The organism is Rhodococcus sp. AW25M09 (assembly GCF_000333955.1).
Lineage (GTDB): Bacteria > Actinomycetota > Actinomycetes > Mycobacteriales > Mycobacteriaceae > Rhodococcoides.
This window is the reverse complement of record NZ_CAPS01000059.1, coordinates 1-98,963: the sequence shown is the minus strand read 5'-3', so window position 1 is coordinate 98,963 and position 98,963 is coordinate 1. Positions and strand designations below refer to the sequence as shown.

94 protein-coding genes and 3 pseudogenes are annotated in these 98,963 nt (G+C 63.6%); 51 read left to right on the top strand and 46 right to left on the bottom strand.

Going from position 1 to position 98,963, the window contains the following annotated elements; genetic code table 11:
* A pseudogene (locus RHODMAR_RS28680) lies at window positions 1-250 on the top strand (IS110 family transposase); the annotation flags it as partial.
* Between the two features lie 42 nt (window positions 251-292).
* On the opposite strand, the gene RHODMAR_RS11560 reads toward RHODMAR_RS28680, so the two are convergent.
* Entirely contained in the window at window positions 293-2,011 is a 1,719-nt protein-coding gene (locus RHODMAR_RS11560; RefSeq protein WP_042938858.1) for an ATP-binding protein, read from the bottom strand.
* Window positions 2,012-2,189: 178 nt separating this feature from the next.
* Here RHODMAR_RS11560 and RHODMAR_RS11555 point away from each other — a divergent pair, with 178 nt between their 5' ends.
* Genes RHODMAR_RS11555 through RHODMAR_RS11550 form a run of 3 tightly spaced genes read left to right on the top strand, consistent with a single transcriptional unit; the run spans window position 2,190 to window position 5,361 of the window.
* Window positions 2,190-4,031: a TOTE conflict system archaeo-eukaryotic primase domain-containing protein gene (locus RHODMAR_RS11555; protein ID WP_232433631.1), complete on the top strand. Its 1,842-nt coding sequence runs from the start codon at window positions 2,190-2,192 to the stop codon at window positions 4,029-4,031.
* Window positions 4,032-4,535 (top strand): DEAD/DEAH box helicase, encoded by a 504-nt coding sequence (locus RHODMAR_RS29030; protein ID WP_008714648.1) that lies wholly within the window; start codon window positions 4,032-4,034, stop codon window positions 4,533-4,535.
* 52 nt (window positions 4,536-4,587) lie between these two features.
* A complete protein-coding gene (locus RHODMAR_RS11550) occupies window positions 4,588-5,361 on the top strand; it encodes an 8-oxoguanine DNA glycosylase OGG fold protein (protein ID WP_042938813.1) in 774 nt (257 codons plus the stop codon).
* A 72-nt stretch (window positions 5,362-5,433) separates the two neighbouring features.
* Here the strand turns inward: RHODMAR_RS11550 and RHODMAR_RS11545 are convergent, their stop codons facing one another.
* Window positions 5,434-5,865, bottom strand: a complete 432-nt coding sequence (locus tag RHODMAR_RS11545) for a GNAT family N-acetyltransferase (RefSeq protein ID WP_008714644.1) — start codon at window positions 5,863-5,865, stop codon at window positions 5,434-5,436.
* Window positions 5,866-5,898: 33 nt separating this feature from the next.
* Window positions 5,899-6,501, bottom strand: coding sequence for a TetR/AcrR family transcriptional regulator (locus RHODMAR_RS11540; protein ID WP_008714643.1), 603 nt, complete (start codon window positions 6,499-6,501; stop codon window positions 5,899-5,901).
* A gap of 455 nt (window positions 6,502-6,956) precedes the next feature.
* On the opposite strand from RHODMAR_RS11540, the gene RHODMAR_RS26975 reads away from it, so the two are divergent.
* A complete protein-coding gene (locus RHODMAR_RS26975; protein WP_008714641.1) occupies window positions 6,957-7,310 on the top strand; it encodes a hypothetical protein in 354 nt (117 codons plus the stop codon).
* A gap of 21 nt (window positions 7,311-7,331) precedes the next feature.
* Here RHODMAR_RS26975 and RHODMAR_RS11530 read toward each other — a convergent pair whose 3' ends face one another.
* Complete coding sequence (locus RHODMAR_RS11530; protein ID WP_008714638.1) at window positions 7,332-7,847, bottom strand: hypothetical protein; 516 nt, start codon at window positions 7,845-7,847, stop codon at window positions 7,332-7,334.
* A 23-nt stretch (window positions 7,848-7,870) separates the two neighbouring features.
* The gene (locus tag RHODMAR_RS11525) at window positions 7,871-8,359 is read right to left on the bottom strand and encodes a hypothetical protein (RefSeq protein ID WP_008714636.1); all 489 of its coding nucleotides are present in this window, start codon (window positions 8,357-8,359) and stop codon (window positions 7,871-7,873) included.
* Window positions 8,360-8,655: 296 nt separating this feature from the next.
* On the opposite strand from RHODMAR_RS11525, the gene RHODMAR_RS11520 reads away from it, so the two are divergent.
* Together RHODMAR_RS11520 and RHODMAR_RS11515 are read left to right on the top strand one after the other, a co-directional pair.
* Window positions 8,656-9,324, top strand: a complete 669-nt coding sequence (locus tag RHODMAR_RS11520; protein ID WP_008714634.1) for a hypothetical protein — start codon at window positions 8,656-8,658, stop codon at window positions 9,322-9,324.
* Between the two features lie 14 nt (window positions 9,325-9,338).
* Window positions 9,339-9,980, top strand: coding sequence for a hypothetical protein (locus RHODMAR_RS11515; protein WP_008714632.1), 642 nt, complete (start codon window positions 9,339-9,341; stop codon window positions 9,978-9,980).
* Window positions 9,981-9,994: 14 nt separating this feature from the next.
* On the opposite strand, the gene RHODMAR_RS11510 is transcribed toward RHODMAR_RS11515, so the two are convergent.
* On the bottom strand, window positions 9,995-11,935 hold the full coding sequence (locus RHODMAR_RS11510) for a flavin-containing monooxygenase (RefSeq protein ID WP_008714630.1): 1,941 nt from the start codon (window positions 11,933-11,935) through the stop codon (window positions 9,995-9,997).
* 183 nt (window positions 11,936-12,118) lie between these two features.
* On the opposite strand from RHODMAR_RS11510, the gene RHODMAR_RS11505 reads away from it, so the two are divergent.
* The 4 genes from RHODMAR_RS11505 to RHODMAR_RS11490 are packed head-to-tail and all read left to right on the top strand — an operon-like array spanning window position 12,119 to window position 16,131.
* Complete coding sequence (locus RHODMAR_RS11505) at window positions 12,119-12,781, top strand: nitroreductase family protein (protein WP_008714628.1); 663 nt, start codon at window positions 12,119-12,121, stop codon at window positions 12,779-12,781.
* Window positions 12,782-12,807: 26 nt separating this feature from the next.
* Complete coding sequence (locus RHODMAR_RS11500) at window positions 12,808-14,370, top strand: class I adenylate-forming enzyme family protein (protein WP_042938812.1); 1,563 nt, start codon at window positions 12,808-12,810, stop codon at window positions 14,368-14,370.
* A complete protein-coding gene (locus tag RHODMAR_RS11495; protein ID WP_008714627.1) occupies window positions 14,367-15,008 on the top strand; it encodes a TetR/AcrR family transcriptional regulator in 642 nt (213 codons plus the stop codon). The genes RHODMAR_RS11500 and RHODMAR_RS11495 overlap by 4 nt, the downstream gene beginning before the upstream one ends.
* Complete coding sequence (locus tag RHODMAR_RS11490) at window positions 14,998-16,131, top strand: EstA family serine hydrolase (protein ID WP_008714625.1); 1,134 nt, start codon at window positions 14,998-15,000, stop codon at window positions 16,129-16,131. The genes RHODMAR_RS11495 and RHODMAR_RS11490 overlap by 11 nt, the downstream gene beginning before the upstream one ends.
* A gap of 3 nt (window positions 16,132-16,134) precedes the next feature.
* On the opposite strand, the gene RHODMAR_RS11485 is transcribed toward RHODMAR_RS11490, so the two are convergent.
* Window positions 16,135-17,169 (bottom strand): LacI family DNA-binding transcriptional regulator, encoded by a 1,035-nt coding sequence (locus RHODMAR_RS11485; RefSeq protein ID WP_008714623.1) that lies wholly within the window; start codon window positions 17,167-17,169, stop codon window positions 16,135-16,137.
* 230 nt (window positions 17,170-17,399) lie between these two features.
* Here RHODMAR_RS11485 and RHODMAR_RS11480 point away from each other — a divergent pair, with 230 nt between their 5' ends.
* Both RHODMAR_RS11480 and RHODMAR_RS11475 read left to right on the top strand, forming a co-directional pair.
* Window positions 17,400-18,341, top strand: coding sequence for a dihydrodipicolinate synthase family protein (locus tag RHODMAR_RS11480; protein ID WP_008714621.1), 942 nt, complete (start codon window positions 17,400-17,402; stop codon window positions 18,339-18,341).
* Window positions 18,342-18,638: 297 nt separating this feature from the next.
* Complete coding sequence (locus tag RHODMAR_RS11475) at window positions 18,639-19,817, top strand: Nramp family divalent metal transporter (protein ID WP_042938853.1); 1,179 nt, start codon at window positions 18,639-18,641, stop codon at window positions 19,815-19,817.
* A gap of 117 nt (window positions 19,818-19,934) precedes the next feature.
* Here the strand turns inward: RHODMAR_RS11475 and RHODMAR_RS11470 are convergent, their stop codons facing one another.
* From RHODMAR_RS11470 to RHODMAR_RS11450, 5 genes are read right to left on the bottom strand one after another with little or no spacing between them, the layout of a single operon-like run.
* Window positions 19,935-20,819 (bottom strand): NAD(P)-dependent oxidoreductase, encoded by an 885-nt coding sequence (locus RHODMAR_RS11470; RefSeq protein WP_008714616.1) that lies wholly within the window; start codon window positions 20,817-20,819, stop codon window positions 19,935-19,937.
* A gap of 49 nt (window positions 20,820-20,868) precedes the next feature.
* Entirely contained in the window at window positions 20,869-21,942 is a 1,074-nt protein-coding gene (locus RHODMAR_RS11465) for a 2,3-butanediol dehydrogenase (protein WP_008714614.1), read from the bottom strand.
* Between the two features lie 47 nt (window positions 21,943-21,989).
* Entirely contained in the window at window positions 21,990-22,763 is a 774-nt protein-coding gene (locus RHODMAR_RS11460; RefSeq protein ID WP_008714612.1) for an SDR family NAD(P)-dependent oxidoreductase, read from the bottom strand.
* Window positions 22,760-23,845 carry an SDR family oxidoreductase gene (locus RHODMAR_RS11455; protein WP_008714610.1) on the bottom strand — a complete coding sequence of 362 codons (1,086 nt, stop codon included), beginning with the start codon at window positions 23,843-23,845 and terminating at the stop codon, window positions 22,760-22,762. The genes RHODMAR_RS11460 and RHODMAR_RS11455 overlap by 4 nt, the downstream gene beginning before the upstream one ends.
* Window positions 23,842-24,906, bottom strand: coding sequence for a butanediol dehydrogenase (locus tag RHODMAR_RS11450; RefSeq protein WP_008714607.1), 1,065 nt, complete (start codon window positions 24,904-24,906; stop codon window positions 23,842-23,844). Before RHODMAR_RS11450 ends, RHODMAR_RS11455 begins: the two co-directional genes overlap by 4 nt.
* 166 nt (window positions 24,907-25,072) lie before the next feature.
* Here RHODMAR_RS11450 and RHODMAR_RS11445 point away from each other — a divergent pair, with 166 nt between their 5' ends.
* Complete coding sequence (locus tag RHODMAR_RS11445) at window positions 25,073-25,858, top strand: helix-turn-helix domain-containing protein (protein WP_198289434.1); 786 nt, start codon at window positions 25,073-25,075, stop codon at window positions 25,856-25,858.
* Between the two features lie 7 nt (window positions 25,859-25,865).
* On the opposite strand, the gene RHODMAR_RS11440 is transcribed toward RHODMAR_RS11445, so the two are convergent.
* The 5 genes from RHODMAR_RS11440 to RHODMAR_RS11420 all read right to left on the bottom strand — a co-directional run bounded on the left by RHODMAR_RS11440 (window position 25,866) and on the right by RHODMAR_RS11420 (window position 32,487).
* Window positions 25,866-26,636: an SDR family NAD(P)-dependent oxidoreductase gene (locus RHODMAR_RS11440; RefSeq protein ID WP_008714603.1), complete on the bottom strand. Its 771-nt coding sequence runs from the start codon at window positions 26,634-26,636 to the stop codon at window positions 25,866-25,868.
* Window positions 26,637-26,685: 49 nt separating this feature from the next.
* Window positions 26,686-27,660: a zinc-dependent alcohol dehydrogenase gene (locus RHODMAR_RS11435; RefSeq protein ID WP_008714601.1), complete on the bottom strand. Its 975-nt coding sequence runs from the start codon at window positions 27,658-27,660 to the stop codon at window positions 26,686-26,688.
* Window positions 27,661-27,696: 36 nt separating this feature from the next.
* The gene (locus RHODMAR_RS11430; RefSeq protein WP_008714599.1) at window positions 27,697-30,207 is read right to left on the bottom strand and encodes an ATP-binding cassette domain-containing protein; all 2,511 of its coding nucleotides are present in this window, start codon (window positions 30,205-30,207) and stop codon (window positions 27,697-27,699) included.
* Between the two features lie 41 nt (window positions 30,208-30,248).
* Window positions 30,249-31,334 (bottom strand): substrate-binding domain-containing protein, encoded by a 1,086-nt coding sequence (locus tag RHODMAR_RS11425; protein ID WP_008714596.1) that lies wholly within the window; start codon window positions 31,332-31,334, stop codon window positions 30,249-30,251.
* A 67-nt stretch (window positions 31,335-31,401) separates the two neighbouring features.
* Window positions 31,402-32,487: an ABC transporter permease gene (locus RHODMAR_RS11420; protein ID WP_008714593.1), complete on the bottom strand. Its 1,086-nt coding sequence runs from the start codon at window positions 32,485-32,487 to the stop codon at window positions 31,402-31,404.
* Window positions 32,488-32,870: 383 nt separating this feature from the next.
* On the opposite strand from RHODMAR_RS11420, the gene RHODMAR_RS11415 reads away from it, so the two are divergent.
* From RHODMAR_RS11415 to RHODMAR_RS11400, 4 genes are all read left to right on the top strand, one after another.
* Complete coding sequence (locus RHODMAR_RS11415; RefSeq protein ID WP_008714591.1) at window positions 32,871-33,272, top strand: nuclear transport factor 2 family protein; 402 nt, start codon at window positions 32,871-32,873, stop codon at window positions 33,270-33,272.
* Window positions 33,273-33,329: 57 nt separating this feature from the next.
* Entirely contained in the window at window positions 33,330-34,400 is a 1,071-nt protein-coding gene (locus tag RHODMAR_RS11410; RefSeq protein WP_008714590.1) for a maleylacetate reductase, read from the top strand.
* Window position 34,401: 1 nt separating this feature from the next.
* Complete coding sequence (locus tag RHODMAR_RS11405; RefSeq protein ID WP_008714588.1) at window positions 34,402-35,316, top strand: dioxygenase family protein; 915 nt, start codon at window positions 34,402-34,404, stop codon at window positions 35,314-35,316.
* Between the two features lie 264 nt (window positions 35,317-35,580).
* Window positions 35,581-36,111 carry a GNAT family N-acetyltransferase gene (locus RHODMAR_RS11400; protein WP_008714586.1) on the top strand — a complete coding sequence of 177 codons (531 nt, stop codon included), beginning with the start codon at window positions 35,581-35,583 and terminating at the stop codon, window positions 36,109-36,111.
* Window positions 36,112-36,114: 3 nt separating this feature from the next.
* Here the strand turns inward: RHODMAR_RS11400 and RHODMAR_RS11395 are convergent, their stop codons facing one another.
* Both RHODMAR_RS11395 and RHODMAR_RS11390 read right to left on the bottom strand, forming a co-directional pair.
* A complete protein-coding gene (locus RHODMAR_RS11395; protein WP_008714585.1) occupies window positions 36,115-36,744 on the bottom strand; it encodes an RES family NAD+ phosphorylase in 630 nt (209 codons plus the stop codon).
* Window positions 36,741-37,244: a hypothetical protein gene (locus tag RHODMAR_RS11390; protein WP_042938807.1), complete on the bottom strand. Its 504-nt coding sequence runs from the start codon at window positions 37,242-37,244 to the stop codon at window positions 36,741-36,743. Before RHODMAR_RS11390 ends, RHODMAR_RS11395 begins: the two co-directional genes overlap by 4 nt.
* 255 nt (window positions 37,245-37,499) lie before the next feature.
* Here RHODMAR_RS11390 and RHODMAR_RS11385 point away from each other — a divergent pair, with 255 nt between their 5' ends.
* From RHODMAR_RS11385 to RHODMAR_RS26970, 5 genes are all read left to right on the top strand, one after another.
* Window positions 37,500-38,567, top strand: coding sequence for a ParB/Srx family N-terminal domain-containing protein (locus RHODMAR_RS11385; protein ID WP_008714581.1), 1,068 nt, complete (start codon window positions 37,500-37,502; stop codon window positions 38,565-38,567).
* A 214-nt stretch (window positions 38,568-38,781) separates the two neighbouring features.
* Window positions 38,782-39,066: an SAV_915 family protein gene (locus RHODMAR_RS11380; RefSeq protein ID WP_157226065.1), complete on the top strand. Its 285-nt coding sequence runs from the start codon at window positions 38,782-38,784 to the stop codon at window positions 39,064-39,066.
* On the top strand, window positions 39,063-39,359 hold the full coding sequence (locus tag RHODMAR_RS11375; RefSeq protein WP_008714576.1) for a hypothetical protein: 297 nt from the start codon (window positions 39,063-39,065) through the stop codon (window positions 39,357-39,359). The genes RHODMAR_RS11380 and RHODMAR_RS11375 overlap by 4 nt, the downstream gene beginning before the upstream one ends.
* Window positions 39,359-40,456 (top strand): WXG100 family type VII secretion target, encoded by a 1,098-nt coding sequence (locus RHODMAR_RS11370; protein WP_008714573.1) that lies wholly within the window; start codon window positions 39,359-39,361, stop codon window positions 40,454-40,456. Before RHODMAR_RS11375 ends, RHODMAR_RS11370 begins: the two co-directional genes overlap by 1 nt.
* A 38-nt stretch (window positions 40,457-40,494) precedes the next feature.
* A complete protein-coding gene (locus tag RHODMAR_RS26970; RefSeq protein WP_157226064.1) occupies window positions 40,495-41,061 on the top strand; it encodes a hypothetical protein in 567 nt (188 codons plus the stop codon).
* Window positions 41,062-41,161: 100 nt separating this feature from the next.
* Here RHODMAR_RS26970 and RHODMAR_RS11360 read toward each other — a convergent pair whose 3' ends face one another.
* The 3 genes from RHODMAR_RS11360 to RHODMAR_RS11350 all read right to left on the bottom strand — a co-directional run bounded on the left by RHODMAR_RS11360 (window position 41,162) and on the right by RHODMAR_RS11350 (window position 44,367).
* Complete coding sequence (locus tag RHODMAR_RS11360) at window positions 41,162-41,818, bottom strand: nitroreductase family protein (protein ID WP_008714570.1); 657 nt, start codon at window positions 41,816-41,818, stop codon at window positions 41,162-41,164.
* A 183-nt stretch (window positions 41,819-42,001) separates the two neighbouring features.
* Window positions 42,002-42,829 (bottom strand): SDR family oxidoreductase, encoded by an 828-nt coding sequence (locus RHODMAR_RS11355; protein ID WP_008714569.1) that lies wholly within the window; start codon window positions 42,827-42,829, stop codon window positions 42,002-42,004.
* Window positions 42,826-44,367, bottom strand: a complete 1,542-nt coding sequence (locus RHODMAR_RS11350) for an aldehyde dehydrogenase family protein (protein ID WP_008714567.1) — start codon at window positions 44,365-44,367, stop codon at window positions 42,826-42,828. The genes RHODMAR_RS11355 and RHODMAR_RS11350 overlap by 4 nt, the downstream gene beginning before the upstream one ends.
* Window positions 44,368-44,484: 117 nt before the next feature.
* Here RHODMAR_RS11350 and RHODMAR_RS11345 point away from each other — a divergent pair, with 117 nt between their 5' ends.
* Window positions 44,485-45,675, top strand: a complete 1,191-nt coding sequence (locus tag RHODMAR_RS11345; protein ID WP_051047959.1) for a PucR family transcriptional regulator — start codon at window positions 44,485-44,487, stop codon at window positions 45,673-45,675.
* Between the two features lie 157 nt (window positions 45,676-45,832).
* Here RHODMAR_RS11345 and RHODMAR_RS11340 read toward each other — a convergent pair whose 3' ends face one another.
* Entirely contained in the window at window positions 45,833-46,858 is a 1,026-nt protein-coding gene (locus RHODMAR_RS11340; protein WP_157226063.1) for an alpha/beta fold hydrolase, read from the bottom strand.
* Between the two features lie 30 nt (window positions 46,859-46,888).
* Window positions 46,889-47,521 carry an isochorismatase family protein gene (locus RHODMAR_RS11335; protein WP_008714560.1) on the bottom strand — a complete coding sequence of 211 codons (633 nt, stop codon included), beginning with the start codon at window positions 47,519-47,521 and terminating at the stop codon, window positions 46,889-46,891.
* A 123-nt stretch (window positions 47,522-47,644) separates the two neighbouring features.
* Here RHODMAR_RS11335 and RHODMAR_RS11330 point away from each other — a divergent pair, with 123 nt between their 5' ends.
* Both RHODMAR_RS11330 and RHODMAR_RS11325 read left to right on the top strand, forming a co-directional pair.
* Complete coding sequence (locus RHODMAR_RS11330; protein WP_008714558.1) at window positions 47,645-48,619, top strand: GlxA family transcriptional regulator; 975 nt, start codon at window positions 47,645-47,647, stop codon at window positions 48,617-48,619.
* A 2-nt stretch (window positions 48,620-48,621) separates the two neighbouring features.
* The gene (locus RHODMAR_RS11325) at window positions 48,622-49,461 is read left to right on the top strand and encodes an adenylate/guanylate cyclase domain-containing protein (RefSeq protein WP_008714556.1); all 840 of its coding nucleotides are present in this window, start codon (window positions 48,622-48,624) and stop codon (window positions 49,459-49,461) included.
* An 88-nt stretch (window positions 49,462-49,549) separates the two neighbouring features.
* Here RHODMAR_RS11325 and RHODMAR_RS11320 read toward each other — a convergent pair whose 3' ends face one another.
* Entirely contained in the window at window positions 49,550-51,787 is a 2,238-nt protein-coding gene (locus RHODMAR_RS11320) for an NADP-dependent isocitrate dehydrogenase (RefSeq protein ID WP_008714554.1), read from the bottom strand.
* A gap of 300 nt (window positions 51,788-52,087) precedes the next feature.
* Here RHODMAR_RS11320 and RHODMAR_RS11315 point away from each other — a divergent pair, with 300 nt between their 5' ends.
* Window positions 52,088-54,493, top strand: coding sequence for an ATP-dependent Clp protease ATP-binding subunit (locus tag RHODMAR_RS11315; protein ID WP_008714552.1), 2,406 nt, complete (start codon window positions 52,088-52,090; stop codon window positions 54,491-54,493).
* 56 nt (window positions 54,494-54,549) lie between these two features.
* Here the strand turns inward: RHODMAR_RS11315 and RHODMAR_RS11310 are convergent, their stop codons facing one another.
* Complete coding sequence (locus RHODMAR_RS11310) at window positions 54,550-55,083, bottom strand: hypothetical protein (protein WP_008714550.1); 534 nt, start codon at window positions 55,081-55,083, stop codon at window positions 54,550-54,552.
* A gap of 112 nt (window positions 55,084-55,195) precedes the next feature.
* On the opposite strand from RHODMAR_RS11310, the gene RHODMAR_RS11305 reads away from it, so the two are divergent.
* On the top strand, window positions 55,196-56,572 hold the full coding sequence (locus RHODMAR_RS11305; protein ID WP_042938806.1) for an NAD-dependent succinate-semialdehyde dehydrogenase: 1,377 nt from the start codon (window positions 55,196-55,198) through the stop codon (window positions 56,570-56,572).
* Between the two features lie 143 nt (window positions 56,573-56,715).
* Window positions 56,716-57,579 (top strand): alpha/beta fold hydrolase, encoded by an 864-nt coding sequence (locus RHODMAR_RS11300; RefSeq protein WP_042938804.1) that lies wholly within the window; start codon window positions 56,716-56,718, stop codon window positions 57,577-57,579.
* Window positions 57,580-57,581: 2 nt separating this feature from the next.
* Here RHODMAR_RS11300 and RHODMAR_RS11295 read toward each other — a convergent pair whose 3' ends face one another.
* Window positions 57,582-58,934: a cytochrome P450 gene (locus RHODMAR_RS11295; RefSeq protein WP_008714546.1), complete on the bottom strand. Its 1,353-nt coding sequence runs from the start codon at window positions 58,932-58,934 to the stop codon at window positions 57,582-57,584.
* 85 nt (window positions 58,935-59,019) lie between these two features.
* Here RHODMAR_RS11295 and RHODMAR_RS11290 point away from each other — a divergent pair, with 85 nt between their 5' ends.
* The gene (locus RHODMAR_RS11290; protein WP_008714544.1) at window positions 59,020-59,637 is read left to right on the top strand and encodes a TetR/AcrR family transcriptional regulator; all 618 of its coding nucleotides are present in this window, start codon (window positions 59,020-59,022) and stop codon (window positions 59,635-59,637) included.
* A gap of 9 nt (window positions 59,638-59,646) precedes the next feature.
* Here the strand turns inward: RHODMAR_RS11290 and RHODMAR_RS11285 are convergent, their stop codons facing one another.
* Entirely contained in the window at window positions 59,647-60,594 is a 948-nt protein-coding gene (locus RHODMAR_RS11285) for a sugar-binding transcriptional regulator (protein ID WP_008714543.1), read from the bottom strand.
* A gap of 135 nt (window positions 60,595-60,729) precedes the next feature.
* On the opposite strand from RHODMAR_RS11285, the gene RHODMAR_RS28235 reads away from it, so the two are divergent.
* From RHODMAR_RS28235 to RHODMAR_RS11260, 6 genes are all read left to right on the top strand, one after another.
* Window positions 60,730-60,903 (top strand): hypothetical protein, encoded by a 174-nt coding sequence (locus RHODMAR_RS28235; RefSeq protein WP_157226062.1) that lies wholly within the window; start codon window positions 60,730-60,732, stop codon window positions 60,901-60,903.
* Window positions 60,900-61,943, top strand: a complete 1,044-nt coding sequence (locus RHODMAR_RS11280) for an NAD(P)-dependent alcohol dehydrogenase (protein ID WP_042938802.1) — start codon at window positions 60,900-60,902, stop codon at window positions 61,941-61,943. Before RHODMAR_RS28235 ends, RHODMAR_RS11280 begins: the two co-directional genes overlap by 4 nt.
* Window positions 61,940-62,704 carry an SDR family NAD(P)-dependent oxidoreductase gene (locus RHODMAR_RS11275; RefSeq protein ID WP_008714539.1) on the top strand — a complete coding sequence of 255 codons (765 nt, stop codon included), beginning with the start codon at window positions 61,940-61,942 and terminating at the stop codon, window positions 62,702-62,704. Before RHODMAR_RS11280 ends, RHODMAR_RS11275 begins: the two co-directional genes overlap by 4 nt.
* 64 nt (window positions 62,705-62,768) lie before the next feature.
* Window positions 62,769-64,337, top strand: a complete 1,569-nt coding sequence (locus tag RHODMAR_RS11270) for a sugar ABC transporter ATP-binding protein (protein ID WP_008714537.1) — start codon at window positions 62,769-62,771, stop codon at window positions 64,335-64,337.
* A complete protein-coding gene (locus RHODMAR_RS11265; RefSeq protein ID WP_008714536.1) occupies window positions 64,334-65,353 on the top strand; it encodes an ABC transporter permease in 1,020 nt (339 codons plus the stop codon). Before RHODMAR_RS11270 ends, RHODMAR_RS11265 begins: the two co-directional genes overlap by 4 nt.
* Window positions 65,354-65,397: 44 nt before the next feature.
* Complete coding sequence (locus tag RHODMAR_RS11260; protein ID WP_008714534.1) at window positions 65,398-66,438, top strand: substrate-binding domain-containing protein; 1,041 nt, start codon at window positions 65,398-65,400, stop codon at window positions 66,436-66,438.
* A gap of 141 nt (window positions 66,439-66,579) precedes the next feature.
* On the opposite strand, the gene RHODMAR_RS11255 is transcribed toward RHODMAR_RS11260, so the two are convergent.
* The 6 genes from RHODMAR_RS11255 to RHODMAR_RS11230 form a co-directional block, all read right to left on the bottom strand.
* Window positions 66,580-67,944 (bottom strand): acetamidase/formamidase family protein, encoded by a 1,365-nt coding sequence (locus RHODMAR_RS11255; protein WP_008714532.1) that lies wholly within the window; start codon window positions 67,942-67,944, stop codon window positions 66,580-66,582.
* A 94-nt stretch (window positions 67,945-68,038) separates the two neighbouring features.
* Window positions 68,039-68,524, bottom strand: a complete 486-nt coding sequence (locus RHODMAR_RS11250; protein ID WP_157226061.1) for a hypothetical protein — start codon at window positions 68,522-68,524, stop codon at window positions 68,039-68,041.
* A gap of 158 nt (window positions 68,525-68,682) precedes the next feature.
* Complete coding sequence (locus RHODMAR_RS11245; RefSeq protein WP_008714526.1) at window positions 68,683-70,371, bottom strand: ABC transporter family substrate-binding protein; 1,689 nt, start codon at window positions 70,369-70,371, stop codon at window positions 68,683-68,685.
* 37 nt (window positions 70,372-70,408) lie between these two features.
* Entirely contained in the window at window positions 70,409-72,334 is a 1,926-nt protein-coding gene (locus tag RHODMAR_RS11240; RefSeq protein ID WP_051047956.1) for an ABC transporter ATP-binding protein, read from the bottom strand.
* Complete coding sequence (locus tag RHODMAR_RS11235; protein ID WP_008714521.1) at window positions 72,291-73,211, bottom strand: ABC transporter permease; 921 nt, start codon at window positions 73,209-73,211, stop codon at window positions 72,291-72,293. Before RHODMAR_RS11235 ends, RHODMAR_RS11240 begins: the two co-directional genes overlap by 44 nt.
* 31 nt (window positions 73,212-73,242) lie before the next feature.
* Window positions 73,243-74,223 carry an ABC transporter permease gene (locus RHODMAR_RS11230; RefSeq protein WP_008714519.1) on the bottom strand — a complete coding sequence of 327 codons (981 nt, stop codon included), beginning with the start codon at window positions 74,221-74,223 and terminating at the stop codon, window positions 73,243-73,245.
* 320 nt (window positions 74,224-74,543) lie between these two features.
* Here RHODMAR_RS11230 and RHODMAR_RS27935 point away from each other — a divergent pair, with 320 nt between their 5' ends.
* Both RHODMAR_RS27935 and RHODMAR_RS11220 read left to right on the top strand, forming a co-directional pair.
* Window positions 74,544-75,500: a hypothetical protein gene (locus tag RHODMAR_RS27935; RefSeq protein ID WP_008714516.1), complete on the top strand. Its 957-nt coding sequence runs from the start codon at window positions 74,544-74,546 to the stop codon at window positions 75,498-75,500.
* Entirely contained in the window at window positions 75,497-76,159 is a 663-nt protein-coding gene (locus RHODMAR_RS11220; protein ID WP_008714514.1) for a hypothetical protein, read from the top strand. Before RHODMAR_RS27935 ends, RHODMAR_RS11220 begins: the two co-directional genes overlap by 4 nt.
* Here RHODMAR_RS11220 and RHODMAR_RS11215 read toward each other — a convergent pair.
* Together RHODMAR_RS11215 and RHODMAR_RS11210 are read right to left on the bottom strand one after the other, a co-directional pair.
* Complete coding sequence (locus RHODMAR_RS11215; protein WP_042938829.1) at window positions 76,092-77,360, bottom strand: DUF4185 domain-containing protein; 1,269 nt, start codon at window positions 77,358-77,360, stop codon at window positions 76,092-76,094. The genes RHODMAR_RS11220 and RHODMAR_RS11215 overlap by 68 nt on opposite strands.
* Window positions 77,361-77,503: 143 nt before the next feature.
* Window positions 77,504-77,917, bottom strand: a complete 414-nt coding sequence (locus tag RHODMAR_RS11210) for a DUF6992 family protein (protein WP_051047954.1) — start codon at window positions 77,915-77,917, stop codon at window positions 77,504-77,506.
* A gap of 109 nt (window positions 77,918-78,026) precedes the next feature.
* Here RHODMAR_RS11210 and RHODMAR_RS11205 point away from each other — a divergent pair, with 109 nt between their 5' ends.
* Window positions 78,027-78,359 carry a hypothetical protein gene (locus RHODMAR_RS11205; RefSeq protein ID WP_008714507.1) on the top strand — a complete coding sequence of 111 codons (333 nt, stop codon included), beginning with the start codon at window positions 78,027-78,029 and terminating at the stop codon, window positions 78,357-78,359.
* Between the two features lie 59 nt (window positions 78,360-78,418).
* Here the strand turns inward: RHODMAR_RS11205 and RHODMAR_RS11200 are convergent, their stop codons facing one another.
* On the bottom strand, window positions 78,419-78,985 hold the full coding sequence (locus tag RHODMAR_RS11200) for a peptide deformylase (protein ID WP_008714505.1): 567 nt from the start codon (window positions 78,983-78,985) through the stop codon (window positions 78,419-78,421).
* On the opposite strand from RHODMAR_RS11200, the pseudogene RHODMAR_RS29405 reads away from it, so the two are divergent.
* From RHODMAR_RS29405 to RHODMAR_RS11190, 3 genes and pseudogenes are all read left to right on the top strand, one after another.
* Window positions 78,963-79,136, top strand: a pseudogene (locus RHODMAR_RS29405) (DUF2256 domain-containing protein); the annotation flags it as partial. The gene RHODMAR_RS11200 and the pseudogene RHODMAR_RS29405 overlap by 23 nt on opposite strands.
* Window positions 79,137-79,151: 15 nt before the next feature.
* The gene (locus RHODMAR_RS29025; RefSeq protein ID WP_232433632.1) at window positions 79,152-79,403 is read left to right on the top strand and encodes a DUF3253 domain-containing protein; all 252 of its coding nucleotides are present in this window, start codon (window positions 79,152-79,154) and stop codon (window positions 79,401-79,403) included.
* Between the two features lie 46 nt (window positions 79,404-79,449).
* Window positions 79,450-81,006 carry an HNH endonuclease signature motif containing protein gene (locus tag RHODMAR_RS11190; RefSeq protein WP_042938799.1) on the top strand — a complete coding sequence of 519 codons (1,557 nt, stop codon included), beginning with the start codon at window positions 79,450-79,452 and terminating at the stop codon, window positions 81,004-81,006.
* Window positions 81,007-81,029: 23 nt separating this feature from the next.
* Here the strand turns inward: RHODMAR_RS11190 and RHODMAR_RS11185 are convergent, their stop codons facing one another.
* A complete protein-coding gene (locus RHODMAR_RS11185) occupies window positions 81,030-82,526 on the bottom strand; it encodes a fatty acyl-CoA synthetase (protein ID WP_008714499.1) in 1,497 nt (498 codons plus the stop codon).
* Window positions 82,527-82,615: 89 nt separating this feature from the next.
* On the opposite strand from RHODMAR_RS11185, the gene RHODMAR_RS11180 reads away from it, so the two are divergent.
* A complete protein-coding gene (locus RHODMAR_RS11180) occupies window positions 82,616-83,149 on the top strand; it encodes a DUF2231 domain-containing protein (protein WP_008714497.1) in 534 nt (177 codons plus the stop codon).
* Between the two features lie 29 nt (window positions 83,150-83,178).
* On the opposite strand, the gene RHODMAR_RS29020 is transcribed toward RHODMAR_RS11180, so the two are convergent.
* On the bottom strand, window positions 83,179-83,625 hold the full coding sequence (locus RHODMAR_RS29020; protein ID WP_081605971.1) for a PASTA domain-containing protein: 447 nt from the start codon (window positions 83,623-83,625) through the stop codon (window positions 83,179-83,181).
* A gap of 195 nt (window positions 83,626-83,820) precedes the next feature.
* Between RHODMAR_RS29020 and RHODMAR_RS11170 the strand changes: the two genes are divergently transcribed.
* Together RHODMAR_RS11170 and RHODMAR_RS11165 are read left to right on the top strand one after the other, a co-directional pair.
* The gene (locus tag RHODMAR_RS11170) at window positions 83,821-86,124 is read left to right on the top strand and encodes an ATP-binding cassette domain-containing protein (RefSeq protein ID WP_008714492.1); all 2,304 of its coding nucleotides are present in this window, start codon (window positions 83,821-83,823) and stop codon (window positions 86,122-86,124) included.
* Complete coding sequence (locus RHODMAR_RS11165; protein ID WP_008714490.1) at window positions 86,121-87,134, top strand: ABC transporter substrate-binding protein; 1,014 nt, start codon at window positions 86,121-86,123, stop codon at window positions 87,132-87,134. The genes RHODMAR_RS11170 and RHODMAR_RS11165 overlap by 4 nt, the downstream gene beginning before the upstream one ends.
* Before the next feature lies 1 nt (window position 87,135).
* On the opposite strand, the gene RHODMAR_RS11160 is transcribed toward RHODMAR_RS11165, so the two are convergent.
* Genes RHODMAR_RS11160 through RHODMAR_RS11145 form a run of 4 tightly spaced genes read right to left on the bottom strand, consistent with a single transcriptional unit; the run spans window position 87,136 to window position 89,895 of the window.
* Window positions 87,136-87,642, bottom strand: a complete 507-nt coding sequence (locus RHODMAR_RS11160) for an LpqN/LpqT family lipoprotein (protein WP_051047950.1) — start codon at window positions 87,640-87,642, stop codon at window positions 87,136-87,138.
* Window positions 87,643-87,662: 20 nt separating this feature from the next.
* Entirely contained in the window at window positions 87,663-88,625 is a 963-nt protein-coding gene (locus RHODMAR_RS11155) for a hypothetical protein (protein ID WP_157226060.1), read from the bottom strand.
* The gene (locus RHODMAR_RS11150) at window positions 88,616-89,599 is read right to left on the bottom strand and encodes a hypothetical protein (protein ID WP_008714484.1); all 984 of its coding nucleotides are present in this window, start codon (window positions 89,597-89,599) and stop codon (window positions 88,616-88,618) included. The genes RHODMAR_RS11155 and RHODMAR_RS11150 overlap by 10 nt, the downstream gene beginning before the upstream one ends.
* Window positions 89,596-89,895: a type VII secretion target gene (locus RHODMAR_RS11145; RefSeq protein ID WP_008714482.1), complete on the bottom strand. Its 300-nt coding sequence runs from the start codon at window positions 89,893-89,895 to the stop codon at window positions 89,596-89,598. The genes RHODMAR_RS11150 and RHODMAR_RS11145 overlap by 4 nt, the downstream gene beginning before the upstream one ends.
* A 154-nt stretch (window positions 89,896-90,049) precedes the next feature.
* On the opposite strand from RHODMAR_RS11145, the gene RHODMAR_RS11140 reads away from it, so the two are divergent.
* From RHODMAR_RS11140 to RHODMAR_RS11130, 3 genes and pseudogenes are all read left to right on the top strand, one after another.
* On the top strand, window positions 90,050-91,168 hold the full coding sequence (locus RHODMAR_RS11140; RefSeq protein WP_008714480.1) for a YbfB/YjiJ family MFS transporter: 1,119 nt from the start codon (window positions 90,050-90,052) through the stop codon (window positions 91,166-91,168).
* A 263-nt stretch (window positions 91,169-91,431) separates the two neighbouring features.
* A pseudogene (locus tag RHODMAR_RS11135) lies at window positions 91,432-93,182 on the top strand (pyruvate dehydrogenase).
* 118 nt (window positions 93,183-93,300) lie between these two features.
* On the top strand, window positions 93,301-94,020 hold the full coding sequence (locus RHODMAR_RS11130; RefSeq protein WP_042938820.1) for a TerD family protein: 720 nt from the start codon (window positions 93,301-93,303) through the stop codon (window positions 94,018-94,020).
* On the opposite strand, the gene RHODMAR_RS11125 is transcribed toward RHODMAR_RS11130, so the two are convergent.
* On the bottom strand, window positions 94,021-95,088 hold the full coding sequence (locus tag RHODMAR_RS11125; RefSeq protein WP_008714473.1) for a DNA polymerase IV: 1,068 nt from the start codon (window positions 95,086-95,088) through the stop codon (window positions 94,021-94,023). It lies immediately after the preceding gene.
* A 34-nt stretch (window positions 95,089-95,122) separates the two neighbouring features.
* On the opposite strand from RHODMAR_RS11125, the gene RHODMAR_RS11120 reads away from it, so the two are divergent.
* A complete protein-coding gene (locus tag RHODMAR_RS11120) occupies window positions 95,123-95,551 on the top strand; it encodes a DoxX family protein (protein ID WP_042938818.1) in 429 nt (142 codons plus the stop codon).
* On the opposite strand, the gene RHODMAR_RS11115 is transcribed toward RHODMAR_RS11120, so the two are convergent.
* Window positions 95,545-96,537, bottom strand: coding sequence for an isopenicillin N synthase family dioxygenase (locus RHODMAR_RS11115; protein ID WP_008714470.1), 993 nt, complete (start codon window positions 96,535-96,537; stop codon window positions 95,545-95,547). The two genes, RHODMAR_RS11120 and RHODMAR_RS11115, sit on opposite strands and share 7 nt — an antisense overlap.
* Window positions 96,538-96,618: 81 nt before the next feature.
* Here RHODMAR_RS11115 and RHODMAR_RS11110 point away from each other — a divergent pair, with 81 nt between their 5' ends.
* Window positions 96,619-97,287: an SIMPL domain-containing protein gene (locus tag RHODMAR_RS11110; protein ID WP_042938816.1), complete on the top strand. Its 669-nt coding sequence runs from the start codon at window positions 96,619-96,621 to the stop codon at window positions 97,285-97,287.
* A 23-nt stretch (window positions 97,288-97,310) separates the two neighbouring features.
* Complete coding sequence (locus RHODMAR_RS11105) at window positions 97,311-98,060, top strand: YqjF family protein (protein ID WP_232433628.1); 750 nt, start codon at window positions 97,311-97,313, stop codon at window positions 98,058-98,060.
* On the opposite strand, the gene RHODMAR_RS11100 is transcribed toward RHODMAR_RS11105, so the two are convergent.
* Window positions 98,039-98,659, bottom strand: coding sequence for a DUF6188 family protein (locus RHODMAR_RS11100; RefSeq protein WP_198289433.1), 621 nt, complete (start codon window positions 98,657-98,659; stop codon window positions 98,039-98,041). The genes RHODMAR_RS11105 and RHODMAR_RS11100 overlap by 22 nt on opposite strands.
* Window positions 98,660-98,963: the final 304 nt, after the last annotated feature.

Here is a 98,963-nt window from a genome sequence, read left to right as displayed (position 1 = left end):
TTCGACACCGGAGATCATCCGGATGCTCAAACGCGGAATTGTTCGAGAAGTCTTTCGCCTGCTGACCACCACTGTCGAGGTTCCCGACATCAGTGACCTCCGACCGGCGCGGCAGGCCCGCCACATCACTCTCGACCGAGCAGCTCGACACTTCCAGGTCTGGCCTGCCACCATCTCGCAACTCGAACTCGGCAGACGACGCAACGACGACCTCGCCAACAACTACCGAAAGTGGCTTCTCACCGCTTGACAACAATAGGAGCATCAGAGCGCAGGGACATCGGCCGTGAACTCAGCCGTTCGATCCGTGCCCCAGCCATACATAGCGACGTTTGGGGCTTCTCGGCACACCGTCGGCGCGTACGCTGCCTCGTTCGATGAGCGCATTCAGTTGCTTGACTACCGCGACCCGGCTGATGCCGGCACGTTCGGCCAGTTCGAGTGCTCCTGCCTCACCCATCTGCGCGATCGCCTCCTCCACCGACTCGCGTCGTCCGGTGCCGATGTTGTCCGCCGCGGGCGGCCTCGTCACCGACGGATCCAGAACGTATCTCGCGTACCGCCGCCCTCCCTGCCTCACCGCGACACCGTTCTCGACCAGATCACGCAGAACCTGGCCCGCGGCAAGCCTGTCTGCTCCCCACTCGCGCATCGCCGCGTTCGTCACGAACCCCCCTCGCATCATCGCGACCGCGATCTCGTGGGCGGGCGTGGGCAAGGGAACACGAAGCGATGCAAGCCATTTCTTCACATTGGGCCCCAACAGTGCCGAACGCGACATTGTCACCGTGAATGTCGTCACCGAACTATCGAATATCGGCCGAGGCAACCCTCTCGACCGTGCCCGCTCGATCATCGTTGGGATTCCCGACGCTCGATTTTCAGCCACCAACTGCTGAGATCGAGGCAGATAAGTGTCCGATAACAGGTTGGCCAATACCGAATTGCGAGATGATGAGATACCGATGGCCCCCAGGTCGTCTTCAGTGAGTGCGCCGAACAGTCCACCGGGACTCCGCACAACCAACTTGTCGCCCGTCAGTTCGATTTGCACCTGGGTGCCGCGGGTCGTCGGGCTGTAATCGCGATGAAGCACAGCGTTGACGACGGCCTCTCGAATGGCATCGAGCGGGTAGTCGAGGTGATCTGTCCGACCTGCGTCGACCACCACAGCGCGCGCCGCAAGATTGCGCCTCACTACGGCCAACGACTCAGCCACCATCTCAGGTATCGAACCTCTTACGGTCACGTTGTCGAGGAATCGGCTGTCACTATCGGAGTCCGCAGCGTGTACGACCACGGAAATCATCAACTGAGGGAAGAACTGCTGGGGGAACGCTCCGTAAGCCAGCAGCCCCGCCAGCGTCGGGCGAGAGTCGAGGGAAGGCGCGACGAGTATTCCGAGTCTGTGGAGGGCCACCGCGTCATCGGAATCCCGCAATGCCGCCGATCCAAGTCGGACGCGCTCCAAAGTTCTCAGAACCGCATGCCGATCAAGATCTGCATATGTGGCACCGTCGACTGCTTCCCGATCGTAAATCGGCTGTGTCCGAGACGAATAGACGAGTGCGATCTCGGCCTCGGTCATACGACGATCGCCGTCGCCGGTGCGAATATACGCGCCGGTCGACACGCCCTTGGACGTCACATAGACCGGACGGAGATCGGCCGAAGTAGGCGGAACCTGGGCAACCAGAATCCGTTTGCCGTCGATCTCGATTATGTCGGTCTCGATGTGCAGCGCCGGGGTGACAGCGTCCCTGCTCATACTGACCAATCGATCTCGGTACGCTGCGGCCTCCCGAATATCGACGAACTCGAACCCCGACGCTTCATCCACCCCGATGACCACGGTTCCACCCGACGTGTTTGCGAAGGCAACCAGGGTTTCGCGAACCGACTGCGGAAAACCACCAGCTCCGCTTTTGACTTCGACCGTCGAGGGTTCCCCGCCGATGCGCCGCAGGGAATCGACCAACTCCGCTAGATCGTCTGCTCCGGCCGAGTTCATGGGGAAACCATACTTGAAAGCAATATGCAGCATTGCAAGTTGGTTGTAAGTCGGTTGCAAGTAGTCGTACTTGTAACCCGAAGTTCCGCAGAAGTTGCTGCAGGGACAGCACGCGACTCGCGCTCGAGGATGGTCAGCGACGCCCCCGACCGCCCCACTCTCGGCCACAATAGCGAGCATGGAGAAGTACCCAGGCGAAGTGGATGAGCTACGCGCAGAGGCCGCTCGACTCCGCGCGCTACTCCGGCTGAGACAAGGTGACGCAACCATGCCTGCGGGTGACCAAGCGGCCATCGGGACGGTCACGATGGCGTCACCGTCGATCGACAAGCTGCGTCTCTACCGATCGCTGTTCATCGCCCGCAGCGATGTACATGCGATTCGATGGCAGAACACCAAGGACGGCCGCTCCGGCTGGATGCCGGCCATCGAGGGACGCTGGCACAAGGGGATGAATCCCGATAACGCTTCATATCTCCCACTGACAGACGACGTTCTCGAACGACACTTGCGGGGCGATCTGCACATCGGCCTGTACGCGCTTACCAAGAACGACAGTTGCCGTTGGCTTGCAGCAGACTTCGACAAGGACTCGGCGATGTTGGATGCGCTGAGTTACGTCAAAGCCGCGCGCAAACAGGGCATTCCAGCAGCGCTCGAGGTTTCTCAATCCGGGAGAGGTGCTCACGCATGGATATTCTTCGCCGATCACGTCCCGGGTGCACTCGCTCGTGAGATGGGAACGGGGCTGATTCGCGAGGCGTCGGCGTTGCGCAACAGTATGAGTCTCGCTTCGTACGACCGGTTGTTTCCCTCTCAGGACACTCATCTCGGACGGGGACTTGGCAACCTCATTGCGGCACCGCTCAACGGGCGCAAAAGAATTAACGGCACTACCGTGTTTCTCGATCCTGCAACGCTCGAGCCGTTCGAAGACCAGTGGGCGCTGCTATCGACAGTTCACCGTCTGTCCACCAACGAAGTGCGCCGCGCACTCGCCGCACTACCCAAGGCCGAGGTGGGTCGATCCGTCCGGAGAGTTGCCCTACCGACGTCGTCGAAGATCGTCCCTCAACCTGCCATCGTGATCCGGGCGACGCTACGCGCGCGTCTGCAACTGACAGCCGACGACCTGGGTCCCGCCATGATCTCGAGCATCAAGCACGCATCGTCGATTCAGAACCCCGAATTTTACGACCGGCAACGTCGCCGGCTCAGTACCTGGAACACCCCACGATTCCTGGAAAGCTTCGACGAAACTGTGGACGGCGACCTCATCCTGCCGCGCGGGCTCATCTCGCTGCTCACCGAGATGATCGAGTCAGTCGGAAGCAGACTGCAAGTCACCGATACCCGCGAACGGGGCACCGCACAGACGTTCAAGTTCGACGGTGAACTCCGATCCGAACAGGCCCAGGCCGTGAGTACCGCAACGGGAGTGGATCATTGCGTCATCGTCGCGCAGCCAGGCGCCGGCAAGACAGTTATCGCGTGCGCAGCCATTGCGGAGCGGGCGACGTCGACTCTCGTACTCGTCGATCGGAAGGCACTGGCCGACCAATGGCGCGAACGAATCGATAAGTACCTCGGAGTCAAGGCGGGTCAGATCGGTGGTGGCAGGAAGAAGCTGACAGGATCGATCGACGTGGGCCTGCTGCCCACGTTGGCGCGCCGAGACGACGTAGAGGCGTTGACATCGTCCTATGGCTTCGTGGTCGTCGACGAGTGCCACCACGTCCCCGGGACCGCATTCTCAACTGTTCTCAATCAGATACCGTCGAAGTACTGGCTCGGCCTGACAGCGACGCCCTATCGTCGAGATGGTCTCGACGACCTGATTTTTCACCAAATCGGTTCAACAATTCACAGTATCGAGTCAATCAAACCGGGCGAGTTGACCGACGGATCGACGGAAACGCCGCCCGAGCGCAAACTGGTCGTTCACTCGACCGCCTACGAGTACAAGGGCGATGCCGACCCGTCACGTCCGGGCGGAATGGCAGAGATCTATCGAGATTAGGTGGCCGACGAAGCGCGTCTTGCCCAGATCGCCGACGACATCAGCGCAGCAACACATGAGGGCAGGAATGTCCTCGCACTCACAACGTGGACCACGCATCTTGAACTGGTGGTCAGCGCTCTTGCTGAACGTGGACACAGCGTGACCACACTTCGCGGCGGAATGGGCGCGAAGGCCCGGAAGGCAGCGGTTGCCGAGCTGACTGAGCAGCAATTAACGGGGACCCCGATGCTTACGGTCGCCATCGGGTCTTTCATCGGCGAAGGGTTCGACATCCCTGCCTTCGACACACTGTTCCTCGCCGCGCCGATCTCGTTCAAAGGCCGGCTCATCCAGTATGTGGGAAGAGTGGTGCGATCTCACCCAGGCAAGACCACCGCTACGGTTCACGACTACCACGACGCCCTGACCCCGGTGTTGGCGTCTTCGCTGAACAAACGAGCTCCAGGATACCTGGACATGGGCTTTCCTGATCCGCGAAAAGTAACCCCCCTCCCGCCATGATGCGAAGTAAGAACAAAGGCGAACTGTCGGTACCCGATGCTTCGATGGCGGTATGTCACAACGCGACGAGGGGTTCCCGCCGCCCACGGCCTGTGTGCAGTGGTGTCAGCACCGCAACTACGACCTGCATGTCCTCGACGACGGCGTGGAGGTGGACCTCGATTGGTGGAACGGCCACCTCGACCGAGCAGGTCACGATCTTCGGCTGCGCGGGCGCAACCTCGACGGCGAAGTCGTCGAGTACGGCGGTGCCACTGTGCAGCGCAACGATCTTCGAATCGGCACGGATCTGGCTGTAGGCGAACACGATTCGCTCGGCCTGTTGTTTCTCTGCGCGGCGTGGCAGGGCAGTCACCGACACCGCCGAGCGATGCGGCGATTCCCCGACGTCATGAACCCACACCTCAGCCGTCCCGACGAGAACCCTGTCGCCAAGACCCTAGCTGTGCTTGACAGCTGTGTCCGCAACCGCGCAGTGCCCGACCATCCGAACTCCACCTGGTCCGGCTGGCCCGATGCGCCCGGCGTCGGAATGTCCCTGATGGCCACGTTTCTGTGGGCGGTGAAGGCGTCGGTCTACGGCGGTCCGGCTCAGCTGATCGACCAATACGGTGTCTCGACACTCATCCACGAAGGGTGGCTCGAAGACCCGTCGGTCACCGGGTTCACTCGTCGTCGTTACGACCGCTACGTCGAACTCATCACCGCATGGGCCACCGACATCGGCACCAGCCCTGAACTCGTCGAAATGTGGCTCGTGCAGCGATGGAGCGCCCGACTCAACGAAGCACGACACGGTCGCTACACCGCGCCTACTCTGTTCTGAACCGGTCGAAGCGCACGGAAACCATCGATTCTTCTGCAGCCCAACGCTATTCGGCAGGACATACGAGGTTCATCACCCGCCCAATACCATGCGCACGTGGGGAATCCCAGCGTCCAGGTAGTTCTCCCCCACGCGAACGAATCCGAAGCGGCCGTACCACTCTTCGAGGTGCGCCTGCGCGGACAGTTCGACGACCCCGGGATATGCCGCCAACGCAGCGTCTATGAGTTTCCCGGCGTAGCCCCGACCCCGCGCAACTGCGGCGGTCGCGACTCGGCCGATATGGACCGTGTCGTCGACGAGGACTCGAATGGTCGCCAGCACCTCACCGTCGTCGTCCTGCATCCAGAACAACTCCGTCGTCGGAAGCAGGTCCGCGCCATCGAGTTCGATGTCGTCGACAATGCCCTGCTCATGCACGAATACCGCGACCCGAAGCGCCATGATCCGGTACAGGGCGTTCTGGTCGACGCGTGCAAGAGGAGCGCGATGAAGAGTGGGCATACGGGGTCCGTTCTGTCGAAAGTGGGGACGGGGTCACCGGTCAGTTGCGGCACTGCGTTCGACCACGTTGGCGATCGTCCGCTGAGCCAGTCGTTTCTGCGTCGCCGGCGGATAAGTCTCTCGATCGAGTACCGCGAGGACCACGATGCCTTCCACCGCGGTGGCGATCTGTAGAGCGCACTCTGCGGCCTCGGCATCGGTGATGTGAGTGGCGAGGTCGGCAACGAGACCCGCTATGCGGGTGAGCCATTGACGCGTGTGGGTCACGTGCGGGTTCCGCAGATCAGCGTCCGCGATCGCAGCCGCCGCGAAACCCGTGAAAATTCGGGCTTCGACAATGCGCTCGTCGTCGAGCGGAAGTACCGAGCAGACAACGGAATACAGCCGCTCCGCCGCGGACTGCGTGACACCGGCACCGGCCTCGTCGGCCCGTGCTGCCGTGCGCTCGAACAACGTCTGTCGCGCATGCACCAACATCGCAGACCGGGAACCGAAGCGGTGCATGATCAACCCGGTCGTGCAGCCCGCCCGGGTCGCGACCGCGCGCACCGTCGTCGCCTCGATTCCCAACTCCGCGATGGTGTCCCATACGGCCTGCGAAATGCGGTGCCGTGGATCGTCCGCTTCGAGCGTCACTCGTTATCACCACCCGCTCGTCGTAACACCTGTTACGGATGAGCGTAACAGGTGTTACGGGACCACACCCGGACACCAACCAAGGGGATTGTCGAGACGAACGATCCCTCACCCTGGTTTCGACAGCCTGCGCGACGGTCTTGCTGAAGAGCGGATGTACCAACTCCATCGACTCGGACACCGCCACTCCGTCACGGAGAACTGTTCCCCGTCACCTCGACCGACCTCGCCACCGAGGACGGGTGGGATCGGAATGATCGATCAGGCACCCGACATCGTCGGCCTCGTCATCGACGAGGCCGCGGACGCACCGTCGAGCATCGAGCCCACCAGGAGCAGCTACTCGCATCCGCAATCTAGGTGATGAATCTCGCCGCCTGCGAGCAGGCAGTCACGAACGGCACTACCGACTGGAATGAGCCGATGGCGGTGCGCATCCGAATGCCCTGAACCGGTTGGAAATCGCAAACACCGGCACCAACGCGACCGACCCCAACGCGACCTTGCCCAACGCCACGGTCCGCATCGACGACATCGTCTCGGCCATGATCCAGGAAAGCGACAACTCGGTCCCCGACTACCTCCGATACCGACTGGACGGCCAGGCAATCATCGACGCAGCAGCCACCGGCGAGAGGGAAAACTTCGAGGTGCCCAGCCTGGTGGCCGACATGATGTCGCTGTACGGCTCAGCGAACATCGTGGAGCGGCACGGCCGCGGCGACTACCGAATAGCCGTCAGATGGGTTGTGCCGCTTTTGGTTTCGATGCTCGGCACTGCGGATATCGCGGGCGATCTGGGCACCTGACCCCGTCGCGCAAGCGTCCGATCAAGGCACGAAGAGCACACCCAAACCGGGGATGAGGGCGTTCGACGCATCAGGATTTTCTCGGTCATGGGTAACCGTCACGACCACCGGCCCTGCACCCGTCTGGGCGGTCACCTCGAGGGGTAAGCGGAATGCCTGCGGGCCGCCCTGATTGGCAGGTCGTGTCCGATCGACCTCATCGATCCAATGCCGCAAGCCTGCGGAGCCCACTTCACCGGTAGTCAGATTGCGCCAGTTGACCGTCAGGTGCCGGTAGTTGAACTGGTAGTAGTACGGCCGAATGTCGGCGGCAGCGAAGCGCACCTCACCCGGCTTCTCACCGACCACAGCTCGAATCGGAATGGTCTGGACAAGTCCGCCGGGAACGCCCACCGGGCCGAATTCCGGCCCGGTGACGACGGGTACCTGAAGTACCGACTCCTGAGGAGCGGCGGTTGCAGTGCCGGCACCCATGCCGAAGACCAGGGGGACGGTCAGCGCCAGGGCAGCGACACCGCATCGGATCGATTTCTGCATCGAGTTGCCTTTCGTATGGACGGTCACGGAACGTAGATCAGTCCTTGGCCTGCGATAAGCGTGTCGGCATAGGGTGCACCATTGCCGTAATCGCGATAGTGAGTCACCGTGACCGACACCCAACCGACGCCCGTCGGCAAGGTGACTTGGGGCGGGAGCTGCTCGTTTCGTGTGGGTGGGACGCCGTCGGCCGGGTCAGGATTGGGGTTGTCCTGCCAATGCCGCAGACTGGCCGTCCCCCGCAAGCCGACGTCCAAGTTTCGGAAGCTCACGCCGAGGCTTCGGTACGGGTACTGGTCAGCGTAGGGCGCGATGTTGGCGGCCGAGATTTTCAGCACGCCAGGCTCTTCACCGACCGTGGCCTGTATCGGGATGGTCTGGAACAGCCCACCGGGCACGGCACCCGGCGCAATCTGAAAACCGGTCACCACCGGAATCTGAAGCAGCGTGGTCTGCGGCGATGCAACGGCAGTACCTGCACCGACGCCGAGCAGCAGCGGAACAACCAGCACAACTGCTAAAACAGCTCTTCGCAACGACTTTCGCATGCTGCATGCCTTTCGTCGATGTCGCATAATGCAATACCGAATCGCTACCCACCGACTCGACCTGTCCGAGTTGAAGCTGAAACATCAAGTAATTCTTAAGTGTTTGGTAGCCCCACCCTCGCAGTCATTGCGACAAAAGGACCTGCCGTATATCGAGTCGTGACGCTGTCGTGACACGAAAGACGTTAACAGACCACTTGGCCCGTTCGATTCATCGATCAGAGGTGATGCACACTGCAGCCACCGGTGAGGACCATCGAATGAGGCAAGTCCGCACAATCGTGGCCACGTGTGCACTACTCGCAGCCACCACACTCGCAGCAACTGCGTGCGGGTCCGAGGAGCCGGCCACAACCGCTTCGCCGTCGAGCACCAGCGCAGCGGCTGCTCCGTCGACGAACGGATACACCGACTCCGACGATGGCAGCGGATCGGGCGGAAACGGGCAAGCTACCGAGGTGATCACCCCGGCACCGGACATCACCGAAGCCTCGGGCTCAGATGCCGTGCCGCCCGCCCCGAATCGCGACGACGTCAACGTCGATGCACGCGATTTCGAGAACACCGGCAGCCAGTACTTCTTCCAGTCCACTAGCGGAAATGTGTTCTGCGCATTCAATTCGGCCAACGCACCGGGAACGATCGTCGGCTGCCAGGTCCGATATTCGGTTCCGGGCAACACCGGCCGCGAATGCGCCAATACCGCGACCAACACCTACGGGGTACAGATCAACCAGGACGGCACCGTCGAACAGATCTGCACCAACCAGGGAATCTTCTTCGGCGGATCTCCCGGCCCCCGAGTTCTGGAATACGGCCAGGTCATCGGAGTCACCGGCAATTTCTGCCGCTCCACCGAAGCCGGCATCCTCTGCTACGACGGCGACCGAGGCTTCATGATCTCCCGCGACATCAACATCGCATTCTGATGAAGGAGCTCCGAATGAGTCGCAGATTCGCATTGGCCGCAATACTCACCGCAGCTGCGCTGACGGCATGCGGCAGTCAGGAAGCACCCGCCGCCGATCCGACCCCATCCACCAGCGCCGCCGCGCAGATACCCGCGCCACCGCAAGTGACCATCGCGGCACCGTCGAACACCGGTGGCGCCGGCTCCAGCGAATCAGCCGACGAACCTACCGTGACCAACGCGAAGCCGACGGCTGCCGATCCCGCGAACAACACCGCGCCGATCACACCCGTCGACCCTGCCCGGTACAGCGCGTACGGCAACCAAGTCGGCTGGAAGTCGCCCTCGGGCAACATCTATTGCAAGATCGGCGACACCGAATTCTCGTCCGGTTGCCAAGCAGCAGATGCTCCGATCCCCGATGGCGCGAACTGCGTGACGCCGTCGTTCACCATCGACCAACTCGGCAAGGGCTTCTACATGACACCGGGGAAGGTGACGCCGACCTGCTTCAACCAAGGCGAATTCGGAGTCGAGAACGCACAGCCGTTGGACTACGACACATCCATCACCTTCAACGGCTTCACGTGCTTCTCCCGGGTCGAAGCGATGATCTGCGACGCGGGTGGTGGACACGGATTCGTGTTGTCGGCGCAGCAGGCAACGTCCAACTGATCAGGTCCCACTGATCAGGGAGCCTCATCCCGTCGAGCCTCGGTGACGAAGTCGTCGAGATCAGCCCGCCGGGTCATCTCCCAGTAGTCGACGATGCGCCAGGGCAACGTCGAGACCACGCGTCCGGCGTCGTTGCGGTACCAGTTGTCCATGCCGCCGTGCGACCAGATCATCTTCGCGTGCGCCTCGTCGTGCTTGCGGACGTACTCCGCCTCCACGTCGACCTTGCACTCGATGGCTCCGATTCGCTTGTCCACCATGTCGTTCAGCACATCGATGATGTACCGCACCTGACATTCGGCGATGGTGATGTAGCTACCCCCGTGGCCCAGTACCGTGCCTGGACCGCAGGTGATGAAGAAGTTCGGGAAGTCGGGAACGGTGATGCCGAGATACGCGTGCGCATCTTCCGGGCCCCAGATATTGCGGATGGACTCCCCTGATCGTCCACGTACATCGATCGGCGTCAGCAACTTGTGGGTCTCGAAGCCCGTCGCGAGGATCACCACATCGACCTCGGTCTCCGAACCATCCCGCGCAACAACCGAGTTGGCGGTGATCGAGGAGACGGCGTCGGCGATGAGGGTGACGTTGTCGCGCTTGAGCGCGGCGTACCAGCCGTTGTCGAGCAGCATCCGCTTGCCGAAGGGTGGATAATCGGGCAACGACTTCTCGATCAGATCCGGTCGGCCCTCGAGCTCGGCTTCGATGTAGCGGGTGAATACGCGTCGATGCGCGTCGTTCATCGGGTTGATCGAGCGCTGCGGATGCTCCCACTCGGGATCGACCTGCAGCGAGCTGTGCACACGGTCGTTGAAGTTCCAGGCCAGCCTGGTCCGGTACCAAAGCCGATACAGCGGAACGACATCCATCAGGTAGTTGGCGTCGTCGCCCATCTCGGTGAAATACACATCACTCGACGACACCCACTGCGGCGAACGTTGGAAGACCGTCGCGTGCCCCACCGCCGACGCGATGGCCGGCAGCACCTGCATGGCACTGGCCCCGGTTCCGACGATGGCGACGCGCTTACCCGTCAGATCCAGATCTGCCGGCCAGTTCGCCGTGTGGAAGATCGGGCCGTCGAACGATTCGAGCCCGGGAATGAGAGGCACCTTCGGCCGATTGAGCTGACCGGTCGCCGTGATCACCACGTCGGCGGTCAACGTTTCGCCGTCGACCGTCCTGACGGTCCAGCCCTGTCGCTGCGCGTCGTACTCGGCGGTCGCGACCTCGGTATCGAAGCGAATGCGTTGCCGCAGATCGTGTTCGGACGCGACATCGCTGAGGTACTGCCACACCTCGTCGCGCTTGCCGAAGTGGGTGCTCCAGGCCCGCGGCGCGAAGGAGTAGGAGTACAGGTGACTGGGGGTGTCGACGCCCGCACCGGGGTAGGTGTTCTCGAACCAGCCACCGCCCACGTCGGAGTTCTTCTCGAGCACGACGTGACTGATGCCGGCCTCGTGCAGCTTGATGGCGGCGAGCATCCCGGAGACGCCCGCGCCGATCACGATGACCGACAGATCGTTCGGAGCGGCCACCGGAGTGTCCGAGGCAGTGAACCCCATGTCCTCGGCGACCATGACGCCGAACTCGCGAGGAACCTGCTCGCCGACGGCCACGCTGATCATCTCGACGAGGTGCTCCGAGTCGGGCGCGGGCACCGCCATGGGCGTGCCCTCGTGAAACGCGCAGATCGCGTCGAGCGCTGCGGACCGGATGCGGTCGGCTACTGCGTCGTCGAATCCGCCTGTGTCGTTGTTGTCCATGCCGCGACTACGCGTGGGGCGATACGGATCGGCGAGCCACGTTCGATCGCCGGTCAGCTGATAGAGCACCGCCACCAGCGTGGGCAGGTTCGCCGCGGTGAGAGCCCGCGAGAGCCGGTCCCGATCTACTCGGTCCCGATTAACCCCACCCTCGGTTTCCGCTGCCGTTGCTGCATGTGTGGACACCGGTACCTCCTGTTGCGAGCTGCTCTATCCGACTCCGACAGCTCAACTAACCATGGTTAGGCAATTCTGCGCAAGCGTTTCCCGATCTGGAAATTCACAGCAATTGAACCCTTGACAATGTGGCCCACGCCACATGATGCTTCATGGCACTACCTAACAGCGGACAGGCGAAGGGAAACACCCATGGAACTCACCGAGGCGATGCGCACCACCGGCACCTGCAGGCGGTACCTCAGCGATCCCGTTCCCGACGAGGTGTTCCGCGCCGCGTTCGACGTCGCCCGCTTCGGCCCGCAGGGCGGCAATCGTCAGCCCGTGCGGTGGATCGTCGTACGCGACGCTGCCCGCAAGCAGGCCCTCGCCGACCTCTACCTGCCGATGTGGGACGCCTACTTCGCCGGCATCACCGGCGGAACCGTCGCCGTCGGTGCACTGCCCAAGACCGTGCAGGACGCCGACTACTTCGCCCGTCACCTCCACGAGGTGCCCGCGATCGTGGTGGTCTGTGCCGCGCTGGACGGACTGCACCCCACCGACAACGAACTCGGCCGACTCTCCGTCGTCGGCGGCGCATCCATCTACCCCACCGTGCAGAACCTGTGCCTGAGCCTGCGTGATCAGGGCGTCGCGACCGCGGTGACGACGTTGCTGTGCCACGAGGAACCCGCCATTCGCGAACTGCTCGGCATCCCGGACGACTACATCACCGCCGCCCACATCGCCGTCGGGTATCCCGAGAAGTCGTTCCCGCGCAAGCTCACCCGTGATCCGGTGGAGCAGATCGTTGCGGCAGAGACGTTCTCGCAGCCGATGTTCGACTCCGCTGCTCTCTCGCCTGCCCTGTAAAACCACTGCATCTGAAGGAGTCCGCCGTGCCCGGTACTGCCATCCACCACCGCTCCCCCATCGGCCGCGCCACCATCGGCGATCAGCTACGTCGCCATGCGCGGACGCAGCCGAACAAGGTCGCGTTCATCAGCTACTCGGCGGACGGCACCCGCGAGGTCACCACGTACGGCGAACTCGATTCTCGGGCAAACCAGTTCGCCAACCTGCTGGTAGATCTCGGGGTGACCTCGGGTGACCGCGTCGCATCGATGGCTCGTAACAGCGTCGATGTGGTGGTGGCGTACTACGGCACGCTCAAAGCCGGAGCGGCATTCACCGGCATCAACGTGATGTATCGCGCCGCCGAGGTGAAGCACCAACTCGAGCATGCGGAACCGACTGTGGTGGTGGCCGATCCGGCCTTCGCCGAGATCATCTCCTCGGTGAAGCCGGAGGCCACCACCCTGGTGACGTTCGGGTCCGAATACGCCGCACTGACGGCGAACACCCCGTCCACCGAGCCGGACGTCGAGATGGACGAGAACGACGTCGCGATGGTCATCTACACCTCCGGAACCGAAGCGGCCCCCAAGGGGGTGATGATCCCGCACCGCAACTTCCTCATCTCCACCGCGCCCGCGTGGAGTTGGGGCCTGCGGACGGGGCCGGAGGACACCTGGCTGTTCGTCATGCCCTTCCACACCATCGCCGGACTCGGCTCGATGACGACCCTGACACTGATGGGTGCCACCCTCGTCCTGCCCGCGACGGTCGACCCGGCTCAATCGCTGCGCATCATCGCCGCCGAGAAGATCTCCGTCATCGCGCAGACTCCCACGTTCTACCTGGCCTTGGCCCGAGATGAACAGTTCGGCCCCGAGTCCGTCAGCCAGGTTCGGCGCTGTCTCACCTACGGTGGCCAGGTGTCACCACTCACGATCAGCGCCTGGGCCGCCGCGGCACCCGAGGCCATCTGGGGCACCTACTGGGGGCAGTCGGAACTCTCGCAGCTCGGCTCGGTCGGCTGGTTCTCGAAACTCGACGACATTCCCGACGGCGACGCGTCGTGGATCGGTAAGCCCGTCACCCACCTCGAGATCAAGGTGGTCGACCCCGCGGGCAACGAGAGCGAGATCGGTGAATTGCTCTGCCGCACTCCCTCGGTGATGCTCGGCTACTTCAAGGACGCCGAGCGCACCGCCGAGGTGTTCCGGGACGGCTGGGTGCATACCGGCGACATGGTCCGCATCGACGCCGACGGCAACCTGTTCTTCTACGATCGGATGAAGGACATGATCAAGTCGGGAGGGATGAACGTGTCGTCGCAGGAAGTGGAACGCACCATCCACACTCACCCGGATGTGCTGCGTGCCGCCGTCGTCGGAGTTCCCGACCCGTACTGGTCCGAGGCCGTGACCGCCTTCGTCATCGCACGCGACGGGGTGACCGCCGACCCGGCCGCGATCATCGAGTACTGCCGCACCGAGTTGGCGTCGTACAAGGCCCCGAAGTCGGTTCACATCGTGGCCGAACTGCCCGTCGACCCGCAGGGAAAGATTCTCAAGCGTGAACTGCGACTGTTGGTGGCGGTCGAGGAGACCGTATGACGCAGCCTGATTCGACGCAGCCGGCCGATGTCACCGCTCTCCCCCGTCAGGTCCGCACCCGCCAACGGCGTGACGACATCGTCGCCAACGCCGCAACTATCTTTGCGCGCGAGGGCTACTCGAACGTGGGCATGCGCGATATCGCGGACGCCGTCGGCATCAAGGGAGCGAGCCTCTACCACCACTTCCCGTCCAAGGAAGACATCCTGTTCGCGATCTGCCTGACGGTCACGCAAGAGCCGGCCGAGGAGAACCTGCCACTGCTCGACGCGGCCGGAACCCCCACCGAGCGCATGTCGTCACTGGTGCGTGCGCACCTGGTGCACCTGAACACGCGACGAGTGGAGTACATCGTCGGCCTGCACGAGCTCGCCTCGCTGACCCCCGAGCATCGCACTGTCATCGAGGACTACCGCCGCCAATACCAACGACGTGTCCACGACGTCATCACCGCCGGCATGCGCAGCGGCGAATTCACCGTCCCGGACGCTCGCCTGGCGTCGTTCGCTCTGACCGACATGCTCAACGGCATCAGCAACTGGTTCCACGACGGCGGCGAGCTGAGCATCGAGGACGTCGCCGACGGTTACGTTGAACTCGCCGTCCACCGTGTTCTCGGTGCATCACATGGGGATTGACGGTCACTGCGACCCCCGCTTCACGGCGGTGCGCGATACGCTCGCGGCCAATCTCGACAACGGCAGTGAACTGGGCGCATCCATAGTGGTCGACATCGACGGCCACACTGCCGTCGACCTCTGGGGCGGCTACCGAGACACCGAAGGCCGCCTGCCGTGGGAGTCGGACACGATCACCAATGTGTGGTCGACCACCAAGATGGTGACGTGCCTGGCGGCGTTGATGCTCATCGACCGCGGAGTGCTCGATCCCGACTCCCCCGTCGCGCATTACTGGCCCGAGTTCGCGGCCGCCGGCAAGGAGAACATCGCGGTTCGGCATCTGCTGTCGCACACCTCAGGGGTCTCGGGCTGGGACAGACCGTTCGCCGAGGAGGATCTCTACGACTGGGAGCTCTCGACCTCGCGTCTGGCCGCGCAGGCACCGTGGTGGGACTCCCGCACCACATCGGGGTATCACGCGGCTAGCCAGGGCCACCTGATCGGCGAAGTCGTCCGCCGGGTCACCGGAAAGTCGTTGCGGCAGTTCGTTGCCGACGACATCGCCGGTCCTCTCGGAGCCGACTTCCAGATCGGTGCCGCCGAAAGCGACTGGGTCCGGATCGCCGATGTGGTTCCGCCGCCCCCGCCGACCGATGATGCCGCTCCCGATCCGACGATGGTGCGTCGCAAGACCTTTCTCGGACCGTTGGTGCACGCCGAGTCCGCGAACACCGCGGCGTGGCGCGCCGCGGACATGGGTGCACTGAACGGGCATGGCAACGCGCGATCGGTCGCAAGAATCCTGTCCGTCGTCTCCCGCGGCGGAACCGTGGACGGCGTGCGACTGCTGAGCCCCGGCACGATCGACTCGATCTTCGAGGAGCAATCCAACGGAGTCGATCTGGCCCTGGGTATTCCGTTGAGCTTCGGCCTGGGCTTTGCTCTGCCCCAGCAACAATCGGTGCCCTACATCCCCGACGGCAAAATCTGCTTCTGGGGTGGTTGGGGTGGATCACTGACCGTCCTGCACCCGGAATCTCAGCTGACCATCTCCTACGTGATGAACCGCATGGGTACGGGAATTATCGGTTCGGATCGCGCCGAGCAGTACGTGCGCGCGGTCTACGACGCCATCGCCTGACGGTCAGCGCACCAGGCGGCTCGACGATCGCCGAGGAATCAACGTCGGTAGGGCTTTTCGGATGGCCGTCGTGTCGTCGCTTCCGCGGATGAGCAATTCCATGGCGGTGCCCGCGATGGAATCGAATGCGGTACGAACCGAAGTCAGGGGCACCGGCAACAGCTGCGCCAACGGGATGTCGTTGTACCCGACGAGCGACAGATTCTCCCCTACGGCCAGACCGTGGCGATGCGCGGCAGAGAGCACACCCAGAGCGATGTTGTCGTTGGCGGCGAACACCGCCGTCGGACGCGTTGCGCCGTTGAACAATTCGCGTCCGGCCTGCTCGCCGGCATCGATTCCGTAACCGGTTTCGACCACCCATTCAGGCCTCGGTGACAGTCCCGCCTCGGCGAAGGCCCGCTGTGCACCGCCCAATCGGCCGACGGCGCTGGAAGTGAACAGCGGACCCGTCAGCACGGCGATATCGGTGTGTCCGAGATCGATCAGGTGACGAACCGCGAGATAACCGCCGGTGTCGTCGTCACCGATGGACGACGGACTCTTCCCGTCAGTTCTCAGGACGAGAACGTGCGGAGTTCCGTTCTCGCGAAAATGACTCGGCAGAGGGTCGTCGATCCGGCTGGTGGCGAGGACGACCCCATCGACATTGCGCTCGAGAAGTGATTGCGCGGCGTTCCACTCGTCCGTGGGATCGTCACCGCTGGTGGCGACGATCGCGTGATAGCCCTCTTTACCGGCGGCCCTGTCGATGGCCTCGAACATCAGCGCCATCACGGTGTCCGACAGGCGAGGCACCAACACCCCGATGGTGGCCGTGGCACCCCGTCGCAAGTTCGAGGCGAACGTGTTGCGCCGGTAGCCGAGTTGCTCTGCGATGTCTCGCACGCGGATGGCCGTCGCGGATCGGGACGGCGCGACACGGTCGTCGAGCACACGACTGACGGTGGAAATGCTGACCCCAGCGGCCTTGGCCACGTCGCGCAAAGTGACTACGTCCGTGCGCTCCGTCGAGAGCCCACTTCGGGTGGGACGCATCGGCAGCTCCTGTCTCTTCCCTCGGGCCCCGCGGTACTGGCTGTTCGTCCGAACTTACCCATCCGCAGACCACAGCACGTGCAAACGTCCCAGGAACGTTTGCAGGCGTTGGTGCGGCCCGCGTCATACACAGCACCAAAAGTGATAGTTGACACAACCCGTTCGTCCGAATTACCGTGATGCAAACGTTCCCGACAACGTTCCCATCACATCTCGAGAAGGACGACACCATGAATGCACTCGATCTCCGTGGACTCAGCCCGGCACCGATCACGCCGTTCACTCGCGACGGCGAAGTCGACTACGACGCCATCGCGCGCCTCGGGTCCTGGCTCGGAAGTGTCGACGGCGTCAAGAGCCTCGTCGTCCTCGGGCATGCCGGCGAAGGCACCTTCCTCACCCAAGCCGAACAGGCCAAGGTGATCGGCGCGTTCCACGATTCCGTCGACGGCAGGCTTCCGATCATCGCCGGCATCACCGGCGAAGGAACCGCAGTGTCCGTCGAAGAAGCCAAGCGAGCCGTCGACGCGGGTGCCTCGGCCGGCCTGGTCTACCCGTCACACGGGTGGCTGCGCTTCGGCTACCAGGACGGCGCACCGCAGGACCGCTACCGTGCACTGTACGAAGGATCGGGTTTGCCACTGATCCTGTTCCAGTACCCCGACGTCACCAAGGCGACCTACAACCTCGACACCCAGCTCGAGATCGCAGCGCAGGAAGGGGTGTTCGCCACCAAGAACGGCGTTCGCAACATGCGCCGGTGGGACCGCGAAATCCCGGTCCTGCGCAAGGAGAACCCCGACCTGCAGATCCTCAGCTGCCACGACGAGTACCTCCTGCACACCATGTTCGACGTCGACGGCCTGCTGGTCGGTTACGGCGGCCTCGCCCCCGAGCCCCTCGTCGAGCTCATCGCCGCAGGCAAGGCCCAGGACTACCCGGCAGCACGGGCCATCCACGATCGCCTTCTTCCCGTCACCGCGAACGTCTACCACCGCGGATCCCACATGGAGGGAACCGTGGCCCTCAAAGAGGGGTTGGTCCACCGCGGAATCCTCGAGCACGCCACCGTTCGGTCACCGCTACTTCCGCTCGCAGCGGGTGCGCACGATGAGATCGCGGCCGCCCTCGATTCGGCGAACCTCGGCTCGGTAGTGCCTGCGCTCGTCTGAGCCCACGCGTCCTCTTCCAACGCCACGAAATCGAACAGATCAATCGGCCGGCATCGATGACCCCACGGTCATCGATGCCGCACGCCGAATTCGCTCGTAGTTTTCGTAACCGCTCCCCACCGCATCGAGCCGGGGCACACTGCCTCTAGTAGCGAGTACGGAGCGTCACCAGAAAGGCTCGTCATGAGTCAACCCCGAACGACCCCGGTGGCACCAACCGCATCCACCGCATCTGCCCGCACCGGTGCCGCGGAGTCGGTGACGGGTCGCTGGAAGCCCGTTCTGAGCACTCTCGCCATGGCGGGGCCCGCCTTCATCGCGGGAGCGTGGCAGTTCGGCCCCGGCAACCTGGCCAGCGCCGTCGAAGCCGGCAGCAAGTACGGCTACGCGCTGATCTGGGTCGTCGTCCTCTCGACCGTATTCATGCTCGTCTATGCCGATATGAGCGTGCGTCTGGGAATCAGTACGCCGAAATCGCTCATCAGCTCCGTCAAGGATGTTCTCGGTCAACGCGTCGGTATCGCCGCCGGGGTGGGTGTCTTCGTCATCACCCTGTGCTTCTCCGTCGGCAACGCCGTGGGATCAGGTTTGGGCCTGTCGATGGTCTTCGGCGGATCCCCGCTGATCTGGTCGATCGCCTGCACCGCCTTCGTGGCGCTGATTCTGTTGTTCCGCAACGTCTATCGCATCGTCGAGCGCGTACTGCTCGTCATCGTGGGCCTGCTCGGTGCGGCCTTCATCATCAGCGCGGTCATCGCGAAACCGGACTGGTACATGGCCCTCGACGGCGTGATGCCCAGCGCCCCACCCGGAAGCATGCTGCTGATCGTCGCACTCGTCGGCACCAACTTCTCGCTCAATGCAGCATTCTTCACCTCGTACGGCATCCACGAGCGTGGCCGGACTCGGCAGGAGTACCGACAGACATCTGTCGCCGACACGATCCCGGGCATCATAGCCCCCGGCATCATGACCGCACTTGTCATCGTCGTCGCAGCTGCTGTACTGGGTAGCCAGAACACCGAGGCGGCCACCCTGGTGGGGTTGGCCAGGGTCTTCGAGCCTATCGCCGGACCGATTGGGTCCACCATCTTTGCCCTCGGACTGTCCGGCGCGGCATTCTCCTCGATGGTCGCCAACGCAACTGCCGGCGGCACGATGCTCTCGGATGCTTTGGGGCGTGGACCATCTCCGAGCACGGTCACCGCCAAGGCGACATGCGCAGCCATCCTCGCTTTCGGCCTGATCATCACCATCGCCTTCACGTCCTCACCCATCCAACTGATCATCATCGCCCAAGCCCTCACAGTGCTCGTGGCACCTTTCCTCGGCTTCCTTCTCTACGTCATGAGCAACAACCGACAGCTGATGGGCGATCTGAGAAACACCTGGTGGAAGAACGCGCTCGGCGTGCTGGGATTCCTCTCCATCCTCTCGTTGTCCGGCCTGCTGATCTACGAACTCGCGATGCGATAGACGTCGGCGACATCACTGAACAGTTCAGGCGGGTACTCGGTGGAGTACCCGCCTGAATCGTTGAATCGGTGCGGCCTCGACCGGCTTCTCGCGGACGAGGGCGCGACAATCGTATGGTCAGCGCTCGGAATCGGACGACTGCAAGAACTCGAGCACTGCCGCCATGTCCTTCGCCCCGAGTCCGGAGTCCAACGCCCCGTCGAGAACGTTCCCGACAGTCGTGGCCTGCGGCAGTTCGAGGGCATGGTCCCGGGCCAACGCCAGTCCGAGGCCCACGTCCTTGTGCAAGAGCGACAACGGAAATGCCACACCCGCCGCGGACGGATCGAGAAAGTGTTCTTTCTTGTATCCGACGTACGGCGCAGCCACCGCACTCGAGCCCAATACCTCGTACAGGGCGGCCGGTGCCAAGCCCGCCGACTCACCCAGGATCAGCGCTTCGGCAACAGCCTGGTTCAGTGCTGCGAGAACCGAATTGACCGCGAGCTTGGCCACCGAGGCAGTACCGGCCGCACCGGTGTGGAACTGCCCCCGCGTCACTGCCTCGAGAATCGGCTTCAGGTAGGCGAACTGTTCATCATCGCACCCGACCATCGTCGTGATCTGCCCGGTCTCGGCCAGACTCACGCTGCCCGATACCGGGGCATCCACCACCGCGGTGCCCGAACCTGCTGCCCGCTCCGCGAACTCGCGCACGGCGGTCGGTCCCACCGTTCCCATCACCACGTGAAGATGCTCCGCCGCGCCGGCTGTGGCGATGCCGTGCTCACCGAACAGCACCTCCTCGGTCGCAGCGGCATCGGGCAACATGCTGAAGGAAATCTCGGCGCGCGCCAGATCAGCGGGCGTCGTGGTGATCGTCATTCCCAGATCGACGAGGCCGGCCGGCGCGGTCTCCGCCGTCAGGTACAGGTCGTAGGCGGTGACCGTGTGGCCCGCCTCGAGGAAGCGGCGCACCATATGGGTACCCATGCGGCCGACTCCGGCGAATCCGATATGCATTGTCTCTCCTAGCGTGGGGCGGAACGTCAGTGCAAGTACTCGGTGTCGATCAGGACGTCGGTGCGTCGCCGACCCGCACCAGAAGCTTCTGGGCGTCACCGTTCGGGTCCAGCAACCGCTCGAATCCGTCGGCGACGATGTTCTCGACGTCGATGATCTCGCTGACCACTTTCTCCACCGGGTAGCGTCCGGATGCGACCAGCGCGATGATGCGTGGCCAGTCGTACACCGGGTAGCACCAGGTACCCACCAGGGTCAGGTCCTTGTTGGACATGGCCATCGGATCGATCGTCGCGGGCTTGACGTGCAGACCGACCTGAGCGACGGTTCCGCCGGAGCGAACGCTGTCCAGTGCAGCCGTCAATCCGTGCTGGTGACCCGAGCATTCCGCTGCGGCGTCGACTCCGATACCGCCGGTCAGGGCGCGGACCGCGGCCGGCACGTCCTGCACCGTCGGATCCAGCACCTCTGCGATACCGAATGCCTCGATCAGCGCTCGGCGCTTGGCATTCGGCTCCGAGACGATGATCTTTGCCGCACCCGACGCGTGCGCATACAGAGCGGACAGGGCCCCGATCGGTCCCGCACCGGTGATGAGAATGGTGTCCCCGGCTCGCAGACCGGTGCAGTCGACGCCGTAGGCGGCCACCGCGGCCGGCTCGATCAGCGCGCCCTGGACATCACTGACACAGTCCGGTAGCACCGACACCTGTTGTTCCTGCACCGCAACCAGTTCGGAGATTCCTCCGCCGCCCCAGCTCAGACCGGTGCAGGCCATGATCACACACAGGTGGTTGAGTCCGCGCCGGCAGTAGTAACACTTGCCGCAGCTGATGAGTGGCATCACCGAGACGCGGTCACCCACGGCGACCGACTCGACGTCGGAGCCGATCTCGACCACGCGCGCCGAGAATTCGTGGCCGAACACCTGGGGCGCTTTCGCACCGGTGAGTGCGTGGGGTTCGGTTGGAATGACGATCGGACCGAAGGCGTACTCGTGTAGGTCCGTTCCGCAGATGCCGCAGAAGAACGGTCGAAGCAGAACCTCGCCCGGGCCGACCTTCGGGGCCGGAACGTCTTCTACCCGTACATCGTGTCGGTCGTGAAATACCGCGGCGCGCATAGCTTTCTCCTGAAGTCGAAAAATCTGTGTGAAGGGATGATCCTGCGTCAGACCGCGGTGATTCCGCCGTCGATGGTGACTGCGGAACCGGTCTGATAGCCGACGTCCTCGCGCAGCAGGAAGACCACCAGCTCGGCGATCTCCTCGGGAGATCCGTACCGCCGCAGCGGTGTGCCCTCGATGAACCGGTCGCGCTCGAAGTTCGGATCCTCCGGGTCGACCAGGCTTTCGGACCTCGACATCAACGGAGTGTCGACCGGTCCGGGGCAGATGCAGTTCACCCGAATGCCGTGGGCCGCGGATTCGGCTGCAGCACTGCGGGTCAGCCCGAGAACGGCATGCTTGGTCACCACGTAGTCGGAGCGATCGGGAGCGCCCTTGAGGCTGAGAATCGAACCGGTGTTGACCACCGCTCCGCCCCCGGAACGACGCAGCAGCGGGAGCACGTTCTTGAGCCCGAAGAACATCCCGTTGAGGTTGACGTCGACCACCGATCGCCATTCGCTCTCGGTGGTATCGACGATGGACTTGTGCACCCCCTCGACCCCGGCGTTGTTGAAGAACAGTCGAGGTTCACCGATCAGCGAGGTCGCGGCGTCCGCATAGGCCTTCACCTGATCGTGCACGGACACGTCGGCGGCGAACGGATGGATCTCGCCCTCCGACTCCGCTGCCGTGCGCTCCGCGGCCGCCATGTTCATGTCGACGGCGAGCACCCGCCCGCCCAAGGACGCCAGCCGATGCGCCACTGCTCGTCCTATACCGCTGCCGGCACCGGTGACGATGGCACCCTTGTTCGTGAACTGCGACTGTTCGTTCATCGCTGATTCCTCGGAAGAATTCCGGCCGCGCGGTAGCTCTCGGTCTTGTCCATGAAACTCTCGAACGTGGATCGGAACCCGAGGAAACCGGCCTGGCGGCTCTTCGTCATATCGGTCAGGCATTCGATGTCGCGGCCGAGGTCGCCGTCCGTATGCCACCAGGATGCCAGGCGATCGACATCTGCTTCGGCCAGATCGTGCTTCGCAGCGATCTCGGACCAGACCTTCGCGGCGTCACCCATGCGCTCGTCGAGCGGCTTGGGGGCATCGGCGAATCCGACGGGTTCGACGCCGAACGCCTCCGCGATCTGTGGCCACATCCAGCGCCACCGGAACACATCACCGTTCGCGATGTTGAACGGTTCGTTCTCGCCCTCGACATGTGTTGCCGCCCAGATCATCTGCTCAGCAAGAAGGTCCGCATCGGTGATGTCGGTCAACCCGTTCCACTGGGTGTCCGAGCCGGGGAACACGAACGGCGCACCGGTCTCGCGGCAGATCTCGGCGTACACGCCCAGCGTGAGCGCCATGTTCATCGCGTTCCCCACCGCGTAACCGAAGACGGTGTGCGCTCGGTGCACGCTCCAGGTGAAGCCCTGCTTTTCCGACGCCGCGAACAGTTCGTCCTCTTGGGTGTAGTAGAAGTTCGGGTTCGGCAGCCTCGGTTCGCTCTCGTGGAACGGGGTTTCGGCCATGACACCGGTCGCGTAATCGTCGAACGGGCCGAGATAGTGCTTCAGGCCGGTCATCAGCGCGACGTGACGCAGCGCGGACTTGCCCTTCATGGCACCGAGGACGTTGCGGATGATGCTCCCGTTGACCTCGATGTTCTCGGCCTCCGAGTCCTGCTTCATCCAGGCCGTGATGAAGACGATCTCCGGGTCGATGCCCTCGAGTGCTGCAGCCAACGACTCCGGATCGAGCAGATTCGCCGAGACCGGAACCACGCCCTCGACCGGATTGGTCGTGCCGCGGGCCAGACCGTAGGTGGTCCACCCTGCGTCGACGAGCTGACGCGAGATCGTCTGGCCGGCAATCCCGGTGGCACCGACGACGAGCGCCGCTCTGCTGGGCGCGCTCATCGGATAGCCGGATCGATGAGGACTTTGCCTTCGACCTTGCCGGTAGAGAGCCGGTCGAGTGCCGCAGGCAGATCTGCCAGCCCCACCGGTGCTTCGGCCAGCTCCTGGCCGAGCGGTCCGGTGTTCAGAATATCCAGTGCGGCAGGTAGATCGGTGTCGCACACGTGGGCCAAGGTGGTTTCGAGAGTGATCTCTCGAAAGACGAGCGAATGCACATCCAGCTCCGGTTTCTCTTTGGGAATTCCTACTGCGAGTACGCGGCCACCATCGGCCACCATGGTCAACGCCGAGACCAGTTGGCCGGGTGCTCCGCTCGCTTCGATGACGACGTCGGGTTTCTTTCCGCCCAGGGCCGCGATGATCTCCGCACCGAGGTCCTCGGACGGAGTGAGCGTGCGATGCGCTCCGAGGCGCGTCGCACGATCGAGTCTCTTCCCCGGAAAGTCGACGACGGTGACATCGACATCCACCAGGTGCTTCAGGCCGGCGAGGACGAACGAGCCGATGGCTCCGGCACCGATGACGACGACGTTGTCACCGTCACGGGCACCGGAACGCCGCGCAGCGTGAATGCCGACGGCCAACGGCTGAGCGAGTCCGGCGTAGTCGATGGACAGTCCTTCGGGCAACGCTCGCAGTGTCTTCGACGGAACACTCGCGAACTCCGCCATGCCGCCGTCGACGTTCAGTCCCAGGGTCTTGTAGGTCGCGCACTGGTTGGTGCGGCCTTCCTTGCAGCGTCGACATGTGCCACACCAGATTCCGGCCCCGGTGGCAACCAGATCTCCGATCTTTGTTTCGGAGTCGGGATCTGCTTCCACTACCTCGCCGACGAATTCGTGGCCGAGGATCAACGGGCCCTGATGTCCGCTGTTGGGGTGCCGCCGCAGCACCGGGAAGGTCTTGGGTCCGGCCACCCATTCCGAGGCGTCGGTACCGCAGATACCCGAGCGCAGAACGCGTACGAGCGACTCACCCGACGAGCGTCGGGGAACTGGAACCTCCTCGACGCGGATGTCGCGAGCGCCGTAGTACACGGCGGCCTGCATGGTGTCGGGCACGATTCCTCCTGGACGAAAATTGAATGTGATGCACGCTACTTCTTTGAGTGTAGAGTAACACTGCACATGTTCAGTGCCAAGCGTTTACGACACGAAAACCTTTGCAACGACGCGGAACAGCGGAATGACCGAGCAATGAGACAATCGATGCGCTACGGTCCGTCCAGTGGGCGCGTACACCCGGTATCAGGGGGAGACGTTGATTGCAGAGGTGGGAGGCGGCGGAAGAATGACCGAAGAGACCGTCGAGGTCGAATCGACCGAGACAGCCGTTCAGATGAACGCTCAGATGGGCCTGCGCCTGCGTGGAGCGCGCGAGAAGGCGAACATGTCGCTGCGGGAGATGGCCCGTCGAGTTCACCTGTCCCCCAGCTTCATCTCTCAGGTCGAGCTCGGCCGCACTGCACCCTCGGTCGGCACGCTGTACGCCATGGTCACCGAGTTGGGTCTTTCGCTCGACTCGCTGATGGCCGAAGATGTGGCACCGCACGACCTCGAGTCCCCAGTGCCGACACCATCGCCACGGCCGAAGCTCGCGGACCGCGGAGAGGTAGCGCATGCAAACGGCAGCGCGCGAGCGTCCTCGGTTCAGCCACTCCCCGAGGTGGGCTCCCTTCCCGGCCTCCAGCGTGCCGACGAACGTCCCGAGTTGTATCTCGGTGGTGTCCGCTGGGAACGCCTGACTCCGGACGACGATCCGGAGGTGGAATTCCTCCGCGTCACCTACCCCGCCGGAACCGAATCCTGCCCCGCAGACAATCTGATGAACCACGGCGGCAAGGAATACATTCACATCCTGTCCGGCAACCTCGAGATTCAGGTTGCCTTCGCCCGCCAGGTGCTCGGGCCGGGAGACAGTCTGCACTTCGACTCGTCCATTCCGCACCGGTTGAGCAACCCCCACGACGAGACCTGCATCGCAATCTGGTTCGTGGTCGGTCGGCAGAAATGATGCGGTCTCACACTGCCGTGTAACCGCCGTCGACCACCAGTGCTGCGCCGTGCACGAAGCGGGCCTCGTCGCTGGCCAGGAACAGCACCGCGTTGGCGACGTCCTCCGGCTCACCGACGTGGCCGATCGGATGCTTGGGTTCCATGATGTCGAGGTAGCCGCGCAGTCCGCCCTCGCTACGTTCGGCCAGTTCACGCACGAACGGGGTCAGAATGGTGCCGGGGTGGACGGAGTTGACCCTGATGCCGTCGCGTCCGTACGTCACCGCATCCTTCTTCGTCATGATCGTGACCGCGCCCTTGGCCGCGTGATACGGAGCCATCTCGTGCGATCCGACGAGCCCGTAGATCGACGAGATGTTGACGATGCTGCCGCCGCCGTTGGCCCGTAGATGCCCGATGGCGTGCTTGGTGCAGAAGAAGACGCCCTTCACGTCGACCGCGAACACCGCATCCCATTCCGCTTCGGTGACCTCGTGGGTCGGCTTGTCCACCCCCGAGATGCCGGCGTTGTTGACGAGGATGTCGAGCTTTCCGAACGACGCAGAAACCTGCTCGAACACCGAGGACACTTCGGCTTCGTCACTGACGTCCAATCGCCAGAACGTCGCCCGCCCGCCCTCTGCCTCGATCAGTCGGACGGTCTCGCGTCCGTCCTTCTCGGAGACGTCGGTGACCGCGACGGCAGCTCCCTGCGCCGCGAACAGCGTTGCCATGGCGCGGCCCATTCCCTTGCCGGATCCGGTGACGATGGCGACTTTGTCGGTCAGACGAGACATGAAAGGTCCTCGGTGTCGTATGTGTTGAGCGGTCGGAGACGTGCGTCGGTCAGAGAGTTGCGTCGAACTTGATGTGTACCTTGATGTTCTCGGCCGGCTTCTGTGCCTCGTCGAGAGCCGTCACGGCATCGTCGGCCGCGATTTCGCGGGTCACCAGTCCACCGAGATCGAGCCCGCTTCTGGCAATGAAACGCAGCGTCGCCGGCCACACGCCCGGCGAGCCGATCGCGCCGCGGATGTCGAGTTCCTTGGATTGGATGAGCCCCAGCTTCGCCGGCGCGGATCGTCCGACGTCGATGCCGATGTACACCACCCGTGCGCGATGCCCGGCGAGTTCGAGTGCGCCGGCCATCACCTCGGGACGGCCCGTCGCCTCGATGACGACGTCGGCACCTCGGCCGCCGCTCACCTTCGCGAGTAGTTCGTCCACCTCGTCCGGGGTCACTGCATGTGCTGCACCGAGTTTCAGCGCGGCCTGCCGCCGCCCCTCGGATGGTTCGACCACGATGGTCGTCGCCCCCAGTGCTGCGCCACCGGCAACCACCCCGAGCCCGATCGGTCCGGCTCCGAGCACGACGAGTACGTCGCTCGCATTGACGTTTCCGGCGCGCATCAGCCCGTAGTAGCCGCAACTGAACGGTTCGACGAGAGCGCCGCTGGTGAACGAGACCTCATCGGGAAGCTTGTGCAGCCATGCAGGTTTGACGACGAAGAACTCCGCCGCTGCGCCGCTGATGGAGAACCCGAAGTGGTCCTCGCCGATGACGCATTCTCCGACGACACGATCGCCCACCTGGAAGCCGTCGACGTCGGCACCCACCTTCGCCACCTCACCGGACCATTCGTGTCCGGGGATGATCGGGTACTCGAACGGGATGATGTAGCGGCCCTCGAGCAGTTCGATATCGGAATGGCAGACGCCGACCGATCGTGCGGCGATCAGAACCTCGTCCGCCGCTATGGTCGGGATGTCGAGGCTCGCGACCTCGGCCTGGTTCTCTGCGACGAATCTGAGTGCTTTCACTGTCGTCTCCTCTGTGTGACGTTCGTGTGCGGAAGGTCAGCGCTTGCGGACCGAATTACGCTGCTGCAGGCCGATATACAGTACGGCGGCCGCGATGACGATGGCGCCCTGCAGCCAGTACTGCCATGCCGTCCCCAGACGCAGGAAGTTGGCGAGGGCCAAAATCACCTGCAGAAGAAGCGCTCCGAGCAGAACCGCGATCGGCGAACCGCTACCGCCACGCAACAGCGTTCCGGCCACGACGACCGCGGTGATGGCCGACAGGGTGAAGCCGATACCCTGGTTCGGATCACCGACACCGACCTGCCCGACCAACATGACACCGCCGAGCATCGTCATCAACGAGCAGCCGATGTAGGCCGCCGTGACGGTGAGGCCGGTGCGGACGCCGACCTTCTCGGCGATCGCGCTGTTCGATCCCGAAGCGCGAAGAGCGATTCCGGGGCGCGCGAAGCGTAGGACGACACCGAGCGCCACGGCAGCGAGGACCGCGACCACGAAGGCAACGGGGACCGGACCGACGCTGTAGTTGATGACGTCGAGGATCGCGAAGTCGACGTAGCCGTCGATTTCCGGTCGCAGGAGCAGCGAGATTCCCTGAATACCGATGTAGGTCACCAGAGTCGCTGCGACCGCGGTGAATCCCAGTCCTCGAATCAGTCCGCCGTTGACCGCGCCCACGATCACTGCCGCCACGACGGCGATCGCGACACCTGAGAGCAAGCTCGCCACCGACGCCCCGTCGAACCAGAAGAACGACATGATCACCAGCACCAGCCCGGTGAGGGGGCCCACCGACAGATCGATTCCGCCGGTCATCACCACCAGCATCTGGCCGAGCGCGATGAAGCCGAGCGCAGTGGTGGTGAGCAATACCGACACCAGGTTGGCTTCACCGAGGAACCGTGCGTTCTGAGTCGTGGCGATCAGGGACAGCAGGACGATGGCACCGAGCAGCGTGTACGCAGGCAGCGAACGAAGAAGTCGGTTCGGTGGCCCGTCCGCGGGCGTGGTCCCCGTTGCCGTCGTGCTCTTTCGATGTCCGGTTGCCGACACCATGGCTTGCATCATGTTGTGCTCGGTCACCGCTTCGTCGCTGAGCGACTCCACCACGGCACCACGGGAGACGACGAGAACCCTGTCGCACAATCCTTCGAGTTCGACTGCGTCGGAGGACAGTACGACGATCGCCATTCCTGCATCCGCCGCCGCCCGCAACTGCAGATAGATCTCGGCGCGGGCCCCGGCGTCGACGCCCTGCGTCGGCTCCTCGGCAAGAACGAGTGTGGGCTCGGCCAGCAGCGCGCGGGCCAGGACCACTTTCTGCTGATTGCCTCCGGACAGATTCCCCACCGGCGTCTCGACGCTCGGAGCCTTCACGGTCAACGCCGTGGACATCGCCGTCGTGAGTCGACTTTCACGGTTCTTGTCGATGATTCCATGGCTGACGAACCGCCCGAACGCGCCGAGAGCAGAGTTCTCCCTGATCGAGAAGTCCGGCAACACACCCTCACCGGCGCGATCGGCAGGCATGAACGCTATCCCCGCTCGGTGCGCGTCCGCCGAGGATTTCAACGCCAACTGTTCACCGCCCAATCGAACGATCCCGGTGGATTCGTTCAGACCCGCCAGGGCCCGAAGCAGAGCGACCTGACCGTTGCCCGCGACACCGGCGAGACCCACGATCTCGCCCGCACCGACCGTGAACGAGATGTCCTCGAAATCCGGGCTCGACAGGTGTTCGACGACGAGGCCTTCCGCGGTCGGCCCCGTACCTTTCGGCGGAAACACGGCGTCGACATTGCGTCCTGCGATGAGCGTGATGATGTCGTCGTCGGTCAGCGTCTGCGGATCGTAGGAGCCGCGCACCCGACCATCACGAAGAATCGTCATCGTGTCCGCCAGTTCCCGTACCTCGGGGATGCGGTGGGTGATGTAGACGACCGCCACTCCGGCTGCGGCGACCCGGCGCACGCGCTCGAACAGCAGATCCACCTTGTCCTGGACCAGGGGTGCCGTCGGCTCGTCCAGAATCAGCACCTTGGTCTCGGTCGCCAGAGCTTTCGCGATCTCGATCAATTGGCGCTCGGCGATGGGAAGGTCGCCGCACTTGGTGTCCGGATGCACCGTGCAGCCCACCACCGCCAACTTCTCGGTGACCCACGGACCCATCTCGAACACGGAAGGCCGGAGATTTCGGGGGATTGCGAGCACCAGATTTTCGCTGACCGTCAAGTCCGGCAGGAGGGCCGGAGTCTGGTGAACGATGGAGATGCCCAGAGCGAGTGCGTCGGTCGGCGTCAGACCGGTGCGCGCGACTCCATCGACGACGACCGACCCCGACGTCGGGGTCTGAGTCCCGGAGATGATCGACATCAGCGTCGACTTGCCCGCACCGTTCTCGCCCAACAGAGCGTGCACCTGACCGGGCCGGATATCGATGTCGACCCCGGACAGAGCGGTGACCGCGCCGAAGGTCATGCCGATCCCTCGAACCTGAAGGTACGGCTCGGTGAGAGTGGCTGTGGACGTTGATCTCTCGTTCATCGAAGCTCCTGACAGCACTGGCTGCGGTGTGATCGGACGTGTCATTGCAGAACCTCTCCGATGCGTTGCGGGTCGAGTTCGGTCGACAGGAGCGCATCCTCGGGTAGAGCCGGATTGCAGATCGGCGCGCTCGGCATGCCGCTCACCGAGTCCTCGAACGCCACCGGAACGTCGACCTTCGACTCGGGTGCGACGCCTCCGGTCGCCTCGGCCACCACGTGCTGGACTGCGAGACGGACCATGTAGGTCTGCGAGGTGACCGTGAACAACTCGAACTCCGGATTGGCGTCCTTCAACTGCTCGTACTGGCAGGACAATCCGTTGGAATCGGCGGACGCGATCAGCGGCAGTGGGCGCCCGGCCCGCTGAAATGCCGTCATGATGCTGGTCGCTGCGAAGTCCGTCATGACCGCATCGATCTGCGGGTAGCGCGAGAGCATGGTCGACGTCGCCTGCTGTGTCTCGGCGGGAGTCCAGTTGGTGACGGTGAACGGCTGGTCACCGATCAAGTTGATCCCCGGGTGATCGACCAGGACTTCCTGCATACCTGCGTATTCCGCGAGATCCTGCGAGTTCGCGGGCGGTCCGCCGAGGAACAGAACGTTGCCCTCGCCGTTCGGCAGCGACTTCACCAGCCACTCGGCGTACAGGCGGCCGATCGCGCCGAAGTCGGCGGCCACGAACGTGGTGTACTCCGACCCCTCGGAGCCACCGGGAGAAATCCGGTACGGGACGACGGCGACACCCGCCTTGTACTCGTAGCGCAGCGCCGGAAGAACTGCCTGCCCCGCATCGGGGAACACGAGCATCCCATCGACGCCCTGAGCGCCGAGGCTCTTGATGTCGGCGATCGCCTTCTGGGTGTCACCCTGCGCGTCCGTGGTGATGAAGTCCGTGACGGAGGAACACTTGGCGAGTTCGTCCTGCAATTCGGCGGAGTTGGTTCGTTTCCAACTGTTTCCACCGCTACCGTCGGCAAAGCCGATCACGGCCTCCGTAGGTCCGCACCAGTCCGGACGCGGCTCGCTGCTGGATACGGTCTCGAAGCCGCCCACCGAACAGCCCGCGATCAGGGCGGCAACAGGCAGCAACGTCAGCATCCGCAGGGTATAGGTCTTGAGCTTCATCGATGGTGTCCTCGAGTCAAGGGGGAAGAACGAATGTCGTAGCGGGACAGGTGCCGTGGCCTGGCGGTCATGACACCTCGACCGACTGCCGGGGTTCCTCGACAGCCGTCGCGCGACGCTTCCCTCCTGGCCGAAAACCGCTGTGGAAGGCCACACCGAGGCCGAGCGCGAGAGCCTGAATAAGGATCTGCCAGCCGTACGCGAGTCCCAAAGTCGACGCCAACCGGTCGACCTGGGTGAAGAACAGCGCGGCAATCAACGAGGCGAGCACACTGCCCTTACCGCCGAGCAGTGATGTGCCACCGAGAACAACTGCAGCCACCGACGGCAGAAGGTAGGTGTTGCCCTCACTGATTCCCGGAGTGTTGACGATGCCGGTCAACAGGACGCCGGCTACGGCGTACAGCACTGCTGCAACGGAATACGCGCTCAATGTATAGCGCAGCGGAGCAATGCCTGCCGCGACCGCGACCCGCGGATTGGAGCCCACAGCCTCGAAGATGCGTCCCGACGGGGAGAGACGAAGTACGACACCGACTATCGCGGTGAGGACGATCGCGACGACCACGGTGACAGGTACCCCGAGCACAGTGGACCCGATGATGTCGGACAGTCCGGTCGGGGTTCGGCGCGCGGCACCCTCGGACACCGCCCAGGTGGCGCCGATGAGGAGGGCGTTCATGCCGAGGGTCGCGACGATCGGAGCAACGTTCAACCGCGCGACGACGAAGCCCGAGACGGCTCCGGCCACAGCAGAGATGAGCAGGGCCGCGACCACTGCCATGAAGATCGCACCGGGTGTACCGCTACTCGCGAGCTTGGTGACCACGACGACCGACAGTGAGAACACGCCCGGTACCGAGAGATCGATACCGCCCTGTTGTACCACCAAGGTCTGTCCGATCGCGACGACCGCGAGGATTGCCGCGAACGGCAACATCGCAGATATCGCGCCACTACCGACGCTCTGCGGAGCGAGGAGGGCGCTGATCAGGAACAGAACGACGGTGGCAATTCCGATGGCGACAGCGCCCCTGGCTCGTCCGCTCAGAGCCGCGCCCAGTACGCCTGCCGTCGATCGTTCGTTCCCGGGAGTAGGCCCGATTCCCGTGGAGGGAGCGGGTCCTCCAACCGATTGATCATGTGATGTCACGAGAGTTCTCCGTTGGTCGGGCGATGAGGGTGGTGGAGTAAGCGGGAGGTTCTGTTGCGAGAAACTCAGCTGTGCACCTTGCACGCGACCACATCGCTTCAGAATGTCCACCATGGCTGCATGAATGTCCTGTCCTGATTGAACTGTGCAGTGGGTCACTTTGTCAAGCAGGTAATGCTGTGCACCACTCTTCTCACGATCACATGGCTGTCTAGCTGCATAGATGCAGTGCGAGATGCGGGCTTCGTCCATACGGACCCGCGCGAGAAGGCGTCGAACACTTACCTCAAAGGTGTTCTGTGACAGTTGACACTTGCCCTCCGGCTGCCTACCGTCGTCACCTACCGGCACACTGCGGCCGCTCGACTTTCCAGGAGAATCCCATGACACAGGCACAGGAACTCGACATCGACGCCATCAAGGCCACGATCTCCGAGCTCGAAAACAAGCGCTACACGGCGATCGTCGACGGCGACCTCGATACCTTCGCGAGCTGCTGCCACCCCAACCTCGTCTACACCCACTCCGACGGCAGCCGCGATACGGTCGACTCGTACCTGAACAAAGTGACCTCCGGTTTCTACGTTTACCACCGCATCGACCACCCCACCGAGGACATTCTCGTCTCGGGCGACACCGCAATCGTGGTCGGCGAAATGAACGCGAGCATCACCGCCAACGGCAACGAGAAAGAACTGGTGAACAACTCGATCGCGGTGTGGGTCAAGGAGAACGACCAGTGGCTGCTGCTCGCCTACCAGCCGACTCCGCGCCCGTCGCACTGATTCACCCTCGTCCCGGTTCACCCTCACACTCGGCTCACTGACACACCGGAGGCACGGATGCTCGAATTCGAGCACGACTCACTCGCTCAACGCGTTCTGTTCGGAGCGGGCAAGGCCGCGTCCAACCTCGCTGCCGAGGTCACTCGACTCGGTGCACACTCGGTCATGGTGATCGCCGGCCCGGCCGAGACCGAACTGGCGAACTCGGTGTGCAGCGAGATCGAGCCACGGCTGATGTATTCCGAAGTGGTACAGCATGTTCCGATCGAGACGGCGGAGAAGGCGCGCGCCGCGGCCCGCGAACACGAGGTGGATCTGCTGGTCTCCATCGGCGGCGGTTCGACCACCGGTCTGGCGAAAGCCGTCGCCCTCACCAGCGGCATTCCCATCGTCGCAATTCCCACCACGTACGCGGGCTCGGAGGCCACGAACGTGTGGGGACTGACCGAGTCCTCGCGCAAGACCACCGGCGTCGACGCACGCGTGCTGCCCACCACGGTGATCTACGACGTGCTCTCGCTGCTGACCCTTCCGGTGGAATTGAGCGTGGCGTCGGGACTCAACGCCCTGGCGCATTCGGTCGATTCGATGTGGGCCCCACGGGCCGATCCGATCAATTCGACTCTGGCAGTCGAAGCCATCACCGCGCTGTCCAGCGGACTTCGAGACATCAAGCGAGATTCCTCGAGCCAATCCGGCCATGAGCAAACCCTCTACGGCGCATACCTATCCGCGGTTGCCTTCGCGTCAGCGGGATCCGGATTGCATCACAAGATCTGTCATGTGCTCGGCGGCACGTACAACATGCCGCATGCACAGACCCATGCGATCGTGCTGCCGCACGTCCTCGAGTACAACGCACCGTACGCGCCCACGGCCGAGCAGCGCATCGCGAATGCTTTCGGGAGCACCACCGCAGTCGAGGGACTGTGGTCGCTCCGCACCGAACTCGAGGCACCCACCGCGCTGCGCGACTACGGTCTGAAGGAGTCCGATCTAAGTGAGGCCGTTGCACTCGTTCTGGAAGCTGCTCCCGCCTCCAATCCGCGCCCCGTCACGGCTGAATCGCTCATGACGCTGCTCCATAATGTATGGGCAGGAACGACTTCCGACGACGAGGGCCGCTGACATGGGTATCGACAACCGCACCGACATCTCCCCGGAGCAGAGTGGCCGGGAGCGAGCACTGACCGACAAGGTCGTGGCCAGCTTCGCCGAGACCCCCGATCCGCGACTGCGGGAACTGCTCACGGGATTGACCGAGCATCTCCACGCGTTCATCCGAGAGGTCCGACTGACGGAGGACGAGTGGTCCACGGCCATCGAGTTCCTCACCGAGGTCGGTCACATCACCGATGACCGGCGTCAGGAATTCATCTTGCTGTCCGATGTTTTCGGTGCCTCGATGCAGACGGTGACAGTCAACAACGAAGCGATCGCCGGCGAGACGGAGTCGACGGTGTTCGGTCCGTTCTTCGTCGACGACGCCCCCGCGATCGAGTCGGGCGGTGACATCTCCCACGGCGCACCGGGCCAGGCATGCTGGGTCGAGGGGACGGTCACCGATATCGCAGGTGAGCCCGTTGCGAATGCTCGGATCGAGGTGTGGGAAGCCGACGACGACGGCTTCTACGACGTCCAGTACTCCGACGGACGGGTCGCCGCTCGCGGCCATCTGTTCTCCGACGACGATGGGAAATTCGCATTCTGGGGCCTCACCCCGACTCCGTACCCGATACCGTTCGACGGACCCGTCGGACGGATGCTCGACGCCGCCGGACGCTCGCCGATGCGGGCATCGCACCTGCACTTCATGGTCACCGCCGAGGGCAAACGGACACTGATCACCCACATCTTCGTGCGCGGTGACGAACTGCTCGATCGCGATTCGGTATTCGGCGTCAAGGACTCGCTGATCAAGGACTTCGTCGAGCAACCTGCACGAACGCGCACGCCCGATGGCCGCGATCTAGGCGAGAACACCTGGTCGAGAGTCGAATTCGATATCGTTCTCGCGCCAAGCTCAACGCCGACGGCATCCTGAGGGTAGGAAAGTCCGAATCACCTCAACGGCTTTCGAGAGCAAGGGCCTTTTCTGCGTTGGCGCACTCTTCGTTACCGGCCGTTGGGCCGCCGTGGGTAGCGTCGCTGCAGTCGTTTCCACGGGTCCTGCAGGAGCGACGTGACGACCGTGGTGCTCGCCTTCCGGTGGACACGAGTAGGTTCGTCTCACCGCGATCGGTGATTCAGTGTGTCTGAGGGCAGGTTTCGAATCAGCGCGAATCCACGTCGTGCCAGGATTGCTCTCATGACAGTCCAGCCCATCCACACCGAGCGCCTGACCCTTCGCCTGTACGAGCCCTCCGACACAGACAAGATTCTCGCGTACTACAGCGATCCCGAAGTCTGCCGCTATCTCCTACACGAGGCGTGGACCCACGCCGATGCCGTTGCTGCGGTGGGCAAACGGATCAAGCGAAGCGGGTTGCACACCCAGGCGCTCGCGATGGTCGTCGAGCACGAGGGAGCTGTGGTGGGCAACGTCGAGGCATGGTTGGTCGACGGTTCGCCGGCCCTGGTCGAATTGGGCTGGACGTTCTCCCCCACCGTGACCGGTCGCGGGTACGCCACCGAAGCGGTGAAAGCGTTGATAGAGCACGTGTTCTCGCTACCTCAGATCCACCGCGTCAGCGCACAGGCGGACGGACGCAACGATGCATCCGCCCGTCTGGCCGCGCGCGTCGGGATGCGTCAGGAAGCGCACTTCCGCCAGAACTGGTGGTGCAAGGGCGAGTGGACCGACACCCTCGTATTCGCGATGCTGCGCGAGGATCGCTGACCGCTACAGCAGATCCGGAACATCCAGGATCGTGACACCTGTTTCTTCACGCCACCGCTCCATCAGATCCGCACGCTCAGAAAGTCCAGTCGTGACCTTCACAGCATGACGATGCCGCTCACCGACCACACCTGCTTCACCGAACAGGGCGATGCACCGACCAGCACGTTCGAGCTCGTGACGCGCCCAATACCGCAGACCCTCGAACCCCGCTGCCCGTAACGCGGCCGCCCACCGCTGCGTCAACGAATAATCAGCGGTCGAAAAGATCTCCGCCGTCACCCCGAACGCAACACCCGTGTTTGCAGTCAGATCGGCGAGCGTGACATCGGAGCCCAACGTGATCGTCGACGCGGCACGCGCATCGACCTCGTACCTCGGCACGACGAGTTGACCGCCGAAAATCTCCAGAAGCGTGACCACTTCGCCTTCTGCCAGATAGCACGTCCCGTCGGGCTCTTCGAGGTCGAACCTGCCGCCACCGCTCGACGAGTACCACCACGTTCCCAGACTGGCTCGATGCGACCGAAAGAAATCGGTCCCGGCCGGGTACGTGTACGACGGAAACCGCCCCGCTAATTCGCTGGCGGGCTTGGGCTCGGACAGATGAACGACAGAGCGTTCGGCACTCACGCCGCTAGCCGACTGGCAGCAGCCCGAGCCGCGCGAGCTACGACCGGCACATCACCATCGAGAAGAGCACGACGAGGTGTACGACCACCCAACTCGGGCTGCTCGGCCGCCAACCACGCAACCGTCGACCATCCTTGCGGATCGACGTCCGCCCACACTCGCAGCACCTGCTGGATCCCGAGAATCGGCTTCGCGGGACGAACATCGGTGAACCCGGCCGCGGCATACCCGTACTTGCCGTTACCACCTGTCAATCGCAGAACACGGTGCTCGCGCACAGCCTTACTCAATGCGGCGCGAGTCCAACCCGCTACAGCGAGAGCCTCACTCGGAGTCAAGATGTCACCCACATGCTCGCTCCACGCACGACGCGCCTTCAAACCGTTCACGATGCCATCGAGACCCGCCCTCGCGTACGCCAGATCACGTTCATCCGGCGCGCCACTGGCCTCGACCAGCCGGTGCGCCATGACCTCGAAGTCCTTTTCGGCAGTGGACATGCCCCGATCATCCCCCGCCGTCCCGATCGTGTCAACCATGTCAACTTTCAGCGCGGGCCGGCCGGCAGGAAGTGTCTATCTCAGATGCGGAGATGCCATTCGATGGCAGTGTCGCCGCGAGCGGGACCGACAGCACCCACGAGGGGACGCGTTCACCTCACGATCGCCTCTGCGTTGATTCCGCGACATCGACCGGTGACCGAAGTGCGACATTCTCGGGACACTTCACTTCTCGAACTCATAGGAGTTTCACGAATGCGCACGCTTGGAAGAGCAGCCCTGCTGGGCACGCTTGCATTGATCACGGTCGCGTCCGCATCGATCGGCGGCGTTGCTACGGCCGCTCCGGCACGGACTGCGTCGCCGCTGTGCCAGGTCGCAGACCTGCTCCCCTCCGGATCGTCCACGGGTCTCGGTTACCAGTGCGCCGAAGCCGGTGAGCTTCTCGACCTCCCGATCGGCGAGGTGCGTGCGACGCAACCGTCACTCGGGTACGACGAGGTCTACTACAAACTCGGTCGATACACGCTCGGCAAAGACGAGATCAACAAGAAGTTCGACGACTGGTGCGAGGCCAACGGCCAGGAAGAGGCCGCGTCGGCGTTGCCCGACGCGCGACTCGACAATCCGTCGTCGTTCACCTGCACTGTTCCCGTCGGCCAGGAAACGCCCGACACCATCGCGCCCATGAAGACCGTCGTCATCGGGCCGGGCGGCGTCCCGTACCTGACCGACGGGCACCACACACTGACCTCGTTCTACGAAATGCCGGACGGCGGACCGAATCTGCATCTCCGTCTGCGGGTGGTCGCGAACCTCAGCGATCTGAGCGCCGCTGACTTCTGGGCACGGATGCAGGCCGAGAAGTGGGTGTGGAACTACGATGTCGACGGCAACGAGGTTCCGGTCGAACAGCTGCCCGCAGGAGTCGGCCTCGCCAAGTTCCAGAACGACAAGTACCGCAGCCTGACGTACTTCGCCCGCGATATCGGCTTCGCCCCCGGATCGATTGCCTTCCAGGAGTTCTACTGGGGTGCTTGGGTTCGCGACTCGGGCGCAGTCGACATCAGTGGATGGGACAGCAACAACATGGCGAGCTACCTGAGCACCGTCGAGTCCGTCTCGCGCGCCCAGGTCGCGGCCCCGAAAGACGCTGTGATCGAGAGTGGCCGAACCGCAGCCGAACTCGGCGCACTGGACGCGTGGAACGACGGCAAGGCATCCACCAAGGGCGAATTCGGAAAGCTCTCGACGCCGTTGTCGGACGACAAGCCCGGCAAGCTCGCATACGCATTGCAGTACAAGATGGGGCTGCCCAAGTAGTTGCTCCTTCCACCCGACGGTGATTCGCTCGCCGACGATGTCGGCGGGCGAATCGCTGTTTCAGGGCTGAGTTGTTACGGTCTCGGGTTGCCAATGCTCCCGAACCGGACAGAACCCGCTAGTCTGTTGCCGGAGTCAGCACGCCGGGGGTTGCTGACATCGACTTACCGGGGGGTAAATGTTCGAGCATCGCGGCAGGTCGCCGGGGTTGTATGTGCCGCTTCAACCAGCGGCGGGTACTGCCACCAGGACGGTGGATCTGCGAATTTTGCCCGACGGCCGCGTCGGTTTGGCGGCGTTCACGTCATTGACGTCGTTGGTGCACAACTGCGGCAACGGCCAGCCGTGGGGGCTGGTCGACGAACGCGGGCTGGCAGAGATCCGCGCGTCGGCCGAGATCGACGTAGTCCTGCTCGATGCCCCACTTCCTTCGCTGGACAGACGGATTCGTGCTGAAAGCAGCACACCCGACACCTACATGACGGATCCGCTCCGATGAGCCTGCCAGGCATCGAGATCGGTGATCTGAACGAACCCGCTCGGATACTGATCGACAATGCACACAAGTTGGATTCGAGTGGCAACAGCGCTCCCGAGGTGCCCAATGCGGGCCCGTCCACGATCTTCGTCGGCGAGGCCATAGCATCGCTGGCACAGGTCATGTCGGAGTTAGTGATCGCCTCCGCTCGGGCTGCCGACGCAGTGCAGACGTGCGACGAGAACTACGCGGCCGCGGAAGACGCCAACACCGCAGCCGTCGTCCATGCCGGTACACCGGGTGGTCCGCGCTGATGCCGATATACGTGTACCTCGACGTGGACATCGATGCGTGCCGTGATTGCGCCACAGCGTTACGCACGTTGGGTGAGAGCGCAGAGGGCGGATTCGAGAGGTTCCGCGACGCCCGCGACCGATCCGAGGACGTGTGGAAGTCCGATGCCGGCGAGAGCTTCCGCGGCACGATTTCCACGCTGAGTACCGCGGCAGAACGCACCGCCGACCGCGCCGAAGCGTTGGCGAAGGCACTCGACTCTTTCGCCGGCTCGATGCTTACCGCCCGCCAGAGCCTCACTCGAGCGGTCGCCCGAGCCATGGAAGCCGGTATTTGGGTCGGCCCGAATGTCTGCAAAGCAACGTGGATCGGGGATCCTGATCCACTACATCCGACGGGCCCCTGGTCGATCGAGCAACTGACGACGCAGGCGAACCAGATCGCCGCATACAACGACGCCGTCGACATGGTGATCGAGGCGCGAACAACCGAAACAAACGCGCACACCGCGTTGCAAGCTGCGTTCGAGGACAGTGCGGAATGGCTGGACAGGCTGCGTAGCTCGGCGCCCTGGATGGCTGTCGGCGGAGTCATCAGCTACCTGGGCACAGCCGCGCAGCAGGCCGATCAGTGGGGCGCGATTGCTCAGACCAGGGCAGCGCAACTCGAACGATTCGCAGCCCTTGCCGCGGAGGCTGCACCCGATTCGGTCAGCACGGCCGCGACGAGAGTGACGTCGGCCTTCACACCGGCGGCGGACGATGCGATTCGAGTCGCTGCGCAGAACAGGGCGCTGCTGCCGGGGAGCATGTTGCCGAAGCTCGGCGAGCTGACATCGAAGGGACTGCCTCTCGCAGGCGGTATCGGCTCGAAGATTCCAGTTGCCGGCGCACTCTTCACCGGCGGTCAGATTGTTTACGACCTGCACGGTGCCGAGGATCTTGGGGATGCAGCCAAAGTCGTCGGCAAGGATGCAGGCGGCTTCCTCGCCGGTACAGCGGCAACGACTTTGCTTCTCGGAAGTGTTGCAGGCGGACCAGCAACAGTGGCTGCCGTGGGTGTCGGAATCCTCGTTGGCTATGGCGTCGGCGAACTCATCGAATGGGCGGCAGAGTGACGGACCGCCGACGACGGGCAATCGTCGCTCCTGCCCAAATGCCGGACCAGATGACCGGCGAGCCGAGACCCCCGACGGCCCACAGAGGAGAGGCCGCGGCCCACTGGGTGACGATGCCGGGAAATCTCGAAAAAAGCATTGCGCCAATCGAATACGGACCTGCGCTGGAAGCGTATGAAGAACCCAAAAATAGCAAACTTCTTCTAGCATTCATGCTGCTCGTCTTCGGCATCCTGGTTTTTTCGATTCCGATCTGGAGTTTCGAGTGGATCTGGGACTGGTGGCCGCCGTGCATGGTGTTCGGTCTTCCGCTTTTGCAATACCGCAAAAGCCTCGGAGACCGCGTCCTTGCAGGCGCTCGCTGGGTGCAACAGCGAGACAAATGGATATCGACCTACGAGATCACCAAAATCCGCTCCACCACCGTCGGACTCAACCGGGCATCCAAGATCGAAGACGTCCACGGCAACAAGCTCATCCTCGTACTCCGCGACGCCCAGATGAACCCACTGCTCTGGAACCTCGTCTACAACGGCATCGCTCACTCCGTCGCCAACGGCAACTGCGATATCTCCAAAGCCGCACGCCGAATCCTGAAGGTCTAGTCGCCGCCGACGGGGGACCGGCACCGACGAGCCAGCTCGTTGCTATTTCTCTACGTCTGACATCGTTCGCCGAATGCGCAGCCGGGCCGGACCGCTTCGCCTACCACCGATCGACGTGCAGCACCGTCTCGATCGGATCGCGCGGAGCGACCTTGAACGTCTCCCCTGTGTAGTACGCCGTCGGGATCAGTGCCCCCTGATGGAAGTCCTCGGGGATGCCGAGTAGCTCGGAGATCTCCGCCTCACGCGCGAGATGAATTGTGGTCCAAGCGGTTCCGAGACCGCGGGCACGTGCGGCCAGGGCGTAGTTCCACACGGCGGGTAGTAGTGAGCCCCACAAGCCGGCCTGGTTGCCTGCGGGCAGTGTCTTGCCCGCCTGGATGCACGGAATCATCAGGACAGGAACCTCCCCCATGTGCTCGCCGAGCCACCCGGCACTGTCTCCGACGCGCTTCTGCACCGAAGCGCGTTCCGGATCGTCGGCAAACAGGGCCGACGCGGAATGCTTCGAAGCCTGATACTCCGCGAACAACTCGCCGTAGATCGCACCGATGCGGGCCCGGAGGTCGGGATCGGTGACCACAATCCACTGCCACCCCTGCTTGTTCGAGCCGGACGGAGCTTGCAGAGCAATCTCCAGGCACTCCTTGATCAGCTCCATCGGGACCGGTCTGGTCAGGTCCAAGCGCTTACGCACCGTCCGCGTGGTGGTCAGCAGCTCGTCAGGTGTCAGATCCACGATCGGGTAAGAAGTCATTCCTCGATCATGCAGCACGTTCTCGATCCAAGCTCACGCCGCACGATCCCCGGTGTCGCTCCGCTGCACCTCCTCGCCGCTGTCAGCCCACCGAATCGATGCAGCGGCTACATCGTCGTCGACAGCATCGGCAGGCTCTTCGGCACCACGTGCGATTGGGTCAAGTGTGGAAAGCCAACCAGCTCAGTTGGTTTCGATGCGGTCCGAGTAGGCCTTTCGAGCGTTGTTGTCGATATCCTGGAGCAGGATGTGCTCGGTGCCCAATGCTTTGATGATCGGCTCGAGTACTCGTCGCGGCAAAATATTCTGAAGCTGACTCAGCTTGCCTGCCATACCCGTCACCCGGACTTGAGATTTCGGCTTCTCGACGAGACGAGCGACCGCGTCGGCTATTTCCTGCGGTTCCGCGTTCCGCAGTAACTTCGGCTTACCGGCACCGGCCGTCAACTCTGTGTTCACGAATGTGGGCATGACGCAGGAGAAGTCCACTCCGCTGTCGTGGTATTCCCGGCGCAGCGTCTCGGTGAGAGCCTTCACCGCGTGCTTCGTCCCGCAGTACGCGGCCACACCGGGGAAGTAACCTTCTCCTGCCAGCGACGCGATATTGATGACGTGACCGGAGCGGCGGGGCAGCATCCGTTGCAGAGCCTGCTTCGAGCCCCACATCACGCCGAGGACGTTGATCTCCACCTGACGTCGGGTGATCTTGTCCGACTCCTCGTGGAACCAGCCTGTCGGCATGATGCCGGCGTTGTTGACGAGTACGTCGATCGGGCCGAGTTCGGCTTCGACCATATCCAAGAAATCGGCAAATGATGCCGGGTCCGTGACGTCCAGTCGCGCGTACGCCGTGATGTCGAGTTCGGTGGCTGCTGTTTTCATCTGCACTTCGTCGATGTCTCCGATAGCGACGCGGGCCCCGTCTGCGATCAGGCGCTTGGCGGTGTCGAAGCCGATACCACGGGCACCGCCCGTAATTGCGATTACCTTGCCGGAAATAGTGCTGCTCATACGTTGTCCTTTTCGTTTGTGCGGCCGAGGATTCGGCCGAGGTCTCGTGCAACCAACATGCGGAGCAGTCCACCGACCGCCTTCATCTTGGTCGGGCTGTAGGGGTACCAGAGTGGTTCGGCATTCAACGTCGGAATGCGCGGTGCGGTGATCGACTGAACCCGGCAGTACTTCCTCACCCCTTGCGCCCCACCCAAACGCGACCCGACACCGGAGTCCTTCCAGCCGCCGTGTGGCAGCCCGAACTCGAACAAGTTGATGAAGGCGTCGTTGATGTTGACCGCGCCGGCGTCGATCTGTCGCGCAACGGCCATCCCGCGCTTGATATCACTGGTCCACACCGTTGCGGACAGGCCGAACGGTGAGTCGTTCGCCAGCCGGATCGCCTCGGCCTCATCAGCGACTTTCATCACCGGGATCGTCGGACCGAACGTCTCCTCGCGCATGCAGGCCATCGAATGGTCCACGTCGACAAGGACAGTGGGCTCGTAGAACGTGCCGGTCGCGCCCTGCTTGCCTCCGGTCACAGCACGGGCCCCCGCTGCGATGGCCGAGGTGACTTGACGGTCCACAATTGCCTGCTGATCCTTCGTCGCCAATGCACCCACGTCTTGGGCAAAGGACCGGTCGTCGGCACCCTGCCGTAGTGAGCCGACCTTCCGGGTGAGCTTTGCGACGAACTCGTCATAGATCGGGGCTTCTACGTACACACGCTCGACAGAGATACATACCTGACCAGAGTTCATCAGTGCGCCCCACGTGACCCCGTTGACCGCCCGATCGACGTCGGCGTCGGCAAGCACGATCGCCGGATCCTTACCGCCGAGTTCGAGGCTGTACGGCTTGAGTTGCCCGGCGCAGGCCTGGGCGATCGTGCGACCCGTCGGGGTGGAACCGGTGAACTGGACATAGTCGACCGCGTCGACCACCGCCGCGCCGGTCGCGCCCAGCCCGGTGACTACTGCGAGTATCGGCGGCGCGCCGATTTCGGTCCAGCCGCGCTCGATCAATTGCGCAGTCAACGGTGTCACCTCCGACGGCTTGATCAGCACGCCGGCCCCTGCCATCAGTGCGGGGATGGCGTCGATCAGGGGCATGACCAGCGGAAAGTTCCACGGGGTGATGATTCCGACCACGGGATAGGGACGAAAGACCTTGAGCATCTTCTTCTGCATCGTGAAGAGTCCATGTGCCCCGACCGACTCGTCGGCCAGGAATTTCGCGCCATTGGAGTTGTAGTAGTTGATCAAATCGGCCATCATCGGCGCTTCGATTCGAGCCTCCGCCCGCGGTTTTCCGGTCTCGGACTGCACTACGTCGGCAATCTCGTCGGCATGATCGAGCAGCCAGTCGCGGAACGCCGCCAACCACTTGCTGCGGCCCTTGGTTCCGAGCGCCTCCCAGGCAGGCTGAGCCGCACGCACAGTACCGACGATGTGGTCCACCTCGGCCGGACTGACGTTCGGTACCGTTCCGACGACTCGGCCGTCTGCCGGATTCACGATGTCGATCTGCTGGTCTGCCGTAGCTGCTGACACTTTCCCTCTACTCCTCGATTACAACAAGAAGTCCATCGTCATCCTTTCGGTATCGCGTCGGTAGAGAAAAATGTCCAACTAGCCGAGTCACGATTGTGCGCGGTGCACAATTGCGGGGTGACCGATTTCGACCCGACCTCCTGGATCGGTGAACTCGCGGCAAACCTGGTGAAGCCGAGCGACGTCGCTGCCGTCATCGAGCGACTCAACGACGAGATAGCGGCCGAACTGCCCCTGTTCGACACCGACCTCGAGCTTCGTCGTGACCTCGATGCCAGCACCGCGGGACAATTGCGGGCGTTCGTCGCGTACTTGCTTGCCGATGCGGACGTCGTTCGTCCTGCAGTCGAAGCTGTTCATCTCGCCCGCACGATCGCGCGCCGAGGAATGGACCTGTCAGTTCTGCTCCGGATCTACCGGCACGGCCAACAGTCTGCACTCCGGTATACGAACGAGATGGTCGAGAGCCAGGATGCCCCGGAGGATGGGCGGGTCGAGATTTTGATCGAACTCTGGTCCCGCGCGAGCGCCTGGTTCGGCTTGTGCGTCGAACAGCTCATCACGGCCTACACGGAGGAGCGTGAGCGATGGCTTCGCAGTGCGCTCACTCGGCGAAGGCAACAGGTCGAGGCCGTACTGCGCGGTGACGCCGTGGACGTAACCGCAGCGGAGACCTCACTCGGCCATCCCCTACGACGCCACCACACCGCACTTGTCATCGTTGCCGACAGCGAAACCGACGGGACGACAAGGCTCGAAGAAGTCGCTGCCCGGCTCGCTGTGGTGTTGAGCGTCCCCCGACCACTCCTGCTGCCCGTGGGGTCACGCACCCTCTGGGCTTGGCTCGCGACAGACCACATACCTGATCTGACGCTGTTGAACGCGACCACCCTTCCATCGGACATACGAATCGGTATCGGCATCACCGCCAACGGAATCGACGGATTTCGTTCCAGCCATCGAGAAGCCGTTGCGGCACTGCGGGTCGACACTCGCCAACTCGCGTTGTATGCGGATGTGGAACTACTCAGCCTGCTCTCTGCGGATCCGACTGCGCTCTCGACCTTCATCGACCGCACTCTCGGACAGTTGGCAGACGATATTCACGCCGCGCTCCGGGACACCGTGATCGCGTACCTTGCGGCCGGCGTCGGCGGTGCTTCGACAAGCCTTGGCCTGCATCGCAACACCGTTCGCTATCGAATCCGGCAGGCCGAGGAGCTACTGGGCCGCACTGTGGAAACAGGCAACCTGGAACTGCACCTTGCCCTGGTCTGCGCGGCCGCCAGTACACAGCGTCCGAACTGATCTCGAGTGGACGATTCCCTTACTGCGGCCAGCTGTTTGTGAGCCAGAGACGGAAGTAGCGTGCACCGGTGCAGAAGGCACGCAATAACCTCCAATGTGAGGAAAACGAAACGCCACCGTACAAACGTTCCATGTGCCTGTTCAGCGGCCGACCGGATCACGTCTCCGAAGAAGATGTTCTCGGTGCGACCGCAGCATTCGGGGCTGCACGTCGACCGATCGCCTTATCGGTGAACTCATCGTTCGCCTCACGCCAGCGGATATTCATCGACACCCCGCCGTGCCCATCTCCCTCGTCGATAACGAGCACGGACCCCGGCCACTGACGATGCAGTCGCCACGGCGTGATCGCGGGACCGGAGATATCCCGTCGGCCATGGATGAGAACGGCAGGAATACCGTGTAGTGCCGCTGCACGGTCGAGAAGCGGCGGATCGCAGAAACCGTCGTGTGACCAGTAGTGCGTGACGAGGCGCGCGAATGCAAGCCTGAACCGGTCGTTACCCCACCGCGGATCGTGCCTGACACCATCGGTGCCGAAGGATACGTGGACGTCTTCCCACAGCGCCCACTCCCGAGATGCGTTGTCTCGCAAACTGAGATCAGCGGAATTCAACAGTTGCTCGTAAGCCTCGACTATTCGACCCTCACCTCGCCTGAAGCCGACGCCCGACATCTCGGCGAATGTCGCGAAACGATCCCACGCTTCTGGGAACACTGCACCGACGCCCTCGGTGATCCACTCGATCTCCGCGCGGCTGGTCGTCGTCACCGAGACGAGGACTATGCCCAGAACCCGCGTCGGATGCGCGAGGGCGTAAGCAACGGCAAGGGTCGATCCCCACGAGGCCCCGTTGACGATCCACGCTTCGATCCCGAGATACTCACGGAGCGCTTCCATATCGGCGATGAGATGTGCGGTGGTGTTGGTAGACAACGACGTCGAGGGATCGGAAGCGTGGGGCGTCGATCGGCCGCACCCTCGTTGCTCGAATCCGACAACCCGCACCCGAGACAGGTCGAAGTGCCGGCGATACTGACTCGCTCCCAATCCCCCGCCCGGTCCTCCGTGTAAATACAGCGCCGGGACGCCGTCGGACGGACCCCACTGCTCCCAGTAGATCTGCTGACCGTCGCGCACATCCAGCATTCCGTGACGCGGCGGGGCCTCGTTCGGTGTCATACCGATCATCAGATCACGAGCACCGAACCGCTAGGCGACGGCGGCGTTTCCCTGAGCTGCAGAGACCACCAAATTGCTTGCGGTCAATTCGTTTCCACCCTTGACCGCGTCGATCCACTGGTCGGAGGAGGCGACTGCTGCGAAGTTGGACTGGTAAAGGACCATCAGAGCCTTGTGCAGCTGCTCGCCCGAGACGGTGCCTGCCTCGTTCGAGAGGTTGATCGCGCCGGTGGCGTCGGACAGGATCTCGACCTTCAGGTCGAGCGCTTCGGCGTCGGCGCTGGAGGCGAGGTCGCAGTTGTTGGTCATGTATCCGACGATCGTGACGGTGTCGATGTTGTTGCTCTGCAACCATTTCGCGACGCCGGTTCCGGCGAACACGCTGCTGTACTGCTTCTCGACGCGCTCGAACGAGGGTTGAACGACCGCCTGAATGTCTGGATGCAGCTCGTAGGTCGGGGTGCCCTTGACGAACGCCGGGGAACCTTCGGGCATTTCGTGCTGCACGATGGCAACCGGAAGCTCCTGCGCCACAGCGGCTTCGATGGCGCGGACGATGTTGGCCAACGACTCGTCACGGGGCGGGTACTGGATCTGCAGCACTCCCTCGAAGTACTCCTGCTGCACGTCGATGACGATCAGTGCCCTGCGCGGTGCGGTCATGTTCTTCTCCCTCGGCTGGTGTTCTCGGTCGCTTCTCATCCTTCGGTACCGGCCTTGCCTCCACGAGTGGCACAGATGCATACTTTCGATGGAATTGCGCCAACCTTCGAGATCGGAGACGCCATGCGAATAGCGCTCTATGCGTTCGACGGCATCACGATGTTTCACCTGGCCGCGCCGTTGATGGTGTTCGGCGAGGTGACGCGACTCGGGCTCGCCCCGGACTGGGAGACGCGCGTGTGGTCCGACACCGCCGGGTCCATTCGCACCGAGGAGGGGTTTCCGGTGAGCGAGATCGTCGATCCGAGCGCCGTCGACTGGGCCGATATCGTCATCGTTCCGTCGTGGCCGGAATCCCTGCCGCCCATCGGTAGCGAACTCTCGGCCGCGCTGCGCGGAGCCCACCGACGCGGAGCCGAGATCGCAGGCCTATGCCTCGGATCCTTTGCCATCGCCGACACCGGCCTGCTCGCCGGACGGCCGGCAGTCACCCACTGGACCAAGATGTCCGAGCTGCGGGAGCGCAATTCGCAAGTAGGTCTCGACGAGTCGGTGCTCTACATCGACCACGGCGACGTGATGACATCCGCGGGAACCGCGTCGTCGATCGATTCCTGCTTGCACATCGTCCGCAAACATCTCGGTTCGGCCGCGGCGACGCGGGTCGCGCGCAGCCTGGTGGTCGCGCCCCATCGAGACGGTGGTCAGGCGCAGTACATCGAACGTCCGGTCACCGAGGCATCGGGCGAAACCGCGATCGCGGACGTGCTGAGCTGGGCACTCGAGCGACTGGACGAGCCCTTGCCGATCGAGCGACTGGCCGAACGAGCGCGCATGAGTAGGCGCAGCTTCATCCGCCAGTTCCAGCTCGAGACCGGAGCCACCCCAGCCCGCTGGGTACTCGACAAACGACTCGACGAAGCGCGAAGCCTGCTCGAGACGACCGATCAGAGCGTCGAGACCATCGCCACCGCAAGCGGATTCGGTAGCGCAGTCACCCTGCGCCAGAACTTTCGCGCGTCGTTCGCGGTGACACCGACCGCCTATCGACGGCAATTCGCGGTCGGTACTGCGCCCATGGACGTCGTGGACAGGTAAAGATGAACGACGTGATCCTGTGGATAGTTGCCGGAGTAGAGCTCGCCGCCATCATCGCGCTCGGTGTGGTCCTGATCGTCTCGCGTCGGACCTTGAGCAAGACGCGTCGCGCTTTGGACCGGGCCCTGTCCGAATCGCAACAACGCCGTAAGCGGCGGGGTCTCGTGCCATTCGCGATCAGAACCGCCTTCCACACCACCGACTTGCTCATCAACAAGGGCTTCGGCGCGACCGTGCGCAACTCCGTCGAGGATCTCGCCGGCTGGGCCAAGGTGGAACGGCCCGACCTCGCGCGCATGACCGCCGACGGCGACATCGTGGTGATGTTCTCCGACATCGAAGGATCGACCGCGCGCAACGAGGAACTCGGCGACCGCGGCTGGGTGAAACTGCTCGAGAAGCACAACAAACTGATCTGCAAGCACGTCGACGATCACGGTGGACACGTGGTGAAAAGCCAGGGCGACGGCTACATGATCGCCTTCTCCGACCCGACTCAAGCTGTGCGCTGCGGCGTCCGAGTGCAGGAAGCACTGCTGAAAAACCCCGATCGCTGGGACCGCATCCGCGTCCGAATGGGCGTGCACGTGGGTAGTTCGGTGCGCCGAGGCGACGACATTTTCGGACTCAACGTGGCCATGGCAGCACGAGTCGCGGGACAGGCCGAGGGCGGTGAGATTCTGGTCAGCGAAACGGTTCGAAACGCCATCGATGCCGCGCACGATCTGACTCTCGGCATGCCTCGGGACGTCGAACTCAAGGGTATGAGCGGACGCTTTCAGTTGTATCCGGTTGCGCTTCCGATGCTGCCGAGCGCCGAGGTCGCCTCCCTGAACGAATGAATGGCCCATTCACAACGTCTGGGCCGCGTGAATGGACCATTCATTCGTTCCCGGGGTACGGGGGTGGGGTGGGGTGGGGTGGAAACAACTACACCTTCGCCGACTCCAGTGCCTCGTTGAAGGTCTTCGACGGACGCATCACTGCGGCGGTGGCTTCGGCGTCCGGGTAGTAGTAGCCGCCGATGTCTACTGCATTGCCCTGGACCTCGTTGAGCTCGGCGACGATCTTGTCTTCGTTCTCCGCCAATGTCTTCGCCAGTGCGGCGAAATGCTTGGCCAGTTCGGCGTCCTCGGTCTGCTCGGCGAGCTCCTGCGCCCAGTAGAGGGCGAGGTAGAACTGGCTACCGCGATTGTCGAGTTCACCGGTCGAGCGCGACGGGCCCTTACTGTTCTCGAGCAGCTTGCCGGTGGCGGAGTCGAGTGCCTTGGCGAGGATGGTCGCCTTGACGTCGCCGGTCTTGGTGCCCAGGTCTTCGAGGCTCACGGCCAGCGCAAGGAATTCTCCGAGCGAATCCCACCGCAGGTGGTTCTCCTCGATGAGCTGCTTGACGTGCTTGGGGGCCGAGCCGCCTGCACCCGTCTCGTACAGTCCGCCGCCAGCCATGAGGGGAACGATGGAGAGCATCTTGGCGCTGGTACCGAGTTCGAGGATCGGGAAGAGATCGGTGAGGTAGTCGCGCAGGATGTTGCCCGTCGCGGAGATGGTGTCGAGTCCGCGGACCAGACGCTCCATCGTGTACCGGATGGCGCGCACCTGCGACATGATCTGGATGTCGAGGCCCTCGGTGTCGTGATCCTTCAGGTACTTGCGGACCTTGCCGATGAGCTCGTTCTCGTGCGGGCGGTACGGATCGAGCCAGAAGACGACGGGCATTCCGGATTCGCGGGCGCGGGTGACAGCGAGCTTGACCCAGTCCTGGATCGGGGCGTCCTTGACGATGCACAGACGCCAGATGTCGCCCTCTTCGACGGTCTGGGTGAGCAGCACCTCACCGGTGGCGATATCGGTAATGTTGGCGACCCCGGCCTTGGGGGCCTCGAACGTCTTGTCGTGTGAGCCGTACTCCTCGGCCTGCTGCGCCATGAGCCCGACGTTGGGCACGGTCCCCATCGTCGTCGGATCGAACTGGCCGTTGGTCTTACAGAAATTCACCATCTCCTGGTAGATGCGGGAGAAGGTGGACTCGGGGTTGACCGCCTTGGTGTCCTTCGGGCGGCCGTCCGCACCCCACATCTTGCCGCCGGCGCGAATCATCGCGGGCATGGATGCGTCGACGATGACGTCGCTGGGAGAATGGAAGTTGGAGATACCGCGGGCGGAGTCGACCATTGCGAGCTCCGGGCGAGTCTCGTGACACTTGTGCAGATCCTCGATGATCTCGTCACGCTTGGACGCGGGGAGGGTCTCGATCTTGGTGTAGAGATCGGCGAGGCCGTTGTTGACGTTGACGCCCAGCTCTTCGAAGACGTCGTTGTGCTTAGCGAAAGCGTCCTTGTAGAAGACGCGTACTGCGTGGCCGAACACGATGGGGTGCGAGACGCGCATCATGGTTGCCTTGACGTGCAGCGAGAGCATGACGCCGGTCTCGTACGCGTCCTGCATCTCCTCTTCGTAGAACTCGAGGAGGGCCTTCTTGCTCATGAACATGGAGTCGATGACGTCACCGTCGGTGAGCGCGACCTTCTCCTTGAGCAGGATCGGCTCGCCGTCGGCAGGCAGCAGTTCCATCTTGACCTCGCGGTCGCCGTCGACGACGGTGGACTTCTCGCCGTGGTAGAAATCGCCCTCGCCCATGTGCGCAACGTGGGTGCGCGAGGCCATCGACCACTCGGTCATGCTGTGCGGGTGCTTGCGGGCGAATTCCTTGACGGCCTTGGGTGCTCGCCGATCCGAGTTACCTTCACGCAGAACGGGGTTGACCGCACTGCCGAGGCACTTGGTGTATCGCTCGCGGATCTCGCGCTCTTCGTCGGTCTTCGGGTTGCCCGGGAAATCGGGGATCGCGTAGCCCTTGCCCTGCAGCTCCTTGACGGCGGCGATCAACTGCGGCACCGATGCACTGATGTTGGGCAGCTTGATGATGTTGGTCTCGGGCAGCTGCGTCAGCCTGCCCAGCTCAGCGAGGTTGTCGGTCACTCGCTGGTCTTCGTTGAGGTAGTCCGGGAACTCGGCGAGGATGCGGTTCGCAACGGAGATGTCACTCGACTCGACGTTGATCTCGGCCGCGCTGGCGAAAGAACGTACGACCGGCAGAAACGCGTGAGTCGCCAACATGGGCGCCTCGTCGGTAAGGGTGTAAATAATGGTCGGCTTTTTCGCAGTCATGTTTGCCTTTGCCTCAGTTTCAACGTCGTCTTTTGGATACGTCCACTTACGACTTTAATCTTCGAACGCACCGCTGTGCGTGGCAGTGTCAGAATCGCGCACCTACTGACCAGTAGCTTCGCTCTCGCCGCGAATTTGCGAGACATCGATGACGCAAGAGTCTTCGCGGACCGACGAGATGGCGTCGACGATGAGGTTGCTCGAAGCCGACAGCATAATTCACTCCGTCCCGGGAATTGATCGATACCTACGCAGGTTAGTTGAGTCGAAGACGCTCAACCCCTGTTATGGAGGAAATCAATGCCGGCATTCCTGGGACCAGAAGGCCCCCGTCGCATCGACATCAGTCGTCTGCTGAGCCAGTCCACCCAGTCGCTGATCGGCGACGCAGCCATGTTCGCGGCAGGCCGCGGCGACCGCGAACTCGATGCCCTGCACGTGCTCCACGTGATGGCACAGAACGACCCGACCCGCAGCCTGATGCAGCGCGCCGGAGCCCAGTCCCCCGCCGTCATCGACGCCGTCGAACTTCGGCTGCCGCAGTCTCGTAGCGAAGCTGCCGTCAGCGCCACAGCTTTGAGCAGCACCCTCAAGACCGCGATCCTCGAAGCGCACAACATCGCGCAGACACTGGGCTCGACATATATCGACCCCGAGCATCTCTTCCTGTCCTTCGCCGCCGATCGCGAACACATCGCCGGGCGCTTACTCGGCGAAGAAGGCATTACCCCCGAAGGCTTGCAGACCGCTCTACGCGGCGGATCGGTCGAGCCCGAGTCGAACTCGGAAACCCCGACGCTCGACAAGTACGGCATCGACCTGACCCAACGCGCCAGGGAGGGCGGCATCGATCCCGTCATCGGACGCACCGACGAGATCCAACAGACCATCGAGATCCTCTCGCGTCGAACCAAGAACAATCCCGTTCTGGTCTGTGAGGCCGGCGTCGGCAAGACTGCCGTCGTCGAAGGACTAGCACAGCGCATCGTCGACGGCGAGGTCCCCGAACGTCTGTCGAACAAGCGGATAGTTCAGCTGGACCTGTCGGCGATAGTCGCCGGAACCCGCTACCGAGGCGACTTCGAGGAACGTCTGACAAGCGTCATCGACGAGATCGTCGCGCACAAAGACGAACTCATCGTCTTCATCGACGAGGTCCACTCCATCGCGGGGGCAGGCGGCGGAGCAGACGGTGCGATGGATGCCGGAAACATCCTCAAGCCCAAGCTCGCTCGCGGCGAACTGCATATCGTCGGAGCCACCACCCTCGACGAGTACCGCATGAACATCGAAAAGGACCCCGCCCTCGAGCGTCGGTTCCAGCCGGTGACGGTGCCCGAACCCAGCGTGCCCGACGCCATCGCAATCCTCACCGGGTTGAAGAGCCGCTACGAGCAGCATCATGGCGTGAAATACACCGACGAAGCGATCAGTGCTGCAGTGGAATTGGCTGACCGGTATATCGGCGATCGGTTCCTTCCGGACAAGGCTATCGACCTCATCGACCAAGCCGGTGCCCGCAAGCAGTTGAGCCTGCCGAGCATCGACGCCGAGGCGATCGCCACGCAGCTCGCTGCGATCGACACCGACAAGTCAGCGGCGATTGCGTCCGAGGACTACGAACGCGCATCTGCGCTGCGCGACGAGGCGGCACAGTTGCAGATGCGGCTCGACGGAACAGTCACCGACACACCGGACGTGACCGCCGAGGACATCGCTTACGTCGTCTCTCGCTCCACCGGAATTCCGGCCAGTCAGATGACGACGGAGGAGAAGGAACGCCTGCTCACACTTGAGTCGGAACTGCACCGCCGCGTCGTCGGCCAAGACGAAGCGGTGAAGGCCATTGCTCGCGCAGTGCGCCGGAACAGAACCGGGATGAACGACCCGGATCGACCCGTCGGGAGCTTCCTGTTCCTCGGCCCCACCGGCGTCGGCAAGACAGAGCTCGCAAAGGCATTGGCCGCATCGCTTTTCGGTGACCAGAAGAAGCTACTGCGGCTCGACATGAGCGAGTTCGGTGAACGGCACACCGTCAGCCGGCTCCTCGGCGCTCCGCCCGGATACGTCGGTTACGGCGAAGCCGGACAGCTGACCGAGCAGGTGCGACGCAATCCGTATTCGGTGATCCTGCTCGACGAGATCGAGAAGGCACACCCGGACGTCTTCGACACGCTACTGCAGGTGCTAGACGACGGCCGGCTCACCGACGGCCAGGGCCGCACGGTGAACTTCCGGAACACCGTGGTGATCATGACGAGCAACCTCGGCTCGGACATCATTTCCAGCAAGTCCGGTGGCACCGGTTTCGCACTCGGCGCTGCCGACGAGAAGCCGATGCAAGACAAGGTGATGGGCAGACTGCGTGAGGCAATGCGGCCCGAGTTTCTCAACCGCATCGACGAGATAGTGGTGTTCCGCAAACTCGACGACGCGCAGTTACTCCGGATCACCGACCTGATGTTGCAGGAAAGCCGAGAGCGGCTCTCTGCGAGGGGTATCGAGATCACCTTCAGCGACTCGGCAATCGATTGGTTGGCGCACAACGGTCATCAACCGGAGTTCGGTGCACGCCCATTGCGCCGGGCCATTCAGCGATCTTTGGACGACAAGATCGCCGACCTGCTGCTCGATGACATCGTCACCGATGGTCGCACGGTCTCGGTGGACGTTACCGGTGACGAGCTGTCGCTGAACTGCGCCTGACGCCGACGTGGTGCGGTCGAGAGGCTACGCACGCCCCCGACCGCGCCACTCGTCCACTATCCGATCGGTGCCGGGCACTGACCGTTAGATTCACCGAGCGAGTTGATCTCGGCGTTCGATCGGGGATCGTTCGCATAGTCGATCTGGTTGGTGCATCTGTCATCCGGTACAGCATCGGGATCGGGGATGGTGCCACCGTTTTGAAAAGTGCAGACAGTCCCGTCGCACGTGCGTTTGTTTGCATCGATCTCGCGCTGTAGCACCTGATCGTGCACCGACTGGCAGTAGTCGCTGTACCCAGTGACGGTTCCGTCGGACCAGTAGGTGGTCACCGGGCCCAAGCCAGTTTCGCAGTCGACGATCACAGGCTCGGCTACCGCCGACTCGGAATCTGTCGGCGCGACGGGGGCAGCATCCTCGGCCTCCGGCGTTGCGGCCTGCGGCGGCGCAGGCGGTGACGTCGTCGCCGAAACAGTGATCGACACGGACGGGGCCGGCCCTACCGGGAGCGGCTGTGTGGGCGCGTCCGTACTGCAGGCGGCAAGAGCGGCGAACATCCCGACGAAGAGTGCAATCCGAGCAGTGCGCATGTCTCGATATCGACCTGCGACCTCGACTGCGTTACACAAGTCCTCACTGCACCGGAGGCGGCGATGTGTGCGGTGCGGAACAAATCGCCACCAGGAAGCCGTTGAACAAACTATGACAACCTACAAAACTGTCAATCCTGCCGACGGCACAACTGTCAAGGAATTCGAGACTCTCGACGCGGCCGGCGTCGAGCGCGCACTGACCGACGCACACGCCGGCTTCCAGACGTGGCGCAAGACTTCACCGAAGCACCGCGCAGAGATCCTGCACAAGGTCGCCGATCTCTACACCGAGCGTTCGGACGAGTTGGCCCGAACCATTTCGCTCGAAATGGGTAAACCCCTCACCGAATCCCAGGGCGAGGTGGAGCTGTCGTCCAACATCTACCGCTACTACGCCGACAACGGCCCCACGCTCCTCGAGGACGAGAAGCTCGACGTGCCCGGAGCAGAAGAGTCTGTGCTGCAGCGCAAGCCGGTAGGCGCACTCATCGGAGTCATGCCGTGGAACTTCCCGTACTACCAGGTTGCCCGGTTCGCCGGACCGAACCTGATGGTAGGCAACACGATTCTGCTCAAGCACGCTCCGAACTGCCCACAGTCGGCGCTGCTGATGGAAGAGATCTTCCAGCAGGCCGGACTCCCACAGGACGCGTACATCAACATCTTCGCGACCAACGAGCAGATCGCAGACATGATCGCCGACCCGCGCATCCAGGGCGTCTCACTCACCGGTAGCGAGCGGGCCGGAACCTCCGTCGCAGAGACCGCCGGACGCAACCTCAAGAAGGTCGTGCTCGAGCTCGGTGGATCGGACGTGTTCATCCTGCTCGACTCCGACGACATGGATGCCACCGTCGAATCGGCGACCCGCGCCCGGCTGTCCAACGCCGGCCAGGCCTGCAACACCGCCAAGCGCATCCTCGTCGCCGAGGACATCTACGACGAGTTCGTCACCAAGTTGACGGCCTCGTTCGAGGCAACGAAGACCGGTGACCCGTTGGACGCGAAGACCGTACTCGGACCGCTGTCCTCGCAGACCGCCGCAGACAACCTCATCGAGCAGATCGACGACGCCGTCGCCAAGGGCGCGACTCTGCTGACCGGCGGCAAGAAGATCGACGGACCGGGTGCCTACGTGCAGCCGACACTGTTGGCCGACGTCACCCCGGACATGCGCGCGTACAGCGAAGAGCTGTTCGGACCGGCCGGAGTGATCTACAAGGTCGAAAGCGCCCAGGCGGCAATCGAATTGGCCAATTCATCCGCCTACGGCTTGAGCGGATCGGTGTGGAGCGCGGACCTCGACAAGGCCCGCGACGTAGCCGAGCAGCTCGAGGTCGGCATGGCCTTCGTCAACGAGCACGGCACCACGCTCCCCGGCCTTCCGTTCGGCGGAGTCAAGCGCTCCGGCGTCGGCCGCGAACTGGGCCCCTGGGGCATGGACGAGTTCGTGAACAAGAAACTCGTGCGAGTCTCCGCGAAGTAAGCAGAACAGCATCGAGGACGCTCCCCGGCCCCATCGGCCGGGGAGCGTCTGCGTTCCCCGGCCGTCGAGCATTTCGCTCCGGTATCGACGGCGTAGGAGATAAGTTCGAGTTTCGTCCCCACCGCCGTTTCGAGGAGTCACCCGTGGCCAACGCATCGTCGTTCGTATCCAAGCAGGACGACATCGAGATCAGTACCTACACCTGGGCTACGTCCGCCGACCCAGCTCGCGGCGTCGTTCAAATCGCGCACGGACTCGCCGAGCACGGCAGCCGCTACGCCCGGTTCGCCGCCGCTCTCAATGACGCCGGGTTCCATGTCGTCGCCTCCGATCATCGCGGCCACGGCCAGTCGATCGTCGAGACCCCGGGCGACTTCGGCGCCGCTGCCTTCGCCGGACTGTGGGCCGACATCGAGCAGCTCGGCGAATCATTGCTCAACGAGTACCCGGATCTACCACTGTTCCTGTTTGCACATTCGATGGGATCGTTTGCCGCGCAGCATCTTCTGATCGAACGATCGGACCTGTACGAGGGCGTGGTGCTGTCGGGTTCGACCACCCTGAACGTCCTGGCCGCCGGCATGGCCGACGCCCCGGCAGGCGACCTGAGCGTGTTCAACGCCGCCTTCGAGCACCGCACCGGGTACGAGTGGCTCTCCCGCGACGAGGCCGAAGTGGACGCCTACGTCGCCGACCCGCTGTGCGGGTTCGACCTCCCGGAGTCGACGGTTCCGGCACTGTTCGGTGAGGCCGACAAGCTCGCCGACCCACACAACCTCGAGCAGATCCGCTCCGACCTCCCGCTGCTCATCACCTCGGGAACCGAGGACCCGCTCGCCGGCGGTGGGCAGTTGATCGAAACCCTCGCTGCCCGATACCGCGAGGCCGGTATGAGCGACGTGACCGTCACCCTCTATCCCGGTGCCCGCCACGAGATTCTCAACGAGACCAATCGCGACGAGATCACCGCGAACATCATCGGCTGGCTCACCGACCACATCGGGTAGAGCTACCGCCGTCGCAGCTGCACCGGCTGCCCGTCCTCCGGGAAGGGCAGCGACGTGAAGTTCAGTGGTGCCACGTAATCGGGGTCGACCGACCAATCGAACCGCAACAGCAGGTGATGCATGATCGTCTTGATCTCCGCGCCGGCGAAGAACATCCCGATGCATTTGTGCACTCCGCCGCCGAACGGTTCCCACGCGTAGCGGTGCACCTTGTCTTCCCGACGATCGTCGGCGAATCGGCCGGGATCGAACTCCTCGGGATTCGGCCAGTACTGCGCCATGTGGTGGGTGAAGTGTGGGGCGACCGACGCATACGTCCCCGCGGGGACGAACTTGCCCTGCACCTCGGTGTCTTTCACCGCGCGGCGTGCGACCACCGGGGTGGGCGAGACCAGCCGCAAGCACTCCTTCATCACCAGATCGACGCTGGGGAGTTCGTCCAGTTGCGCGAGCGTCGGTGCATCGGTGCCCAACGCCTCGGACTCCGCGCGGCACTTGTCCCGCCACTCCGGGTGCTGCCCGAGGTACTGCATCATCGTCGACAACGTGATGGTCGACGTGTCGTGGGCGGCCATGAGCAGAAAGATCATGTGGTCGATCACTTCGTCGTCCGAGAAGCGCTCACCGTTATCTCCCTCGATGTGGCAGAGGACGGAGAAGAGGTCGTCGGATTCCGTTGCACGCCTGGCCGGTAGATAGCGCCGAAAGAAGTCGACCAGCACTGCGCGGCCGTCGAGGCCGCGCTTCCACCGGGTCCCGGGAACTCGGTAGCGGACGATCGATGTCGCTGCCTGCACGCACGCGACGAAACTGGCATTGACCTCGGCGATGTCCGCGTCCGTGCTCCCCTCGGCACCGCCCATGAAGATCGACGTGGCGACCTCGAGTGTCAGGGCCTTCAGCGCCGGATAGACCTGAAAGTCTCGTCCGCCCTGCCAAGCGTCCAATCCCGTCGCGGTGACCGGGTTCAACGCGTCTACAGATTTGGTGAGCCGATCGCGGGTGAAGGCTTGCTGCATGATTCGGCGATGGCGCAGGTGCTCCTCGGAGTCGAGCAACATCAACCCGCCGTGAAAGAACGGCCCGATGAGCAGAGACCACCCGTCCCCGTTCGCGAACGCCTTGTCCGCGTTCTGCAACACCTGCTGGCACGCATCGGGGCCCAACACGGTGATCCACTTCTGCCCGGCCATCGTCAACCAGGACACCTCGCCGTACTTTTCCCACCGACTCCCGAGCAGCTTGAGGGGGTCCCGGATGTATTCGAGAGTGTGGCCTACGACGGGCAGACCCCCGTCACCGAATACAGGTTCGAGAGTTGAATCAGCTGGTGGAGCAGCCAGAGCGCGTCCCATTGTCGACCTCCGTCAATCTGACAGAGCGGCCTGTCAGATGAGATGTAGTCTGCGTCACACCTGCTCTGTCTGTCAAGATCTACTCATGGCCTCCACCACGCGCCGCTACAACGGCATGAGCGCCGACGATCGACTTGCCGACCGTCGGGCACGGCTGCTCGACGCCGGACTCGAGGTGTTCGCCACCGCCGGAGCCGGGGGCACGACCATGACCGCGATCTGCGCACAGGCCAAGCTCACCGAGCGCTACTTCTACGAAAACTTCAGCAGCAGAGACGATCTACTCGAACGAGTGGTGGACGCGATATCCGATGAAATCCGCGCCAAGGCCCTGAGCGCACTCCACTCGCCCGCGCCTACCGTCGAAGAGCAGGTGCACAACGCCATCGACGCGTTCGTCGGTGTTCTCACCGAGGACCCGCGCAAGGGCCGCGTCGCGATGATCGAGTCACTGGCCGTCGACTCACTGCGGGCGTACCGACGAAAGTCCATGCGCGCCTTCGCACATCTGGTCGCCGAGCAATCACGAGAGCTCTACGGCGACCAGGCCTATCCGCAACCGCAGTCGGAAATCAACGGGCTGCTGTTCATCGGTGGACTCGCCGAACTGGTGATCGCGTGGTTGAACGACGAAATCGACATCACCCCAGCCGACATCGTCGACGCTGCGACCCGACAGTTCATCGCGGCGGCACACCGATGAACCCGCACCTCATCCCACCAGGCCTGCAGCCAATCCGGCATCGACGATCAACGAGGAGACCAGCCCCGACTCGACAACCGCCCGCACCGCGCGCAGCTTCGACTGTCCGGCCGCTATAGCGATGACCTGATCGATACCACGAAGCGCATTCTCCGACAAGGCCATTCGGCGATCTTCGAGGCCCTCGACACGTTTGCCTTCACCGTCGAGCAGTAGGGCACAAGACTCGGCCACCACTCCCCTGTCTGCCCACTGCGCGGATTCGGCGGGTGTGAGGAGGTCGTACACCTGAGACAGGCCCGGCTCCCACGCACCCACCGAGACAACCGCTTTGGTCACAGAATCATGGTGCCGGAAGGTTTCCTGAATTCCACGACTGCTGCGAAGCGAGGCACACGTCGTCGGATCCTCGACCAGCAATGGCGCATACATCGACCAGGCACGACCGCCACCCAATTGCGTGATCCTGCGGACCAACTCGGCCGAGGTCGAGCCGACCGATCCTGCCATTCCGGTCAACTGGACCACATCGCACGCGGCAATTCTCTCCAAGTGCGCGGTCATACTGGCGAGCGTGCGACCGCAATCGATGCCGAGCACGTCGCGGTCGGTGATGATCTCACTGAGCAGATCAGCGGTGATGCGCCCCACCGCATCCCACAGTACTTGCTGATCTTCCGTAGCCGCCCGTACCGCAAAGGCCATCTTCAGTCCGAACATGTCCCTGAGCGCTCGAGACAGTTCGATGTCGATCGACTCAGGAGCATGTACGGCAATCTCGACCATCCCGGACGCGACCGCATCTTCGAGGATTCGGGCAACCTTGAAGCGCGAAAGCCCGAATTCTTCGGCGATCTGCACTCGAGTTCGGTCGTCCAGGTAGTAGCGCCTCGCTATGAGACCCTGCTGAACCAATTCCTCTGGTCCGACACGTCGGATCTCCCGTTCGCTGGCCATCCCCCACCTTTCCGAGCACTGTCCGATCATTATCCCAGACCAACTAGCGCTCACATGAGCGAAGCCGTTGACAAGCGAGCATAGCCCTGTGCATGATCCATGTCACAACGACACATGAGCATCGAGGTGTGACACATGAGCGGGAACGACGTGGCACATCAGCGTCTCGCACAGTCGGTGCTGGTCCACGGAAGGCGCAGTAATGGGCTGTTTCCCCGGCACCGTCGAAGCAAGCGTGTGACCGTCGCGCATGTGGTCGTCGACCGCGACCTGTTCGTCGAACCTGCACTGTTGGAAGGACAATCATGACCACCACAACACCATCGCCGCCCGCATCCACGATGCGCGCCAGCGTTATGACCGGGGTAAGAACGCTCGAGATCGAAGACCGCGCAATTCCCAGTCCCGGACCGTACGAGGTACTGGTCGAGGTCGCCGCGGTCGGCGTGTGCGGATCAGACGTCCACTACTACCGTGACGGTCGAATCGGCGATTTTGTTGTCGCCGAGCCCATGGTCCTCGGTCACGAGCTGTCCGGTCGCATTGCCGCCGTCGGCGAGAACGTCGACCAGAGCCGGGTGGGACAGCGGGTCGCCGTCGAACCCCAACATCCGTGCCGCCGCTGCACCCAGTGCACCGCCGGTCGCTACAACCTCTGCCCCGACATGAAGTTCTATGCGACCCCTCCGATCGACGGCGCTTTCTGCCGGTACGTCACCATCGATGCGAATTTCGCACACGCTGTTCCGGATTCCATGTCCGACGACGCCGCCGCCCTACTGGAACCACTGTCGGTGGCAGTCGCGACCATGCGCAAGGCCGGCGTCGTCCCGGGCTCCTCGATTCTCATCGCCGGTGCCGGCCCTATCGGCATCATCACCGCGCAGGCCGCTCGAGCTTTCGGTGCCGCACGAATCGTCGTCTCCGATCCAGTCCAGGAACGTCGTGAACGCGCCCTGACCTTCGGAGCGACCGAGATCATCGACCCGATTGCTCACGATGTCGCCGCACTCGATCCCCAGGTCGACGTATTCGTGGACGCGAGCGGCGCGATTCCAGCCGTGCAGAGCGGCATCCGCGCCGTAGGACCCGCAGGACGGGTCGTGTTGGTCGGTGTGGGCAACGACAATTACCCGCTTCCGGTCAGTCACATCCAGAACCTCGAGATCACCGTGACCGGAGTGTTCCGCTACACCGACACCTGGCCGGCTGCAATCCACCTCGTCGCATCGGGTTCGGTCGATCTCGACCGTCTCGTCACCGGTCGATACGACCTCGATCACGTCGCCGAAGCACTCGAAAGCGACACCGATCCCGCCAGCCTCAAGTCGATAGTGGTGCCCAGATGAGCAGCAACCCTTTCGATCTCACCGGTCGAACGGCCATTGTCACGGGCGGAAACCAAGGACTCGGCCGCGCATTCGCGTTCGGGCTCGCGGCAGCCGGAGCGCGTGTCGCCATCGCGGGCCGCAACACCGAGCGCAACGACTCAGTGGTAGCCGAGGCTGCCGCCGCCGGATACGAATTCACCGCGATCACTGCCGACATCACTCGACGTGACGACATCGATCGCATGACCGCCGAGGCCGTCCACGCGCTCGGACACGTCGATATCCTCGTCAACAACGCAGGCACCTGCTACCACAACGACTCGTGGGACGTGACCGAAGAGCAGTGGGACGACGTCTTCGACCTCAACGTGAAAGCGTTGTGGGAGTGCAGCATCTCCGTCGGCGCACACATGCGCGAACGCCGAAGCGGCTCCATCGTCAACATCGGATCCATCTCCGGCATCATCGTCAACCGACCTCAAATGCAGCCCGCCTACAACGCATCCAAAGCGGCCGTCCACCAGCTGACCAAATCACTTGCAGCCGAATGGGGCCCGCTCGGAATTCGCGTCAATGCCGTGGCACCCGGTTACTGCAAAACCGAGATGGCCCCAGTGGATCGACCGGAATTTCAGCGCTACTGGATCGAGGACGCACCGATGCAGCGGTACGCCATGCCGGAGGAAATCTCTCCGTCCGTGGTGTTCCTGGCCAGCGACGCAGCGAGTTTCGTCACCGGATCGGTTCTCGTCGCCGACGGAGGGTACACGGCATGGTGATGGCCCGGGCCGTCCGGCGTATACCCGGACACGCGAAAACTCTCATCGCAGTGGGTGAGCGGTCGTGACCGGCCTGCTGCAGTGCCGGGATCTGACCAAGAGCTTCGGCGGTGTGCCGGTACTGAAGGGGATCTCGCTCGATCTGCAACCCGGCACCGTCACCGCGCTCGCTGGGGAGAACGGAGCCGGAAAGTCCACTCTCATGAAAATCGCGACAGGTCAGCTGCGTGCCGATGCAGGTTCCGTCACGATCGGCGACCACAGGCTCTCCTCGGGAGATCCCCGAGATGCCGTGCGCCACGGTGTGGCGATCGTTCCTCAGGAGCTTGCCTCGATCGACGACATGACGGTCTACGAGAACATGTTCGTCGGACGTGAGAAGCGAAGAGGGATCTTTCTCGACCGCCGCGCAATGATCGACGAAGCCGCCCAGACCCTGGGCATCTTCGACGTCTCCATTTCGCCGACGGCTCGCATGGGATCACTTCCGGTCGGTTTGCGTCAGATCATCGAAATCGTCAAAGCCGCTCGGACCGGGGCCGAGGTCGTCATGTTGGACGAACCGACTTCCGCGATCTCCGAGCGTGAGACCGAGGGCCTGTACAAGGTCATGCGACAACTTCGTGATCGCGGCGTTGCAATGGTGTACACCACTCACAAAATGGCCGAGATTCGCGCTATTGCAGATCGAGTAGTCGTACTGCGCGACGGCAAGCTGATCACGGACGAGAGCTTGGCGGACATCACCGACGACGAGATCGTGACCGCGATGATCGGTCGCGAACTCGACAACCTCTTCCCGACGGTCGGCACCGATACCGGAGCAGTCGTGTTGGAAGTCGACAACCTTCAGGTCGCGGGCGCATCCGCGCCGGTGAATCTCACGGTGAGACGAGGTGAAATAGTCGGCCTCGCAGGCCTGGTGGGTGCCGGTCGCACCGAACTTCTCGAAGCACTGTTCGGTATGCGTGCGGTGACTTCCGGCTCGATCAAGATCGATGGCCGCACTGTGCCTACTGGAAAGCCGGCGGCCGCGATCACAGCCGGCATGGCAATGGTCCCCGAGGACCGCAAAGTCAACGGCGTCGTACTGTCGATGAGTGTGTTGGACAACGGTTCCCTGCCTCGCCTGTCCAAGTTCAGCATCGCGGGTTGGCTGCGCAACAAGGTGCGGGCCGAGGAAGTCTCGACTGCCATGGATTCGGTTCGGCTGCGGAGTCGCGGACTGAGCCAGAGCGTCGGCACTCTGTCCGGCGGAAATCAGCAGAAAGTTGTGCTCGCGCGTTGGCTGACCGGAACCGTCGATGTCCTTTTGCTCGACGAGCCGACCCGAGGCGTGGACGTGGGAGCACGCTCCGAGATCTACCGCATCATCACCGAGTTCGCCGGACGTGGAATGGCCGTGGTCATGGCGTCCTCGGACATGTTGGAAATCGTCGGACTCTCCCATCGAGCGTTCGTCATGCGTGAGGGCGCATTCGTCGGAGAACTCGATCGAGCTGCCCTCGACCATCCCGAGGTCCAGGATTCGGTGTTCCGCATGGCCGCCGCGCTGGACTCGAGAAGTCAGGTCGACACCCGCACAACCGTTGCGACCGAGGCTCGGTCGCCACTCGAGGAGGCAAAGCAGTGACAACACCCGTCGCCGAACCGGACGAGAAGACGTCCACCTCGGCCATAACAGGTGAACCCGCCAGTAGGTTCTCAGGTGCCTGGGCCGGGGCCCTGGCACTGCGCTACTCGATGGTCATCGTCATGATGCTCGTCATCGCCTACTTCTCCTACCGCAGTGCGCGATTCGGAACTCCAGACAACCTGCAGACCATTCTCGTTGCGGCCGCACCGTTTGCCCTGATCGCCCTGGGTCAGACTCTGGTGATCCTGACCGGCGGCATCGACCTCTCCGTGGGAAGCGTCATCGCGGTTTCCGCCATGTCGTCCGCAGCGGTCGCCAAGGCCAACCCCGGCCAGATCTGGATGACGGTTCTGGTCGCCATGGCCGTGGGGCTCATCGCAGGCTGCATCAACGGCTTCCTGGTATCCCGAATCAATGTGCCTCCGTTCATCGCTACCCTCGGTATGCTTACTGCTGGTTCAGGTTTCGCATACGTCATCGGTGGCGGCGCACCCATAAACGGCCTGCCGTCCGAGTTCGGTCAAATCGCCAACACCAAGATCTTCGGACTCCAGATCCCCGTGCTCGTGATGATCATCGGCATCGTCGTCCTCGCGGTGATCATGAAGCGCACTGCCTACGGCATGCGTGTCTATGCCGTCGGCGGCAACCGCACAGCCGCCGAGATCGCGGGTATCAACGCAAAGAACATTCTGTTCAGCGTGTACGCAATCTCCGGTCTCCTCGCCGGTCTGTCCGGTGTGATGCTCGCCTCACGAGTGATCTCCGGGCCGCCCAACCTCGGGCAAGGCTACGAGCTCGACGCCATCGCCGCCGTGGTGATCGGCGGTGCGAGCCTGATGGGCGGACGCGGCACCATTTGGGGAACTGCGCTCGGCCTGTTCATGATTCAGACCCTCAACAACGGACTCGACCTGCTTGTGGTTCCCGCCTACTGGCAAGACGTCATCAAGGGTGTCCTGATCGTGGCCGCCGTATCGGTCGACGTCTGGTCGTCCAAACGAAGAATCTGATCGACCCACCTGCCCGACACCCGTTATAGACAATGGAGAACCCCATGAAACTCGGATCGAAAATACTGACTGTGGCGGCCACCGGCGTCCTCGCCGTCGGACTGACTGCCTGCGGTGCAGGCGATACCAGTGCACAAGACGGTAAGACACGTATCGGCGTGACCGTCTACGACATGAGTTCGTTCATCACGGCAGGCAAGGAGGGGATGGACACCTACGCGGAAGCCAACGATATCGAACTACTCTGGAACTCTGCCGGAAACGATGTATCGGTGCAGGCCGGCCAGGTCGACTCCCTGATCAACCAGGGCGTTTCTGCCATCATCGTCGTGCCGGTGCAGGCGGATTCGCTTGCACCACAGGTGCAGACGGCAAAGGACAAGGGCATTCCGGTGATCGCCGTGAATGCTGCGCTCGAGTCCGACCAGCTCGCTGGCAATGTCCAGCCCGACGACGTCGCAGCAGGTGCCCAGGAGATGCAGATGATGGCAGACCGCCTCGGGGGCAAGGGCAACATCGTCATCCTGCAAGGGCCGCTCGGCGGATCCGGCGAGATCAACCGCGGTGCCGGTATCGATCAGGTACTTGCCAAATACCCGGATATCAAGGTGCTCGCCAAGGACACCGCGAACTGGAAGCGGGACGAGGCCGTCAACAAGGCCAAGAACTGGCTGTCGAGCTTCGGTGATCAGATCGACGGCGTGGTTGCGCAGAACGACGACATGGGCCTCGGTGCCCTGCAGGCGCTCAAGGAAGCCGGACGAACCGGTGTACCCATCGTCGGAATCGATGGCATCGAGGACGGTCTGAATGCCGTCAAGAGCGGTGAGTTCATCGGAACGTCACTCCAGAACGGCACCGTCGAGCTATCTGCAGGCCTCGGCGTAGCGCACAAGATCGCCAACGGTGAGAGTGGAGACACCGAGCCCGTGTACGTGATGCCGGCAATCACGTCCGACAATGTCGATGTCGCAATAGAACACGTGGTCAGCGATCGTCAGGCATTCCTGGACAGGCTGGTCGATCTGACCAACGAGAATCTCGAAACCGGCAACATCGCCGACGAGGGCATCCCGGGCCAGTAGCTCGAGGCGCACATCGAGGCGAGGGAACCTGCCCGCGGGCGCACCTCGCCTCGATGTCGTCCTTGCCACAGGGACTGCCCGTTCACACAGTGCGGAACCAGGCGATTTCGATACCAGCCGACGTAGGTCGATCCCGATGACCTATCGGTCGAAGTGCGCCTTCGAGATCTGCGCATGTACCCCGACCGTCTTGTCGACCACCTGCGAGACGCTGAAGTTCGCGGCAGCAGAGAGGTACGCGTATGCCGTCGCGCGGTCCATACCGAGGTCGGTCTCGAGGAAGTCGAGCGCGTTGACCACTGCGCGCCGCATGGCCGCGTTCAGGTCCGAAGTCTGGCCGCCGACAGCGCCATCCAGATCGGACAGACCGATCGGAATCCATGAATCCTTGTTCTCGGCAAAGGGATACGAGTACGCGACGGACGGGGCATCACCACTGCCGGCCTTGCACACCGTAAGGCGGAAGGTACCGCGCAACGACCCCTCCATCGCGGTCAGTGCTACCTCGCCGTCGCCCATCGCCATATGCGGATCGCCGACATAGAACAACGCACCCTCCGCGAACACCGGTAGGTAGAACGTCGAGCCGACACCCAACAACCCGATGTCGATGTTGCCGCCACCCAGGGTCGGCGGAACAGAGTTCGCGTTCGGCGATGTCAGTCCCGGCTCGTCCGCGAAGGCCACGCCCATCATCCCCATGAAGGGGCGGAGTGGAAAACGAACGGCCGCATCTCCGTAACGCATCACTCCCTGCCCGTCCTCGACCGCAGTGAACGTAGAAACGTTGCCGTACTGCGTCGGGTCACCGGACTTCCTGCCATCGCTTCCGATCGGAGGCATGACCTCGTCCACGCTGATGCCCGCAGGCGGCTCACCGGACGCGCTGACCGCAAGAGCGCCCTTACCGTGCCGACTCGACACCACGCCGTACGGCACACGCGGAGTCGCCTCGAGCGTCTCGATCTTGAGCACGTCACCACGTTGCGCGCCCTCGACGAACACCGGGCCCGTCACCACATGCGGGCCGTCGACATCGAAATTACGCACCGTTCGGTCGTATCCGCCGGCGATGTCGATGGCGTCCTGCAGCACGTCGGACTCCGACACGCCCTTGCTGCCGAAGAATTCGACCGGATCACGGCCCTGGTCTTCGAGAATTCCCTCGTGACTGAGCGCGTCGATGGTCACCGTCTCACCGGACTTCATCTGCAGCACCGATTCGGACTCGACCGTCGGGACATAGCCCCACAGCACCTTCTCGACTTCGGAGCTCAGGTAATGATCGCCCGAGATATCGCCTGCACCGGGCTGAAGGATGCCCGCAGCGGTTGTAGCCGGCGCTGACGAACTTGCGGCGGCAGTGCTCGAGGACGACGTCGAACACGCTGCCGTGCCGGCGATTCCGACTCCTGCTCCCAGCGCAGCTACTGCCTGGATGAATCCACGCCGACCGATCCCCTTGGTGATCGTTTCCGCTGCGTGCTCCGCCATCGACCGCGCCATGATGCCTCCAGAATTGTCCGAATCTCGAACGTAGCGGAGGCCTGTTTCCCGGCCATTACGAACGCGCGTCGGACGAATTGCTCAGGAGTGCAGTTCAGCTGGGGTCGCTGCCCCCGATCGCCGACCACCAGATCGCGGTGACCGCGGCCAGGAGGGAGACGGCGAGAAACTCGGCGAATCCGCCACCGTCGACGACCAGCCACAGCAGGCCGATGATCGGACCTGCCACCGCGGCGGGGGCGTCGAGCATGATCCGACGCGGCAGCGACCCGAATCGTGCACTGCGCGTGCGGAGGTCGGATTCGTTCAGCCGAGGGGCGTCGAGCGGAGCGCCCGGAGGGAGAGATGACCGACGACGACCAGACGGAAGCGCAAGAATTCCGGGCTCGACGACGAACGCACGACGCCCGAGAATCGACCTGCACATGCGCGCACCGGCGTCGGGAACGATCGCCAGCAGACCGGTGTGGAAGTACACCGGGTACCAAGCCCGGCCGCCGTTCTCCTGCACTTCCAGATAACCGCGAGAGCGCATGCGGTGCTGGAACCGTACCCGCCGCGCGGGGATCGAAGTGACCATGAGCCGACCGGTCACCAGGGCACACGCCACCGACCAACCCGTCCAGACGAGGACTACGAGGCCAACGAACACACTCAGTGGTGCGATGACGACAGCGGTCGATGCCGCGACAACCAGAGTGGCTGCCGCGACACCGACCGGATAGCCGAGCCCGTTGGTTATTTCAGGAACCCGACCTTCGAGTAGTCGAGATCGCCGAATCCTGGAGCGCCGAAGTTTGCGAGACTCGACTTCGTCGCATAAGTGAACGGGCGCTGGAACATCGTCAGGCTGTGGCCCTCGGCCCAGATCGCCTTGTCCGCCTCGTTGTAGTCGGCGATGCGTGCATCGTCGTCGAGCTCACCCGCAGCCTTGTCGAGCAGACCGTTGATCTCCTCGGACCCGACCTGCCCGTAGTTCTGCAGCGTGCTTCCGGGCGTCAACCGGAAGATGCCGTCACTGCTCGAGGTGTACGGCGTTCCCTCCCAGGTGAAGTGAGTGACATCGAATGCGCCGACGAGGATGTACTTCTCGAAGAAGTCGTCGGACGGCACCGCATCGATGATGAGGTTGGCACCGACGGCCTTGAAGTTCTGCTGGATGATCTGCGCTTCCTGCGTCGCATTCGGAGTATCGGCCGGGATGATGTCGTGCAGGTCCAGCTGCTGGCCGTCCTTCGAGCGGAACTCCCCGTTCATAGTCCAGCCGGCGGCGTCGAGCTCGGACTTCGCCTTCTCCGGGTCGAACGTGATGTCGCCGTTGTTGGCCTGGTAGCCCTTCTGCCCGTCGACGAAGATGTGGCTGTTGAGGACCGTAGGGTTCGAGGTGATCTGGCCGAGCTGTGAGGTGGCCAAGTAATCGCGGTCGATCGCCTTCATCAACGCGACCCGCACTGCCTTGTCCGAGGTGATGCGACCGGGCGCACCGTTGAAGTCGAAGTGACGGTACTGAGATCCGAGGCTCTGCCGCAGGTCGACGTTCGGGATACCGCGGGCAACCTTGAACGCGTCTGCGCTGCTACCCAATTCGTAGTAATCGATCTCACCGCTCTGCAATGCGCCGACGGACGCCGTCGAGTCCAACGGCAGGTACGTGATGGTGTCCAACACAGCGGGGTTCTCGCCCCACCAGTCCGGGTTGCGCTCAGCGACGATGCGCTTTCCGCCGGGTTCGATCGTCCGGATACGGAACGGTCCTGCAGTGGCGGGCATCGTGCTCACCGATCCGGTGTTGAACGCCTCGACGCTGTTCACGGCCTCCGCGGGCATCAGCGGGGAGAACAGCGAACGCCAGTCGCCGAACTTCTCGGCGAACGTCAAGACGACCTGTTGGTCGTTCTCGCCGCGGACAACCGAATCGACTTTGTCCCAGCCGGCTGTGCTCGACGCCTCGTAGGCGGGATCCTTGCCACTGTTGGCCGTCCACGTCGCCACGAGGTCGGTGTAGTCCAGCGGTCGGCCAGTGCTCCACTTCGCCTTCGGGTTGATGTTGTACGTGATGACCTGCTTGCCGTCGACCTCCGAGTCGGTGATGTCGGTGAAGAAATCGGACGCTGTCGTCAGACTCGCGTCTGCCGCAGCTTTGAATGCAGTCGGCATCAGGGCCGCGTAGAACCGAGCGGCATCGACCGTGGTGCCGTCGATTTGGTAGTAGTTGTAGTTGGTCGGCACCTGCGAGAGCGGGAAGTTCATGTTTCCGCCCTGCTGCAGATCGCCGATCGGATGCGGGTTGATCTGCTCGCCGCTGTCGAAGGACGCCGGCGCGTCGGCGTTGGGTCCGGTGTCGCCGGAGCTGCACCCCGCCACCAGTCCTACGGTGGTCACGGCCACCGCGATCGGGACCAGCGCCCGAAATAGTTTGGCTCTCATCAGTTCACCTTTCTCAGTGTGCACGTAACCTGCAGGGTCAGATGGCGTCGGCCAGTTTTGCGGCCTCGGCGATTCGGGCGCGTTGGAGCACCGGATCCGGAATGGGGATGGCTTTCAGGAGTGCTCGCGTATAGGGATCCTTCGGCGCATCGAAGATCTGCGCCGTGGGGCCTTTCTCGACGAACACTCCGTTGCGCATCACCGCCACCTCGTCGGCGAGGTGCCGCACCACCGACAAATCATGCGAGACGAACAGATATGCCAGACCCAGCTCGTCCTGCAGATCCTGCAGCAGGTTCAGCACACCCGCCTGGATGGATACGTCCAGTGCCGAGACCGGCTCGTCGAGAACCAGGATCGACGGTTCGAGAGCCAATGCCCTTGCGATACCGACACGTTGGCGTTGGCCACCGGAAAACTGTGTGGGATACCGATCTGCAAGTTCTGGACGCATCCCGACGATGTCCATCAATTCACGAACGCGACGGTTGCGTTCGTCGACTCCGACGCCGTTGATCTTGAGCGGCTCGGCGATGATCTCCCCCACCGGCATCCGGGGATCGAGCGAACCCATCGGGTCCTGGAACACGATCTGGATGTGCGCGCGCAACTTTCGTTGCTCGGCGCGACTCAGGCTGTAGGGCTCGACGCCGTTGATTTCGATCGAACCCTGCTGCGGCTTCACGAATTCCATGATCTCGAGCAACGTCGTCGACTTGCCACAGCCCGACTCGCCGACGATCGCCAGCGTCGACCCGGCGCGCACGTCGAAGCTGATGCCCTGTACCGCAGGCACTTCGCCGGCGCGGCGACGTAGAACCGAGCCCTTGAACACCGGATAACTCTTGTGCAGATCCTTCACCGACAGCACCGGAGCCTCCTTCGAGACCGTCACCGTACGCTCTGCCGGGTCCTCCGACCGGGGTGTCTCTTCCACCGACTCTGCCGTCGCGGCATCGATGCGAATACACGCGGCACTGTGCCCCGGTGATACCTCGACCAGATTCGGCTCACCAGCGTCGCAGGCCTCGGTGTGCAACGGGCACCGAGGGCCGAACGGGCAGCCCGTCGGAAGATTGACCAATGCCGGCGGGGTGCCCTCGATAGGCACGAGCCGCTCCTGCGCTGGGCGGTCGGGCCGAGGAACAGAGCCCAGCAGCCCGACGGTGTACGGCATCGACGGACGCGCGTACAGCTCGTCCACCGGAGCCGTCTCGACGGCTCGGCCCGCGTACATCACCATGGCCCGATCGGCCACGCCGGCAACGACTCCCAGGTCGTGAGTGATGAACACGACGCCGGCTCCGGTCACATCCCGCGCGGTACGGAGCAGATCGAGGATCTGCGCCTGGATCGTCACATCCAGTGCGGTGGTGGGCTCGTCGGCGATGATCAGGTCGGGATCGTTGGCGATGGCCATCGCGATGACGACGCGTTGACGCATACCGCCGGAGAACTCGTGCGGATAGGACCGGGCCCGCATCGCCGGATCGGCAATACCGACCAGATCGAGCAATTCGAGCGTGCGCTCGTGCACCTTCTCTTTGTTCAGCGACGGATTGTGGACCGAGATCGCCTCGGCGATCTGATCTCCGATGCGGTAGATGGGCGTCAGCGCAGTCAGCGGATCCTGCGAGATCATCGCCACCGAACGTCCACGCTCGCGGGACATCTCGCGATCGGACAGCCCGAGCAGCTGACGACCAGCCAGCTCGATGGATCCGGTGACGCGTGCGGTCTGTGGCAGCAAACCCATGACAGCAAGCGAGGAGACCGACTTGCCGGAGCCGGACTCACCGACGATGGCCATCACCTCCCCCTTGTCCACCTGGTAGTCCAGGCCGCGGACCGCAGTGATGCGACCTTCCTCGCTCGGGAAGCTGACCTCGAGTCCGCTGACTTTCAACACCGGCACCGTCTCAGCCACGTGCCTGTCCCCTCGTAGAGTTCGGATCGAATGCATCGCGCAGGCCGTCGCCGACGAAGTTGGTGGCCAACACGATCAATACCAATGCGCCACAGCAGAACGCGAAGAGCCACGGATACGTCAACGCGGACGAGGTTCCATCTGCGATCAATGTTCCGAGCGAGACGTCGGGTCGCTGGACGCCGAATCCGAAGTAGCTCAAGGACGCCTCACCGATGATGGCGATACCCACGTTGAGCGTGACGTCGACGATCAGGATCGACGCCATCGATGGCAGTACATGCTTGCCGATGACGCTGCCCGGCGTCGCGCCCATATACTTTGCGGCGCGGATGAATTCGCGCTCACGCAGCGATCTCGTCATCGCCCGGATGATGCGTGAGGTGATCATCCACGCAAACGCCGCGAGCAGCAGTACCAGGAAGAAGAAGCTCTTGCCGCGAAACAGCGGCGAGCAGATCGCGATGATCAGGAAGCTGGGTACGACGAGCAGCACATCGGCGACCCACATCAGGGCGCGATCGGTCCAGCCGCCGAAGTATCCCGCCACCGCACCGACGACGCCGGCGAGCACCGTGGAGATCAACGCGACGAGCATGCCGATGATCAGCGACTTCTGCAGACCGCGCAGCGTCTGAGCCAGCACGTCCTGCCCGATCTGGTTGGTGCCGAACCAATGCCGCGTGGTCGGCGGAGAGTTCAGCGCGTACGCGTCGAGTTCCTCGTAGGTGAAGGGAATGACATGTGGGAGCACGAACGCCCCGACGAACATCGCCAACAGCACCACGATGCCTACCAACGCGGGCCTGTTGCGCAGGAACCGGCGTAGTACCAACCGCCGTCGGGTGATCGGGGCCGTCGTTGCACCAGGCCCTTCCACCGCAGCGATCTCGGGAACCACAGGTGTCGCCATCGCCGGTCCTTTCCTTCGTCGAGTGGTGGGGTCAGTCCGCGTAGCGAACGCGCGGATCCAATGCGGCAGTGAGAATGTCGGTCAACATCCCGGAGACGAGGACAGACAGCGCAGTGAACAGCGAGACGGCGAGCGTGATGTTGATGTCCTGACTGGTGATGCCGTAGATCAGCCAATCCCCCATGCCGTACCACCCGAACACACGCTCGGTGAACGTCGCGCCGGTGATCACCGCGCCCATACCGAACGCGAACAGCGTAGCCATCGGGATCAGAGCAGTACGAAAACCGTGCTTGAAAATCGCGCGACCGCGAGTCAGACCCTTGCCGCGCGCGGTTCGGATGTAATCCATGTTCAGCTCGTCGAGCATGGAGCTGCGCATGTAGCGGCTGTAGCCACCGATGGTGAACAGCATCAGCACGACCGTCGGCAGCAGCAGATGTTGTGCTCGATCGAGAATCTCGTTCATCAGGCCGGGTGCGAGCGTCGTCGACGTCTCACCGGTGTACTGGAAGAACTGACTGCCGGTGCTCTGGTTGACCTGCACGGCAAAATATTTGAGCACCGGAGCCAACACCAGGATCGGCGTACTGATGAGGATGAACGTCACGACAGTCGCGACGTGATCGAAGATCTTGTACTGCCGGACGGCACCGTACGCGCCGATCAACGTACCGAGCACGGCTCCGAGGACGGTGCCGAGCACCACCAACCGCAACGAGACGAGGATGCGACGCCACAGCTCGTCGTTGACCGACCCCGCGGCGATGGTCTGCCCGAAGTCGCCGTGCAGCACTGCCCACAGCCACTTCAGGTAGCGCAGCACGGGATTGTCGTCGAGGTGCAATGCCGCGCGCTTGGCTGCGAGCACCGCGTCCGACGGAGGTGGGTTACGGCTGAGGAGATTGGACAGCGGATCGAACGTGAGCGACGCCAGGAGGTAGGTCAGGAACGTCGCAATGAGCAGCAGGACGACGTAGTTCAGCAACCTCCGCGCAAGATAACCGCCCACGCGCAACCACCTTCCATCGAGCACCACGGCCGTGCCCACTGGCACCACTCTCGGTATCTTTCACACCGCGTGTTTCGTGCTTGTTTCGTTAGCGGTGGAAACAGACATTCCACAAGATAGCACCGCGAATTCGTCGCCGGTTCACGTTGACGGAACCGACGCGGACACATCGGACAATTCGGAATCGGCGGCGGCAGAACAGGTCTGACGAGCAGCGACACCAAGGTTCACCTAATTCGATCGCTCGAGAAACGAATATCCGACAATGCGGACACGATGCGAAATAGGTGCAGGGCAATCACCTCGGTAGATTCACGACCATGACGACAGCCTCCACTCCCGCCGGGTTCGCCTTCGAGCGGTTCGACGTCGCCGACGCCGGATCCATTGCCACGATATTCGCAGCCAAGGAACACCGATCCGGGCTCTACGTCCTGCACTTCGCGAACAACGAGGCCTTCGTCGGGTACTCCGATTCCGTCGCCGCTCAATTCGCTGCCGACCGCAACACCTGGTCCGACGTCGAGGCACTCGATTTCACTCCCGAAACCAGCGACAAGCTCGAGCAGCTGACCGAGCTCGTCACGCAACTGACCACACTCCGCGAACGCCCGTCGGAGCCGGACGCGATCGGTGACGCACCGAGCGCGAAATCGGCGCTGCCCAAGGAGCGGGCCAAACGCGCGACACTCCAGAACGCGGCCGTCGGGCGTAGTCGCCGACAATTCTGGGAACTGTCCGACCACATCGCCTACCCCGCCATCCGCAGCATCGTGGCCGACTACATCAACTCCTCGATCCCCGACCCGGCGAACACTGCGAAGTACCTGTGGCAGGTCGGCGCTCTGTCGGATCAGCACGATGAGGCAGGGCCCCGACGCTTGCTGACGTTGTCCTGTGGCGGTTTCGAGACGCTGCGCATCGACGAGATCATGCACGACGACGACGCGATCGAACTCGACCTGCGCATCAACACCAACGTTCCGCGCGACTACACCGACGGACAGCTCGAAATCTCCAACGAGACCGTCAGCGCCGGTCGCGGACCGTACCGGGACGAGCGCGTGTGGTCCTGGTCGATCGACCTCGGGGCACTGCTGGAGGAAGACGTGGATGTCGACCTGGGCATCGACGACGACACGTTCGACGACCTCGCCTACGGCCTCAACGCCCGTCTGATGCGGTCCGGAAAGTCCACGGGCGCAGCGACACACAACCACGACCTCGCGGCCGACCTGCTCGCCGAGGCATACCGGCAGCTCTCCGAGACCGAATGACCGAGCACATCTGGTACCTCTCGTACGGGTCGAACCTGCTACGCGAGAGGTTCCTGACCTACCTGACCGGGTCCGACGAGAATTCGGAGTTCGGCGCGCACCCACCAGCACCCTCGACTGCATTACCGGCCGAAGAACGGTGGATGTGGATCGACCATCCGTTGTACTTCGCGGGGGTCTCGCGGCGCTGGACCGGATCACCGGCCTTCGTGTCGCTGACGTCGAATCCCGCGAATCGGTCCGTGGCGCACGGGTACCTGATCGGTCGAGACCAGTTCTCACACCTGGTCGCCGTCGAGAACGTCGTCGAGTCCATCGATGTCGGAGCTGCGGAGACTCTCGCCATCGGAGAATGGGCACAGCTGGCAGTCGATCGACAAGGTGAAAGCTTCCGTGGGAAATACGATGCCCTACTACGACTTCCGGACATCGACGGAAGGCCGGCCTTCACACTGACCAGTTCGATCGTGCGGGAGCCCGGCGGACCGTCGAGCAGGTATCTCTCGACGGTCCGGCGCGGGCTGCTCTCCGCGGCCGTCGATCTCGATGTCGACGCCTACCTGGACGCGGCGATCGGTCGATCCACGGAGCTCACTTCAACGCATCGAGGTTCGTCTTCAACAGCAGCACGTTGTAATCCGACCACCGAGAAGCAGTGAAGTACAGGTCTTTTCCGCTCGACATCGGATGAATGAACGGTGCGTAGATGCCGCCGGCCGTCTGATTGGCGTCGAGGACGATCTTCGGTGCACTCCACGGCCCCTCCGGATTGTCGGCGGTACGCGCGACCAATGTGCGAGAGTTCTCGTCCCCGTACATCATCACGTAGCGGCCGAGATAGTCGTTCCACGCAACCGACATCTCGCTGACCGGGCCCTTGACGATGGCGACGGTCTCGCCGATGTCCTTCGACCACTGCTTTGCTGGGTCCGGATCCTGCGTCGAGTACTCGTACTGCGTGAGATCCTCGATCGCCGACGGTGCGACCCGCGAGACGAACGCATCACCGAATCGCCCGTTGGGGGTGCCGAATTGGTAGAGGTACTTGCCATCTCGACCCAGCACATACGCGCTTTGCTGAAACTTTCCCTGACTTTCGTGGACGTTCACGAAGCCCGGAATGGTGACGCCCTTGTTGACGCGGATGGTCGTTGGATCGGTCGTCCAATTCTGGCCGTTGTCCGTCGATTTCGCCGTCGCGGAGTAATTCGTTATCCAGCGACCGGGTGTGCCCCAGCTCTGCACCGACATGTAGTTGATGTACTGCGTGCCGTCGATGGCGATGGCCGCGGTGGGGATCGTCGTGTCCTCGACGCTCGGTAGCTTTGCGCTCGAGATGATCTCGGCGGCGTAGTTGGGGCTACCGGCACGCACGACCGCGCCGGAATAGCTGTTCGCGGGATCGGCGGGACCAATCTTGATGCCCTCAGCCAAGCTCGTCGACGCCTTGTCGGATCGGAAGAGCGCATTGCTGCGCCACTGGGCATTGCCGGAGGAGCAATCACCGAAGGTGTCACCGAACGCCATCAGAATCTGACCGGAGCCGTTGTCCCAGGTGATGCCCAGGTCGGTGCCCGACATCGCCAGATCGTTGTACGTGTCGTTCACGCTCTGCGGACCGGTGACCCAGGCGATGCTCTGGGTGTTGCCGGTGATCTGCGGGAGCGGCCCCTGCGGGCCCTGTGGGTTCTTGCCCGACATCCCTGCACTGCCCGACGACCCGAACAGCGGCGACGAGCCCGGTCCGGACAGCCCGCCGCACGGCTCGGCCGAGACGGTCGGCGCGGTCAGGGCACTGAGCCCGCTCACTGCCAGTGCCAAGACGGCTCCGAGCGCGATCTGCCGACTACGTAACCGCATGGACGAACCCACCGTTTCCCGTGTGACCCACGATACTGATGTGACTGATGGGACGAGTGTTACGCAAATCTACCTATCGCGCAACAAATCGAGGCGTGTCGGTACTTGACAAAACACCTACGGTGAGAATGACACTCGTGTGATTAGCCGGCAAGCATCCGAACATGCGAGGCATCAAGCGCGAGAAGCGCAGCACCCTGCACGACGACCGCCGTTCCGTGGCCCACCGCCTGGTCGGCGGTGATCCTGCGACCGAACCGAGGCTTCCGGACGGCGATGTGCGCACCCGCCGCAATGTAGAGGACATCGAGACCTGCATTGATCCACAGCAGCCGACTCAAGCTCGCTGCCGTCGGGGGCTTCGAGCTCAGCGCGCCGGCACCCGCGATCGCCAGATCGATCGCGCCCCAGCCTGCCGTCTGCAGACCGAACGCTCGACGAGCGGGCGATGCGCCACGCAACGCCAACACCGTTCCGGCGAGCACACTTCCACCGCCCCACACCGCGAGGCGACGGCCGAGGCGCTGGGCGACGATGGGAGCTTCGATTGCAGTCATGGTTGCCAGTGTGCAGTGTTCGGCGGAGCGGGCGGTCCGTAACGCGCGGTCGGTTGCGGTCGATCCAGTGAAGGACTGAGTATTCGTGCTCGAAACGAACGGAGCCACCATGCTGAAGAAGATCCTTGCCGCAGCTGCACTGTCACTTGGCGGCGCACTGCTGCTCGCTCCCACGGCGTCGGCTGCACCCGAGGACAACCCGTTCGGCCCCAAGGATTCGACCTCGAACTTCGTCAGCGCCTTCGATCCCGCGGCGTACGGCAGCGCGAGCGACAAGTCGTTGATCATCAGTCCGTTCGGCACAAGCCAACAGATCGACTGCTCGTCGTTCCATGGTCAGAGCTGGTGCACTCAGAACGGGCGAGTCCTGAATCAGATTCGAATCCCGGCCGGATCGTCGGAGTGGGACTACCGGACGCTCTTCGTCTACAACCCGTTCTGACCGTCACGGGGTACCCTGTGCGCAACTGGGCATCCCGACCGCCAGACCAGCCGAATTATCTACCAGCCGAACGGGTTGGCGTCGGATCCTGGTAGCCAACTGCGCCCCGGCCCGGTCCACCCTCTGGCTTTGATCATCTTCTTCGCAGCGCGCTGGTTGCGGCCGATCAGTCGATCGAGATACAGATGACCGGCCAGATGGTCGCACTCGTGCTGCAGACACCGAGCCAGGAGGCCGGTGCCCTCGACCGACACCGCATTGCCCTCCACGTCGACGCCGGTGACCCGTGCCCAGTCCGCGCGCCCGGTCGGGTACCGCTCCCCCGGAACCGACAGACATCCTTCACCGTCCTCGGGATCGGGCATCGTCTCCGGAATCTCCGACGTCTCGAGCGCGGGATTCACCACGTGCCCGCGATGACGGACACCGCCGTCGCGCAGGTCGTAGACGAAGACCGCGCGTGGGTCGCCGACCTGGTTGGCGGCAAGGCCCGCACCGTGCGCTGCGGTGTTGGTCTCGAACAGGTCCTCGGCGAACGCAGCCAGCTCCGCATCGAACTCGGTGACAGGAGCAGCGCGGGTCGTCAACCTCGGGTCGCCGGCAATGAGAATGGGTCGGATCGCCATGCGAGAAGGTTACTGTCGAAGCATGGCCCATTCCCGTCGCACCGCCGCCGCGCACCCCGCGGACAAGGTCTGCGCGTCGTGCGGACGAAAAATCGAATGGCGCAAGAAGTGGGAAAAGAACTGGGATGACGTCAAGTACTGCAGCGACGCATGCCGGCGACACAAGGTGAGCAACACCGACAAAGAACTCGAAGACAAGATCAGAACTTTGCTCGACGCCCGATCGCGCGACGCGACGATCTGCCCCTCCGACGTCGCCCGAGCTCTGTCCGACGACGGGTGGCGCGAGCTGATGGAGCCGGTCCGCCGCGCTGCGCGCCGCATGGTCGATGCAGGTGAAGTCGAGATCACCCAGAAGGGACACGTCGTCGATCCCTCGACCGCGAAGGGACCGATCCGAATTCGTTGGAGGCGCTGACCAGCGACGCAGGAACTTGTCAGTGGGTGGGTATAGCTTTCGTGGTGTGACGGCATTGGGGGATGTGTTCGAGCTCGCGGACCAGAAATTGGTCTCCGAGCTCGCTGCCGTGACCTCTCGCGAAAATGCCCTCGCTGCATCGAGATTGACGCTGTTGGCCGAGATCGACCGGCGTGGTTTGGCGATGAAACTCGGCCACTCCACGGTCACGCGGTGGTACGCGAAATCGGTTCGGATCACCGACGGGTCCGCAGCCCGCCAGACCGCACTCGGACACTGGCTCTGCGACTGGCCCACTGTGCTGGGCGCTCTCGCGGGCGGTGAGATTCATGCCGCGCATGCGTCGGCGATCGCCGACGGCTACACCACCGTCGTGACGGCCGATCCCACAGTGGACGAACGGCACCGCGACGCCGTCGTCGCCGAACTGCTCGACACCGCCAGGCGAAGCACCGCCGGCGGGGTCACCACCCGAGCGCAGGCCCTGGCACATTCGGCGGCCGATGACGCCCGGGCCCGGCACGAGAAGGCAGAGAAAGAGCGACGCGAGCGTGAGCGGGAACAAGCCCGCCGGGCCGCTGACAATGCCGGTACCGGGGATGCGGATGCGGGTGGTGCCGGAGCGGGTGGTGCGGGTGCTGGTGGTGCCGGAGCGGATGATGCGGGTGCTGGTGGTGCAGATGGCGGTGGCGAACTCGGTGGCGGCGGGGACAGTGGATCGGCCACTGGCGATCCGGCACCGCCGGGACCCCGTCCGGTGCCGGTGTCGGAGAACCCGGATCTCAATCGATTCGATCTGCATCCGCTCGCCAACGGTCGCTTCCAGTGGGGCGGCAATATCGACCGGTTGCTGGCCGAGAAGCTGCTCACGGCCCTGTCGCCGTTGACAGCGCCGAGGCCAGGTCCGGGCGGTGAACGTGATGTTCGGAGTCCGTCGAAGCGTCGCGCTGACGCGCTCGATGTGATTCTCGACCGACACCTGCGCGGTGGTGCCACCGGATCAGCCGGCGGTTCGCGGGCGTCGGTGCATCTGGTTGTTCCACTGCGGGATTTGCTCGCTCACAGCGGTGAGAAGCGATCCGGAAGCCCTGCAGCGGATTCGGCTGAGGTTGTCGCCGATGATGAAGGTCGTGGCACCGGGAAGCAGTCGATACCGAAGCCGGGTGATGTCGACTGGCCGTTCCACTTCGACTGGACCGGGCCGATGAGCCGCTTCCTCGCCGAACTTCTCACCTGCGACGCCGACCTCACTCCCGTCATCGTCGACCACCACGGCGTTCCGCTCGCGCTGGGGCGCACCACCAGACTCGCCAGCGACGACCAACGCATCGCCCTGACCATCCGCGACACCTGCTGCGTGATGTGCGGCCGCCCCGCACAGTGGTGCCAAGCCCACCACGTGAAGTTCTGGGAACACGGCGGCACCACCGACCTGAACAACCTCGCGCTGGTCTGCGGTGAATGCCACCGACTCGTCCACCACGGCGACTGGCAACTGATCATGGGAGAGGACGGCCACCCCTACGCCATCCCACCCGACACCGTCGACCCCAGAAGGAACCCCATCCCCAGCTACCACCGCCGAAAACAACGAGCCGCCTGAACCACGCCACGCGGACGTCTACGTCAGGCGCGCAGCGCGCGCTTGAGCAGCTTGCCACTCTGGTTGCGCGGCAACTCGTCGACGAATGTGACGGTCTTGGGCACCTTGAACGGCGCAATCCTTCCCTTCACGTGGTCGATCAACTCCCCCGCGGACAACTGGTGCCCATCCTTGAGGACGACGACCGCCGTCACCGCCTCGATCCACCGGTCGTCCGGGGCCCCGATCACGGCGACCTCGGCGACGGCCGTGTGGGTGTAAATCGCGTCCTCGACCTCGCGTGACGCCACCAGAATGCCGCCGGTGTTGATGACGTCCTTGATCCGGTCGACAACAGTGATGAACCCTTCGGCGTCGCGAGTCACCAAGTCACCGGAATGGAACCACCCGTCCGAGAACGCATCCGCCGTCGCCTCCGGGTTGTTCCAGTAGCCGTCGCACAACTGAGGGGAACGGTAGAGCACCTCACCGGGTTCGCCGTCCGGCACATCGTGACCGTCGGCGTCGACGACGCGGGTCTCGACGAAGAACACCGCGCGGCCACACGACGCAGGCCTCGCCTCGTGCTCAGAAGGCTGCAATACCGTTGCCAGCGGGCCGATCTCGGACTGACCGAAGCAGTTGTAGAACTCGATGTCCGGGTACCGCTCGCGCAGCCGAGTGAGCACCGTGACGGGCATGATCGACGACCCGTAGTGCGCCTTCTTCAACGACGAGAGGTCGCGCGTCTCCAGATCGGGGTGATTGGCCAGCGGAACCCAGACCGTCGGGGCCAGGAACAGAGACTTGATCTTCTCCTCTTCGATTCGGCGCAGGATCTCGGCAACGTCGGGCCAGCGCATCAGACGCACTGTCGCGCCGACCGACAGATACGGCAACATGAACACGTGCATTCCCGCCGAGTGGTACATCGGCATCACGAGTAGCGGATCGTCGTCCTGACCGAACCCGAGCGCGATCACACACGAGACGTACTCGGCGACCAGAGCGCCGTGAGACATCATCGCGCCCTTGGGTTTCGACGTCGTGCCGGAGGTGTAGAGCAACTGCGCCAAGTCGGCCGAGTCGGCGGCGGGCTCGAGCTCCGAGCCGTCGCCGTCCGCGTCCAACACATCGGGAAGGGAGATGACGTGCTCGATCGTCAGCGCGCCGCGAACGGAGTCGAGAGTGGCCGCCAACCCCGGATCGACGAGCACCGCACGAGCACCCGACTGGGCGAGCAAGTACTGCAGTTCGTCGCCCACGAGCGCGTAGTTGATCGGAACGTGCACCAATCCGGCTCGCGCACAGGCGAGGAACGCGACGACGTACGCGTCGGAGTTGACGCCGTACGCCGCCACCCGGTCACCCTTGTTCAGCCCCATCGCGATAAGTCGGCGGGCGGCACGGTTGACGGCCGTATCGAGTTCTCGGTAGGTGTGGCCACGCCCTTCGAATGTCACCGCGAGACGGTCTGGGAATTTCGCTGCCGTCCGGCGAAGGATGCCGTCGACGGTGTTCACTCGTGTTCCGCTGCTCATGATCCGACGTTATAGGACGTCCAAGCATTTCGTCCCTTGTTTGGCTGCCCTTAGGGTTCACGCACCGCCAGCGGGGCATTCGACCGGGCATGAACCTGAAACAAGCACTCGACAGTCTCGAATCGGCCTCGTTCCTCGACGGAACCAGCAAGGCGATCAACGGCGTCCTCGCGCCCGCACTCGACGACACCGCCGTCGGATCAGCACTCCGCGGCCGGTGGATCGGACACCCCATTCACCCCGCGCTGGTCAACGTCACCATCGGTAGCTGGACGAGCGCCGTGACCCTCGACCTGATCGGTCGACACTCCAGCGCGAGCAAGCTGGTCATCTCGGTCGGGCTGGCGTCGGCACCGGCAGCTATCGCAACCGGCTGGGCGGACTGGTCGACGATGAACACCCGCCAGCGACGCGTCGGAATGATCCACGCAGCTTCGAATGCGACCGGCGTCTTTCTGTTCCTCGGCTCGTACCTACGACGCCGGAAGCAGACCGACGGCACCGCTAAAGTTCTCGCCGCGGCTGGTCTAGCGGCCGCGAGTGTCGGCGGACTCATCGGAGGCCACCTCGCCTACAGCTCGATCGACAGCGAACCGGCGTCGGAGGCGCAACACCGCGCCTGACGACCGATCGTTGCCACCATACGGAGGCATCAGCAGTTGTTCGGCTCCCCGATCTTCACCGCGGACAGCAGAGCATCCCCCTCGTCGATGAGGGTTCCGGCCGGGGGCTCCTGCGCTACGACAATCCAATTCGAGTCGTTGATCTGCATCCGACCGTCACCGGAAGCGTCGACGCTCCGGGAGTAGAACACCCCTGCCGACTGAATCGCGTTCTGCGCCGTCTGCAGATTCATACACACAACGGACGGCATGAACGCGGGCACCGGCTCGGCTGCCGCGGGCTCAGAGGTCGCCGAAGGCTCGAGCACCGAAGGCTCCGAGGCGGCGTCCGGCACGACGAGTCGCGGCACAGAAGTCGGCGAGGGCGCGGTCTCTTGCACAGTCACTGTCCTGACCTCGGTTCCGACCTCGGAATCGGTGGAGCCGCAGGCTGCGGTGGTGACCGCAACAAAAGTACACAAGACGACCGATTTCATGGTGAAGCGACTGCCGTTCAACACGGGGACCTTTCGACGCTGCAGTTGACGGGCTGCTGCCCGTACCCACAGTGAATCGACATACCGACAGGTTCGTTACGGCCACCGATCGCCAACATTTCCGTACACCGTACGGTAGACTGCGTCAGCCCCTGGCGACCATCGTCGGGCGCGGCGAAAGGCGACTCGAACGCAATGACCCCAATGCTGTCGAACACCCCAGACCAGCTGTCGACACCTGCCGAAGAACTCTCCACCATCATCGTTCGCGGAGCACGCGAGAACAATCTCCGCGACGTGAACCTCGACCTGCCCAAACGTTCACTCGTCGTGTTCGCGGGCGTCTCCGGGTCGGGCAAGTCATCACTCGTTTTCGACACCATCGCCGCCGAAGCCCAGCGGCAGATCAACTCCACCTTCACCGCGTTCGCCCAGACGTTCCTGCCCTCCTACGGCCGGCCCGACGCCGATCTGATCGCCAACCTGTCGGCCGTCGTGATCGTCGATCAGAAGCGCCTGTTCGGTGGCCCGCGCTCGACAGTCGGCACCATCACCGACATCGGCGACTGGCTGCGGATGCTGTGGTCCCGCGGTGTCACGCCGCAGATCGGGTACGCCAATGCATTCTCGTTCAACGACCCCGCCGGCATGTGCCCCGAATGCGACGGGCTCGGCGAGGCGAAGATCGTCGACCTCGCCGAACTGGTGGACGAGTCGAAGTCCCTGCGCGAGGGACCGTTCAAACACCCCGACTTCGAGGTCGGCAAATGGCCGTACCGCGTGTTCGCCGATTCCGGCCTGTTCGATCTCGACGTACCGATCGAGCAGTACTCGGCCCGTGAGCGCCACATCTTCTTCGACGCCAAGCCCGGCGAGGTCGACGTGACGAACCCGGACGCCGTCATGAAGAGCTACGAGGGGATCGTCTCCCGGTTTCGGCGCAGCTACCTGGCGAAGGACGCCGATGCGCTCAAAGGGAAGGCCAAGCTCGCGTTCGATCGCATCGTCACCCGCGGCACGTGCCAGGCCTGCGGCGGCTCCCGGTACAACGAAACCATCCGAGGTGCCGCCCTCGAAGGACTCTCCCTGCCCGACGCGTTCGCCATGCAGGTCTCCGAACTCGCCGATCGCATCGACGGCTGGCACATCACCGGATTGAGCGCCGTCACCGCCGAAATCGTCACTCAACTGCGCAGACTCGTCGACCTCGGGCTCGGCTACCTCAGCCTGGACCGCGCCACGTCGTCGCTCTCCGGCGGTGAATCGCAGCGCATCAAAATGGTGCGGCACCTCGGAGCCACGCTCAACGACATGCTCTACGTCTTCGACGAACCGACCACCGGGCTCCACCCCCGCGACGTGCACCGCCTCGACGACATGCTGCTCGCGCTGCGAGACAAGGGCAACACCGTCCTCGTCGTCGAGCATGACCCCGAGGTCATGGCCATCGCCGACCGCATCGTCGAGATCGGTCCGGGTGCCGGAAAAGCCGGTGGCACTGTCGTGTTCGAGGGAACCTTCGACGAACTGCGCCATGCAGACACCAGGACCGGCGCTGCACTCCGGCGCGAGGACCTCCGATTGCGCACTCCCCGTTCCCCTTCGGGCTGGCTGAGCATCACCGGTGCCGGCACCCACAATCTCCGCAACGTCAGCGTCGACGTGCCACTGGGTGTCCTGACGGCCGTCACCGGAGTCGCCGGTTCCGGCAAGTCCAGCCTCATACACGGCCACCTTCGTGATGTCGCACCGGACGCGGTCATCATCGACCAGGCACCGATCCGCGGATCGCGCCGCTCCTCCCCCGCGACGTACACCGGGTTGCTCGATCCGATTCGCGCCTACTTCGCCAAGAAGACCGGGCAGCCGCCGTCGCTGTTCTCCCCCAACTCCGACGGTGCGTGCCCCGACTGCCAGGGCAGCGGCGTCATCTTCACCGAGCTCGGGTTCACCGACCCGGTGACGAGTACGTGTGAGACGTGCCAGGGCAGGCGGTTCCGGTCGGGCGCAATCCGCCACACCGTCGACGGAATCAGCATCGCCGACATCTTCGAGATGTCCGTCGAGGATGCTCAGGACTTCTTCGACGTCAAGAAGATCCGCGACATACTCCGGCGGTGTCGGGACGTCGGTCTCGGCTACCTGTCGCTCGGGCAGAACCTGTCTTCGTTGTCCGGTGGGGAGCGCCAGCGCCTCAAGCTCGCCACCGAACTGGTCGGAGCATCGCCGGTGCTGGTTCTCGACGAGCCCACGACCGGTCTACATCCGTCGGACGTGTCGAACCTGATCGCCCTGCTGTCCGGAATGGCCGACGAGGGCAGGTCGGTGATCGTCATCGAGCACAACCTCGACGTCGTTGCCGCCGCCGACTGGGTCATCGACCTCGGCCCCGACGGCGGCCACAACGGCGGGTCGATCACCTTTACCGGAACCGTCGACGGGTTGGTGGCATCGGACACCCACACCGGCACGTACCTGGCACGCAGCCTGGGGCGATGACCGGCGACCCGATAGTGTTGGCGCTCCAGGGTCCGAGAAACACAGGGCCGAAATACACAGGAGTGGCAGTGCAGCGTCGATCGGCACGAATTATCTCAGCAGGGTTCGCGGTCGTTGCGCTCGTCGCAGCCGGGTGTGGCACCGCGACCACGGACACCCCGGCCGCCACCACCTCGGCGTCGAGCGGGGAGTTTCCGAAGTCGATCGCGTCGGGCTCCGACGGCGGCAGCGTCACCATCGACGCGATGCCCCGCACGATCGTGTCTCTGAGCCCGACGGCGACGGAAACCCTGTTCGCCGTCGGCGCGGGAAAGCAGGTGGCGGCCGTCGACGATCAGTCGGATTACCCGACCGACGCTCCGAAGACCGGTCTGTCGGCGTTCACGCCGAGCCTCGAGGCGATCGTTGCGTACGACCCCGATCTGGTGATCACCTCGACCGACCTGGGCATCGTGTCGTCCACTCTGGCCGAGGCCGGCGTCCCGACGCTGCTGCTCCCGGCCGCGACGAGCCTCGACGACGCGTACTCGCAGATCGAACTCATCGCGGACGCGACCGGGCACGACTCCGATGGTGCCGCGGTGGTCGCGCACATGCGTGACCGGATCGACGCCGCCGTGGCGAGCGTGCCGACTCGCGACGAGCCGTTGACGTACTTCCACGAACTCGACGACACGTTGTACACGGTGACGAGCGAGAGCTTCGTCGGCCAGATATACGGCCTGTTCGGCCTCGAGAGCATCGCCGACGGCTCCGATGCCGGCGACTACCCACAGCTGTCCGCCGAGACGGTGATCACCGCCGATCCCGATGTGGTGCTTCTCGCCGACGCCCAGTGCTGCGGTGTGACAGCCGAATCCGTGAAAGCCCGGCCGGGATGGGGATCGATACCGGCCGTCCGGGACGGCAGGATCTTCCCGATGGACGAAGATCTGTCGAGTCGATGGGGGCCCCGCATCGCAGACCAAGCGGAAGCCGTCGCCGCAGTGGTTCAGCAGATACCTGCGTAGGTCAGCCCCGCCCGATCCGCACCTCGTCGACGAACTCGTCTGCAAGCCGACCCATTCGATCACGAAGCGAGTCCGGCAGGGTCACCGTCACCTGCACGAGGTACTGATCCACGATGTGGTGAACGACGACGTAGCGGGTCCGGGCGAAGAGCAGATGCCCATCCCACTCGTACCGACCAGCGATCGAGACGGACGGTAAACCGCGCAGTGGGGCTCGATCGCGGCTGACCTCGAGCCAGCCCGGTAGCACCCGGGAGTCTCCGAAGCCACACTCCAGCAGAGATTTCGAGTCGACCGATCGCGTGAGCTTCCCGACCAGAACCATCGCGTTGGGCACGAACCCGTCGACTGCGTTCTCCGATGAGCACAGCACCGTGGTGGCGTGCGGGAAGAGATGTTCGGGAACGGCGTCCCAGCCTGGCAGCGCCGGTAAGTCGAGACCGAACCTGTCGCATTCGCTGCGATGCGCGGGCACGAGTTCAACACCCTGTCGGTTCAAGAAGCTCACGATCGTGTGATCCCTAACAGTCACTGGACTACGTCCTTCGCAGCCGGGGCCGATGCAGCAAGGTCGGTTCTTATGCGCTCGAACAGGCCGGGTGGGCGCAACAACTCGCGCGCCTCGTCGCGGCCCAGTTGCTCACGAGCCCAGGGATTGTCGCGACACCACAGCAGCAGAGCGAACAACGAGTTCGGTTCGACCTTTTTCTCACACGCCATCAGTACGAGTATCCGATCCGACTCGATACTGTCTCCGCGGTACACGACTCGGATAGTCGGGTACCAGTGCGGATGCGACATGGCCGGATTCGGATGACCTTGCGGTTGCAGATCGCTAATTTTGTCCCACGGGACGACGGTGATGTCGCGGACCACCTTCCATCCGCGGCGTCGATAGATCTCCTGCACGATGCCATCCGGGTGCAGTGAGATTCCGGTCCGGTTGACGATGAGCACACTCAGGGCGAAGAACAGGACGAATATCGGAGCGCCGAAGTAAGCCATGATCTCGGTCCTGAGCTGGTGACGCGCTGGACCTACGGGTTCGTCGCCCCGCCAACGGAAGTAGGACACGCCGACCAACAACGCGAGTGCGAGAGTTCCGCTCCGATACAGGACGGCCCCTCGCCCCGGCACTGCCAACCCTCGTCCGACTCCGGCGACGTCGACCGGTCGAACGAAACGCGACAGCCGCGCACCTCCGATGCCGGACAACACCACAGCCAGTGCGAGCGGTACCAGCACCACGAATGCCAGCCACGCCATCGAGAGGAGGATGTCCGAGTCGAGCGTTCCGAACAGTAGAACGACGGTCGCGATTGTCGCGGCAAGTACTGCGAACAGGACGACGAACACTGATGACCAACCGAGATGAACACTGCGCCACGCTCGCACCCACACTGGTTTCTTCTGCCCTACAACGCTTTTACGCAGCGAACAGGCACCTTGCTTCGAGATGGCGTCATTGTCGTCGTATTCGATCATTTCCACGTCGCCTCCAACAGCTTGGACACGCCATAAGTGACGGCTCCTCCCAGAGCGATCCCGGCAGCGGCACCGGCTACTGTTCCCGGCCCTGGAACGATCGAACCCGCCACTCCGCCGATGGCACCGAACGCCCATGTCGTGGCAGCCCCGGCAGCGATCGGTGCTGCCTCGACGAGTACAGCTTTGGTGGGGTCCATCCCGTCGTCGATGTTGTCGGCGATGCCGGGAATCGCTCCGGCCACAGCACCGAACGCTCCCAGTCCGCGCCCGATGTTCTTGGCGACGTCGTCGACCGAATCGACACCCGGGAGCTCGAGTGCCTTCCTCGTCACGTCGGCCATGCCCCCGATCACCGTCGACGCTATGGTCGTCGGCCAGTCGGGCATCCACGAGAACGATCCGTCCGGGTTGTCGACGAATTTCCCGGTCGGGCTGCCCAACGCCAGCTCGGTCAGCTTCATCGTCGGTTCGGCCAACTGCCGCGCAGCGTCCACCGCAGCCTGCTCGGCGTGCCGCAAAGCAGCCTGTATGTCGGCGGTCAATTGCGCTGCATCGGAGCGTAGTTCGTCAGCTCTGCGCATCTTCTCGTCGCCGAGACTGTCCGGAATCAACGCGACCATCCCGTCGGGGTTCACCACGCCGTCGGCCGCGACGGCAAACCCGCTCATCGTCGCCGCCGACACCTGCGCCTGCAGGTGCGTCTTGGCGGCGTCGACGATTCCCGCTGCACGCTCGAATGCGGCCCCCAGTGTCGTGATCTCGTTGCAGACCCAACCCATCCGGGAGCATTCGGCCACGACACGTTCGGCTGCGGCGTCCGCTGCGTCGCCGGTCCACGTCTCGGCCAGCACATCCTGCTCGTCGAGCACCCCGGTGCGCCGGCCGTCCACGCGTGCGACGATCTCGGCCAATTCGATCATCGTCTTGCGCATCGACTCCGGCTCCCACCCGGCGACGTGCGGCACCGTCGTAGTCATTTCGGCTGGTCCATCGATGCGAGGCGTCGGGACAGCTCGTCATCTGCGATCTCGTAGTTCTGCGCGACCCCGCGTGCGATGTCCGCGACACATTCCGCTCGCCCAGCCAGCGCGGCAACGGCTCCCGCGGCTGCCGCGGCTGCCGCCGCGCATGCGTTGTGGAAATCGCTGCCCGGCAATGCATTTTCCGAGCGACGGAACGGTGCGAGAGCATCGACGTTCCGAATCGCCTCTCCGGTCCCCGACAACATAGTCGAGAACTGTTGCAGGATCGCCGGATCCACATTCACTGTCATGACGCTCCCCCGAGTCGCTCCGAATCGACGCTCAATGTTCGGCGTCATCGGGTTGGACGCAGATCGGCGTCGATCGGTTCCCTGCGGTCCGCGTCGAGAGACGCGAATGCCGCGGAGTACCGTTGGCTCGGCTAACGATCTAGGGGTGTGGGCAATGACCGGACGTCGAATATCGTTCGCTGCCGCGGCCGGACTCGCGGCTGCGATGGGCGTCGGACGATTCGTATTCACACCGCTGCTGCCGATGATGGTCGGCGCAGCCGAGGTGACCCCCAGCGGCGGCGCCGTCATCGCGACCGCCAACTACGCCGGCTACCTCGTCGGCGCGGTCGTGCTGTCCCTGCGACCCTCGATCAACACGACGGTATCGTTCCGGCTGTGGACGGTGCTGCTCGTCGGTAGCGAATCAGGCATGGCCGCAGTACATTCCACTGCTCTGTTCTCGGCGCTGAGGTTCCTGGCCGGCGTGGCGAGTGCAGCGATCTTCATCGCCTGCGCGAGCACCGTCACGAAGCATCGCACCGATGGGGCCTCGCCGGGCATCGCTTTCGGCGGCGTCGGCGCAGGTATCGCAGCGTCGGGAATCCTGACGCTGCTCGTCGGGCCGCATCTGTCGTGGGAGGCGTTGTGGGTGTGCTCGGCGGTGCTGACTGCGATGCTTGTCGTTCCGGCGTGGACGCTTCCGGTCCATCCTGAGCCTTCGACTCGATCCGCGACCGGCGACATCGACAGCCGGACCAGGGCGCTGTGGCGAACGTTGCTCGTGGCGTATTTCCTCGAAGGACTCGGCTACATCATCGTCGGCACATTTCTCGTCGCGGCCGTCGGTGGCCACGGCAATACGTCGGTGGGTCCGACGGTGTGGATCGTTGTCGGACTCGCCGCGGTGCCCGCGACAGTGCTGTGGCAGGGAGTTGCCCGCCGAACCAGCATGCGCAACGCGCTGGTGGCAGCATTCGCATTGCAGTCCGTCGCCGCACTGCTGCCCGCCCTTACCAGCAACACCGTCGCCGCTGTGTTGTCCGCCCTGCTGTTCGGTGGAACCTTCATGGGCATCACGATGCTGACGATGAGTACCGCACAGACGCTGCCCATCGGCCGTACGGCGGCGACGCTGACGGCGATCTACGGCGTCGGACAGGTACTGGGTCCGCTGATCGTCGCGCCCGCGATCGGAGACTCGTACTCGATGGCCTTCGCCATCGCGACCGCTGTACTGATCCTCGGGACTGCCGGCGCAGTGCGGGTATCGCAACTGACCGGGCGGCGCTGAGCGATGCTGTTCCCAACTGTTCCGCCGTGCAGGGATCGGGACCCTCCACGGCGTCGGGCGAATATCCACAATGATCACTCGAGACCGGCAGGACGATCGCCGCGTGACGGAGATCGCCTCTGCCTTCACCAGCGTTTACCTTTTGACGGTCGCATCGCCCTGCATTTCGATGTTTGGTACGCCCGCGGCACAGGGAAGGCGTTCACTTGGCGCACGTGAGGCACATCGATCCGAACGCGCCACTACATCCGAGGAGTACTTCCATGCCCACCACAGTGGCCGATCAACTCGTTCGAGGACTCGTCGACGCCGGCGTCCAGCGCATCTACGGCATCGTCGGCGACAGTCTGAACCCGGTCGTGGACGCCGTGCGTCGAACCGGCGGGTCGGCCAAGGGCGGCATCGACTGGATTCACGTACGCCACGAGGAAGCCGCCGCGTTCGCGGCATCGGCCGACGCGCAGACCACCGGCACACTCGCTGTCTGCGCAGGCTCCTGCGGGCCCGGCAACTTGCATCTGATCAACGGTCTCTACGACGCACACCGTTCCGGCGCGCCGGTCCTGGCTATCGCCTCACATATCCCCAGCAGCGAGATCGGCTCGGGATACTTCCAGGAAACGCACCCCGACCGCCTTTTCGGCGAATGCTCGCTCTACAACGAGTTCATCTCCACCGCCGAGCAGGCACCTCGGGTGTTCCGCGCAGCGATCAATGCCGCCATCACCGGCGGTGGCGTGTCGGTACTGACACTGCCCGGCGACATCGCCGAGTTGTCCTCCGCCGGGCAGATGGACCCGATCGCGATACCCGCGGTGCCGGTCGTCACCCCGCCGGCAGCAGACATCGAGAAGCTGGCCGAGGCCATCAACAGCGCCGAGAAGGTCGCTATCTTCGCCGGCTACGGCGTCAAGGATGCCCACGACGAGGTGATCGCATTTGCCGACACCATCGGAGCTCCCGTCGGACATTCGTTGCGCGGCAAGGAATTCATCCAGTACGACAACCCGTACGACGTCGGGATGACGGGTTGCTCGGCTACGGGGCTGCGCATGCGGGGATCCACGACGCCGATCTGCTCATCCTGCTCGGCACCGACTTTCCGTACCAGCAGTTCCTACCCGAGGACGTCACGACCGCGCAGATCGACATCGATCCGACGAAGCTGGGACGTCGGACATCGGTGCAGTACCCGATTCACGGTGACGTCGGTGCCACGCTGAAGGCGTTGCAACCGTTGGTCACTCGCAATACCGACCGCCGCTACGTGGAGAAGTGGGTGGACAAGCACAACGATCTGATGGGCAAGACCGTCGGCGCGTACACCCGCAACGCCGAGAAGCTCGTGCCGATCCATCCCGAGTACGCCGCGTCGGTACTCGACGACCTCGCCGCAGACGACGCCGTGTTCACCACCGACACCGGTATGTGCAATGTGTGGACTGCGCGCTACATCAACCCCACCGGCCGAAGGGCTTTCGTGGCCTCGATGCTGCACGGCTCGATGGCCAACGCGTTGCCGCACGCAATCGGCGCGCAATTCGCCAACCCGGGCCGCCAAGTGGTCTCGATCTCCGGCGACGGCGGCTTCTCGATGCTGCTCTCCGAACTGCTCACCGTCGCGATGTACAAGCTGCCCGTCAAGATCGTGCTGTTCGACAACTCGACGCTGGGCATGGTCAAGGCCGAGATGCTCGTCGACGGTCTGCCCGACTTCGGCGTCGACGTACCCCCGGTCGATTACACCGGCATCGCTGCTGCAGCGGGTATCCACGCACAACGCGTCGAACAGCCCGAGGACATCCGCGGCGCACTGGAAACTGCGTTCGCGGTCGACGGCCCGGCGCTGGTTCAGTTGATCACCGATCCGCTCGCCCTGTCGGTCCCGCCCACCATCACCGGAGAGCAGATCAAGGGATTCGCGCTCGCGATGAGCAAGGTGGTTCTCAACGGCGGCGTCGGAGAAGCGGTCCGGATGGCCAAGTCGAATTTGCGCAACGTGCCGCGCCCTTAGTCGGTTGCACGGTTGCGTCGGTGCGGGCACGTGGCCCGCCCGAGTTGCGGTTATCCTCGACGGACCGCCCAAACCGGACATCGCGATCCGGAAACAGACCGTATCGGAAGGCACCACCATGGCCATCGACTACACCCGCAAGCCCTCGACCGGGCAGTCCTCGACCGGGCAGTCCTCGTCATCGCAGGCTGGAGCCCCCGTCAGCCTGAGCAAGGTGACGCTGTCCAAGGCGTCGCCGACCATCAGCCTGACCAAGTCCGGTGAGAAGCAGGGTTCCATGCGGGTGAACCTCAACTGGTCGACCGGTGCACCCGCGGCACCGCCGAAGAAGAAGGGCTTCCTGGCGAAGTTGGCCGCCGCGTCCTACGGTGCCGGCGGAGTGGATCTCGATCTCGGTTGCCTCTACGAACTGAGCGACGGCACCAAGGGCGTCGTCCAGGCACTCGGCAACAGTTTCGGTTCGCTGCAGGATGCCCCGTTCATCGCGCTCGACGGTGACGATCGCTCGGGTTCGGTCAGCGGCGGCGAGAACATGCACATCAACCTCGCCCACCCCGAGAAATTCACCCGCATCCTGATTTTCGCCATGATCTACGACGGCGCACCGAACTGGGCTGCGGTCGACGGAGTGGTGACGCTCTACCCCACCAACGGACCGCAGGTCGAGGTTCGCCTCGACTCGGCCGAGAACTCTGCACGAATTTGCTCGATCGCGTTGTTGGAGAACACGTCTGTAGGAATCACCGTCACTCGCGAGGTCGAGTACATCCAAGGCAGCCAGGCCGACCTCGACAAGAAGTACGGCTGGGGACTCCGCTGGGCGGCAGGCCGGAAATAGTCACAGGCGTTGCGGCGGAGCCATTTCCAACCGAACGCCGATCAACCTGACCTCTCGGCTGTGATCCAGTCGATCCACCAGTGCCACCGCAGCCGAGGTGAGGAGTACCGGGTCGAACGTCGGTGTGCCGGCGATCGGCGCGCTGACGGTGTGGGTCTCGAACGGTGCGTAGCGGATCTTCAACGCTGCTCTGATGGCCGGTCTGTTCTCGGCTTCGATGTCGGCCAACACCTTCGACGTGAGCGCGGCGACCTCGTGCCGGACGACGTCCCAATCTGCCACGTCGGTCTGGAACGTGATCTCGCGACTGTGTGACCGCGCAACCCAGGGCTCGGAGGTGACCGGCGAACGGTCGATTCCCCGACCCTTGGTGCCGAGCCAGGGCCCGATCTTCGGCCCGAATGCCGCGGCCAGGTCTGCGTCGTCGGCATCGGCCAAGTTGCGAACGGTCGAGATATTCAGGGCGGTCAACCTTTTCGAGATCTTCTTGCCGATTCCCCACAGGGCGTCGGTGCCGCGCTCACCCATCACCTCGAACCAATTGTCCTGCGTCAGTCGATATATCCCCTGCGGCTTGTCGAAGTCGGTGGCGATCTTGGCGCGCAGCTTGTTGTCCCCGATTCCCACCGAGCAGTGCAGCCCGGTCGCGTCGAACACGGCGTCGTGCACGGTCTGCGCGAAGCGCTCGGGGTCGTCGGTGTCCACACCGAGAAACGCCTCGTCCCAACCGATCACCTCGACGACGGCACCCAGCGTCCGCAACGTGTCCATCACCATCTCCGACGCCTCGTCGTATGCCGGTTTGTCGACCGGGAGGAAGACCGCGTCGGGGATCTTCTTCGCGGCGACGCGCAGCGGCATCCCGGAGCCGACCCCCTTGGCCCGGGCCTCGTAGGAGGCCGTCGAGACAACTCCGCGTTCGGTGGGATCTCCCCTACCGCCGACCACCACGGACTTGCCCGCCAGATCGGGGTTGCGCAGCACTTCGACGGCAGCGATGAACTGATCGAGGTCGACGTGCAGTACCCATCGGCGACGCGCTGGGTCGGTTGGGGTGCTCCCGGTCATGGTGCTCAGTGTGCCCGTGGTGTCTCATGACGCCATGACGAAATCGATATCTCGTACCATCGGGCGGGTCGTACTCGGGGCATTCCTGGTCTTCGCCGGCCTGAGCCACCTGTTCTGGGCGCGTACTGCCTTCGCGGCGCAGGTTCCTCCGTGGGTACCGCTCAGCTCAGACTTCGTCGTGCTGGCATCGGGCGTCGTAGAGATCGTGCTCGGCCTGGCATTGCTGTTCTGGACCGCTCGCGCGCCGCTCGTCGGTTGGGTGGTCGCCGCGTTCTTCGTCGCAGTGTTCCCCGGCAACATCTCGCAGTTCCTCACCCACACCGACGCATTCGGGCTCGACTCCGATGCAGCGCGAGGAATCCGATTGCTGTTTCAGCCCCTGCTGATCGTATGGGCACTGTGGTGCACCGGAGCATGGGCCCAGTGGCGCGCTTCACGTCAGGGCCGCAGCCCGCGTCAGTAAGCAGATCTCTGCCCGGCCGGAACGATGCCGTGGTGCAACTGAGCCACATCAGGGTGTGCACGTGTCCGGGACTTCCAGGCGTTCTCGCCGTAGGTGCTGTAGATCGGGTTGTCGGGGTCGCTCTCCACACCCCGCGAATGCTGCGCCAATTCGGGCGGCAGCTCGATGACAGGTACGACGGCATCGAGGGCGGGACTCAGAAAGTGCGGCACCGATATTCGGTCGGTGCCGGGCCCCGGAGCGACCACCCGATGCCGCGTAGCCCGTAAGTAGCCGCCGGTCGCCACTTCCAGTAGCTCGCCGATATTGACGATGAATGCCCCGGCCAGCGGAGGCACGTCGATCCAGGCATCGGGGGTCGTCTCCACCTGCAGTCCGGTCGACTCGGGCTCGACGAGCAGCAGCGTGAGTACACCGGAGTCCTTGTGCGCACCGACGCCCTGAGAGTGATCGGGAGTACCCGGGTAGCGAACAACCTTCATGAGGGTGGCGGGCGCGGTGGCGAACGCACCGTCGAACACGTTCTCGGCAGCCCCGAGGGATCGAGCCCAGTGTCTGAGCAGTCGAAGACCGAGGGTCGAGACCGTCTGCTCCCACTGCTGGAACGTCTCTCGGAATCCCGCGGGCTGCGACGGCCACAAATTGGGGCCCTGAAGATTCCAGTACCCGTCCGCGTCCTCGATCGCCGGGCGCTCGGGTCCGATATCGATCTGCTCTCGCCAATCCACCCGTCCGTTGGTCAGCTCCCCGCCCACGCGCGAGTAGCCCCGGAAGTGCGGACTCTTCAGCTGACTGATGTCGTCCTTGACGCGCTGCGGTACCTCGAAGAACTGCCGGGCCAGACGCAGTACGTCGTGCATCCGTTCGGTCTCTATCCCGTGTCCGACGAGATAGAAGAAGCCGGACCGATGCGCAGCATCGCGCAGCGACCGCTGGAAAGACCGGGGATCGTCGTCGGCCGAAGCAAGATCGAGAACAGGAAGCATGTTGGCGATTGTCCTCCCCTCCTGACGCGTCGGCCAGCAGTGTTCGGGTTCGATGAACTCTCGGATGCCAGACTGGACGACATGAGCGCGGAATCACTCGACATCACCGTCGTCGGTCACGGCGCAGCCACCTACCCGCCGGAACAGTGCACGCTGTCGCTGACCGTTCGTACCGACGGACGTACGGCGGAATCCGCGTCCGAGCCGGCCCAGCAGCTCGTCCGCGAGCTCACTCGGCTCGTGGAGCCGCTCTACAACAGCGATGGTGGCCCCATCGAACGGTGGTCCGTGGACCAGGTCCGTCACTCCCGGCATCGCCCCTTCAATCAGGACGGCGAACAACTTCCCTACCTCTACCAGGCCGAGGCGTCGGTAGAAGTGCAGTTCAGCCAGCTCGACCTCGTCGATGCCTTCGTATATGCCGCCTCTGCCCTCGACGGAGTGTCGATCGACCACTTCGACTGGGACCTCACCGAATCGAGCACCGTCTCCCGCACACTCGCAGTGCGCGAACTCGCCGTCCGCGACGCGGTAGCCAAAGCCGAGGCCTACGCGTCGAGCCTGGGGAGAACGGGCGTGCATGCTGTCGCTGTCGCCGACCCAGGCCTGCTGCCGGGGACCGCCGAGCACGGTGGCACCGACTCCTCCCCCCGCATGTTCGCCGCGAAGTCGGCCCCGGCCGGGTTCGCACTCAAACCCGAGAACATCACGATCACCGCGAGCGTGCACGCCCGATTCACTGCTTCCTGACGCAGCGCGGATACGCTCGAACGATGAATCGAGACGATGCCCGACGCCTCTGGCCGCGGCCACCGCTGCTGCCTCGTCCGATCGTGATGGATCAGCGATGGGAACGGCTGGTCTTTCTGCACTGGCGAGTCCCGAGTTCGGTGGTCGCCCCGCTACTCCCCGAGGGGTGTGAGCCCGACGAGTTCGACGGCTCTTCCTGGGTCGGCCTGATCGGATTCCACATGGTCGGTGCCGGACTCGGATACAGGCATCCTGTTCCGTACTTCGGCACTTTCGGGGAGATCAACGTCCGTCTGTATTCCGTGGACGCAGAGGGTCGACGCGGCGTCGTGTTCCGATCTCTGGAGGCCAGCAGACTCGCAGTCGTATTGGGCACCAATGCAGCTCGCATTCCGTATCGCTGGGCATCGATCGACATAGACGACGACACCACGACGATCGGGTACCGCAGCCGGCGGCTCGCCCCGCCGCACCGCGGATCCACGACTGATTTCGGCGTCGTCCGGGGAACGCGCGACATGTCCGAGGATTCGCTCGCAGTGTTCCTCACCGCTCGTTGGGGATTGCATACCTCGCTCGCCGGTCGCCTGCTCTACGTACCGAACGTGCACCGGCACTGGCAACTGGTCGACGCAGTACTAACCCACTGCATTGACGAACTCGTCGCTGCGGCAGGTCTGCCCGGCGTCAGTACCCGCCCGCCCGACTCGGTGCTGTACTCACCTGGTGTCGAAACCCAATTCGGCAAGCCCTACACAGTCCGCGGCCGATAGAAGATCACGTGACCCGAGGACAGTTCGACGACCCAGTCTTCTGCAGTCGCGTCGCCCTCGCTCGCGGCTGAACTCCAGGTGACGCTTTCCCGCAACACCAGGTAACCGGAATCGAGTGGCAACTCGAACAAAAGGGTCCGTCCGTCGGAGAATTCGACAGCAGCGTCGTCACCTGCCGACAGCCGGACGACAGTTGCGCCGATGGATGGGAGGCCTTCGACGGTGGGCGCACCCGCACCGTGGTGCTCAGGCGCCGGCCACGATTCGACGACCCCATCGGGCCCACACAAAACCGTCGAACCGTCGGGAGCGCAAAACTCCCACGACTCGACTTCCTCTCGCGGGCGAGCCAAGACCGCGTGCTCACCATCGAAAACCATTCGGAGCGTGCCATTTTCGTCATAGTCGGCGTCCTCGCAGACAAGACCATGCAGCGCCGCGAGAGCGCGCAGACCCTCGAACTGATTGTCCTCATCGACGGTGAGATCATCGATAGTCACTTCGCTGAAGGACACAGTCGCATGATTGTCGAATTCGATGGTCAGATCGAAATCGAGCAGAATCCTGCTGACACGGTGCTGACCGACGGCGAGTTTCATCGATGATGACTGTGCCACACAAACAAGTCACGACAGAGAATCTGAGCCTCCGACACGGACTCGATAGGCGCTGATGCGTAGGCGAGGCCGCGAATTCTGCGGTTCGCGAATGCGCGCGCGTTCGTCGGATGCGAGCGGAATGGTGTTTGGTGGTGTGGCGATTGTGGACGCGTGTGGCGAGTGCGCGCGCGTTCGTGTGGGGATCTCCGCGCCGGTCCCCTTCACCTGGTCCGACGCTTCGCGGATGCGTGCGCGTTCGTCAGAGGCGAGCGGAATGGTGTCCGCTGGTGTGGCAATTCCGAAC

Bases quoted from the DNA above. Each gene is read 5' to 3' on its own strand.
- RHODMAR_RS11185 (WP_008714499.1), bottom strand. From the start codon at position 82,526: ATGAGCAGCGGAACACGAGTGAACACCGTCGACGGCATCCTTCGCCGG.
- RHODMAR_RS11465 (WP_008714614.1), bottom strand. From the start codon at position 21,942: ATGCGCGCCGCGGTATTTCACGACCGACACGATGTACGGGTAGAAGAC.
- RHODMAR_RS11170 (WP_008714492.1), top strand. From the start codon at position 83,821: ATGACCCCAATGCTGTCGAACACCCCAGACCAGCTGTCGACACCTGCC.
- RHODMAR_RS11325 (WP_008714556.1), top strand. From the start codon at position 48,622: ATGAACGACGTGATCCTGTGGATAGTTGCCGGAGTAGAGCTCGCCGCC.
- RHODMAR_RS11470 (WP_008714616.1), bottom strand. From the start codon at position 20,819: ATGCATATCGGATTCGCCGGAGTCGGCCGCATGGGTACCCATATGGTG.
- RHODMAR_RS27935 (WP_008714516.1), top strand. From the start codon at position 74,544: ATGACGACAGCCTCCACTCCCGCCGGGTTCGCCTTCGAGCGGTTCGAC.
- RHODMAR_RS11415 (WP_008714591.1), top strand. From the start codon at position 32,871: ATGACACAGGCACAGGAACTCGACATCGACGCCATCAAGGCCACGATC.
- RHODMAR_RS11260 (WP_008714534.1), top strand. From the start codon at position 65,398: ATGAAACTCGGATCGAAAATACTGACTGTGGCGGCCACCGGCGTCCTC.
- RHODMAR_RS11305 (WP_042938806.1), top strand. From the start codon at position 55,196: ATGACAACCTACAAAACTGTCAATCCTGCCGACGGCACAACTGTCAAG.
- RHODMAR_RS11545 (WP_008714644.1), bottom strand. From the start codon at position 5,865: ATGCCCACTCTTCATCGCGCTCCTCTTGCACGCGTCGACCAGAACGCC.
- RHODMAR_RS11400 (WP_008714586.1), top strand. From the start codon at position 35,581: ATGACAGTCCAGCCCATCCACACCGAGCGCCTGACCCTTCGCCTGTAC.
- RHODMAR_RS11475 (WP_042938853.1), top strand. From the start codon at position 18,639: ATGGCGGGGCCCGCCTTCATCGCGGGAGCGTGGCAGTTCGGCCCCGGC.
- RHODMAR_RS11215 (WP_042938829.1), bottom strand. From the start codon at position 77,360: ATGCGGTTACGTAGTCGGCAGATCGCGCTCGGAGCCGTCTTGGCACTG.
- RHODMAR_RS11560 (WP_042938858.1), bottom strand. From the start codon at position 2,011: ATGAACTCGGCCGGAGCAGACGATCTAGCGGAGTTGGTCGATTCCCTG.
- RHODMAR_RS11495 (WP_008714627.1), top strand. From the start codon at position 14,367: ATGACGCAGCCTGATTCGACGCAGCCGGCCGATGTCACCGCTCTCCCC.
- RHODMAR_RS11105 (WP_232433628.1), top strand. From the start codon at position 97,311: ATGAATCGAGACGATGCCCGACGCCTCTGGCCGCGGCCACCGCTGCTG.
- RHODMAR_RS11110 (WP_042938816.1), top strand. From the start codon at position 96,619: ATGAGCGCGGAATCACTCGACATCACCGTCGTCGGTCACGGCGCAGCC.
- RHODMAR_RS11255 (WP_008714532.1), bottom strand. From the start codon at position 67,944: ATGGCGCGGTCGATGGCGGAGCACGCAGCGGAAACGATCACCAAGGGG.
- RHODMAR_RS11550 (WP_042938813.1), top strand. From the start codon at position 4,588: ATGTCACAACGCGACGAGGGGTTCCCGCCGCCCACGGCCTGTGTGCAG.
- RHODMAR_RS11440 (WP_008714603.1), bottom strand. From the start codon at position 26,636: ATGTCTCGTCTGACCGACAAAGTCGCCATCGTCACCGGATCCGGCAAG.
- RHODMAR_RS11180 (WP_008714497.1), top strand. From the start codon at position 82,616: ATGAACCTGAAACAAGCACTCGACAGTCTCGAATCGGCCTCGTTCCTC.
- RHODMAR_RS28235 (WP_157226062.1), top strand. From the start codon at position 60,730: ATGAGCGGGAACGACGTGGCACATCAGCGTCTCGCACAGTCGGTGCTG.
- RHODMAR_RS11425 (WP_008714596.1), bottom strand. From the start codon at position 31,334: ATGAAGCTCAAGACCTATACCCTGCGGATGCTGACGTTGCTGCCTGTT.
- RHODMAR_RS11290 (WP_008714544.1), top strand. From the start codon at position 59,020: ATGGCCTCCACCACGCGCCGCTACAACGGCATGAGCGCCGACGATCGA.
- RHODMAR_RS29020 (WP_081605971.1), bottom strand. From the start codon at position 83,625: ATGAAATCGGTCGTCTTGTGTACTTTTGTTGCGGTCACCACCGCAGCC.
- RHODMAR_RS11455 (WP_008714610.1), bottom strand. From the start codon at position 23,845: ATGAGCGCGCCCAGCAGAGCGGCGCTCGTCGTCGGTGCCACCGGGATT.
- RHODMAR_RS11205 (WP_008714507.1), top strand. From the start codon at position 78,027: ATGCTGAAGAAGATCCTTGCCGCAGCTGCACTGTCACTTGGCGGCGCA.
- RHODMAR_RS11150 (WP_008714484.1), bottom strand. From the start codon at position 89,599: ATGACTACGACGGTGCCGCACGTCGCCGGGTGGGAGCCGGAGTCGATG.
- RHODMAR_RS11145 (WP_008714482.1), bottom strand. From the start codon at position 89,895: ATGACAGTGAATGTGGATCCGGCGATCCTGCAACAGTTCTCGACTATG.
- RHODMAR_RS11390 (WP_042938807.1), bottom strand. From the start codon at position 37,244: ATGTCCACTGCCGAAAAGGACTTCGAGGTCATGGCGCACCGGCTGGTC.
- RHODMAR_RS11320 (WP_008714554.1), bottom strand. From the start codon at position 51,787: ATGACTGCGAAAAAGCCGACCATTATTTACACCCTTACCGACGAGGCG.
- RHODMAR_RS11120 (WP_042938818.1), top strand. From the start codon at position 95,123: ATGACGAAATCGATATCTCGTACCATCGGGCGGGTCGTACTCGGGGCA.
- RHODMAR_RS11530 (WP_008714638.1), bottom strand. From the start codon at position 7,847: ATGCAGAAATCGATCCGATGCGGTGTCGCTGCCCTGGCGCTGACCGTC.
- RHODMAR_RS11115 (WP_008714470.1), bottom strand. From the start codon at position 96,537: ATGCTTCCTGTTCTCGATCTTGCTTCGGCCGACGACGATCCCCGGTCT.
- RHODMAR_RS11375 (WP_008714576.1), top strand. From the start codon at position 39,063: ATGAGCCTGCCAGGCATCGAGATCGGTGATCTGAACGAACCCGCTCGG.
- RHODMAR_RS11405 (WP_008714588.1), top strand. From the start codon at position 34,402: ATGGGTATCGACAACCGCACCGACATCTCCCCGGAGCAGAGTGGCCGG.
- RHODMAR_RS11250 (WP_157226061.1), bottom strand. From the start codon at position 68,524: ATGGTCACTTCGATCCCCGCGCGGCGGGTACGGTTCCAGCACCGCATG.
- RHODMAR_RS11520 (WP_008714634.1), top strand. From the start codon at position 8,656: ATGAGGCAAGTCCGCACAATCGTGGCCACGTGTGCACTACTCGCAGCC.
- RHODMAR_RS26970 (WP_157226064.1), top strand. From the start codon at position 40,495: ATGCCGGACCAGATGACCGGCGAGCCGAGACCCCCGACGGCCCACAGA.
- RHODMAR_RS11370 (WP_008714573.1), top strand. From the start codon at position 39,359: ATGCCGATATACGTGTACCTCGACGTGGACATCGATGCGTGCCGTGAT.
- RHODMAR_RS11125 (WP_008714473.1), bottom strand. From the start codon at position 95,088: ATGACCGGGAGCACCCCAACCGACCCAGCGCGTCGCCGATGGGTACTG.
- RHODMAR_RS11480 (WP_008714621.1), top strand. From the start codon at position 17,400: ATGAATGCACTCGATCTCCGTGGACTCAGCCCGGCACCGATCACGCCG.
- RHODMAR_RS11235 (WP_008714521.1), bottom strand. From the start codon at position 73,211: ATGGCGACACCTGTGGTTCCCGAGATCGCTGCGGTGGAAGGGCCTGGT.
- RHODMAR_RS11220 (WP_008714514.1), top strand. From the start codon at position 75,497: ATGACCGAGCACATCTGGTACCTCTCGTACGGGTCGAACCTGCTACGC.
- RHODMAR_RS11385 (WP_008714581.1), top strand. From the start codon at position 37,500: ATGCGCACGCTTGGAAGAGCAGCCCTGCTGGGCACGCTTGCATTGATC.
- RHODMAR_RS11100 (WP_198289433.1), bottom strand. From the start codon at position 98,659: ATGAAACTCGCCGTCGGTCAGCACCGTGTCAGCAGGATTCTGCTCGAT.
- RHODMAR_RS11280 (WP_042938802.1), top strand. From the start codon at position 60,900: ATGACCACCACAACACCATCGCCGCCCGCATCCACGATGCGCGCCAGC.
- RHODMAR_RS11340 (WP_157226063.1), bottom strand. From the start codon at position 46,858: ATGACACCGAACGAGGCCCCGCCGCGTCACGGAATGCTGGATGTGCGC.
- RHODMAR_RS11285 (WP_008714543.1), bottom strand. From the start codon at position 60,594: ATGGCCAGCGAACGGGAGATCCGACGTGTCGGACCAGAGGAATTGGTT.
- RHODMAR_RS11335 (WP_008714560.1), bottom strand. From the start codon at position 47,521: ATGACCGCACCGCGCAGGGCACTGATCGTCATCGACGTGCAGCAGGAG.
- RHODMAR_RS11460 (WP_008714612.1), bottom strand. From the start codon at position 22,763: ATGAACGAACAGTCGCAGTTCACGAACAAGGGTGCCATCGTCACCGGT.
- RHODMAR_RS11360 (WP_008714570.1), bottom strand. From the start codon at position 41,818: ATGACTTCTTACCCGATCGTGGATCTGACACCTGACGAGCTGCTGACC.
- RHODMAR_RS11275 (WP_008714539.1), top strand. From the start codon at position 61,940: ATGAGCAGCAACCCTTTCGATCTCACCGGTCGAACGGCCATTGTCACG.
- RHODMAR_RS11130 (WP_042938820.1), top strand. From the start codon at position 93,301: ATGGCCATCGACTACACCCGCAAGCCCTCGACCGGGCAGTCCTCGACC.
- RHODMAR_RS11490 (WP_008714625.1), top strand. From the start codon at position 14,998: ATGGGGATTGACGGTCACTGCGACCCCCGCTTCACGGCGGTGCGCGAT.
- RHODMAR_RS11210 (WP_051047954.1), bottom strand. From the start codon at position 77,917: ATGACTGCAATCGAAGCTCCCATCGTCGCCCAGCGCCTCGGCCGTCGC.
- RHODMAR_RS11410 (WP_008714590.1), top strand. From the start codon at position 33,330: ATGCTCGAATTCGAGCACGACTCACTCGCTCAACGCGTTCTGTTCGGA.
- RHODMAR_RS11245 (WP_008714526.1), bottom strand. From the start codon at position 70,371: ATGAGAGCCAAACTATTTCGGGCGCTGGTCCCGATCGCGGTGGCCGTG.
- RHODMAR_RS11315 (WP_008714552.1), top strand. From the start codon at position 52,088: ATGCCGGCATTCCTGGGACCAGAAGGCCCCCGTCGCATCGACATCAGT.
- RHODMAR_RS11555 (WP_232433631.1), top strand. From the start codon at position 2,190: ATGGAGAAGTACCCAGGCGAAGTGGATGAGCTACGCGCAGAGGCCGCT.
- RHODMAR_RS11430 (WP_008714599.1), bottom strand. From the start codon at position 30,207: ATGAACGAGAGATCAACGTCCACAGCCACTCTCACCGAGCCGTACCTT.
- RHODMAR_RS11515 (WP_008714632.1), top strand. From the start codon at position 9,339: ATGAGTCGCAGATTCGCATTGGCCGCAATACTCACCGCAGCTGCGCTG.
- RHODMAR_RS11330 (WP_008714558.1), top strand. From the start codon at position 47,645: ATGCGAATAGCGCTCTATGCGTTCGACGGCATCACGATGTTTCACCTG.
- RHODMAR_RS11310 (WP_008714550.1), bottom strand. From the start codon at position 55,083: ATGCGCACTGCTCGGATTGCACTCTTCGTCGGGATGTTCGCCGCTCTT.
- RHODMAR_RS11505 (WP_008714628.1), top strand. From the start codon at position 12,119: ATGGAACTCACCGAGGCGATGCGCACCACCGGCACCTGCAGGCGGTAC.
- RHODMAR_RS11140 (WP_008714480.1), top strand. From the start codon at position 90,050: ATGACCGGACGTCGAATATCGTTCGCTGCCGCGGCCGGACTCGCGGCT.
- RHODMAR_RS11165 (WP_008714490.1), top strand. From the start codon at position 86,121: ATGACCGGCGACCCGATAGTGTTGGCGCTCCAGGGTCCGAGAAACACA.
- RHODMAR_RS11200 (WP_008714505.1), bottom strand. From the start codon at position 78,985: ATGGCGATCCGACCCATTCTCATTGCCGGCGACCCGAGGTTGACGACC.
- RHODMAR_RS11355 (WP_008714569.1), bottom strand. From the start codon at position 42,829: ATGAGCAGCACTATTTCCGGCAAGGTAATCGCAATTACGGGCGGTGCC.
- RHODMAR_RS11295 (WP_008714546.1), bottom strand. From the start codon at position 58,934: ATGGGACGCGCTCTGGCTGCTCCACCAGCTGATTCAACTCTCGAACCT.
- RHODMAR_RS11485 (WP_008714623.1), bottom strand. From the start codon at position 17,169: ATGCGTCCCACCCGAAGTGGGCTCTCGACGGAGCGCACGGACGTAGTC.
- RHODMAR_RS11240 (WP_051047956.1), bottom strand. From the start codon at position 72,334: ATGCATTCGATCCGAACTCTACGAGGGGACAGGCACGTGGCTGAGACG.